Origin of the sequence: Acidobacterium capsulatum ATCC 51196 (assembly GCF_000022565.1) — a bacterium.
GTDB classification, from domain to species: domain Bacteria; phylum Acidobacteriota; class Terriglobia; order Terriglobales; family Acidobacteriaceae; genus Acidobacterium; species Acidobacterium capsulatum.
Window position 1 is genome coordinate 3,976,203 of record NC_012483.1, and the last position, 115,343, is coordinate 4,091,545.

The 115,343-nt window shown below is 61.2% G+C and carries 82 protein-coding genes and 2 pseudogenes (1 of these 84 only partly in view); 46 read left to right on the top strand and 38 right to left on the bottom strand.

The window, feature by feature from the left end:
* Positions 1–51 precede the first annotated feature (51 nt).
* Positions 52–1,725 carry a GH39 family glycosyl hydrolase gene (locus tag ACP_RS16410; protein ID WP_169306003.1) on the top strand — a complete coding sequence of 558 codons (1,674 nt, stop codon included), beginning with the start codon at positions 52–54 and terminating at the stop codon, positions 1,723–1,725.
* A gap of 71 nt (positions 1,726–1,796) precedes the next feature.
* On the opposite strand, the gene lon is transcribed toward ACP_RS16410, so the two are convergent.
* The 4 genes from lon to tig form a co-directional block, all read right to left on the bottom strand.
* A complete protein-coding gene (gene lon / locus ACP_RS16415) occupies positions 1,797–4,244 on the bottom strand; it encodes an endopeptidase La (RefSeq protein WP_015898460.1) in 2,448 nt (815 codons plus the stop codon).
* A gap of 169 nt (positions 4,245–4,413) precedes the next feature.
* Positions 4,414–5,694, bottom strand: coding sequence for an ATP-dependent Clp protease ATP-binding subunit ClpX (gene clpX / locus ACP_RS16420; RefSeq protein WP_015898461.1), 1,281 nt, complete (start codon positions 5,692–5,694; stop codon positions 4,414–4,416).
* A 54-nt stretch (positions 5,695–5,748) separates the two neighbouring features.
* Positions 5,749–6,339: an ATP-dependent Clp endopeptidase proteolytic subunit ClpP gene (gene clpP, locus ACP_RS16425; RefSeq protein ID WP_015898462.1), complete on the bottom strand. Its 591-nt coding sequence runs from the start codon at positions 6,337–6,339 to the stop codon at positions 5,749–5,751.
* A gap of 103 nt (positions 6,340–6,442) precedes the next feature.
* Positions 6,443–7,861 (bottom strand): trigger factor, encoded by a 1,419-nt coding sequence (tig, locus tag ACP_RS16430; RefSeq protein ID WP_015898463.1) that lies wholly within the window; start codon positions 7,859–7,861, stop codon positions 6,443–6,445.
* A gap of 192 nt (positions 7,862–8,053) precedes the next feature.
* Between tig and ACP_RS16435 the strand changes: the two genes are divergently transcribed.
* The 3 genes from ACP_RS16435 (at position 8,054) to ACP_RS16440 (ending at position 11,213) form a co-directional block, all read left to right on the top strand.
* Complete coding sequence (locus ACP_RS16435) at positions 8,054–9,343, top strand: cation:proton antiporter domain-containing protein (protein ID WP_015898464.1); 1,290 nt, start codon at positions 8,054–8,056, stop codon at positions 9,341–9,343.
* Positions 9,344–9,437: 94 nt separating this feature from the next.
* Positions 9,438–9,614, top strand: a complete 177-nt coding sequence (locus ACP_RS18425) for a hypothetical protein (protein WP_169306004.1) — start codon at positions 9,438–9,440, stop codon at positions 9,612–9,614.
* A 24-nt stretch (positions 9,615–9,638) separates the two neighbouring features.
* On the top strand, positions 9,639–11,213 hold the full coding sequence (locus ACP_RS16440) for a DHA2 family efflux MFS transporter permease subunit (RefSeq protein WP_015898466.1): 1,575 nt from the start codon (positions 9,639–9,641) through the stop codon (positions 11,211–11,213).
* Between the two features lie 77 nt (positions 11,214–11,290).
* Here the strand turns inward: ACP_RS16440 and ACP_RS16445 are convergent, their stop codons facing one another.
* Positions 11,291–11,926 carry a carbonic anhydrase gene (locus ACP_RS16445; protein WP_015898467.1) on the bottom strand — a complete coding sequence of 212 codons (636 nt, stop codon included), beginning with the start codon at positions 11,924–11,926 and terminating at the stop codon, positions 11,291–11,293.
* A 70-nt stretch (positions 11,927–11,996) separates the two neighbouring features.
* On the opposite strand from ACP_RS16445, the gene ACP_RS16450 reads away from it, so the two are divergent.
* The gene (locus ACP_RS16450) at positions 11,997–13,556 is read left to right on the top strand and encodes a serine hydrolase domain-containing protein (protein WP_238525592.1); all 1,560 of its coding nucleotides are present in this window, start codon (positions 11,997–11,999) and stop codon (positions 13,554–13,556) included.
* A 53-nt stretch (positions 13,557–13,609) separates the two neighbouring features.
* On the opposite strand, the gene ACP_RS16455 is transcribed toward ACP_RS16450, so the two are convergent.
* Positions 13,610–13,987 (bottom strand): ArsR/SmtB family transcription factor, encoded by a 378-nt coding sequence (locus ACP_RS16455; RefSeq protein ID WP_041840439.1) that lies wholly within the window; start codon positions 13,985–13,987, stop codon positions 13,610–13,612.
* 110 nt (positions 13,988–14,097) lie between these two features.
* Between ACP_RS16455 and ACP_RS16460 the strand changes: the two genes are divergently transcribed.
* Positions 14,098–14,589: an arsenate reductase ArsC gene (locus ACP_RS16460; RefSeq protein WP_015898471.1), complete on the top strand. Its 492-nt coding sequence runs from the start codon at positions 14,098–14,100 to the stop codon at positions 14,587–14,589.
* Positions 14,590–14,622: 33 nt separating this feature from the next.
* Positions 14,623–15,666, top strand: coding sequence for an ACR3 family arsenite efflux transporter (gene arsB / locus ACP_RS16465; protein WP_015898472.1), 1,044 nt, complete (start codon positions 14,623–14,625; stop codon positions 15,664–15,666).
* A gap of 83 nt (positions 15,667–15,749) precedes the next feature.
* Here the strand turns inward: arsB and ACP_RS16470 are convergent, their stop codons facing one another.
* On the bottom strand, positions 15,750–17,876 hold the full coding sequence (locus tag ACP_RS16470; protein WP_238525593.1) for an ArnT family glycosyltransferase: 2,127 nt from the start codon (positions 17,874–17,876) through the stop codon (positions 15,750–15,752).
* A gap of 8 nt (positions 17,877–17,884) precedes the next feature.
* Here ACP_RS16470 and ACP_RS16475 point away from each other — a divergent pair, with 8 nt between their 5' ends.
* Together ACP_RS16475 and ppx are read left to right on the top strand one after the other, a co-directional pair.
* On the top strand, positions 17,885–18,808 hold the full coding sequence (locus ACP_RS16475; protein WP_015898474.1) for a CHAD domain-containing protein: 924 nt from the start codon (positions 17,885–17,887) through the stop codon (positions 18,806–18,808).
* Positions 18,809–18,895: 87 nt separating this feature from the next.
* Positions 18,896–20,464 carry an exopolyphosphatase gene (gene ppx / locus ACP_RS16480; RefSeq protein ID WP_015898475.1) on the top strand — a complete coding sequence of 523 codons (1,569 nt, stop codon included), beginning with the start codon at positions 18,896–18,898 and terminating at the stop codon, positions 20,462–20,464.
* Here the strand turns inward: ppx and sixA are convergent.
* Positions 20,416–20,961, bottom strand: coding sequence for a phosphohistidine phosphatase SixA (gene sixA / locus ACP_RS16485; protein WP_015898476.1), 546 nt, complete (start codon positions 20,959–20,961; stop codon positions 20,416–20,418). The two genes, ppx and sixA, sit on opposite strands and share 49 nt — an antisense overlap.
* 193 nt (positions 20,962–21,154) lie before the next feature.
* Here sixA and ACP_RS16490 point away from each other — a divergent pair, with 193 nt between their 5' ends.
* The gene (locus ACP_RS16490) at positions 21,155–21,703 is read left to right on the top strand and encodes a TlpA family protein disulfide reductase (RefSeq protein ID WP_015898477.1); all 549 of its coding nucleotides are present in this window, start codon (positions 21,155–21,157) and stop codon (positions 21,701–21,703) included.
* A gap of 47 nt (positions 21,704–21,750) precedes the next feature.
* On the opposite strand, the pseudogene ppk1 reads toward ACP_RS16490, so the two are convergent.
* A pseudogene (gene ppk1 / locus ACP_RS16495) lies at positions 21,751–24,090 on the bottom strand (polyphosphate kinase 1); the annotation flags it as partial.
* Between the two features lie 148 nt (positions 24,091–24,238).
* Here ppk1 and ACP_RS16500 point away from each other — a divergent pair.
* The 12 genes from ACP_RS16500 to ACP_RS16555 all read left to right on the top strand — a co-directional run bounded on the left by ACP_RS16500 (position 24,239) and on the right by ACP_RS16555 (position 36,257).
* The gene (locus ACP_RS16500) at positions 24,239–24,817 is read left to right on the top strand and encodes a hypothetical protein (protein WP_041839698.1); all 579 of its coding nucleotides are present in this window, start codon (positions 24,239–24,241) and stop codon (positions 24,815–24,817) included.
* Between the two features lie 240 nt (positions 24,818–25,057).
* Positions 25,058–26,524: a TolC family protein gene (locus ACP_RS16505; RefSeq protein WP_015898480.1), complete on the top strand. Its 1,467-nt coding sequence runs from the start codon at positions 25,058–25,060 to the stop codon at positions 26,522–26,524.
* The gene (locus ACP_RS16510) at positions 26,525–27,766 is read left to right on the top strand and encodes an HlyD family secretion protein (RefSeq protein WP_015898481.1); all 1,242 of its coding nucleotides are present in this window, start codon (positions 26,525–26,527) and stop codon (positions 27,764–27,766) included.
* 273 nt (positions 27,767–28,039) lie between these two features.
* The gene (locus ACP_RS16515) at positions 28,040–29,005 is read left to right on the top strand and encodes a VTT domain-containing protein (RefSeq protein WP_015898482.1); all 966 of its coding nucleotides are present in this window, start codon (positions 28,040–28,042) and stop codon (positions 29,003–29,005) included.
* 64 nt (positions 29,006–29,069) lie between these two features.
* Complete coding sequence (locus tag ACP_RS16520; RefSeq protein ID WP_041839699.1) at positions 29,070–29,321, top strand: hypothetical protein; 252 nt, start codon at positions 29,070–29,072, stop codon at positions 29,319–29,321.
* Between the two features lie 78 nt (positions 29,322–29,399).
* Complete coding sequence (locus tag ACP_RS16525) at positions 29,400–30,980, top strand: UbiD family decarboxylase (RefSeq protein ID WP_015898484.1); 1,581 nt, start codon at positions 29,400–29,402, stop codon at positions 30,978–30,980.
* A gap of 160 nt (positions 30,981–31,140) precedes the next feature.
* On the top strand, positions 31,141–31,626 hold the full coding sequence (nuoI, locus tag ACP_RS16530; RefSeq protein WP_041839700.1) for an NADH-quinone oxidoreductase subunit NuoI: 486 nt from the start codon (positions 31,141–31,143) through the stop codon (positions 31,624–31,626).
* Positions 31,627–32,070: 444 nt separating this feature from the next.
* Positions 32,071–32,757 carry a lipid-binding SYLF domain-containing protein gene (locus tag ACP_RS16535; RefSeq protein WP_015898486.1) on the top strand — a complete coding sequence of 229 codons (687 nt, stop codon included), beginning with the start codon at positions 32,071–32,073 and terminating at the stop codon, positions 32,755–32,757.
* A 198-nt stretch (positions 32,758–32,955) separates the two neighbouring features.
* Positions 32,956–33,855, top strand: coding sequence for a lysophospholipid acyltransferase family protein (locus tag ACP_RS16540; RefSeq protein WP_015898487.1), 900 nt, complete (start codon positions 32,956–32,958; stop codon positions 33,853–33,855).
* 81 nt (positions 33,856–33,936) lie between these two features.
* Positions 33,937–34,950, top strand: a complete 1,014-nt coding sequence (lpxD, locus tag ACP_RS16545; RefSeq protein WP_015898488.1) for a UDP-3-O-(3-hydroxymyristoyl)glucosamine N-acyltransferase — start codon at positions 33,937–33,939, stop codon at positions 34,948–34,950.
* Positions 34,951–34,954: 4 nt separating this feature from the next.
* On the top strand, positions 34,955–35,560 hold the full coding sequence (locus ACP_RS16550) for a hypothetical protein (RefSeq protein ID WP_015898489.1): 606 nt from the start codon (positions 34,955–34,957) through the stop codon (positions 35,558–35,560).
* A gap of 121 nt (positions 35,561–35,681) precedes the next feature.
* Positions 35,682–36,257, top strand: a complete 576-nt coding sequence (locus ACP_RS16555) for an NAD(P)H-dependent oxidoreductase (RefSeq protein ID WP_015898490.1) — start codon at positions 35,682–35,684, stop codon at positions 36,255–36,257.
* Between the two features lie 41 nt (positions 36,258–36,298).
* Here ACP_RS16555 and ACP_RS16560 read toward each other — a convergent pair whose 3' ends face one another.
* The 10 genes from ACP_RS16560 to ACP_RS16605 form a co-directional block, all read right to left on the bottom strand.
* The gene (locus ACP_RS16560) at positions 36,299–37,717 is read right to left on the bottom strand and encodes a sensor histidine kinase (RefSeq protein ID WP_041840442.1); all 1,419 of its coding nucleotides are present in this window, start codon (positions 37,715–37,717) and stop codon (positions 36,299–36,301) included.
* Between the two features lie 189 nt (positions 37,718–37,906).
* The gene (locus ACP_RS16565) at positions 37,907–38,284 is read right to left on the bottom strand and encodes a DUF4174 domain-containing protein (RefSeq protein ID WP_169306005.1); all 378 of its coding nucleotides are present in this window, start codon (positions 38,282–38,284) and stop codon (positions 37,907–37,909) included.
* Positions 38,285–38,542: 258 nt separating this feature from the next.
* Positions 38,543–39,589 (bottom strand): ketol-acid reductoisomerase, encoded by a 1,047-nt coding sequence (gene ilvC / locus ACP_RS16570; protein WP_015898493.1) that lies wholly within the window; start codon positions 39,587–39,589, stop codon positions 38,543–38,545.
* A 154-nt stretch (positions 39,590–39,743) separates the two neighbouring features.
* Positions 39,744–40,358 (bottom strand): acetolactate synthase small subunit, encoded by a 615-nt coding sequence (ilvN, locus tag ACP_RS16575; RefSeq protein WP_015898494.1) that lies wholly within the window; start codon positions 40,356–40,358, stop codon positions 39,744–39,746.
* Positions 40,359–40,519: 161 nt separating this feature from the next.
* Positions 40,520–42,343, bottom strand: coding sequence for a biosynthetic-type acetolactate synthase large subunit (gene ilvB / locus ACP_RS16580; RefSeq protein WP_083770649.1), 1,824 nt, complete (start codon positions 42,341–42,343; stop codon positions 40,520–40,522).
* A gap of 162 nt (positions 42,344–42,505) precedes the next feature.
* Positions 42,506–44,194, bottom strand: a complete 1,689-nt coding sequence (gene ilvD / locus ACP_RS16585) for a dihydroxy-acid dehydratase (protein WP_015898496.1) — start codon at positions 44,192–44,194, stop codon at positions 42,506–42,508.
* 156 nt (positions 44,195–44,350) lie between these two features.
* Positions 44,351–44,971, bottom strand: coding sequence for a 3-isopropylmalate dehydratase small subunit (gene leuD / locus ACP_RS16590; protein WP_015898497.1), 621 nt, complete (start codon positions 44,969–44,971; stop codon positions 44,351–44,353).
* A complete protein-coding gene (gene leuC, locus ACP_RS16595) occupies positions 44,971–46,398 on the bottom strand; it encodes a 3-isopropylmalate dehydratase large subunit (protein WP_015898498.1) in 1,428 nt (475 codons plus the stop codon). The genes leuD and leuC overlap by 1 nt, the downstream gene beginning before the upstream one ends.
* A gap of 128 nt (positions 46,399–46,526) precedes the next feature.
* The gene (gene leuB / locus ACP_RS16600) at positions 46,527–47,630 is read right to left on the bottom strand and encodes a 3-isopropylmalate dehydrogenase (RefSeq protein ID WP_015898499.1); all 1,104 of its coding nucleotides are present in this window, start codon (positions 47,628–47,630) and stop codon (positions 46,527–46,529) included.
* 48 nt (positions 47,631–47,678) lie between these two features.
* Positions 47,679–48,872: a 2-isopropylmalate synthase gene (locus ACP_RS16605; protein ID WP_015898500.1), complete on the bottom strand. Its 1,194-nt coding sequence runs from the start codon at positions 48,870–48,872 to the stop codon at positions 47,679–47,681.
* Between the two features lie 310 nt (positions 48,873–49,182).
* Here ACP_RS16605 and ACP_RS16610 point away from each other — a divergent pair, with 310 nt between their 5' ends.
* A complete protein-coding gene (locus tag ACP_RS16610; protein WP_015898501.1) occupies positions 49,183–50,103 on the top strand; it encodes a LysR family transcriptional regulator in 921 nt (306 codons plus the stop codon).
* Between the two features lie 143 nt (positions 50,104–50,246).
* The gene (locus ACP_RS16615) at positions 50,247–50,852 is read left to right on the top strand and encodes an acyloxyacyl hydrolase (RefSeq protein WP_041839702.1); all 606 of its coding nucleotides are present in this window, start codon (positions 50,247–50,249) and stop codon (positions 50,850–50,852) included.
* 272 nt (positions 50,853–51,124) lie between these two features.
* On the opposite strand, the gene ACP_RS16620 is transcribed toward ACP_RS16615, so the two are convergent.
* From ACP_RS16620 to ACP_RS16630, 3 genes are all read right to left on the bottom strand, one after another.
* A complete protein-coding gene (locus ACP_RS16620) occupies positions 51,125–51,745 on the bottom strand; it encodes an outer membrane beta-barrel protein (RefSeq protein WP_015898503.1) in 621 nt (206 codons plus the stop codon).
* A 207-nt stretch (positions 51,746–51,952) separates the two neighbouring features.
* A complete protein-coding gene (locus ACP_RS16625) occupies positions 51,953–53,848 on the bottom strand; it encodes a M48 family metalloprotease (protein ID WP_015898504.1) in 1,896 nt (631 codons plus the stop codon).
* 154 nt (positions 53,849–54,002) lie between these two features.
* A complete protein-coding gene (locus tag ACP_RS16630) occupies positions 54,003–55,076 on the bottom strand; it encodes an energy transducer TonB (protein ID WP_015898505.1) in 1,074 nt (357 codons plus the stop codon).
* A gap of 555 nt (positions 55,077–55,631) precedes the next feature.
* On the opposite strand from ACP_RS16630, the gene galE reads away from it, so the two are divergent.
* The 8 genes from galE (at position 55,632) to ACP_RS16670 (ending at position 69,899) form a co-directional block, all read left to right on the top strand.
* Entirely contained in the window at positions 55,632–56,606 is a 975-nt protein-coding gene (galE, locus tag ACP_RS16635) for a UDP-glucose 4-epimerase GalE (protein WP_015898506.1), read from the top strand.
* Positions 56,607–56,779: 173 nt separating this feature from the next.
* The gene (locus tag ACP_RS16640; RefSeq protein ID WP_015898507.1) at positions 56,780–59,188 is read left to right on the top strand and encodes a carbohydrate binding family 9 domain-containing protein; all 2,409 of its coding nucleotides are present in this window, start codon (positions 56,780–56,782) and stop codon (positions 59,186–59,188) included.
* 52 nt (positions 59,189–59,240) lie between these two features.
* On the top strand, positions 59,241–61,079 hold the full coding sequence (locus ACP_RS16645; RefSeq protein WP_015898508.1) for a MutS-related protein: 1,839 nt from the start codon (positions 59,241–59,243) through the stop codon (positions 61,077–61,079).
* A gap of 20 nt (positions 61,080–61,099) precedes the next feature.
* Positions 61,100–62,038, top strand: coding sequence for a ribokinase (gene rbsK / locus ACP_RS16650; protein ID WP_015898509.1), 939 nt, complete (start codon positions 61,100–61,102; stop codon positions 62,036–62,038).
* Positions 62,039–62,079: 41 nt separating this feature from the next.
* Complete coding sequence (deoC, locus tag ACP_RS16655) at positions 62,080–63,087, top strand: deoxyribose-phosphate aldolase (RefSeq protein ID WP_015898510.1); 1,008 nt, start codon at positions 62,080–62,082, stop codon at positions 63,085–63,087.
* Positions 63,088–63,229: 142 nt separating this feature from the next.
* Positions 63,230–65,665, top strand: a complete 2,436-nt coding sequence (locus ACP_RS16660; RefSeq protein WP_238525594.1) for an aldehyde dehydrogenase family protein — start codon at positions 63,230–63,232, stop codon at positions 65,663–65,665.
* A 269-nt stretch (positions 65,666–65,934) separates the two neighbouring features.
* Positions 65,935–69,456, top strand: coding sequence for a DNA polymerase III subunit alpha (gene dnaE, locus ACP_RS16665; protein ID WP_015898512.1), 3,522 nt, complete (start codon positions 65,935–65,937; stop codon positions 69,454–69,456).
* 263 nt (positions 69,457–69,719) lie between these two features.
* The gene (locus ACP_RS16670; protein ID WP_041839704.1) at positions 69,720–69,899 is read left to right on the top strand and encodes an Rcat domain-containing protein; all 180 of its coding nucleotides are present in this window, start codon (positions 69,720–69,722) and stop codon (positions 69,897–69,899) included.
* A 76-nt stretch (positions 69,900–69,975) separates the two neighbouring features.
* On the opposite strand, the gene ACP_RS16675 is transcribed toward ACP_RS16670, so the two are convergent.
* From ACP_RS16675 to ACP_RS16705, 5 genes are all read right to left on the bottom strand, one after another.
* Positions 69,976–70,572: a YceI family protein gene (locus ACP_RS16675; RefSeq protein ID WP_148215198.1), complete on the bottom strand. Its 597-nt coding sequence runs from the start codon at positions 70,570–70,572 to the stop codon at positions 69,976–69,978.
* Between the two features lie 103 nt (positions 70,573–70,675).
* Positions 70,676–72,625 (bottom strand): tetratricopeptide repeat protein, encoded by a 1,950-nt coding sequence (locus tag ACP_RS16680; protein ID WP_015898515.1) that lies wholly within the window; start codon positions 72,623–72,625, stop codon positions 70,676–70,678.
* A 49-nt stretch (positions 72,626–72,674) separates the two neighbouring features.
* A complete protein-coding gene (gene lpxB / locus ACP_RS16685) occupies positions 72,675–73,877 on the bottom strand; it encodes a lipid-A-disaccharide synthase (RefSeq protein WP_015898516.1) in 1,203 nt (400 codons plus the stop codon).
* A gap of 436 nt (positions 73,878–74,313) precedes the next feature.
* Entirely contained in the window at positions 74,314–75,177 is an 864-nt protein-coding gene (locus tag ACP_RS16690; protein WP_052294851.1) for a glycoside hydrolase family 16 protein, read from the bottom strand.
* A 1,479-nt stretch (positions 75,178–76,656) separates the two neighbouring features.
* Positions 76,657–78,669 (bottom strand): ABC transporter ATP-binding protein, encoded by a 2,013-nt coding sequence (locus ACP_RS16705; protein ID WP_015898518.1) that lies wholly within the window; start codon positions 78,667–78,669, stop codon positions 76,657–76,659.
* A gap of 40 nt (positions 78,670–78,709) precedes the next feature.
* Between ACP_RS16705 and hemW the strand changes: the two genes are divergently transcribed.
* The 5 genes from hemW to ACP_RS16735 all read left to right on the top strand — a co-directional run bounded on the left by hemW (position 78,710) and on the right by ACP_RS16735 (position 88,200).
* Positions 78,710–79,888 carry a radical SAM family heme chaperone HemW gene (gene hemW, locus ACP_RS16710; protein ID WP_015898519.1) on the top strand — a complete coding sequence of 393 codons (1,179 nt, stop codon included), beginning with the start codon at positions 78,710–78,712 and terminating at the stop codon, positions 79,886–79,888.
* Between the two features lie 527 nt (positions 79,889–80,415).
* Positions 80,416–81,435: an alcohol dehydrogenase AdhP gene (gene adhP, locus ACP_RS16720; RefSeq protein ID WP_202944479.1), complete on the top strand. Its 1,020-nt coding sequence runs from the start codon at positions 80,416–80,418 to the stop codon at positions 81,433–81,435.
* Positions 81,436–82,118: 683 nt separating this feature from the next.
* Complete coding sequence (locus ACP_RS16725; RefSeq protein WP_015898522.1) at positions 82,119–83,483, top strand: TolC family protein; 1,365 nt, start codon at positions 82,119–82,121, stop codon at positions 83,481–83,483.
* Positions 83,480–85,054, top strand: a complete 1,575-nt coding sequence (locus ACP_RS16730; protein ID WP_015898523.1) for a FixH family protein — start codon at positions 83,480–83,482, stop codon at positions 85,052–85,054. The genes ACP_RS16725 and ACP_RS16730 overlap by 4 nt, the downstream gene beginning before the upstream one ends.
* On the top strand, positions 85,054–88,200 hold the full coding sequence (locus tag ACP_RS16735; RefSeq protein ID WP_015898524.1) for an efflux RND transporter permease subunit: 3,147 nt from the start codon (positions 85,054–85,056) through the stop codon (positions 88,198–88,200). The genes ACP_RS16730 and ACP_RS16735 overlap by 1 nt, the downstream gene beginning before the upstream one ends.
* 541 nt (positions 88,201–88,741) lie before the next feature.
* Here the strand turns inward: ACP_RS16735 and ACP_RS16745 are convergent.
* From ACP_RS16745 to ACP_RS16755, 3 genes are all read right to left on the bottom strand, one after another.
* Positions 88,742–89,878 carry an acyltransferase family protein gene (locus ACP_RS16745; protein ID WP_015898525.1) on the bottom strand — a complete coding sequence of 379 codons (1,137 nt, stop codon included), beginning with the start codon at positions 89,876–89,878 and terminating at the stop codon, positions 88,742–88,744.
* Between the two features lie 11 nt (positions 89,879–89,889).
* Positions 89,890–92,157: an alpha-N-acetylglucosaminidase gene (locus tag ACP_RS16750; RefSeq protein ID WP_169306006.1), complete on the bottom strand. Its 2,268-nt coding sequence runs from the start codon at positions 92,155–92,157 to the stop codon at positions 89,890–89,892.
* Between the two features lie 180 nt (positions 92,158–92,337).
* Positions 92,338–95,757 carry a TonB-dependent receptor gene (locus ACP_RS16755; protein ID WP_015898527.1) on the bottom strand — a complete coding sequence of 1,140 codons (3,420 nt, stop codon included), beginning with the start codon at positions 95,755–95,757 and terminating at the stop codon, positions 92,338–92,340.
* Positions 95,758–96,168: 411 nt separating this feature from the next.
* On the opposite strand from ACP_RS16755, the gene ACP_RS16760 reads away from it, so the two are divergent.
* A complete protein-coding gene (locus ACP_RS16760; RefSeq protein ID WP_052294853.1) occupies positions 96,169–97,503 on the top strand; it encodes a hypothetical protein in 1,335 nt (444 codons plus the stop codon).
* 208 nt (positions 97,504–97,711) lie between these two features.
* Here ACP_RS16760 and ACP_RS16765 read toward each other — a convergent pair whose 3' ends face one another.
* Together ACP_RS16765 and ACP_RS17940 are read right to left on the bottom strand one after the other, a co-directional pair.
* Positions 97,712–98,044 (bottom strand): DUF3175 domain-containing protein, encoded by a 333-nt coding sequence (locus ACP_RS16765; RefSeq protein ID WP_052294854.1) that lies wholly within the window; start codon positions 98,042–98,044, stop codon positions 97,712–97,714.
* A 48-nt stretch (positions 98,045–98,092) separates the two neighbouring features.
* The gene (locus ACP_RS17940; RefSeq protein ID WP_015898532.1) at positions 98,093–98,242 is read right to left on the bottom strand and encodes an AP2/ERF family transcription factor; all 150 of its coding nucleotides are present in this window, start codon (positions 98,240–98,242) and stop codon (positions 98,093–98,095) included.
* A gap of 208 nt (positions 98,243–98,450) precedes the next feature.
* On the opposite strand from ACP_RS17940, the gene ku reads away from it, so the two are divergent.
* Positions 98,451–99,368, top strand: coding sequence for a non-homologous end joining protein Ku (gene ku, locus ACP_RS16770; RefSeq protein WP_015898533.1), 918 nt, complete (start codon positions 98,451–98,453; stop codon positions 99,366–99,368).
* Between the two features lie 8 nt (positions 99,369–99,376).
* Positions 99,377–102,082, top strand: a complete 2,706-nt coding sequence (gene ligD, locus ACP_RS16775) for a DNA ligase D (RefSeq protein WP_052294855.1) — start codon at positions 99,377–99,379, stop codon at positions 102,080–102,082.
* Positions 102,083–102,401: 319 nt separating this feature from the next.
* On the opposite strand, the gene ACP_RS16780 is transcribed toward ligD, so the two are convergent.
* The 3 genes from ACP_RS16780 to ACP_RS16790 form a co-directional block, all read right to left on the bottom strand.
* Complete coding sequence (locus ACP_RS16780) at positions 102,402–102,800, bottom strand: helix-turn-helix domain-containing protein (RefSeq protein ID WP_202944480.1); 399 nt, start codon at positions 102,798–102,800, stop codon at positions 102,402–102,404.
* A gap of 73 nt (positions 102,801–102,873) precedes the next feature.
* Positions 102,874–103,203, bottom strand: a complete 330-nt coding sequence (locus ACP_RS16785) for a hypothetical protein (protein WP_015898536.1) — start codon at positions 103,201–103,203, stop codon at positions 102,874–102,876.
* 166 nt (positions 103,204–103,369) lie between these two features.
* The gene (locus ACP_RS16790) at positions 103,370–103,822 is read right to left on the bottom strand and encodes a MarR family winged helix-turn-helix transcriptional regulator (protein ID WP_052294917.1); all 453 of its coding nucleotides are present in this window, start codon (positions 103,820–103,822) and stop codon (positions 103,370–103,372) included.
* Between the two features lie 443 nt (positions 103,823–104,265).
* Between ACP_RS16790 and ACP_RS18505 the strand changes: the two genes are divergently transcribed.
* From ACP_RS18505 to ACP_RS18905, 4 genes and pseudogenes are all read left to right on the top strand, one after another.
* The gene (locus ACP_RS18505) at positions 104,266–104,544 is read left to right on the top strand and encodes a hypothetical protein (protein WP_015898537.1); all 279 of its coding nucleotides are present in this window, start codon (positions 104,266–104,268) and stop codon (positions 104,542–104,544) included.
* Positions 104,545–104,637: 93 nt separating this feature from the next.
* Entirely contained in the window at positions 104,638–105,774 is a 1,137-nt protein-coding gene (locus ACP_RS16800; protein ID WP_015898539.1) for a serine hydrolase domain-containing protein, read from the top strand.
* A gap of 66 nt (positions 105,775–105,840) precedes the next feature.
* A complete protein-coding gene (locus ACP_RS16805; protein ID WP_015898540.1) occupies positions 105,841–106,224 on the top strand; it encodes a DUF6249 domain-containing protein in 384 nt (127 codons plus the stop codon).
* Between the two features lie 342 nt (positions 106,225–106,566).
* Positions 106,567–106,725 (top strand): annotated as a pseudogene (locus ACP_RS18905) (RNA polymerase sigma factor); the annotation flags it as partial.
* A gap of 206 nt (positions 106,726–106,931) precedes the next feature.
* Here ACP_RS18905 and ACP_RS16815 read toward each other — a convergent pair.
* Complete coding sequence (locus ACP_RS16815) at positions 106,932–109,613, bottom strand: ABC transporter permease (RefSeq protein WP_015898541.1); 2,682 nt, start codon at positions 109,611–109,613, stop codon at positions 106,932–106,934.
* A 3-nt stretch (positions 109,614–109,616) separates the two neighbouring features.
* Complete coding sequence (locus ACP_RS16820) at positions 109,617–109,952, bottom strand: PadR family transcriptional regulator (RefSeq protein WP_041839713.1); 336 nt, start codon at positions 109,950–109,952, stop codon at positions 109,617–109,619.
* 679 nt (positions 109,953–110,631) lie between these two features.
* Between ACP_RS16820 and ACP_RS16825 the strand changes: the two genes are divergently transcribed.
* A complete protein-coding gene (locus ACP_RS16825; RefSeq protein WP_041839714.1) occupies positions 110,632–112,635 on the top strand; it encodes a prolyl oligopeptidase family serine peptidase in 2,004 nt (667 codons plus the stop codon).
* 180 nt (positions 112,636–112,815) lie between these two features.
* Positions 112,816–114,243 carry a MocR-like pyridoxine biosynthesis transcription factor PdxR gene (pdxR, locus tag ACP_RS16830; RefSeq protein WP_052294857.1) on the top strand — a complete coding sequence of 476 codons (1,428 nt, stop codon included), beginning with the start codon at positions 112,816–112,818 and terminating at the stop codon, positions 114,241–114,243.
* Positions 114,244–114,246: 3 nt separating this feature from the next.
* Here pdxR and ACP_RS16835 read toward each other — a convergent pair whose 3' ends face one another.
* On the bottom strand, positions 114,247–115,343 hold the 3' portion of the coding sequence (locus ACP_RS16835; RefSeq protein ID WP_337998463.1) for an APC family permease. It continues 364 nt past the right edge of the window; 1,097 of the gene's 1,461 nt are visible here — the last part of the coding sequence; its start codon lies off the right edge, out of view — the gene reads right to left on this strand; the stop codon is at positions 114,247–114,249.

A 115,343-nucleotide genomic window follows, 5' to 3' on the forward strand; every position in this document is an offset into this window, starting at 1 on the left:
GGGCCCCAAGGATGGATGACGTTGCGATTGCTCCTGCCAGTGTTTTGCCTTTTGGCGTGCTCTTGTGGTGCGCTTGCCCAGGTTGCGCCTGCCGCGCCGCCGCCCGTCCAGATCGAGGTGCACCTCAACCAGCCCGACGGCCTTCTGCACCCGGTCTGGGCCAATATCGGCCATGACGAGCCAAACTACACCAACTCGCCCGAGGGGCAGGAATTACTGCGCCAGCTCGCCCGGCTCAGCCCATACGCCTTTCGTGACCGCACGCACAACCTGCTCACCACCGGCAACGGCACGCCGCGGCTCAAGTGGGGCTCCACCAACGCTTACACGCTGAATGCAGCCGGCCATCCGGTCTATGACTGGAAGATCATCGACCGCATCTTCGACACCTACCGCGCCACCGGCATCGCCCCCTATGTCGAGATAGGCTTCATGCCCAGGGCGCTATCGTCGCATCCTGAGCCGTACCAGAGCCGATGGCCCTCGGGGCCACTGTTTACGGGCTGGTCCTATCCGCCAGACAATTATGCGCAGTGGGGCCAGTTAGTGAACCGCTGGGTGCGGCACATGGCCACCCGTTACGGTGAGGCGACGGTGGAGCACTGGGACTGGGAGGTCTGGAACGAGCCCGACATCGGCTACTGGCACGGCACCGAGGCGCAGTACAACGCGCTTTATGACTACACGGCGCAGGCCGTGAAGCAGGCCCTGCCGGCGGCTCCCGTGGGCGGTCCCGCCACCACAGGACCCGACGGCAAGGGCGGCGCGCAGTTTCTGCGGTCATTTTTGACGCATGTCGTGAGCGGAAAAAACGCCGCAACCGGAAAGACAGGCGCCCCGCTCGACTTCATTTCGTTCCATGCAAAGGGCATCACGCACATGGCCGATGGGCACGCGCAGATGGACTTGCGACACAACCTTGAGGACATCGCGCACGGCTTTGCCATCGTGGCCAGCTATCCCACTCTGCGCAGCCTGCCCATCGTCATCAGCGAGTCTGATCCCGAGGGTTGCGCTGCGTGCGCGGCCAGCCTGCACCCCGAGAATTCCTACCGCAACACACCCCAGTATGCGAGCTATGAGGCCGAGCTCTTTGCCCGCTCCGAGGCGCTGGCCGCGCAGTATGGCGTGCATCTGCAAGGCTACGTGACGTGGGCGTTTACCTTTCCCGGGCACCCGTATTTCTATGGCTATCGCTCGCTGGCCACGCACGGCATTGACAAGCCGGTGCTCAACGCCTTTCGCATGTTTGGCAAGATGCAGCCGCAGCGCGTGCAGGCTGTGAGCAGCGGCGAGTTGAGCCTGGCTGCGCTTTTGAAGACGAGCGCCCGCTCGCAGCCCGATATCGGCGTCCTGGCCACGCGCGGTTCGCATGCCGCCAACATTCTGGTCTGGAACTACGACGATGATGCAGTCTCCGCGGCCTCATCTTCAGTGCAGGTGCGGGTGAACGGGCTGCCCATGGGCACGCCGCGTGTGCGCGTGACGCAGTTCCGTATCGATGACCACCACAGCGACGCCTATACCGTATGGCTCGCGATGGGTTCGCCGCAGCATCCTACGGCAAAGCAGGTGAGGGAATTGAAAGCTGCCGGGCAGTTGCACCGGCTCGCGCCTCCCGCATGGATACCCGTGCGGAAAGGGAATACAGACGTAGCCTTCACACTGCCCCGGCAAGGCGTCGAACTGATCCGCCTGCAATGGGCAGCCCCGCAAAAGCGCTGACAATGCTGCGGCAATTCCAATAAAAAGGCTCACCCCTTTCAGGTGAGCCTTTTCGTGACTGATCCGGTTACTTACTGATGTGCCCGTCGCTCTGAGTTGCGCGCCGGGGCAGCCGGAGGCACGCTGGGTAGCACTTCCGGCGTGTCCTCTTTCAGCTCCGGCAGCGGAGCGGCCAAGGCATGCTTGAGCACCTCATCCATCGAATCCACAAAGTGCAGCTTCATGGCCGACTTCAGATTCTCTGGCAACTCGGCGAGGTCCTTGCGGTTTTCTTCCGGCAGAATCGCCTCAAAGATACCCGCGCGGTGTGCGGCGAGCAGCTTCTCCTTGAGTCCGCCGATGGCGAGCACCTTGCCGCGCAGCGTGATTTCGCCGGTCATGGCGAGGTCGCGGCGCACCGGCACCTTGGCGAGCGCGCTGGCGAGCGCCGTGGCCAAAGTGATGCCGGCCGAGGGGCCATCCTTGGGAATCGCGCCCTCGGGCACATGCACGTGGATGTCAATGTTGCGGTAGAACTCGCGCGGCAGGCCAAGATGCTGCGCACGGCTGCGCACATAGCTCAGAGCGGCCTGCGCCGACTCCTGCATCACGTCGCCGAGCTGGCCCGTCAGCGTGAGCTTGCCCTTGCCGTCCAGCACCTGTACTTCGGTCTGCAGAATGCTGCCGCCCACCTCGGTCCAGGCCAGGCCGTTGACCAGGCCAATCTCATCCTGCTCATGCACGGCCGAGTCGCGGAACTTCGCCACGCCCAGGAACTCCGCCACGTTTTCCGCGGTGACGGTTTCCTTGTGCTTCGCGCCATTCTTGACGACGCGCCGCGCCACCTTGCGGCAGATGTTGCCCAGCTCGCGCTCCAGGTTGCGCACGCCCGCTTCGCGCGTGTAGTTGCGAATGACGGCGGTGACCGCATCGTCTTCAAAGACGATGTTCTTCTCGGTCAGGCCCGCGCCCTCGCGCTGCTTGCGAATCAGGTACTGCTTGGCGATCTCGAGCTTCTCCACCTCGGTGTAGCCGTGCAGGCGCAGAATCTCCATGCGGTCCTGCAGCGGAGCCGGAATGGTGTGCAGCACGTTGGCCGTCGCCACGAAGAGCACCTGCGAAAGGTCGTACTCCACGTCGAGATAGTGATCCTGAAAGGTCGAGTTCTGCTCCGGGTCCAGCACTTCGAGCAGCGCCGAGGCCGGATCGCCGCGGAAGTCCGAGGCCATCTTGTCGATCTCGTCGAGCATCATCACCGGATTGCGCGTGCCCGCCTTCTTCATCGACTGGATGATCTGGCCCGGCAGTGCGCCGATGTAGGTGCGGCGATGCCCGCGAATCTCAGCCTCGTCGCGCACGCCGCCGAGCGAGAGGCGCACAAACTTGCGGCCCGTCGCCTTGGCGATGGACATGCCGAGCGAGGTCTTGCCGACGCCCGGAGGCCCGACGAAGCAGAGAATCGAGCCCTTGGGATTCTTGACGAGCTGGCGCACGGCGAGAAATTCGAGAATGCGCTCCTTGATCTTTTCGAGGCCGTAGTGGTCCTCATTGAGCACCTTCTCGGCGACGTCGATGCTGCGCGTCTCCTTCGACTTCTTCTTCCACGGCACCGCGAGCAGCCAGTCAAGATAGTTGCGCGACACGGTCGATTCAGCCGACATGGGCGGCATGGCTTCGAGCTTGCGCAGCTCCTGCACGGCCTTTTCGAGCACATCGGCGGGCATGCCGGCGTTCTCAATCTTCTTCTTCAGCTCGTCGAACTCGCTCTTTTCGCCGCGGCCCAGTTCCTTCTGAATAGCCTTGATCTTCTCGTTGAGGTAGTACTCTTTCTGGGCCTTCTCCATCTGGCGCTTCACGCGCGACTGGATGCTGCGGTCCATGTTGAGCTTTTCGATCTCGATGTCGAGCACGTCGCCGATCTTGTTCAGGCGGTCCATCGGGTCAAAGATATCGAGCAGGTCCTGCTTTTCCTGAATCTCAAGCTGCAGGTTGGCGGCGATCGTGTCGGCCAGCTTCGAGGGCTCATCGGTGCGGATGGCCGCCGTGACGGTCTCCACATTCAGCGACTGCTGCAGCTTGACGTACTGCTCAAACAGGCTGGTCACGCGCTGCGCCAGTTGCTCCACGGCGGGCGTCATCTCGAGCGGCGTGCGATAGGTCCTGACCGTGGCGACAAAGAAGCCGTCATTGTCATTCAGATCGGTGCAGCGGGCGCGCTCCAGGCCCTCCACCAGCACCTTGATGTTGCCATCGGGCATCTTGACGCTCTGCACAATGTTGCCGATGGTGCCCACGGAGTAGATATCATCCGGGCGCGGCTCATCGACACGCGCATCGTGCTGCGTGGCCAGAAAAATCTTGCGGTCGCCGGTCAGCGCTTCTTCCAGTGCGCGAACGCTCGACTCGCGGCCCACCACAAAGGGTGTCATCATGTGCGGAAAGATCACCATGTCCCGAATGGGCATCATGGGGAGCTTGCGCGTTTCACTGCGATCTTTAGGATCCTTGGACTGAGTCACTTCTTCCCCTTGTTTTTTCATCCTGAACTGTTAGATGAACTGTAACGCATTCCGGTGCTTCCTCGCCGGGCCATCCTGTGGGTTTCAGCGTACCTGAAGAGAGTCGTGCGAGGAACGGGCGGTTTTCGCCAGAATGAAGAAAGCGGGCCGCGGCCCGCTTTCCCTGATAAAACATCTTAATTTCGCGTGCTCAACCGGCCTTATCGAGAAGACTGAGCGAAAGATCGCGCTTCTTGACCATTTCGGCGTCGATGACCAGATCGCTCACCCGCTTGTTGCTGGGCAGGTGATACATCAGGTCAAGCATCAACTCCTCCAGAATCATGCGCAGACCGCGCGCGCCCACCTTGCGGTCGAGCGCCTCGAGCGCGATGGCGTGAGCCGCTTCCTCTGAGAAGACCAGATTGACGCCCTCAAACTCAAAGAGCTTCTGATACTGCTTCAGAATGGCGTTGCGGGGCTTGGTCAGGATTTCCACCAGCGCCGCCTCATCCAGCTCATCGAGAATGCCGATGACCGGCAGACGGCCGACAAACTCAGGAATCAGGCCGTAGCGGATCAGATCCTGCGGCTCGGCCATGCGCAGCAGCTCGGTATCGCGCTGCGTGCGGGTCGTCTGGCCGTTCTCCTGCTGGTCTTTTTCGGCGATGGCCTTGAAGCCGAGCGCCTTCTTGCCGACACGGCGTCCCACCACTCGCTCCAGCCCGACGAAGGCGCCGCCGCAGATGAAGAGAATATTGGTGGTGTCCACCGGTGTGAACTCCTGGTGCGGGTGCTTGCGGCCGCCCTGCGGGGGCACATTCGCCACCGTGCCTTCCAGAATCTTCAGCAGGGCCTGTTGCACGCCCTCGCCCGACACGTCGCGCGTGATGGAGGGGTTCTCGTCCTTGCGGCCGATCTTGTCGATCTCATCAATATAGATAATGCCGGTCTGCGCGCGCGCCACATCGCCGTCGGCGGCTTGCAGCAGCTTCAGGATGATGTTCTCGACGTCCTCGCCCACATACCCGGCTTCCGTGAGCGTGGTGGCGTCCACAATGGCAAACGGCACGTCGAGCATCTTGGCCAGCGTATGCGCCAGCAGAGTCTTGCCGCTGCCTGTGGGGCCTACCAGAAGGATGTTTGACTTCGCCAGCTCCACATCATTGCCGCGCGTGCGGTTCATCTGGATGCGCTTGTAGTGGTTGTAAACGGCGACGGCCAGCTTCTTCTTGGTCTGCTCCTGGCCGATGACGTACTCGTCCAGAAACGCCTTCACTTCGAGCGGCTTGGGCAACTGCGTGGGAGCAGCGCCCGCAGGGGCCTCGGCACGGTCATCCTCGAGGATGGAATTGCATACCGCCACGCACTCGTCGCAGATATAGGCGCGGGGATAATCGCTCGGGGATGAAATGAGTTTGGCCACAGCGTCCTGAGACTTGTGGCAGAACGAACAGCGGAGCGAGTCGTCCGAACCCGTGCGCGTCTTCATGCTGATGTAACTCCTTGGCACTCCAGACCGGCCGATGGACCGCCCTTAGGCGGTCTAGACGCGTGGCCGGTCGATGATTTCGTCGATGATGCCATACTCCTTGGCCTGTGGCGCGTTCATGATAAAGTCGCGCTCCACATCGCGCTCGATCCGTTCGAGCGACTGGCCGGTGTGCTTTGACATCAGATTATTGGTTATCTCGCGAATGCGCAAAATCTCGCGAGCGTGAATGTCGATATCCGTCGCCTGGCCGGAGAGCCCGCCCATCGACGGCTGGTGAATCAGAATGCGGGAGTTGGGCAGGGCAAAGCGCTTGCCCGCCGTGCCCGACATGAGCAGAAAAGCGCCCATGCTGGCCGCCTGGCCGATGCAATAAGTGACCACATCGTTCTTGATGAACTGCATGGTGTCATAAATCGCCAGACCTGCCGTGATGGAGCCGCCCGGCGAGTTGATGTAAAGCTGAATGTCCTTGTCCGGATCTTCGGCCGACAGGAAGAGCAATTGCGCGATGACCAGATTCGCAATCTGGTCGTCGATCGGGGTGCCGAGAAAGATGATGTTGTCGCGCAGCAGACGGGAATAAATATCGTAGGCGCGTTCGCCGCGATTCGTCTGCTCGATGACCATGGGTACCAGTGCCATGTGTGCCCTTTTCCACTCCTCGAAGCGCCCTCGCTTCGGTGCTGATGGTGCGTGGAAGGCTGGCGGGCCAGTGAAGGGCCGCGCCAGCCCTGAATCTACGCGTTTAGCCGAGTTTCTCGACCAGCATTTTGCCGGTCTTTTCACGCCTGATTTGTTCCCGGATTCTAGCGAGATTGCCCTCGCTGGTCAAACGCGAGCGCAGCACATCGACCGGCTCCTGCATCTGCACCGAGAGCATGAAAAGTTCCTTGTCCAGCTCCTCTTCGCTCACTTCCACCTTCTCGGCGTCTGCGATCTTGTCCAGAATCAGGGTGCCCTTTACCTCGGCTTGTGCTCCGGCATGCTGGCCCTCGCGCAGGCGGGCAAAGTCGAGCTTGCGCATGTCTTCGGTGCGCATGCCCTGGGCCGCCAGAGCGCGCAGGCCGCGGTCAAGCCGCGCATCAATCTGGCTCTGCACCAGCGATTCGGGCACGGGGAACTGGAAGCGCTCCACGTAGGCGTCGATGAGCTTGTTGCGGGTTTCCGATTCAACGCGGCGCGCCTTTTCCTCGGTCATGTGCTCGCGCAACTTCTGTTTGAAGTCGTCAAAGCTCTCGTACTCGCCCAGTTCCTTGGCAAACTCGTCGTTCAGCTCGGGCTGCACGCGGGTCTTGATGCCGTTCACGGTCACGTCGTAGGCGACCGTCTTGCCCGCAAGGCGCTGCTCGCCAAACTCTGCCGGGTAGGCCACCTCAAACTTCAGCTCCTGGCCGGGCTTGGCTCCACGCAGGCTCTCGCTGAAGGCGGGCAGGGTATTCGTGCCACCCACTTCCACCATCACGTCCTGGCCCTCGATGGGCTGGTCCGCATTTTCGCCTTCGGCTTCTTCGCCGGCGATCTGGCCCTGGAAGGTGATCTGCGCAAAGTCGCCATCGGCGAGCGCGCGATCTTCGGTGACCGGCTCCATGGTGGAGCGCGAATCGATGATGCGCTTCAGCTCTTCGTCAAACTCGGCGTCGGTCAGGGCCGCGTCGGCCTTTTCGACCTTGATGTCCTGGTAGCCGTCGACGGAGAACTCCGGCATCACCTCAAAGACAGCCTTGAAGCGCAGGGGATCGCCATCCTTGAGGTGCAGCTCGGTTACCTGCGGCTGCGAAATCGGCTGCAGGCCCTTGGCGTCAATGGCCGCGCGGAAGTGATGCGGCAGCACGGTCTCGACCACTTCCTGCTGGATCGTGTCCTGGAAGCGGTTGCGCAGGATGGTCTCGGGCACCTTGCCGGCGCGGAAGCCGGGAATGCGAGCCTGCTTCTGAATCTTTTTGAGAACGCTGCGGAACGCCTTGCTGACTTCGTCGGCGGGAATCTCGACCTCGACGTCGCGGGTGCACTCGGGGTTCAGCGTGGGACCATGCTGGTGCTCATGGCTGTGCTGATGCTCGTGCGTGTGCTCATCGCCGTGAGCGTGCTCGTGACCCTCGTGTGCGGCGGTTTCAGTGGCGGTTTCGGGATTCGGGGTGTTATCGATGGTCTCTGTCGCGGTCAACGTGTGCCTTCTGTCTTCTAAATGAGTGCCGCCCGCAGGAAAGCGGTCGTCGCGCCGGCGTAAACTGCATCGGCAGCAACCGCAGGCGGCGGCTCTTTCCATGGTACGGAGGCGGAGCATGAGGGGTCAAACGCATCACCTGCTCATGAGTTGCTGCCGGGCAGCACGGCGCGCGCGGAAAGCGTCTATCCTATGCCTGCCGCCGCAGTCACGGCGGCGCAGTGGAGCGTGGCTTTGGATCTGACGTTTTTCTTCGGCGTGCTGGGGGGCTTGCTGGTGCTGGCCTTTCTGGCCAATCTGCTGGCGCGCAAGACCGGCCTGCCCGATGTGCTGGTGCTCATGGCCACAGGCGTGTTGATTGGCCCGGTTCTTCACCTCATCAATCTGACGCAGTACCCCGGTTTGCGCGCCGGCTTTGGCACGCTCGCGCTGATTCTCATTCTGCTCGAGGCTGGCCTTGAGCTGGATCTGCGCCAACTCCTCAAATATTTGCCGGCCGGCATTCTGCTGGCGGCGGTCAGCTACGCGCTTTGCCTGCTGCTGATTGCGCCGGTGACGCACCGGCTGCTGGGGCTCTCGTGGAGAGACGCCATTCTGGTGGCAGCGGTGCTCGGCGGCGTGAGCGCGTCGGTCTCGCTGCCGGTGCTGCAGACCATGCGAATGCGCACCAGCCTGCGCATGATTCTTACGGTCGAAGGCGCGATGGCCGACATTTTCTCGGTGCTCACCGTGACCTCGCTGCTGCACGCCCCGGCGGGAACCGTTCCGGTCGGCTCGCTGCTCGGCGGCCTTGCTATGAAGCTGGGCATCAGCGTGGTGCTGGGCATCGCCGTCGGCGCGGGCTGGGCCGTGCTGCTGCCGCGCCTCTCCGACCGCAGCTTCTGGCAGGTGCTCACCTTCGGCGCGGTGCTGGTGCTCTTCGCGGTCACGGATGCGGTGGGCGGCGGCGACCTGCTGGCCGTGCTGATCTTCGGACTCGCCCTGGCCAACCTGCCTCTCGCCCGGCGGTATCTGGCGTCCGGCAACGTATGGCAGCTTCGTTACGTAAAGCCGACCGAGGAGCAGACGCAGTTGCTCGCCTTTCATGCCGAGCTGAGCTTCCTGGTGCGCACCTTCTTCTTTGTGCTTGTCGGCATGGACATTGAGTTTTCCGGTTTCGCGACGGAGTGGAAGCCCATTGTGGCCGTGGTGCTGGTCGTGCTGCTGGCGCGCGGGTTTGCAATCCTTGCCACACGCCTTTTATGGCGTGACTCGCACCCGCTCGAGCGCGAACTGGCCTTCTGGATGCACCCTCGGGGACTGATCACAGTGGTGCTGGCGCTCCGCGTGGTGAATGTACGTGGAGCTTCCATGAACTTTCTGGTGGACATGGCCTTCGCCCTGGTGCTGCTCAACGGCCTCGGCATGACGGTGGGCACCGTGCGCGGCCAGCGGCTGGCAAGCATTCCAGAGTTGCAGGAGGGCGCGTCGGAGGCGCAATGAACCGGCCGGCCGGATAAGTTGCGCCGCTGCCACATCGAGAGAGAAAGATGGAAGGCGGAAGGGGCAAGAGGGCGCTTCGTGGGGCTTGAGGGCTTTGTCTGAATCCCTGCAACCCTTTGCATCCGAATCAACTGCTTGCGTATCCAATGAAAGGTATTTTGAGAAACAAATTGCCCTCATTGCGCCGCGCTTCTCCTGGAGTTTCTTCGCGGCGGCTACTCACAACGTTTCCGCCGTTGCCGGCAGGCTGCCGGGCGGCGCCAACGCCTGAATGGCTTCGGAATCGATAGAAAGCATGGCAGAAGCAGCTGAGCAGACATCACTCACCGGCGGGGTCAATCCCTGGCTGATCGCCATTTCGGTGATGCTGGCAACATTCATGGAGGTGCTCGACACGGCCATTGCGTCGGTCGCGCTGCCTTACATTGCAGGCTCGCTCTCGGCGACCACCGACGAGGCGACCTGGGTGCTCACCAGCTACCTGGTGTCGAATGCCGTCATTCTGCCGGCCAGCAACTGGTTTTCCATGCGCTTCGGCCGCAAGCGCTTTCTGATCACCTGCGTCATCATCTTCACCATCTCGTCGTTCTTCTGCGGCGCCGCGACCTCGCTGGCTTTCATCCTGATTGCCCGCGTGATTCAGGGCGCGGGCGGCGGCGCGCTGCAGCCCTTGTCGCAGGCGATTCTGCTCGAGAGCTTTCCTCCTCAGAAGCGCGGCGCGGCGATGGCCGTGTTTGCCTTTGGCGTGGTGGTGGCCCCCGTGCTCGGGCCAACGCTGGGTGGCTGGCTGACCGATACGTATAGCTGGCGCTACGCCTTCTACATCAACATCCCGATCGGCATCCTGGCCGTGTACATGATCAGCCGGTTTGTGAAAGACCCGCCGTATATCAAGAAGTCGAACGCGGGCAAGTTTGATGGCGTCGGCTTTGGCCTGCTCGCCGTCTGGATCGGCAGCCTGCAGTGCATCCTTGACAAGGGCCAGCAGGATGACTGGTTCGGCGCCGTCTGGATTCGCTGGGCCGCGGCCTTCCTGGTGATTTCCTTTGTCTGGTTCATCATTCACTCATGGCGCAAAGACCGCCCGCTGGTGAACCTGAAGACGTTCAAGGACCGCAACTTTGCCGTGGGCTGCGCGCTCATCTTCTCCTTTGGCCTTTGCATCTACTCGATGATTACGGTGCTGCCGCTCTACTATCAGGAACTGCTGGGCTACACCGCATTCTCGGCCGGCCTGGTGGTGGGACCGCGCGGCATCGGCTCGATCATCGGCATGCCGGTCATCGGCTTTATTGGCAGCAAGGTGGATGCGCGCTATCTGCTGACCTTTGGGTTTCTCGTCTTTGGAATCACGTCGCTGGTCTTCGGTAACTCCGATCTGGGAATTGGCCCCTACACACTGTTGTGGCCCATCATCATCACCGGCTTTGGCCTGAGCTTTGTGTTTGTGCCGATTGCCACGCAGACCTATGCCACGCTGCGCAATGAACAGATTGGCAATGCCAGCGGCATCTTTAACCTGATGCGCAATGTGGGCGGGTCCATCGGCATCTCAATCACGCAGACCCTGCTCACGCGCCGTAAGGATTACCACCAGAACGACATCACCAACTATGTGGCCACCACGCAGACCTGGTTCCAGCAGCGCGTCGGCTCGCTGAGCGGGTACTTGTCGCACTATACGAATCCGGCCAATGCCACGCACGCCGCCCAGAGCCAGCTGTACTCCCAATTGGGCCAGCAGGCGCTGCTGTGGGCCTTCATCGATGTCTTTCGATGGACGGCGCTGTTGAGTTTTGGCTGCATCATTCTGGTCTGGTTCTTCAAGAAGGCAGCCAAGGGCGCCAAGCCGCCGGCCGGTGCGCATTAGCGGTTTCCTTCAAGCAAAACAATGGCCCGCGAGCGAGAATGCTTCGCGGGCTTTCGCTTTGAGGTATCCGAAGCAGGTTAAGAAAACTCTTCCGCTGTCTCTTCGAGCGGCACAAATTGCTTTTTCTGTTCGCTCCAGGCCTCGACCGTTCCCGTCAGAATGTCGTAGTACCAGCCATGCACGCGCAGGGTGCCCGCCGCGAGGCCCCGCTTCACCTCGGGGTGCGTCTTCAGGTGCTCCAGTTGCGCCAGCACATTGGCATGGATCAGCCGCGTGAAGCGCTCGTCTTCGTCTTTCGGAATTTCGGGCCCCATATACTTCCACGCGGCCTCGATGAAACGCAGCCACAATGCCGTGAGCGGCAGTTTTTCGAGGCCTTTTTGCGGATGAAGCGCCGCCTTGCAGGCTCCGCAATCGGAGTGGCCGCAGACGATCACGTCTTTCACCTTCAGCACTTCCACCGCGTACTCAATGGTGGCCGAGACGCCTCCGGCCAACTCGCCGCCGGGAGGAATCACGTTGCCTGCATTGCGGCAAAGGAAGAGATCGCCCGGCTCGGCCTGCAGAATCAGGTCCGGCACCACGCGCGAGTCCGCGCAGGTGATGACCAGCACTTCAGGCGTCTGGCGGTCTGCGAGCAGGCGAAAATGGTCTTTCAGTTGCGGGAACTGCTCGGCGTGAAACTTGCGGTATCCCTCAATCAAATGCAGCATAGGCACTCCGGCGAGTGCGCGCAGATGAAGATTGCGGCCTCATGCGATTTTCACCAGTATCCATTTTTTCTTGAGGGCTTGCATCCTTGAAGCGCCGGGGCGCGAGCGCGGTGTCGCCAATCATGCCGCCTGGTTTGGTGCTGTGCCCGGCAAGCTGGTACGCTGGCCTGTCTATCACCTGAAGCAACAAGGAGTCAGAAGCATGCGGTATTGGATGACAGCGGCCGTGGCCATTTGCGTGAGCCTGCCCACCATGGCCGGGGCGCAAAACACGCCGGCAAACCATCATGATGCGGTCGATCAGCTTTCTCCGGCGCTGGCGCGCCAGATTGACCGTGCCAGCGAACAGGTGCTGGCTGAGACCGGCGTGCCGAGCGCATCCGTGGCCATTGTGCAGAACGGCAAGATCGTCTACACGCACGGCTACGGCAAGGCGCGGCTTGAGCCGCCCACCCCGGCCGAGCCGTGGATGCGTTACTCGATCGGGTCGATCTCGAAGCAGTTCACGGCGGCGGCGCTGCTGCTGCTGCAGCAGGAGGGCAAGCTCTCCATCGACGACCCGGTCTCGAAGTATCTGCCCGATCTCACCGATGCCAATCAGGTGACCATCCGCATGATTCTTTCGCACACCTCTGGCTATCAGGATTACTGGCCTGAGGACTACGTGATGCCGCCGATGAAGAAGCCCACCACGGCGCAGCACATCTTGAATGTGTGGGGCAAAAAGCCGCTCGACTTTGCGCCTGGTACCCGGTGGCAGTACTCGAATACGAATTATGTGATCGCCGGCGAGATTGTGGAGAAGGTCTCGGGCGAGCCGCTCATGAAGTTTCTGCAGCAGAACATCTTCAAGCCGCTGCACATGGACGATGTCTGGAACTCAGACTTGCACGCACTGCGCGAAACCGATGCGGAAGGCTATGTGCGCTATGCGCTGGGGCCGTTACGCCCCGCGCCGAAAGAGGGCGCTGGCTGGATGTTCGCGGCCGGCGAGCTGGCCATGCCGGCCTATGACCTGGCACAGTGGGACATCAGCCTGATGGACCGCTCGCTCTTGCAGCCGAAATCCTATGACGAGTTCTTTCAGCCCGTCATGCTCAAAGACGGCAATAGCTCGCACTATGCGCTCGGCATTTTTGTGGGCTCGCGCGACGGGCATCCGTACCTGGAGCACAGCGGCGAGGTCTCGGGCTTTGTCTCAGAGAACGTGGTGTATCCCAAGAGCAAGGCGGCCATCGTCGTGCTGACCAACGAGATTGCCTCGCCTGCGGCCAGCGCCATTGCCCGGGCGCTCACGCCCATCGTGCTGGCCTCACCCACTCCGGCCGAGGCGCAGGCGATGCAGATCTTCACCGGCCTGCAGCATGGGCAGATTGACCGCAGCCAGTTCACTGACTGGTGCAACGCCTATTTTGACCAGCAGGCACTCGAGGACTACAAGAACAGCCTAGGTCAGCTGGGCAAGCCCGCGAGCATTCAGCAGACCGGGAAGAGCCTGCGCGGCGGCATGACCTTCCGCGCCTTCCGCGTGTATTTCCCTGACGGGAAGAATCCGCTGGAGATCACAACCTTTACCGAACCGGATGGCAAGATTGAGCAGTTCATCGTTGCGCCGGTACCGAAGGTTTAGCCGGTTCAGCTTTAGGGCCTGCGTATCGCCAGGGTGCGCAGGCTTTTCTGTTTCTACGCTCGCTGCGTTTTCAAGGTAATCAGCGCGCTGCCCGGTGCGCAGCTCATCCGGCCCAGCTTTGCGCGGTCGGAGCGCATCTCCCGCTTCGCGTCCAGTTGTTGCAGCGTTGTCTCCAGAATCGCAGCTGCGCCCGCATCGGCAGGGCGTTCTATGCGGTAGTGCATCCACTTGCCCTCGCGGCGCGCGCACACAATGCCGGCGCGGCGCAGATAGGCCAGATGGCGCGAGATCTTGGGCTGGCTCTGGCCCAGGATCTCCACAAAATCGCACACACAGACCTCTCGATCGCGCATCAGGTTGAGCAGACGCAGACGGGTCGGGTCAGAGAGCGCGGCAAACAACTCCGCCAGGTCAAAGGAAGCTCGGGCCATGCCTTGAATATACGCCTTGACGAATATGTGGAGAGGCAATACATTCGCCTTAGCGAATATGTTTATGGGAGCGTCGTCTCCCGAATCGCGAGAAGGGAAGGCAGACACGCATGAGCGGCTCCTACAACGTTCTTTTCCTCTGCACCGGCAATTCGGCGCGCTCCATCATGGCCGAGGCCGTCCTCAACCACCTGGGGCAGGGCCGTTTTCACGCTTACAGCGCGGGCAGCCATCCTTCTGGCAGAGTGCGGCCTGAGGCGCTGGTGGAGCTCGACAGCTCGGGCATCTCGACCGTGGGCCTGCGCAGCAAGTCGTGGGACGAGTTCGCGGCGCCCGGCGCGCAGCACATGGATTTTGTGTTCACCGTCTGCGACAACGCGGCCAACGAGGTCTGTCCGGTGTGGCCCGGCCATCCGGCGACGGCGCACTGGGGGGTGGCCGACCCGGCAGCGATGCAGGGAAGCGCGGACGAGATTGCCCGCGCCTTCCATGATGCCTTTGTGGTGCTCGAGCGGCGCATCTCGCTGCTGCTTGCCCTGCCGGTAGCTTCGCTTGAAAAGCTGGCGCTGCAGCAGGAAATCGAAAAGATCGGCCGCTCGTAATTCGCGCGCCGCTTTCTTCTGCATGAGGTTCTTATGAACGTTTCCCGCCGTCTCTCGTTTCTTGACCGCTACCTTACCGGTTGGATATTTGCGGCGATGCTGCTCGGCGTTGCGCTGGGCTGGCTTGTGCCGGGCATGGTGCCTTTTTTGCAGCGCTTCAGTGTGGGCACCACGTCGGTACCCATTGCCATTGGCCTCATCGTAATGATGTATCCACCCTTCACGCGGGTGCGGTATGAAGCGCTGCACGAGGTCTTTCGCAATCGCAAGGTGCTGGCGCTCTCGCTGGTGCAGAACTGGGTGATCGGGCCGGTGCTGATGTTTGTGCTGGCGATTGTCTTTCTGCGGGGGTATCCCGAATACATGGCAGGCCTCATCATGATTGGCCTCGCACGCTGCATCGCCATGGTGATTGTGTGGAACGAGCTAGCCAAGGGCGATACGGATTATGCCGCCGGACTTGTTGCCTTCAACTCCATTTTTCAAGTGCTCTTTTATTCCGTTTATGCGTGGATATTTGTCACCGTACTTCCGGAGAAGCTGGGCCTGCACTCTTCTGTGGTGCATCTCTCCATTGGCGAAATTGCGCAGAGTGTTTTGATCTATCTGGGCATTCCTTTTCTGGCTGGCTTTCTCACCCGCGCGGTGCTGGTGCGCCTGCGCGGCCGCGAATGGTATCAGAGCCGCTTTGTGCCGCGCGTGAGCCCGCTCACGCTCATCGCGCTGCTCTTCACGATTGTGGTGATGTTTTCGCTCAAGGGCGGCTACATCGTGCGTCTGCCGCTCGATGTGCTGCGCATCGCCATACCGCTGCTGATCTATTTCGTGGTGATGTTTCTGGTTTCATTCTGGATGGGCCGCAAACTCGGCGCGGACTACTCCAAAACGACAACGCTCTCGTTCACCGCGGCCTCCAACAATTTTGAGCTGGCCATTGCGGTTTCGGTTTCGGTCTTCGGCATTCATTCCGGCGCGGCCTTTGCCGCGGTGATTGGCCCGCTGGTGGAGGTGCCGGTGATGATCGGCCTGGTGAATGTTGCGCAGGCTTTTCAGCGGAAGTACTTTGCCGAAGTTTAGCCACGCATCTGTGAGGCGAGTCTCTGGGCGCATGTAAAAAGGCGCAGCCGTTGTGGCTGCGCCTTTTTATATGGCGCTGCTTGTCAGGGCTGGCTCAATGGCCGGTCGGTATAAAGCGTCTTGTCTGAGATCTCCTGCACTTCGATCAGCTTGCCGCCCAGCAGCTTTTGGATGTGGTGCTGATAATCGCCCGGCACCACAAGGAACTTGCGCTTTCCATGGCCCCACAGCGCCACCAGATTGGTGTCACTCAAAAAGAGCCGCCGCGCGTCGGGGTAATCCGAACCCCAGATCATGGTGGAACCAAACAGGTTGTCGATGCCGCCGTTGTGCTTCGGGTCGGGCTCAAAGTACCAGTACTTACCGTGCACCAGGTAGGCATAGGGCGCCACGAAGTGGTGGGTGTAGAAGATCACCGAAGAGCAGTCCGTCTGGTCGCCGTAACAGAGCAACTGGTAGCTGTTGGGATTGTCGTGGCTGATCGCGTTAATGGTCTCGGCGAAGGGCTTGGACGACAGCATGGGCGCGAAGCGGACCACGCCGATGTGCGCCGCCACCAGAAAGAGCGCGGTCGTGAGGCCCAGTGAGACTGTGGATTCCAGATGATGCCCTTGCTTGCGCAGCCACCACGCCACCGGCGGCCCCACCAGGAACGTCAGCGCGGCCAGAATGGCAGGGAAACGCAGCGCCGCGAACGAAGCCGTGGTGAGATCAAAGAAGTGCGACATCGACAGCGAGTAATCGCCGACAGCGCGGTGCGCCAGCAGCGCACCAATATCCGGCACATAGGGCAGGTGTCGCGAAGCCCACAGGCCGTAGGCCAGAGCCGCCGCAATCAACAGGCCCAGCACGGCCACGACCGCATGTACGCCATTGAGCAGGCGGCTGGTGCCAGAGTCCGGATCGAGTGCTTCGGGGTTCTCTTCCACTGAAGACAAAGCGCCGGTCGTGAGCATCAGCAGCGAGAAGTACGCCGGCCAGGTGTAGTACTCCTGATTGGTGGAGATGGAGAAGAAGATGAGGATGAACGCCGCGTTCAACCCCAGCAGCAGCCCGGTGCGCGCGCGAAAGCGCAGCCGTGAAGCCGTGGAGCTGGCTTCGAGCGCTGTCATGTGCGGATCCAGAAACCGCAGCGTGTTGTTGCTGTTGTAGCGCAGGTCGCTCCAGAAGAGGTGGCGGTTGCGCCAGGCACGGCGCAGCACTACGGGCACAAACAGGCTCCAGGGAAAGAGCCACACGATCTGTCCCAGCCAGAAGACCCACCACGGCTGCTTGTTATAGTCGTGCGGATAGCGCGTGCCCAGGAAGCGCAGAAAGTGCTCGTTGATGAAATAGAAGTAGAAGAAGCCGTGGACGTTCCCAAAGCTGGGAATGTTGCCAATCGGGTGCCCCTGATCCGGGTTGGCCAGGCCGCACAGAATGTGCCACGGCGCGCCGACGGCCAGAAACACCAGAAATCCCGTGAACAGGCGCAGCTCGCGCCAGCGCTTCCACTCGCCCGTCAGAATGAGGTAGGGCACCACGGCCGCAGTAAAGAAGACCGGCGCAATCAGGCCTTTTGAGAGCAGCGCACAGCCCAGTGACGCATAGCAGAGGTACAATCGCAGCGGCTTGCGGTCCTCAAGCCCGGTCAAAAACAGGAAGAGCGACAGCGTCAGAAAGAAGGTGAGGATCGAGTCGGGAATATAAAAGCGCGTGAACAGAAATACGCCCACCGTGGTGAGCACGGCCAGCGCGGCATAAAAGCCGCCCCGGGTGCCATAGGCACGGCGTCCCCACAGCCAGCCCAGAATCGCGAGACCAAGCACCGCCAGCGCCAGGGGCAGGTGGGTGGCAAAGACGTTGAAACCAAACAGGTGGTAGTCGATGGCCGCCAACCAGTAATACATGGCCGGCTTCTCAAGATAGCGAATGCCGTCGATGTAGGGCGTTACCCAGTTGCCGGTCACAGCCATGTGCGCGGCGGCCTCGGCATGGGCGGCGTCGGCGTCGTCCAAAAGGCCCGGAGAAAAGAGGGCGGCAAAATGTACGGCCAGAAAAATGAGAACCAGGAGCGTCCAGACGCGAACGCGGGAGGCCAGCAAGGCAGGTTGCTGCTGCCTCATCTCCTGAGTGACACGAGTGACAACAACGGGGCGCGGCTTGTTCACAATATAGAGAATAGCAGCGGTTGGGGCTGCTTTTGACGTCCTCTGTAATGTCAGCGTCATAGAAAAACATGATTTCTGCGAATCCATCTGCGCATTTCCGCTCCGCGGCCCAGCGGCTTGACCGCACGCTCGCACGGTGCGCGGCCAGCCCTTCAGTAAAGGCGGTGCATCATCTGCGCACCGGCACCCGGAGGCTCGAAGCCGTGCTCGAAACATTGCTGAACGAATCCGCGGATACCAAAAGTGCCAAGAAACTCCACAAATCGGCTGACTCTCTTGTTCATCTCCTGCACAAGATGCGCCACCGTGCCGGGGTGGTGCGAGATGCGGATGTCCATCTGGAAATGCTGCGTGAACTGCGGCGCAAAGCACTGGCGGGCCAGGTAAGAGGCCGCGTCCGGGCAGGCGCCTCGCGGCCTGCGGGCCCTGCATTTCTGCGCGAGTGCCGCGCTCTTGAGGCGGAGCTGGCTCAGCGCCGTGCCGCGGCCGCGGCCCGCCTGCAGCAGCGTGCGGAAAAGTGGCAGAGGAAATTGCAGGCCCGCGTCGAGGCCGTGATCGAGGCGGATCCGCCGCCATCCCGCTCCTCTCGGGATGGGTCCCGCAACTCCGCGGGAGAGATCGCGCTCGCCAGCTTTCGCCGACTGTGTGAAAGCATGCCGCAGCTCGACGCGCGCAACCTGCATGACTTTCGCAAAGGGGCCAAGCGAGTCCGCTATCAGGCCGAGACGGCCGGCGATGCCCGCAGCCGCCGCATTGCCGCGCAGTTGAAGCGCCTGCAGGATGCCATCGGCCTATGGCATGACTGGCTGGCGCTTGCCGAGGAAGCCCGCCCGGCTGTGGATGCAGCTTCGCCGTTGATGCGCCGTCTGGAACAGCGGCGCGACCACCGCTATCGTGATGCCCTGCGGACCGCCAGTCAGGCGCGTGCCCGTCTGCTGGGTGGCGGCAAGCGCAAAGAGGCGGCTGGGGCGGCGCACCGCAGCGCTGCCTGACGCGAGGGGCGCCCGCAGAGGGCCGCGCAAAAAAATCCGGGTCGCTTGTGCCGGCTCTTCTCCGGTATGCTCTAACTTCTCTTGCTCATGCGAACATTTGCCGCCATTGATATCGGTTCCAACTCCTGCCGCCTCAAGATCGCGCGCGTCGTGCAGCACCAGTTGCGCACCGTGTTTGAGGATCGTGAAGTCACGCGCCTGGGGGCGAGCGTCTTTGAGACCGGCCTGATTTCGCCTGAGGCCATGGCCAACACCATTCAGGCGCTCAAGCGCTTTCACAAGGCCGTGCAGATGCACAGCGTGGACCGCGCCCGTTGCGTGGCCACCTCGGCTATGCGCGATGCCCGCAACGCGCGCGCCTTTCGCGCCTGGGTGAAAGACGAGACCGGGTGGGAGATTGAAATTATCTCGGGCCTCGAAGAGGGCCGTCTCATTCATCATGGCGTGGTCAGCACGGAGCAGGGCGCGGCGGGCCGCTGCCTGCTGATGGACCTTGGCGGCGGAAGCTGCGAAATTACGCTTTCTGAGCAGCGCCGCATCAAGGCCATGGTGAGCCTGCCGCTGGGCGCGGTGCGGCTCACGCAGGAGTTTCTGCGCAGCGATCCGCCGGCCAAAGAAGAAGTGGCGCGCATGAAGCAGTTCATTGCGCGCGAGTTGCGCCGTTCGGCCCGCAAGATTGATACCGAAGGCGTCAAGCTGGTCATTGCCACCTCGGGCACGGCGGCGGCGCTGGCCGAGGCGAGCGCGGCGATGCTTAAACCGTCCAAGGCTGCCAAGGGCCGGGTCAAAGCACGCTCCAATGCCAAGGCCGTTCCCGGGCATACGGCCACCGCAGAGCAGGTGCGCCTGCTGGCCGACAAGCTGACCAAGCTCAACAACGAGGCCCGCAGCGGCGTGGAGGGCATCGGAGCCCGCCGCTCAGAGATCATCGTGGCCGGGGCGCAGGTCTATGCCGAGCTGCTGGAGCACTATGACCTGCCGGGATTTCGCTACTCTCCGCTGGGCCTGCGCGACGGCATGCTCTCGCAAATGCTCGCAGAGGAAGACGCCCGCACCAGCGCGCACCAGCAGTTTGAGCGCGAGCGCTGGGCCGGCGTCATGGAGCTGTGCCGCCGCTACGGGGTCGATCCCCGTCAGGCCGAGCCGGTGCGCGCGCATGCCGTGCAGTTGTTTCATGACCTCGCTGCCGTACACCAGTTGCCCGAGGAGTACGAACTCTATCTTGAGGCCGCGGCCATGCTGCGCGATGTGGGCAAGTTTCTCAACTATCAGGGGCACCACCGGCACGCGCAGTACATCATCGCCAACTCTGAGGTCTATGGCTTCACGCCGCAGCAGCGCGTCATCACCTCAGCCATTGCGCGTTACCTGGGCAAGAGCCGCCCCACGCCCGAGGGCCGCACCATGCGCGACGTTCCACCTGAGGAGCACGAACACGTCAAACGCGCCGTGGTGCTGTTGCGCCTTGCCGCCGGCCTCAATCAGGACCGCGCCAGCGATGTGCTCAAAGCAAAGGCGCGGGTCTATCCGCGCCAGGTGATTCTGGAATTGCTGCCGGGCCGTACCGGCGCGGAGCTGGAGCTATGGTCGCTCCGTAAAGAGGCGGCTTACTTCCGCGAAGTCTTTCGCCGCGACCTCTTGGTCACCTTGCCGTAGACACCGCGCAAAATGCGGGGATCCACCAGCCAGTGCAACGTGCCCGGCCGCCGGGTCATGTCCACGCGGGCGAGTGCGCCTTTGCGCATGCGCAGACTGGTTTTTCCGGTGCTGCAGATCGCGCCCAGAAAAGCCGCCAGATTGGGATTGTGCCCCACAACCAGCACATTTTCGAGCTCCGGCTGGCCCTCCTCGGGCTCTTCGAGGCGTAGCAGAAAATCCTCAAACTGGCGCAGCGTCGCGCCTGGCGAGAGCGCTTCGGTGATGAGAATCTCTGCCTCATAACCGACCTCAGTGCCCACAAACGAAGCTGTCTGCTGCGCGCGCTTGAGAGGGCTCGAGACGATGAGGTCAAATTGCACCTTGAGCGAATTCAGGTAGCTGCCGAGCAGAATGCACTGCTGCTTGCCCTCTTTGTCGAGCGGACGGCGCACATCGATGACAGGATTGGGACGGCGCGTTCCCGCGCTTGCATGTCGAAGAAAATAAAGATTCATAGGGTTGTCTTGGACGGCGGCTGGCTGCGTGGCCAGCCGCCTTTTAACCTGATTGTAACAATCGGATGGCCGGTGAATTGTTAATTCTGCGGGGCTTTGGCAGGCAGACAGGCACACGCGCGGCTCTCGGCGCGCAGGTGCTCAGGTAGGATGAGAAACAACTTTTCCGCACCGGTTCAGGAGACAGAGACGCATGGCAACAAAGAGAGTGAGCTTTTTGAAATCCGCAATCGTGGCAGCCGCATGCCTGGTTGTGTTGACTCCGTACGGACGTGCTGCCAGCGATAGCTTCAAGCCTCTGACACGCGTCGGCGAGGCCATGCCGTCCTTCACCGTGAAGGAGCTTTCTGGCAGCACCTTCTCGATGGCGCGGGAGCGCGGCAAAGTCGTGGTGGTGAACTTCTGGGCGACGTGGTGCCCGCCGTGCCGTCTTGAAATGCCGCGACTCGAAAGAGAGATATGGGACAAGTACCAATCCAATCCCGGCTTTGCCATGGTCGCCATCGCACGCCAGCAAACTGAGGCCACCATCGCCGGCTTCCACAAAGCGCATGTGGAGTTCACCTATCCGCTGGCCTATGACCCGGCGCGCAAGGTCTATGCAAAGTTCGCCGATGCCGGCATTCCGCGCAGCTATGTGGTGGACAAGCACGGCCGAATCGTCTTTCAGAGCGTCGGCTACCAGGCAGGCGACATCCAAAAGCTCAACCGCGCCGTCGAGAAAGCGCTTGCGGCCAGATAAATGGCTCCGTCATTCTTCGCGCCGTGGGCGCGAAGAATGACCGCACACTAGCGCAGCGTCGATTCCGCCGGGTCCAGTTCCTCGTCGCCCGGCTCTTCGCGCCTGATCGCGCCGTTCGCGGCTCCGCTGCCAGTCACCGGCTTCATTGCGCTGGTGGCTGCTTTTTTCGCGCTCTTTTTCGGGGCAGATTTTTTCTTTGCCGCAGGGGCTGGAGCCGTTTCCGCCTGCACATCTTCGAGCGAAATCGTCACCGCCGCGGGAATCTGCCGCGCATTCGCCTTGCCCTCGGCCACGCGAATCAGAAAATCCTGCGAACTGAAGACCGGCGCATCCTTGGCGGAAGCCGCACTGCCGATGGGTCTGTATTCGCCGTCCGCCTGCAGATAGCGAGCCTTCACGGTATCGGCCAGGCATGCGCCCACAATCTCCTCGCGAATGCGCGTCCTCAGTTGTGCGTCGCGGACCGGGAAGATCGTCTCGCAGCGCTCGAAGAGGTTGCGCGGCATCCAGTCAGCGCTGCCGCAGTAGATTTCCGCCGCGCCGCCGTTTTCAAAGTAGAAGATGCGGCTGTGCTCCAGAAAGCGCCCGACAATGGAACGCACGCGAATGTTTTCGCTCATGCCCTTCACTCCGGGCCGCAGCGAGCAGATGCCGCGCACGATGAGGTCAATCTGCACGCCCGCATTCGAGGCCTCGTACAGTGCCTCAATCACGCTGCGCTCGAGCAGCGAATTCATCTTGGCGATGATGCGCGCCGGGCGGCCGGCGCGCGCATGGCTCGTCTCGCGGTGAATGAGCCGCATGAAGTTCTCGGCCAGCGTCAGCGGAGCCACCAGCAGCGGCGCATAATCGTCTGACTCCGAGTGCGCCGTGAGGTAGTTGAACACGTTGTGCACGCCTGCCGTAATCTCGGGGTCGGCTGTGAGCAGGCTCAGGTCGGTGTAGAAGCGGGCCGTGTTCGGGTTGTAGTTGCCCGTGCCCAGGTGGGCATAGCGGCGAATCTCGCCATCGGGATCGCGCCGCACCAGCAACGCCAGCTTGCAATGCGTCTTGAGGCCCACGATGCCATGAAAGACCTGCACGCCCGCATCTTCGAGCGCGCGCGCCCAGCGAATGTTGGAGGCTTCATCAAAGCGAGCCGTCAGTTCCACGACCACCGTCACTTCTTTGGTGGCGGCGGCCTCGGTCAGCGCGCGAAAGATCGGCGAGTCGCTGCTGGTGCGGTAGAGCGTCTGCTTAATGGAGACGACATTCGGATCCTCGGCCGCGGCCTCAATGAACTCCACCACGCCATCGTAGGAATCATAGGGGTGGTGCAGCAGCACATCGCGCTGGCGCAGCTCGTCAAACAAGTCCGTGGACTTGCGGTGCAGCCGCAGCTCCCGAGCCGCAAACGGCGCGTACTTCAGGTCGGGTCGCGGCGTGTCGCTGTAGAGATTCATTAGCCGGGAGAGATTCACCGGGCCATCGGTGCGATAGACCTGCGTCTCGTCCAGCTCAAAGTTCACGCGCAGCCGCTCGACAATCTCATTGTCGGCATCGCGCTCAATTTCCAACCGCACGGCGTCGCCCTTGCGGCGATTGTGCAACTCGCTGCGCACGGTTTCGAGCAGATTGCGCGACTCTTCTTCCTGAAAGTAGAGGTTGCTGTTGCGGGTGACGCGAAAGGCGGCCTTCGACAGAATTTCGTAGCCGCGATACATCGCCGCCGCATTGCGTTCGATGAGGTCATGCAAAAAAATGTAGTCGATCGTGCCCCCGGCTGAGGGCAACTGCACCAGGCGCGGCAGTGCGCGGGGCACCGTCACCACTCCCAGAACCGGATCGCTGGTAGCCTTGCGCTTGCTGTGCAGCAGCAGCGCGATGCACAGCGCCTTGTTGAGCACGCGCGGAAATGGGTGCGCCGGATCAATGGTGATGGGCGTCAGCAGGGGATCGACCTCGCGCTGGTAGAACGCGTTCGCGGCCTCGCGCGCGGCTTCGTCCATCTCGCTCCAGCTCAGCACGCGAATGCCGCGCTCACGCAGTGCCGGCACCAGTTGCTGCTTCCAGCAGCAGTACTGCTCGTCCACGTAGGCGTGCATCTGCCGGGTGAGCGTGTCCAGCGTCTCTTCGAGGGTGAAACCGTCGGCGTCTGCCTCGTTGTAGCCGTCTTCAATGCGCTGCAGCATGCCCGCCACGCGAATTTCGACAAACTCATCCAGATTGCTGGCCGTAATAGCGAGAAATTTCACCCGCTCCAGCAGCGGATTGGCCTCATTTTCGGCTTCTTCGAGCACGCGCCGGTTGAAGCGCAGCCAGGATTCGTCCCGTCCAAAAAAGCGGCTCGTCAATGCAGGTTTTGTCTTCGTCATAGTTACTCGTGTGCTGGCCCGCCGCTCAGCAGATTGCTTCCATCTTCTTCATACCGCAGGCGATGGCCTTGCGATGTGAATCTCGCAACAAAGAAGCAGCAGGCTCGTGGAGTTGGATGCCACGGTTGACTTGCCTAAACGTACAGCAGAGGATACAGAAAGGGAAAGGACCGAGAAAATCATGGCCAATCAGGATTGCATAGAGCCCGGCGGGGCCGGCGCGCTGCGGGCCGAACACACCGCGCTCGAACTCTTTCAACTGGCCTCTCTGCTGGTCGGCGAGCCGCAGTCGGCCGCGCGCCTGGTCGAGGAGACCGTGACATCGATGGAAATGGACCCCTGCGCCGCCCAACCCGGCATGGAGCAGGCCGCCCGCGAAAAACTTGCTGCCCACGCTTTGCTCTGGATGCAGCAGCGGGATCCGGAATCCTTTGCCGTCACTGCGGAATCGGAGCCCGTCACTTCTTGCGTCGAAACGGACGACATGGAGGCCAGCGGCATCACCAGCGAGCGCCTGGCCCAGTTGCTGAGCGGCGCGCAACGGCAGGAACTGCGCACCTGGCTGGATGGTCTGCCGCTCGCCTCCCGCGCCATCTTTGTGCAGCGTGCCGTGCTGGGCCGCGACAACAGCGCGACCGCCGAAGCCATGCAGGCCGCGGGCCGGGGCTGGACGCCGGATGCCGTGAGCCTGGCCTTCCGCTCCGCTCTCTGCTCGCTGGCCAACCAGCTCGCCCACTCGGCCGCGAGCGCTACGGCCTGATCTTCCTTGTGAGCCTGCCACGCGTGGCAGGCTCTTGCAGGGCGCATCCTGCCTGGATTGCTGCCTCGATTGCCGCCCTGATTTCGCCGATTCCTGCAAACCCCAGTCTCTTTCGCAAAAGTTTTTGCATTCTTCGCGGTGCACGGGCATCCAATTTGCGTATCGTAAAGTGCGTAAGACTTTCTGCGTTTGAAGCAGGCTGTCATCAGGTGTCTGTCTAACCAAGAGGAAACAGATTCAGTGTTTGAAGCTGGCAAAAGAAAAGCGACCAGCGCTGCCGCGAGCTGCGTTTTATTGGCCGCCGCCGTCGTCGTGGCGGCTCCCATGGCCCGCGGGCAGCAGCAGGGCAGCGGAGTCACCGCACCGCCGCCGCCCATTCAGATCATCCAACCGCAGATTGACAGCTCCACCTACAAGGGGAGCGCCTCCAACGGTAAAGTGACGCCCGGCGTGCTTCCGCTCTCGCTCGATGAAGCTATTCAGCGCGGGCTGCAACACAATCTTGGCCTGTTGCTGACTACGCAGACGGCCACCACGGCGCGCGGCAATCAGCTCGATCAGTTGCAGTCGCTGCTGCCCACCGTGAAAGGCAAGCTCACTGAGGCAGTGCAGGAGTCTGACCTGCAGGCCGAGGGGCTGCGCGTGCCCGGTTTTCCGGCGATCATCGGGCCTTACGGCTACACCGATCTGCGCGGCACCTTCGAGTGGTCTTTGCTGAACCTCTCTGACCTGCAAAACTATCTGGCCACCAAGCATGACTTCGCGGCCTCAAAGCTCTCTGCCGAAGACGCGCGCAACATGGTCGTGCTCACTGTCGGCAATGCCTATCTGCTGGTCGTGGCCGACAAGGCCACCATCGCCGCCGATCAGGCGCAGGTGGCTACGGCCAAAGTCTCTCTCGATCAGGCCATCGACGAGCACAACGCGGGCACCACGCCGCGGCTCGATGTGCTGCGCGCCCGGGTCGATTACCAGACCGAAGAGCAGAATCTGATCTCCGCGCAAAATGCGTTTCAAAAAGACAAGATCGCGCTGGCCCGCGCCATCGGTCTGCCTCTGGAGCAGAAGTTTGCCGTGACCGATACCGTGCCCTACGCGCCGCTCGATCACATCGACGAGGCCCAGGCCGTGGAGCAGGCGCTGGCCAACCGGAAAGATCTGCAGGCGATGCAGCAGAAGCTTGAGGCCGCCCGGCATGCGCGCACAGCCGCGACTGCCGAGCGGCTGCCCACCGTCAAATTCAACGGTGATTATGGAGACATCGGTGTCAATCTCGCGCACTCCCATGGCACCGGCGACGCCACCGGCTCGCTCGATGTGCCCATCTTTGAGGAGTTCAAGCTACGCGGAGATGCCAGGCAGGCTCAGGCGCAGCTCGATCAGCAGCAGGACCAGCTCAGCAATCTGCGGGGGCAAATCACGGCCGATGTGGACGACGCGCTGCTCGACATGCAGTCGTCTGAGAAGCAGGTGCAGGTCGCGCAAAGCAATGTATCGCTGGCCAGGGAAGCCTTGAAAGAGGCGCAGGAGCGTTACCAGGCCGGCGTTTCTGACAATCTCGCGGTCTCGCAGGCGCAGCAGGCGCTCGCGCAGGCCGATGCGCAATATGTGAGCAGCCTTTACGCCCACAACGTGGCCAAGCTTTCGCTGGCGCGCGCCATGGGCGTGGCTGACAGCAGCTACAAGACTTATCTGGGAGGCAAGTAAGTGGCGGACCAAAATCCCGAACAGAAAAATACGCCGGCAGACGAGCAGCAGCTCGACAAGCCGGAAAATCTGCGCCCCAAGTCGCGCAAGCGCTTCATCCTCTTCGGGGTGATCGCCATTGTTCTCATTGGAGGCGGCCTCTATTGGTGGCACTCCACGTTCTATGAAAACACCGACGACGCACAGATTGACGGAAACATCATTCAGATCTCCTCGCGCATCAGCGGCCATGTGCTCAACGTGGAGGTGCAGCAGAATCAGTCCGTGAAGAAGGGCGAAATTCTGGTAGAGCTCGACCCCACCGACTACGAGACCGCGGTCAAACAGGACGAAGCCGACCTGGCCAGCGCCGAAGCGAATTACGAAGCTGCCACGGTCAACGTGCCCATCACGCATGTGAGCACCAGCAGCACGCTGAGTTCAGCGGATGCGACCGTACTCAGCGCCCGTGACTCGGTGGCGCAGGCCGAGCGCCAGTTGCAGGCCGCCAGAGCACAGGTGCTCTCCGCGCAGGCCAATTACACCAAGGCAAAGCTCGACCTCAAGCGCTACACCTCGCTGGTGCAGAAAGACGTCATCTCGCGCCAGCAATATGACGCCGCCGTGGCCACGGCCACCGCCGATCAGGCTGCCGTGCAGCAGGCCGAAGCCGACGTACAGGCCTATCAGGCCGCGGTGAGCGTTGCGCATGCCAAGGTAGCGCAGGCGCAGGCATCGTACCGCAACGCGCAGACCGGCCCGCGCCAGGTCGCCATTCAAAAGGCCAAGGCGGATCAGGCCGCCGCGCAGGTCAAGCTGGCCGAGGCCAAGCTGCAGCAGGCCAAGCTCAACCTCAGCTATTGCATCATTCGCGCGCCGGAGTCAGGCATTGTGACCACCAAGAGCGTCGAGGTCGGGCAAAACGTCAGCATCGGTCAGAACATGGCTACGCTGGTCTCGCTCGACAATGTTTGGGTCACCGCCAACTTCAAGGAAACGCAGTTGGACAACATGAAGGTCGGCCAGCCCGTCACCATTTCGGTGGATGCCTATGGCGGCAAGCAGTTTGACGGTAAGGTGACTGAAATCGGCGGAGCTACCGGCTCCATGTTGAGCCTCTTTCCGCCCGAGAATGCGACTGGCAACTACGTCAAGGTGGTGCAGCGCATCCCGGTGCGCATCGACTTCACCAATCCCAGCCAGGACAAGGACCACATGCTGCGCCCGGGCATGTCGGTCGAGCCCAAAGTGCGCATCAAGTGAATTCTCGCGGTTGAGCTTGCAGCGCAACGGCTATTCCCGGAAAGACGCCCTCCCGCGAGGGCGTCTTTTTCTTGCTTTCGTCTCCTGATAGAGATGCCTTTTCCTTCGGTACAATCCCGGGGATTCCAGCCCCTCCGGTTGCCTGCAGTCCCCGGCACGCCAGGCCTTCTCAACATTTAATTCCGCCGAACCCTCCCGCTCTCTGGCATCATCTATCACACAGGCCCTTTCTTTCCGGCGATTCCCGCCGCCGCGCCTGCCCCTGAGGATCGTATGCCATTCGCACTCCACTTCTTTCTTCAGCACGCGTACATGATCCTGTTTCTCTGGGTGCTTGTGGAGCAGCTTGGCGTGCCGATTCCGAGCACGCCCATCCTGCTCGCGGCCGGAACCCTCACCGCGACCCGTCAGCTCGCGCTGCCTGCCGTCATCATCGTGGCCCTGGCTGGCAGCTTGATCAGCGACTCGCTCTGGTACTGGATGGGCAAGCGTTACGGCGGCCTGATGGTGCGCCTGCTCTGCCGCCTGTCGTTTGAGAGCACGGTCTGCGTGCGCAAAACGGAGGAGTACTTCACGCGCCGCGGGCCGGCTTCGCTGCTGGTGTCAAAATTCATTCCCGGCCTTGGTACCGTCGCCGCTCCCATCGCCGGGCAGACCGGCATGAGCTTCCGCCGGTTCGTCTTTTATGACGCGGGCGGCATCCTGCTGTGGACGCTCTCGGTCACCCTCGGCGGCCGCTTTTTCGGCGACATCCTCAAGCGCCACCCAAATGCGCTCTCCTGGACCGGCCATTTCGCTCTCGGCCTTTTCCTGCTGCTCTTTGCCGGCTTCCTGGCGTGGCGCTTTTTCAAGCAGCGCATGTTCCTTGCGGAGATTCGCATGGCGCGCATCTTTCCCGACGAACTCAAGACGCGCATTGAGGAAGGCGATGACGTCATCATTGTCGATCTTCGCCATCCGCTCGATCTGCTGCCCGACCCGCGCACCTTGCCCGGTGCGCTGCGCCTCACGCCTGACAAGCTGATGGCGCAGTTGGAGCAGATTCCGCGCGACCGCGAAGTCATTCTCTTCTGCACCTGCCCTAGCGAGGCTACGGCTGCCAAAACGGCCCTGCAACTGCGCCGCGCGGGCATTCAGCGCGTGCGCCCGCTCTATGGCGGCTTTGATGAGTGGAAGAAGCGCGGCTATCCCCTGGTGGAAGGCAATGCCGATCTGGCACTGGAGTACGCCCGCGGCTGAGCTTTCCTGCTCGCCCGCTCCCGCATCTGTGCTACCTTCGCTGCGGGAGGGCAAACCACGTCTCATGGCATTCTCTGAAAGCTATCACTGCGATGTCTGTGGCAAAGATAAAAGCGACACCAGCTCCGACTGGTGGCTCATGTGGACCGAGGACTTCGATCCTCCTGGCCCCAGCGACATTCAGCCCTCCATGCGCCTGACCCGCTGGAACACCCTGCAGGCCCACGCGCCTGAGACGCGCCACCTCTGCGGCGCCACCTGCGTGCAGACACTTCTCAATCGCTGGATGAGCGGCACAAAAACTGCGACGCGCTGAACGCAAACTCACTCATCGGCCCAGCGGCCGCCACGGCAGCAGCTACCATAGAAGAAGAGTTAACTGGGAGCAGACACCGTGGCTTACAACGACTTACGCGAGTGGATCAAAGCGCTGGACCGCGCCGGGGAACTGGTGCGCGTCCGCGAGAGCGTCAGCCCGATTCTTGAAATTGCCGAAATCACTGACCGCGCCTCCAAGGCCGGCCGCAAAGGCGGCGTAAAGGGCTACCAGCCCGGAGGCCCCGCGCTCTTGTTTGAGAAGGTCACCGATTATCCGGGCGCGCGCGTGCTCATCAACCAGTTCGGCAGCGAACGCCGCATGAAGCTGGCCCTCGAAGTCGACTCGCTCGATGAAATCGCCGGGCGCATTCGCGCGCTGCTTGAAATGAAAGCCCCCGAAGGCATCATGGAAAAGCTCAAGCTGCTGCCCATGCTGGCTGAGTTCGGTGCGTTCTTTCCCAAGGTCATCAAGGCCAAAGACGCGGCCTGCAAAGAGGTCATTCATCTCGGCGACGATATCGACGTGCTGGAATTCCCGGTGCTGCAGTGCTGGCCCGGCGACGGAGGCCGCTTCATCACGCTGCCCGGCGTCATCACGCGCGACCCCAAAACCGGACGCCGCAACATGGGCATGTATCGCATGCAGGTCTATGACGGCAAGACCACCGGCATGCATTGGCAGCGCCATAAGAACGCCGCCGAGCATCTGCGCGAGCGCCTGCGCGCCGCCTCGGGCAGCGAAACCAGCACCCACGTCGATGTAATGGCAGAGACCGCCGGAGGCACCACCAACCTCGCCTTCACCAAGGTCACTGACGAGCGGCTCGAAGTCGCTGTCGCCATCGGCGTCGATCCCGCGACGGCCTTCTCGGCCATCGTGCCCGCGCCGCCTGAGGTCGAAGAATTCCTCATCGCAGGCTTCCTGCGCCAGAAGCCCGTCGAGCTGGTCAAGTGCGAGACCGTCGATCTTGAAGTGCCGGCCCATGCCGAAATCATTCTCGAAGGCTTCGTCAATCTCACCGAGCTGCGCTCCGAGGGGCCTTTCGGCGACCACACCGGCTTCTACACGCTGCCTGACGATTATCCGGTCTTCCACATCACGGCCATCACGCACCGCAAAGACCCCATTTACGCGGCCACCATCGTCGGCAAGCCGCCCATGGAAGACGCCTGGATGGGTAAGGCCGTCGAGCGCATCTTCCTGCCGCTCATGCGCCTCACCCTGCCCGAGATTGTTGATGTCAACCTGCCGTCGGATGGTGTCTTTCATAACCTGATGGTCGTCTCCATCCGCAAGAGTTACGCGGGGCAGGCGCGCAAGGTCATGAACGGTATCTGGTCCATGGGCCAGGCCATGTTCACCAAGTGCATCATCGTCGTTGACGAGGACTGCGATGTGCAGGATCTTGGCGAAGTCACCCTGCGCGCGGCGAATAACATCGATCCGCAGCGGGATATCGAGTTCACGCTCGGCCCCATCGATTCGCTCGACCACGCTTCGCGCCTGCCCAACTACGGCAGCAAGATGGGCATTGATGCCACCCGCAAGTGGGCCGCCGAAGGCTTCACACGCCCGTGGCCCCCGATGATTGAGATGGACCAAGGCACCCGCGCCCGCGTCGATGCCATCTGGAAGAAGCTCGGCATCGACAAATAGCTGCGCCGCGCTCCATCCTTTTTGCTTTCAAAGGATGGAGCCGTCCGCCTCGCGAGTGAGCATCCGCCGCAACTCCAAACTTCAGAGATAGCTGGTGCTCTCACGCAAATCCTCTTGCCGCCGCCTGCGCGAATCGCCGCGCCCTTTGTATACTGAATGCATGTCGATCGTTAGCAACGTCACGGGTATCGCCAAAGGCATGAGCATCACCTTCCGGGAGATGTTCCAACCCACCGAGGTAGAAAACTATCCTGACGGGCCCGGGCCGAGTCGCGGCGCGATGCTTCAGGAGCGCTTTCGCGGCGCTCACGTGCTGCAGCGCGATGAAAACGGCCTGGAAAAGTGCGTCGCCTGCTTCCTTTGCGCGGCAGCCTGCCCCTCCAACTGCATCTACATTGAAGCGGCCGACAACACTGAAGAGCAGCGCATCTCGAGCGCCGAGCGTTACGCCAAGGTCTACAACATCGACTACAACCGCTGCATTTTCTGCGGTTACTGCGTCGAGGCATGTCCCACTGACGCCATCACGCATGGCCACGGCTTTGAGCTGGCCAGCATGCATGCAACCAACATGATCATGCGCAAAGAAGACATGCTGGTGCAGTTGTCCACCGGCCAGCCTTCGCTGGCGCAGAACTCCCGCTAGGTTTAACCCGAATTGACTCGCCAGAAGCCGCGGGCAGTAGCCCTCGGCTTTTGCATTCTGGCTTTGCGGTAATCCTGCCTTGTCGCGATGGTCGCTCTATCTACCTCATAGAAAAAGGGTTCTCCCGATTCGGGAAACGATAGGTATCGTTTTCCCGAAAAGGTGGTTACCAAAGGCCACTGTCCCACGGAGACCTTGTTCCTCGTTCCCATTCGCAATAAAACAGAGTCAGCAATAACGCAGATCTGGGGAACGGGGCTGGCGATTGAATCGCGGCCCCTATTTTTTTTGTTTTTCTCAGGGCTTTTCCGGCTCTTTTCAACCCCGCAGCCTTGGACTGCATCTATCTTGACGGTAGACAGAAGGAGAGTTTGAACCGGACCGTATTGCCTGAAAAGGAGGTTCCGGTCGCCACTACTCCTTCGGAACTGGGGTTATTGATCAATGAAAAAAATTCTCGCACTTCTCTGCGTTGCCGGACTGTCGGTGCCGGCGTTTGCCGCTACGAATATGTCCACGTTGAATGCTCGTCTGGAAGCCGCGCGCACCACCATTCAGGAGATTGAAGCCACTCCGGACAAGTCGATTCCCATGGAGATCACCCAGAGTGCCACCTGCGTGGGCGTAGTCCCGGGCCTCATCAAGGGCGCTTTCATCTTCGGCGGCGAACGCGGCCAGGGTGTAGTGACCTGCCGCACCGGCCACGGCTGGAGCGCACCGGTCTTCATCCAGATGACTGGCGGCTCGTGGGGCCTGCAGATCGGCGGCCAGAGCACCGATCTGGTTATGGTCGCTGTCAACCAGAAGGGCTTTCAGGACCTCATCAATAGCAAATTCAAGATTGGCGCGGGTGCTTCGGCTGCCGCCGGCCCGGTGGGCCGCAACGCGCAGATGGCCACCAACTGGAAGATGCAGTCTGAGCTGCTGACCTGGTCGCGCAGCAAGGGTCTCTTTGCTGGCATTGATCTGAACGGCACCGTTGTTTCGCAGAATCAGGAAGCGGACGACCTCTTCTATCACAGCCACCACACGCCGGATCAGATTCTCAAGGGCGAGGTGCTGCCGCCGGCCTCCGCGCGTCCGTTCCTGCGCACGGTCGCGAAGTACTTCCACGAAAGCAACGAGCAGTAAACATCCTCCGCTGTCTCTCCTCAACCGCGGCTCCTTCTGGGGGCCGCGGTTTTCTCATAGGCAAAGCGTGAGGTGCCGCAGAGCCGGTGAATCACGACATCTCCCCGGGCCGGTTTAGGTCCTGAAGGCCCGTCCCGTGTACACTACCCACGTTCTCCGTGGCCAGATCTCAACCGGACTGCGGACTCGTAACGACTCATGCGAATCAAGTTGGAATTTTGCGCCGTATGGGCGCTCGTGACCCTGCTGCGTGTCCTGCCGCGTTCTCTGGCCCGCGCCATCGGCGCATTCATCGGCGCTGTGGCATGGTTCTCGCTCTCCCGCCTGCGACGCACCGGCCTGCGTAATCTGGAGCTGGCTTTTCCCGCGTGGCCGCCCGCCCGCCGCTCCGCCACTCTGCGCGAACTTTACCGCAATCTCGGTTGGCATCTTGCGGAGTTCTGCCAGATGTCCGGCTACACGCGCCAGAACACGCAATCCTTCCTGCGTTATGAGGGACTCGAGCATTACCTCGCCGCCCGCGAACGCGGCCAGGGAGTGCTCATCGTCACCGGCCATCTTGGCGCGTGGGAGCTGTCGAGCTACTGGCACTCCCTCATGGGCTACCCCATGAGCATGGTCATCCGCCGCCTCGACAATCCTCTGGTCGACCGCTTCGTCAACCGCATCCGCTGCCTGCACGGCAATCGCGTGTTGCACAAGGACAACTTCGCGCGCGGCCTCATCGCCGCCATGCGCAATGGCGAAACCGTCGGCATCCTGATGGACACCAACATGACGCCTCCGCAGGGCGTCTTTGTCCCATATTTCGGCCATATGGCCTGCACCGGCTCGGGGCTGGCCCGGGTCGCCCAGAAGACCGGCGCGGCCGTGCTGCCGGGCTTTCTGCTCTGGGAGGCTGCCGAAAAGAAGTACGTCTTGCACTTTGGCCCTGAAATTCCGCTCCTCCGTACTGGCCAGGAAGAGGCCGACGCCATCGCCAACACCGCCAGCTTCACTGCGGCCATCGAGGACTACGTGCGCCGCTACCCCAGCCAGTGGCTCTGGGTGCATCGGCGCTGGAAGACCCGCCCCGCCGGCGAGCCATCTATTTATTAGCCGCAGGCGTTCCTGGATTCAGGCCTGAATCCGGCAAATCACAGTCTCGCCGCCGCCATCGGCTGGCCTAAACTGAGAGAGATGAAACTCTCCGAGCTGGCCCTCGCCCTCGAAGCCGAGCTCCGCCCCGCCTCTCATGCGGACCTCGAAGTGCACGCCGTGGCCAGTCCACGTACGGCCATCGCCGGCAAGGGCATGCTCGTCTTCGCCGAAGACGAAGCCTCGCTCCAGGCCGCGCTGGCCTCGCAGGCTGCCGCTATTCTTACCCGGCCCACGCTCGCGGGCGATGCCATCCCGGCCCGGCCGCTCTTGCTCATGCGGCATCCCAAGCTGGCCTTCGCTCGCGCCGCCCGTCTTCTTCAGCCGCCGCCCCCGTATACCGGGGTGGACTCCTCGGCGAGCGTGCATCCCACGGCGCAGCTCGGCAGGGAAGTCTCCGTAGGCCCCTGCGCGGTCATCGGAGCTTATACGATCCTCGGCGACCGCACCCGCATTGAGGCCGGAGCCGTCCTCGGCGAAGGCGTCCGCATCGGCGCGGACTGCCGCATTCACCCCCGCGCTGTCCTCTATCCGGGCGTGACCCTCGGCGACCGTGTCATCGTGCATGCCGGGGCCGTGCTCGGCGCCGACGGCTTCGGTTATGTCCGGGACAACGCCACAGGGACCTACATTCAGTTCCCGCAGCAGGGGACACTCGTGCTCGAAGACGACGTGGAGATCGGCGCCAACACTACCATCGACCGTGGAGCCCTCGAAGAGACCCGCATCGAGCGCGGCACAAAGATCGACAATCTCGTGCATCTCGGCCACAACGTGCGCGTCGGCCCCAATGTGGTCATCGCGGCGCAAACCGGAGTTTCGGGCTCCAGCAGCATTGGTGCAGGGGCCGTGGTGGGCGGCCAGGTCGGTATGGGCGACCACGCATCTATCGGAGAAGGCGTCATCGTCGGCTCGCAGGGCGGCATTCTGCCGCACAAACATCTGCGAGGTCCAGGTACTGTGTTTTGGGGCACTCCCGCCAAACCTTTAAAGCAATACTTGAAGGAGCTGGCCCACCTCGCGCGCCTCGCCAGGCGCCACAACGCGGGGGAATAGCGTCATGGCCATCGTCGTCGTCGGCGGCCACTCCCGCAACATCGGCAAGACCTCAGTCGTCGCCAATCTCATCGCCGCGATGCCCGAGCGGCAATGGACCGCCGTAAAAATCACCCAGTACGGCCACGGCTTCTGCACCGCCAACGGTGAGCCCTGTGAATGCCAGACGGCCGATCACGCCCTGGCCATCACCGTCGAGCGCGATCCCGGCTCCGGCACTGACACCAGCCGCTTTCTCGCTGCGGGAGCCGCCCGCGTCCTCTGGGTGCGCACGCGCATTGGGCATCTTGCCGAGGCCATGCAGCGCCTCCGTCAGGAACTCAACCAGGCCCCAAACGCCATCCTCGAATCCAACAGCGTCCTCCAGTTCCTTCGCCCCGATCTCTACCTGACGGTTCTGGATCGCTCCACGGCCGACTTCAAAGACTCCGCGCGCCGCTATCTCGACCGTGCTGATGCCATCCTGCTCAACGACGCTGGCCGCGAACTGTCCCCCCAATGGCAGGGCATCTCGGCGAAACTGCTCGCAGGCAAGCCGCAGTTTGCAGTTTCCTCCCCGCAGTTTTATAGCTCTGAATTAGTGTCATTTGTCCGAGAACACCTCAAGTAGCGCTTGAGGGTTTCACGCGGTCTCATTCTGCGTGATCCGCGTCACCGCCGCCTCGTGAAACGCGCTTTAAGGTGAGGGCGTAATCGAGACCCCTGGCGTTCTGCAGCAAGGATGGACTTCGATGGCGCGTATCGTGATTCTCGTCGGCCATGCCCGAAAAGAGACGTATGGCGAAGCGCTCGCCGAAAGCTACGCCTGTGGCGCCCGGCTTGCGGGACATGAGGTACAGCTTTTCGTGCTGAGCAAGCTTGCCTTCGACCCCATTCTCCACGAGGGCTTCTCACGCCCGCAGCCGCTTGAGCCTGATCTGGAGAAGGTGCATGGCGCGCTTGTGGCCGCCGATCATCTGGTGATTGTCTTTCCGCTCTGGATGGGCAATATGCCCGCGATCCTCAACGGGTTCATCGAGCGCATCTTTCAGCCGGAGTACTGCGAGGCAGAACGCCGGAAGCAGAGCTTCCCGCAGCCGCTCAAAGGCAAATCAGGCTTGATCGTCATGACCATGGGCATGCCCGCGCTGGCTTACCGATGCTGGTATGGCCCGCACGCGCTCCGAATTCTCAGGAACTTCGTTCTTTGGCACATCGGGGTACACCCCACGCGAGTGCAACTCATCGGTCGTGTGGAGGCGATCGGTCACCGTGGCCGCTCCCACTGGCTCAACCGCATGGAGGAATTAGGCCGGCGTGCCGCCTGATGGCGCGCGGAAACGTGGCTGGAGTCAGCGGAAGAGAGTCCTCAGTACGCCTGCAGCGGCTCAATCGGCAGGCGGACCTGAAAGCACGTCGAGCCCGGCTCTGAGGTCACCGTCACAAAGCCCCGGTGACGCCGCACAATGCGTTGCACCGTGTCCAGGCCGAGTCCCAGGCCGTCCCCCGGAGCCTTCGTCGAGAAGAAAGGCTCAAAGATCCTGTCCTGAATCTCCGGGGCAATGCCCGGCCCGTCGTCCTGGATTTCCACGACGACCGCCTCGCCCTCGTGCTTCACATTCAGCCGGATGCATCCCTCGCCGTGAGTCGCCTCCAGCGCGTTTTCCAGAACCGCTGTCCATACCTGGTTCAACTCGCTGCCATAAGCCGAAATGCGCGGCAGTCCTGGCTGAAAGTTCCGCTCAATCGACGTATGGCCCAGCCGCGACTGCATCATCACCAGCGTCGTCTCCAGCGACTGGGGAACATCCACGTCCTGAATCGGCGCCTGATCCATGTAGGAGTAGTCCTTGATCGCGGCAATCAGATCAAAGATGCGTGCCGTCGAGTCCACCATGGCCTGCGCCATGCGCTCGGTGCGCCGTGAGGAGGCAAACTGCCCCAGCACAATCGACAGGGAGGTATGCCCCATCAGACCGTCCAGTTCCTCCAGGTCCGCAACAGTAACCCGCGCCTCGCACAGGTCCGGGCAGATCTTCCAGGCATCCTCAATGGAGTGCGCCTGCAGCCAGTTGAGCAGTTGTTCCTCTTCCACGGTCCAGGGCTCATCCTTCGATGCCTGGGAGCGTTCCACAATCGCGCGCTGCCATCCGTGCAGCGCCTTCAGGCGCGCCTCGTCCAGGCACAAGCTGCCGAGGTCAAATTTATGCCGTCCATAGACCTTCAGCTCGCTCAGCAGACCCGCTGCCGAGCGCTGCGCGGCCGAGGCCGGATTATTCAGCTCATGCGCCAGATTGGCCGCCAGCTTGCCCAGCGCCGCCAGCTTCTCTGCCTGCTGCTCCAGCCGCGTCACCTCGCGCGCGCGGTCCACCAGCACTGAGACCGAGCGCTGCACCATCGAGGGTACGGCCCGAATCATCTCGTCAAACATCTCCCGCGGATACTGCAGCGCCCACACATCTGTGGTCGCCTGTCCGCGCCCGCCGTAAGTCTTCATGCGAGAGAAAGGCAACAGTCCGGTAATCTGTCCGGCCCGCCCAATAAAAATGGCCATCGGCCCGCTATGGTCCCGATGCACCTGAATCTCGCCCTGCAGCAAAATGGTCATCGCGTCGGCTGTCTCACCGGCGCGAAACAGAATCGAGCCCGCCCGCGCGCAGCGTTCCAGGCCGTTCTCTGCCAGCCACAGGTACTCTTCCTCGCTCATGCCTTGCAGCGCGCTCACACGCTTCAACGCGGCGACCAGCTCCGGCACCGGTGTGGGGTCCACCGGCACGAACTCAGGCATGGGAATGGAGGAGACCTGCATGCAGCGATGTTAACCGATGCCGGGCCGCGCCGCGACGAATCCGCCGGGAACTGCTTGGTATGACACGCAAAAGGATTTGTTGACGCAGTAAACGGGGAATGCCTTGATGGCGAGGGATTTTTCACCTGCCGGAAAATTCGCGCCGTCTTCGCCGCGCTCCTGATGGCGTCAGTTTGCGCCCCGGCGCACCTCTTCGAGCTTGCGCCTCGGCATGGTGTCAATCAGCGCATTCAGCTCGCCGGTGGCGATGGGCACATCCCGCACCAGCTTGGGCTTGCCGTCTTCACCCAGCAGCATCACCTCAAAGCGGTTCACGGGAACATGGAACTTCTCTCGCACGGCCTGCATCTGGTTTTCCGCCAGCAATGTCCAAGGCGCGTCCAGAGGCGTCGGCACCTGCTTCGCCCGAGGAACGATGGGCGTGAACAGCACAAAACGGTCCATCATGTCGTCTGCATCGGCGTCGAGCATCTGTTCCTGCTGCTTCAGCCGCGCGTCCGTGTCAGAGGGGCTGAAGACCAGCAGCGGACGCCAGCAATTCTTCATCTCCGCCAAATTCGCCGGCTGCACCTTGCAACTCAGCATGGCCTGCGCACGCAACACTGAAGGACATAAAACAGAACCACAGAAAAAAAGCGCAAGCGCCATGGCCGCGCACTTCGAAAGCCTCATATTTACTATTCCAACAAAAAGAGAAGGCAGCGGTCGAGCGCTGCCCTTACATCATCAATCGATGCTGTGCCGGAAAGGAAAGTTGTATACAGGTGTCCCAGGTCCGTGTGTCCGGACCCGGGACGTCCACTCCTAAGCTTCCTTCGGCTTTGCTCCCGCAGGCTGCGGGTAGCCATCCTTCACCGTTACCGGATCGAGGAAGGGCATCGCCGCGCGCAGCTTCTCGCCCACCGTCTCGATCGGGTGCTTGGCTTCCTGAGCGCGAATCGCGTCCAGCTCCTTGCGGCCCGTCTTGTTCTCTTCAATCCAGCGCTTGGCAAAGGTGCCGTCCTGAATATCGGTCAGCAGCTTCTTCATCGCCGCACGGGTCTCATCGGTCACAATGCGCGGGCCGGCCACGTAGTCGCCCCACTCCGCCGTGTCCGAGATGGAGTAGCGCATGTATGCCAGGCCGCCGCGATACATCAGGTCAACAATCAGCTTCAGCTCGTGCAGGCACTCAAAGTAGGCCACCTCGGGCTGATAGCCGGCATTCACCAGCGTCTCAAAGCCTGCCTTCACCAGCGCGGCAGTGCCGCCGCAAAGCACAGCCTGTTCGCCAAAGAGGTCGGTTTCGGTCTCTTCCTTGAAGGTCGTCTCCAGCACGCCCGCGCGGGTGCAGCCAATTGCTTTGGCATAAGCCAGCGCCAGCGCCAGCGCCTGCCCTGACGCATCCTGATGCACGGCCACCAGACCCGGCGTGCCGCCGCCTTCCACAAACACCTCGCGCACGCGGTGCCCCGGGGCCTTAGGAGCCACCAGCGACACATCCACATCCTTCGGCGGTTGAATCGCGTCGTAGCGAATGTTGAACCCATGCGCGAACATCAGCGTCTTGCCCGCCTTGAGGTGCGGCGCAATTGACTCTTCATAGATCGCGGCCTGCGCCGTGTCCGGAGCCAGAATCATGATCACATCGGCCCATGCCGCCACCTCGGCGACAGTGCCCGTTTCCAGACCGGCCTTCTTTGCCTTCTCAATCGAGCGGCTGTTGGGCGCCAGTCCCACGCGCACTTCCACGCCTGAGTCCTTCAGGCCGAGCGCATGTGCGTGGCCCTGCGAGCCGTAACCGATAATGGCAACCTTTTTCTGTTGAATGAGTGCCAGGTCGGCATCGTGATCGTAATAAGTCTTCGCCATGAGTCGTATTTTCCTCTTTTTTAGTTACAAATCTCTGGTTACAAATCTCAGTTCGGTGCCCCATGCAAGCCCGGTGTTGGCTTGCGTGGGATAGTTTCATCACTCTTCGCCGGGTGCCCCAGGTCCGTCTGTTCGGACCTGGGAAGGCCTCCCGCTACTCCTCGCCCATCGGCAGCGGCAATTCTTCTTCCTCCGCCAGTCCTTCATTCGCACCGCCATCGCTCTTGCGTTCAGTGCCATCGGTGTCCATGCCGGCGAGCCGCATGGCTTCAAGCACGCGGCTGGTGTGCTGCCCGCGCCGCATCACCATGCGGCCCGTGCGTGCCACTTCCAATATCTGGTCGCCGCTCTCGGTCAGTACCTGGATCAGCCCTTCAATCTTGCTCTCTACACCCGTCAGCTCGATCATCAGCGACTCGGGCGCCAGATCGACAATGCGCGCGCGAAAGACCTCGGCCAGCTCAAAGATGTGCGAGCGCGTTTGCACATTGGCCGCCACCTTGATCAGCGCCAACTCGCGCGTCACGCAGGAGAGCTGCCCCAGGTCATCCACCTCCAACACGTTTTCCAGCTTATAGAGGCTCGCCATGATGCGATGGCCCGCAGTCGGCGACGCCTCGGCCACAATCGTGATGCGCGAAACATCGGCGCGCTCTGAGCGGCCCACCGTGAGCGAAACAATATTGATGTTCAACCGGCGGAACAGCGATGCCACGCGCGTCAGCACGCCCGGTTTGTCTTCGACGAGTGCAACAAATGTGTGCAACATACAAGCCTCTTGCGAAAAGTGAGTGCAGCGTTACAACCTTGCGAGCCGTCGGGAAGAAAGCCAGCAGCGACAAATCAGTCAGAGGGGGTGCAGCCAGTCGAACAACAAGCCTGGCTGCTGGCCGTCTTTCCCCTGGCGGTCTCTTACCTGGCGGCTTCTTCCTACTGCTCCTCCGCCGTCTCCACCAGCGGGTTGTGCTCTGGCCGGCGAATCATCTCATGCAGCGCCGCGCCGGTCGGAATCATCGGGTACACCGAGTCTTCCTTCTCCACCATGAAGTTGATCAAAAACGGCGCCTTCGTCTTCCGCGCTTCTTCCACCGTCGGCACCACTTCTGGCCGCGTCTTTACCGCCGCGCCGCGAATACCATGCGCCTCGGCCAGCTTCACAAAATCCGGGCTCAGAATGGGCGACGACTCGTAGTTCTTCTCATAGAAGAACTCCTGCCACTGCCGCACCATGCCGAGATAGCCGTTGTTGATCACCGCGATGTTCAGGTCCACATTCTCCTGCGCCGCGGTGGAAAGCTCGGCGGCCGTCATCTGGAAGCCGCCATCGCCGGCCACCACCCACACCTCGCGCTCGGGGCAGGCAATCTTCGCGCCAATCGCGGCCGGCAGCGCAAAGCCCATCGTGCCCAGACCGCCTGAGGTAATCAGTGTCCGCGGCTCATCGTGCTTGTAGTACTGCGCCTCCCACATCTGGTGCTGGCCCACATCGGTGACGACAATCGCCTTGCCATCGGTCACGCGCCAGATGTCATGAATCACATGCGCCGCATACAGGTGTCCGTTGTCCGGAATATTCGTAATGTCGCGCACCGCCGCGCTGCCCTTGCTCGCGGCAATCTCGCGCAGCCATGGCGAATCCTTGCGCGCCGCCAGCCTCGGCAGCAACTGCTCCAGCACCTCGGCCAGGTCGCCAATCAGCGCCACATCGGCCTTTACATTCTTGTTGATCTCAGACGGATCGATCTCGATGTGAATCTTCTTCGCATTCGGCGCATAGGTTGCCAGCGTGCCCGTCACGCGGTCATCAAAGCGCATGCCGCAGGCAATCAGCAGATCCGCTTTCTGAATCGCCTCATTCACCCACGACTCGCCATGCATGCCCATCATGCCCAGCGAGAGAGGATGCGTCGCCGGAAATCCACCCAGCCCCAGCAGCGTCTGCGCCACCGGAATCTGCATGCGCTCGGCCAGCGTGCGCACCTGCTCCTCCGCGCCCGACTGCAGTACGCCGTGCCCGGCCAGAATCACAGGCCGCTTCGCATTGCGAATCAGCTCTGTTGCCTGCGACACGGCATCCTCTTCCACGCGCCGCATCGGATGATGCCGCCGCGCTTCAGCCGCCGCCGCCTCAAAATCGTAGTCCGCCACAGCCTGCTGCGCATCCTTGGTGATGTCGAGCAGCACCGGCCCGGGCCGACCTGAACTCGCAATCAGAAAAGCCTCGCGCAGCGCCGGAGCAATGTCTTCCGCGCGCGTGATCAGGTAGCTGTGCTTGGTCACCGGCAGCGTCACGCCCGTGATGTCCACTTCTTGAAAGGCATCCGAGCCCAGCACCTTGCTCGAAACCTGGCCGCTGATGCACACCAGCGGAATCGAGTCGAGCATCGCCGTCGCCAGCCCCGTCACCATGTTGGTTGCGCCCGGCCCGCTCGTGGCCACGGCTACGCCCACCTTGCCCGAGGCGCGCGCATAGCCATCGGCCATGTGTACCGCGCCCTGCTCATGCCGCACCAGCACATGCCGAATCGGAAACTTCCTGAGCGCGTCATACACCGGCAGAATCGCGCCGCCCGGATACCCGAAGACCGTATCCACGCCCTCGCCCGCCAGCACAGCCCACAGAATCTCCGCGCCCGTAAGCTTGGCAGACTCGGCGTTCGTTCTGGGGTCCGCGCCTGCGGCCGCCGCCTTCTTCTCCTTCGCCGCACTGCTTTCCTTACGGCTCAAAATCGCAGGTTCCTTTGCCTCGCGCATCAATCTCTCTCCTCAATCCTCGCGTCCACAGACCCTTGTCTTGAGTCCTGCACTTCGTTTCGTAATCGGGTGCCCCATGCAAACCCGTTGTTGGCTTGAGTGGGTGAACTATGATCGGGGTGCCCCGGGTCCGTGCGTTCGGACCCGGGACGGCCCATCCTTCTAGTTCGTTACCGCGCCCCGCGCCGCCGACGACACCGTATCCACATACTTCTTGAACACACCCCGCGAAAAATGCGGCGCAGGTTCCTTCCAGTCCTTCAGGCGTTCCTCAATTTGTGCGTCCGTTAGTTCCACATCGAGCCTGCGGTTTGGAATATCGAAGTGAATCATGTCGCCATTGCGCACCGCCGCAATCGGCCCGCGCACCGCGGCTTCAGGAGACACATGGCCCGCCATCAACCCGCGTGTCGCGCCCGAGAAGCGCCCATCCGTCAGCAGAGCCACCGTCTCGCTCAGTGCCGGAATGCCGGCAATCGCCGCCGTCACGCCGAGCATCTCGCGCATGCCCGGACCACCCTTCGGCCCCTCATAGCGAATCACCATCACGTCATCGGGCTGAATGCTGCCGTTCTCTACCGCCGCAAACGCATCCTGCTCGCGATCAAACACCCGCGCTGGTCCACGATGCGTGAGGCGGCTGTGCCCGGCGACCTTGATCACGCAACCTTCAGGAGCAAGATTGCCCTTGAGGATCACCAGGCCGCCCGTGGGTTTCAGCGCATTTGTAGCTGGAAAGATTACTTTTTGTCCCGGCTCTTCCACGGCCAGCGCAGCCTCTTCGGCCAGCGTGCGCCCGCTCGCATTGAGGCAGTCGCTGTGGATGTATCCGCCCTCGATCAGGCGCTTCGCCAGCAACCGGCTGCCGCCCGCTTTCTGGTAATCCGCAGCCACATACTTGCCGCCCGGCTTCATGTCGCAGAGCAGGGGAGTCTTCTCGCTGATGCGGTCGAAATCATCAATCGACAGGGCAATGCCGCGCTCATGAGCAATCGCCAGAAAGTGCAGCACCGCATTCGTCGAACCGCCCGAAGCCGCCACGCTGGCAATTGCATTTTCAAGCGACTCCTTCGTGATCAACTGGCTCGGGCGCAGATCGCGCTTCGCCAACTCCAGCACCAGCTTTCCGGCTTCTTTCGCACTCGCCAGCTTCTCGGGCAGAAACGCCGGCACGCCAGAGATCGACATCGGCGAAATGCCCATGAACTCGCAGGCCATCGCCATCGTGTTCGCCGTGAACTGTCCGCCGCACGCGCCCGCGCCTGGGCAGGCATTCGCTTCCACTGCCTCCAGGCCCGCGTCATCCAGCTTACCTGCGGCATGGGAGCCCACGGCCTCGAATACATCCTGCACCGTGAGATCCTTGCCGTTCAGGTGTCCTGGCGCAATCGAGCCGCCATACAGCATCAGCCCCGGCACATCGAGCCGCGCCAGCGCCATCACCGTGCCCGGCAGATTCTTGTCACAGCCCGCAATGCAGACGAGGCCGTCAAAAAGGTTGCCGCGCGTGACCAGTTCAATCGAGTCGGCAATCACTTCGCGGCTCACCAGCGAGGCCTTCATGCCTTCGGTGCCCATCGTGATGCCGTCTGAAATCGTCACCGTGTTGAACTCCATCGGCGTGCCGCCCGCTTCGCGAATGCCTTGCTTCACGGCCTCGGCAATCTGCCGCAGGTGAAAGTTGCAGGGGCCAATCTCGGTCCACGTATTCGCAATGCCGATGATGGGCTTGCGCAGGTCATCGCGGGTAAAGCCAATCGCGCGCAACATGGCGCGCGCCGGGGCGCGGTTCGGCCCTTCCGTGAGGGCCACACTGTTCTTCTTCGCCGATCCGTTCTGTTCGCTGCTCATTCTGTATCTTTCCCGGTTACGAATGCATGTTCCGCAAAGGAATCATTTGGGGTGCCCCAGGTCCGTGTGCGCGACCTGGGATGAAAAGAACCCTGTGGGTGCCCCATTCAAGCCCGTCGTTGGCTTGAGTGGGGTCGCCGTCTCTGAAGGGGGGCTTCAACTCGTCCGTGAAGCGGCCAGTCCTCCACGAGGAGCCAGCCAGAACTTCCCGTCATGCTCTTTCTCAAAAGCATCCAGCTTGTCCTGGTAGCGCATCGTCAGCCCGATATCGTCCAGCCCTTCGAGCAGGCAATAGCGTCGAAAGGCATCGATCTCAAAGCTGTCCGAGAACCCCTGCCCATCCTTCACCGTCTGCTCTTCGAGTGAAACCGTGAGTGAATAGCCTTGAGTCTTCTGCGCGCGCTCCAGAAGCGTATTCACGTCACCCTCCGACAGCTTCACCAGCAGAATGCCGTTCTTTCCCGCATTCGAGTGAAAGATATCGGCAAACGATGACGAAATGACGCAGCGAAATCCAAAGTCGCCGAGCGCCCATGCGGCATGTTCGCGCGAAGATCCGCAGCCGAAGTTCTTGTTCGCCACCAGAATCTGCGAACCCTTGTAGCGCGGCTGGTTCAGCTCAAATGCCGGGTCCTGCCGCCAGTCAAAAAACAGAAACTCCCCGTAGCCCGTGCGCTCAATGCGCTTCAAAAACTGCTTGGGAATAATCTGGTCAGTGTCCACATTGACGCGATCGAGCGGCGTCACCGTCGAGTGCAGAGTACGAAACGGTTGCATCAGGCCAGCACCTCCTCGCCCTTGAATTCCCACGTTCTGATGTCAGAGAAGTGTCCCGTGATCGCCGCCGCGGCTGCCATCATCGGGCTCACCAGGTGCGTGCGTCCGCCGCGTCCCTGGCGTCCTTCAAAGTTGCGGTTGCTGGTCGAGGCGCAGCGCTCGCCCGGCGTCAAAATGTCAGGATTCATCCCCAGGCACATCGAGCATCCCGGCTCACGCCATTCAAATCCAGCCTCGCGGAAAATCCTGTCCAGACCTTCCCGTTCGGCCTGCTCCTTCACGCGATGTGACCCCGGCACCACCATCGCGCGCACCTTTTCGTTCACGCGATAACCGGTCACCACCTTGGCCGCCGCGCGCAAATCTTCAATGCGCGAGTTCGTGCACGAGCCAATGAAGACCACATCAATCGCCACTTCTTCCATCGGCGTGCCCGGCTTGAGCCCCATGTACTCGAGCGCGCGCTCAATGCCGCGCTGGTCGGCCTCGCTCGCCGCCGTCTCCGGCCCCGGAATCTCATCCGTAATCGGAATCACCATTCCGGGATTCGTGCCCCATGTCACATAAGGCGTCAGCTCAATTGCCGGAATCACCAGTTCGCGATCAAACGTCGCGCCCTCATCCGTCTTCAGCTCGCTCCACGCGGCCACGGCCTCATCCCACGCCTTGCCCTTGGGCGAGTACTCACGGTCCTTCAGGTATGCAAAGGTCGTCTCATCGGGAGCGATCATGCCCGCCCGCGCGCCTGCTTCAATGCTCATGTTGCAGACCGTCATGCGGCCTTCCATCGAGAGCGAGCGAATCGCCGATCCGGCATACTCAATCACGTAGCCGGTCGCACCATCGGTGCCAATGCGGCCAATGATGCCGAGCACAATGTCCTTGGCCGTCACGCCCTCGGGCAGCTCGCCTTCGACCGAAATGCGAAAGGTCTTCGGGCGGCCCTGCGGCAGGCACTGCGTCGCCATCACATGCTCAACTTCTGAGGTGCCAATGCCAAACGCCAGCGCACCAAAGGCGCCATGCGTCGAGGTGTGCGAGTCGCCGCACACAATCGTCATGCCCGGCTTCGTCAGTCCCAGCTCCGGACCAATCACATGCACAATGCCTTGCTCGCGCGACTGCACGTCAAAGAGTTCCACGCCAAACTCGGCGCAGTTGCGGCGCAGCGCATCGATCTGCCGCGCGGCAATCTCGTCCTTGATGATCAGCCGGTCGGCGGCAATCGTCGGAACGTTATGGTCCACAGTGGCCACCGTGCGATCGGGCCGCCGCAGCTTGCGTCCCGTCATGCGCAGCCCGTCAAAGGCCTGCGGCGAGGTCACCTCATGCACCAGGTGCAGATCAATATAGAGCAGCGCCGGTTCATTGGCCGGCTCGGCCACCAGATGCTGCTCCCATACCTTTTCAAACAGTGTCTTTGCCATCACGCTCACTTCACTTCTTGAAATTCAAAGAGACATTGGGTGCCCCGTTCAAGCCTGTTGTTAGCTTGAATGGGCCGTTCCTTGATTGCGGGTGCCCCGGGTCCGTCTTTTCGGACCCGGGAAAACTCTTACACCGCGTGCAGCGCCTGATTCCGGTCAATCCGCTCGCACAGCGTGCGATACACCTGCTTGCCCATCTCCTTGGTGGAGAGCACATTCTGCTGCTGCCCCCGCGCCAGATCGGCCGTACGGTAACCTTCCATCAGTACCGACTTCACGGCCTCTTCCACGGCAACCGCATCCTGCTCCAGACCCGCCGAGTGCCGCAGCAGCATCGCAGCCGTCAAAATCGCGCCCAGCGGATTCGCCAGTCCCTTGCCAGCAATGTCCGGCGCCGAGCCATGCACCGGCTCATACAGGTTCACCTGTCCGCCAATCGTTGCCGAGGGCAGCATGCCGAGCGAGCCCGTGATCACCGCCGCCTCGTCTGAAAGAATGTCGCCGAAGAGGTTCTCCGTCAGCACCACGTCAAAGTTGCGCGGCGTATTCATCAGGTGCATCGAGCACGCATCCACATACTGGTGTTCCAGCGTCACGTCGGGATACTGCTGGGCTACCTCGGTGACGGTAGCGCGCCAGAGCTGCGAAACCTCGAGCACGTTGGCCTTGTCCACTGACGTCAGCTTCTTGCGCCGCTTCCCGGCCAGCTCAAACGCAATGCGCGCCACGCGAATCACCTCTTCGCGCGTATACCGCATCGTGTTCCATGCCGAGCCTGCCTCGCGATCCCACGCGCGCGGCTCGCCAAAATAAAGTCCGCCCAGCAGCTCGCGCACAAACAGAATGTCCGCGCCGTCCACCACCTCGGGCCGCAGCGGCGAGTTCTGCGTCAGCGCCGAATACGCAAATGAGGGCCGCAGATTCGCAAAGCCGCCCAGCGCCTGCCGCAGCTGCAGCAGACCCGCTTCCGGCCGGCGATCCGGGGGCAGGGAATTGAACTCATTGCCGCCCACCGCGCCCAGAAACACCGCGTCGCTTTCAAGCGCCACATCCAGCGTCTCAGCCGGCAGCGGAGTGCCCTTGGCCTTGATCGCCACGCCGCCAATCAGCGCTTCACGAAAGGTAAAGTCATGGCCGCCCAGCTCTCCCACGGCCTTCAAAATCTTTACTGCCTCGCCGGTTACTTCCGGCCCAATGCCATCACCCGCGACAACCAAAATCTGCAACTTCATCCACTGCCTCGTCTGTATTGTGGTTCCTGCTAAAAGGGATAAGTATGGTTACGAATTCGCCGGAACTTCCGGCACAAGATCCGCATGCCGCTGGTGGTGCGCCACCAGGTTGATCAAGTCCTGGTCATACACCGCCTTCTTGCGGTCGGCCAGCGCTGTGAAGGCGTGATAGGTTTCCTCAATATCTTCCGGCCCCAGCACATAGCCCAGGTCCTTCAGCCGCGCCTTCAGCGCCGCGCGGCCAGAGTGCTTGCCGAGCACCATGCGATTCGACGGCACGCCTACCGCCGAGGGCGTAATGATCTCGTACGTCAGCGGATTCGACAGCACGCCATGCTGATGAATGCCCGCCTCATGCGCAAAGGCATTCGCGCCCACAATCGCCTTGTTGGGCGAGGGGCCAAAGCTGATCGTCTGCCCCAGTTGCTGGCTCGCCGGATACAGCTTCTCCAACTGAATTCCGTGCTCCACCGGATACTTGTCCTTCCGCACGTGAAGCGCCGCGGCAATCTCTTCGAGCGCCGCATTGCCCGCGCGCTCTCCAATGCCGTTGATGGTGCACTCCACCTGCCGCGCACCGGCTTCAATCGCCGCCAGCGCGTTGGCGGTCGCCAGGCCAAGATCATCATGCGTGTGCGCGGACAAGATCACCTTGTCCGCGCCCGGCACCTTCGCAAGCACCGTGCGAAACATCGCGCCATACTCATTCGGCACCGCGTAGCCCACCGTGTCCGGCAGGTTGATCGTCGTCGCTCCGGCCTCGATGGCCACCTTCACCATCTCGCACAAAAAGTCGAGATCGGTGCGCGTCGAGTCTTCCGGAGAAAACTCCACATAGTCCACATACTGCCGTGCCAGCCTTACAGAAGAGCCCGCCTGCTCCAGTGCTTCGGCGCGGCTGATCTTCAGCTTGTACTCAAGGTGAATGTCCGAGCTGGCCAGAAAGATGTGAATGCGCGGCTTCGAGCCGGTTTCCACCGCCTGCGCGGCGCGCACAATGTCTTCCTTGCGCGAGCGCGACAGCGACGCCACGCTGGGACCGCGCACTTCGCTCGCAATCGTGCGAATCGCTTCAAAGTCCCCGTCCGAGGCGGCGGCAAAGCCTGCTTCCAGAATGTCCACGCCCAGGTTTTCGAGCGTTCGGGCCATCTGCAGCTTCTCTGCGGCAGTCATGCTGCAGCCGGGGGCCTGTTCCCCATCGCGAAGCGTCGTATCGAAGAAATAGAGGCGATCTTGTGTCATCACAAACCTTCACAAATCAAAAACTCGTCCAACTCATCGGGAAGCGAGCCATCCACCCGTCATCCCGTTCACGAACTTGTCATCCCGGCCCGAGTTCAGCGGGTGCCCCATGCAAGCACCGTGTTGGCTTGAGTGGGGCATGGCTTGAGTAGGGTAGTTCAACTCTCAACCATTACCGCTCAACCGTCGCATCCGGCACTAACAACAGTCTGCCCACTGCCGCTCCATAATGCAAATGGATAATTTTTATAAAAATCATAGAAAAAAGTAATACACTGCGAGCCTGAACATGATTTGAGGTTTTCTCCTTATGGATCTCTGGCAGCTCGAAACCTTTCTCGCCGTCGTCGAGGAGCGCGGCTTCTCCCGCGCCGCCACGCGTCTGCACCGCACGCAACCGGCCGTCAGCCAGACGATCCGCAAGCTCGAAGAGGAGCTGGGCGAGCAGCTCTTTGAGCGCACCAGCCGCGAAGGCACGCTCACCAGCGCAGGAGAGCTCTTGCGCAGCTACGCCGAGCGCCTGTTACGCCTGCGCGCCGAGGCCCAGATCGCCATCGAGGAGCTGCAATCGCTCGAGCGCGGCCGTCTCGTCATCGCCGCCAACGAATACACCTGTCTTTATCTGCTGCCGGTGCTCGATGAGTTCCGCCGCGTCTGCCCGCAGATTGGCGTCACGGTGCAACGCTCACTGGCCAGCCGCATTCCCGAGCATCTGCTGGAGCGCTCGGTCGAGTTTGGCATCATCACTTTCCGGCCCGATCGCGCGCAGTTCCAGGCCACCGCCGTCTACTCTGACGGAGCAGCCTTCGTCATGAGCCCCGAGCATCCTCTGGCCCGGCTCTCCGAGGTCCCCATCCGGGAACTCGGCGCGGAAAACTTCGTCGCCCATAACGTCGCCTCGCCGCTACGCCAGCGCATCATTGAGGTTTTTGCCGTCCACCAGACGCCTCTCAACATTGGCGTCGAGCTGCCCAGCCTTGAAGCCGTCAAGCGTTACGTGGGCCTCGGTAACGGTGTGGCGCTCGTCCCCACGCTCACCGTCGAGCCGGAGTTGCGCCGGGGTGAGCTCATCCACGTGCCCATTCCAGAGATCGCCATCACCCGCACCCTGTGGCTCGTCCAGCGGCGCGGGGTGCGCATTTCCCATGCCGGAGCCGCCTTTTTGCGCGTTGTCGAGCGCATCGCCGCCGAGCGGGGGAACCCATTCCTTTACCGGATTGAGCAAGATTAGCGTTTCCCCCTCTTACCGAATGCCTCGCGGCAGGTACAATGAGCGGGTGGGCGGAACACCAGCAAGGCTCACGATTTCTCCGAAACAGCCCGAGAGGCTTGCAGCCTGCGGTGCTTTTCTGCAGGCGAGAGGTTTTTGAACGAATGAAGAAGAGTTGGTTGCTTTTCGTACTGCTGCCGTTGATGGCAGTAGCAGCAATGGGGCAAGAGAGCCGCATGGATGTCAGCGGCAGCGCATCGGGCCTGATTCCGCCCTTCGTCGCTGGATCGGGTGCCGTTTACCTGCACTCCAACACGGGACTCGGTGGACTGGTGAGCTATCGCTATGACCTGACCCCGCGCAGTCAGCTGGAAGCCAACTATGGCTATGCGCAGATGAAGGAGCACTTCTCCAGCCCCAGCTACAACTACATCGTGAACACGCGCCGGCAGGAAGTCACCTTCGCCTACGTGCAGAACTTCTACTTCCATAACTTCAATCCGTTCATTGAAGCTGGTGGCGGCATCGGCATCTACACGCCCATCGACAACACCTACACCACGATCACCGTCTCCAACCTCAAGCAGCAGATGCTGCCCACCGCGCTCTACGGCGTCGGTTTCGCCTACGAACTGAGCCCAAGCTGGGACCTCCGCGTCGAATACCGTGGCCTCATCAGCAAGACGCCTGAGTTCGGCTACACGCCCTTCAACACGCGGCGCTACTACAACGTGAACGACCCGGTTATCGGCTTCGCGTACCACTTCTAAGCGCACCGGCTCACGCCGTTCCCGCTGGAAGACACGCATCTCGACCCCGCAGCAAGATACAGAACAGCCCCGGCGAGCATCGCTCCCGGGGCTGTTCTGTGTTCAGGCGTTCTGTCCTGCTTCGGGCTGCCCAAACTATCGGGTGCCCCTATTTCTCTCTTTTGGAGATGGGGCCGGGTGCTCCACATCTCGCTTTTGAGATGTGGGTATACAGCCGTCACTACCTCTCGTCCGGGTGCCCCGGGGCCGTCCCTTCAGACCCGGGATTCACCTCACCTCTGCCCATTCAACAGCCGGTAGCCGATCCCGATCGAGATTCCCTGCGGATGCATCCCGTTATTCGGAATTTCTGGCCCGAGGTTCGGCGCCTTTGGCCAATCCAGATATTCGTAGTCCGCGCGAACGTCAATCCGCGGCGTGAGCTGGTAATCGAGTGTCCCTCCAGGCCCAAAGGCAAAGTAGCTGCCCTTGCCAATCCGGTCAGGAAACACCTCGCGCCCCGCGCCCATCATGAATTTCACAAACGCAGACGCGCTATGCCAGCGATATACGCGATAGCGCGGCCCCAGCAGATAATGCTGCTGCTTCTCGCCCTGGCTGCCGTGGTAGTTCAGCCAGTTCGCCTCGCCTTCCATGCCCCAGCGGGGCTTCAGATTCACATCAAAGAAAAACCCCACGCCCGCCAGATCGCTCGCCGTGTAATCGCTCGTCGTGTAGCCGTCGATGAAACCCTTGGGCAGGGAATCGGGCTTGAAGAGCGAAGCCTCCGCGCCCACCACCACAGAACCACCGCCGCCGGTCGTCGAAGGCCGCACCTGCGCCATGGACGCCTGGGCCACCAGCAGCAGCAGTGCGGGAGCCGCCGCCCATCCTAAGAACTTTTTGAGCACCATTACCTCTCCTCGTCTCTCACACGAGCGTTTCATGGACCAATGTTGCGGGGGAAACTCATAGAAAAAATTAGAGAAATCTAATCCTCTCATCTCCTCTGGCCGCAGGCCAATCGCCTGCCTTCTCTGGCTCCGTGTCTCTTCCGGCTTGCAAAAAAAATTGGGAGCCAGTGATGGCTCCCAATCGGTGTTGAGGGTGGAATCAGCCGCTCAGCGCGTCTGCGGCTGACCCTGCGGAGGATTCTGCTGCGGTTGCCCCGGATTAGGTCCCGGATTCTGCCCCTGGCCCGGTTCGGGCAGATTCTGCTCCTGCACGGGGCCGGGCTGATTCGGCGCTGCGCCTTGGACTTGGCCCTGATCAGGCCCCTGACCCTGCGCCGCCCCCTGGTTCGCTCCCGGATTCGCCCCCTGATTCTGGTCCGCGCCCTGGGCCGGTGCCGCTTGCGGCGGTGCCGGCGCCTGATACGGCTGCAGGCGGAAGTAGATCGGCGTGATCTCAAACGGCATCTTGTCGCTCGCGTTCAGCAGCGGAGCCGGGCTCACATTCAGCGTCTCCACCTGATCGTTCCAGGGGTCGATCTTCAGATGGCTGTCCAGCGGCAGCGCGGCAATCTGCTGCAGGTTGGCCGGGTCCAGCTTCGGCGCGCCGTTCAGGAACGTCGCCATCCAAGGCTGCCCGTTGGCCTGCAGCAGGGGATCGCCCAGCCGAGGCGTCAGCAACTGCTTCAGCGCCTTCTGGCGATCCATGAGCTGCTCAAAGAACAGTCCCACCTCGCCCGACTTCGACGCATACACCGAGTGCGCAAACAGCTCCTCGGCCTTCTTGGCCGCCGAGGCGTTGTCCGCCGTCGTGTGGCTCATCTCGATCTTCTGGAAGGCCGCTTCGTCGGGGAAGAGCAGACGGTCGCTGAAGGCATAGCGCGTGTCAATGTGGTGCCCCAGCTCAATCTGCGCCAACTGGAAGCTCAGCACCGCCGCCAGATCGGCCTCGGTCGGCAGCACATCCACCAGCCCCTTGCTGATCAGGATGGTGTTGCCCACCGCCAGCGTTTCGAGCGGCTCGGTCAGCAGCACGCGGCAGTGAATCGGCCCTGGCAGCGCCAGATTGTTGCCAATCACCACGTTCTCGACCACCTGGTCCAGCACCTTGTCAAACGGGCTGGGGGCAGCCAGCAGACCCGCTGCCTGCAGCCGGTCGAGCACATTGTTCTGCGCCTCGGTCACCCACTGCCGTTCGGCCTGCAGAGGACTCATATCGGTCGCATTCTGGCTCTCGTCCTGGGCGTTTTCAATGTCCACGGACTCCTGCTCCTGCGCGCGCTGCGGCGTCTTGAGCGAGTAGCCCCAATAGAACGTCTGCCCGCGCAGCCCCACCGACTTCGACGACTCCGTGCGGTGCGTCTCCTCGACGTAGATCGCGAGCGGCATCCACAGGCCCGGCTGAATGTTCTGCCGCCAGCTATCGAAGTGGTAGTAGTGGTTCTCCGGGTCGTTGGGGTTGTTCGTGTACGTGCCGTTGAAGCGCACGATGTGGCCGCCGTCATCCTCGACCCAGATGCGGCCAAAGAAGCGGCCCGGCCCCGTGTGCTTCTTCGGGCGCACGTCAAAGACCGTCGTCCTTATCTCGCCCAGAAACTCCTGCCGCACAAACGAGAAGGTGTAGTGCTGCTCATTGAAGCCCGACGGGTCAATGAACATCATGTCCATGAAGCCGGTCGGATTGTCCGTCAGGTGAAAGGATTTCGTCAGGTCTGACAGGTACTTGAGCGTGCCATGCAGAAAGCCAGTCTTCGTCTGCTTCGCGTTGTAGGAGTACGCGTCAAAGCCCTTGCTGAAGTCCACACGCGCAATCGAATACTCATCCTTGACCGGCACCTGGTAGAGCTTCGGGTCCGGGCGCATGTCCTGGATGTAGGTCTGCACCACCGGCGTGTCCTTCTCAATCGCGCGAATGGTGACCTGCTCCTGCTGAATCGCCTCGTGGATCAGTTGCTGCTGCTGCGGCGTCAGCGGCGCAGTCTCCATTCTGTATTTGTGCCTTCTGGCCCATGCCGGCGCCAGACTCAGGGTCAGCACCAGACCCAGCACGCAAGACTTACGAAACATTGATGGCTCCTGACTGCATTTTTATCGTCCCGGCATCCCGCCGGCCCGTTGTTCAATCTCTCTGTTCCGGCCCCGGCCGGAGTCTCCTGTGAATCCATGATTACCACGCCACGGGATATCACCCGCCGCATCCCTCAAAAACTCCCCAAGGCCGCTAGGTCATTTGGAATGAGATGCGAATGAGGCTCACCTGGTCCACCGGATGCCCATCCCGGGTCGCCGGCTTGAAGCGAATCTTCTCGGCTGCGGCAATGGCCTGCTGGTCCAGCCCCGCGCCCAGTCCACGCACCACGCCCAGCACCTGTACCTGTCCCTGCGCCGTGAACCGCACCCGCAGCGTCACATCGCCCTGAATATGCTCGGCCCGCGCCTGGGCAGTGTACTGCGGTAGCGGCTTCCACAACACCACAATCGGAGTCGTCTGCGCCTGCTGCACCTGCCCATGCGCCCCGCCGTTGCCATACATATTGCCGCCAAACGAAGGCTGGGCCACGCGTCCATGTCCGCCCGGACGCCCCGTGCCGCCCACCACGCCGCTGCCAAAGCCGGTGGAGGCTACCGTGCCGCGGCTCCGACCGCCGGGAACGCCTGACGACACCCCGGAGCCAAAGTTCACGCCATGCACCGCGCCGCGCCGGGCCGCACCCGCGCCCTGGCTCGCGCCCGGAGCTGAGTGAAAGGCTCCCACCGCTGCCACCGTGGGCCGCTGGTTGGCGTTCGGATTCGGATGCACACCCTCGGGATCGCCAAAGCCGCCCGTGTGCATCGTGGGCCGCTGCCGGTTGTTCGCCACTGCCGTCGGCCGCGCGCTTTGAAACAGACCCACCTTCGGCTTCGGAGGCGGAGCCACCCGCACCGGCGGCGCTGGCCGGAACTTCGGCAGCACCGGCTCCGGCGTCTTGATATGCACCGGCTTCGGCGGCGGAGGCGGCGTCTTCACCGGCGCCGGAGGAATAATCTTCGAGGGCTGCGTCTCCGTAATCTTCGGCGGAGGCGGCAGATGCACCGGCGGCGGGGGAATATAAGGCTTCGGCTGGGGAATGGGGAAGATCAGCTCTGTAGACTGCATCTGATGGATGCGCTGATGCACCTGCGAGACGGTCAGCAGAATAGCCAGCGCCGCAATCAGCACATTCACAACCAGGCTGACACCAAACGACCCGAAGCGCTTTTCTTCTTCCGGCAGCAGTCCGAAATTATCGTGCTTCGAACGGTCTGTCGTTGCCATAAACAGCGATTACTCCCAAGGGGTTAAGGCGGGCGTACCCGCCGTCATCATCGTTCTCGAGCGCTTCCTCGAAGACCTCGTCCGAGACTCTGCCATCTGTTTGCATGCATCTCGATGGCCATTCTCGTGGCCGTTCTCTTCTGGAGAGAGCCGGAACTGTGTTGTGAGCCATTTACAGCCCGCAAGCCTGAAAGAAAGGGTTGGAAATTGCGATTCGGGACCGGCGAACGCGCGCAACTGCCCGGTCTCTCTGCTGCGAGCATAACCCGTTCGTCACCAATTTGCTCTCCCACAAAAGCAGGAGGTCACTCGCTTCGGTAACCATGCCCCTCCCGGCGCCGCATTCACGCATCGCCTTACCAATACGAGATGCGCACCCACACGCATTCGCTCGCGGGCCGGAGAGAAAATTTTGTCTGTATTCCAAAAACGGAACCGTGGACGCAATGGGAACATACACTGAGACAGGCAGTATCCTACGGCGTCCATGTGGCCGTCTTATGAACAAAATCTCAGGCTTCGCGCCTCTCGTTTCATCAGAAAGGAATGACTCGCTTGCGCATTCTCGTAACTGGCGGTGCAGGATACATTGGCGGGACCGTGGCAGGGCTGCTCGTCTCCCAGGGCCACGACGTCGTGGTGCTCGACAACCTCGGGCACAGCAAACGCTCCATGATTCCGGCTGGAACCACCTTTGTCGAGGCCGATCTGGCCGACCGCGCCACCGTCGAGAGCACCCTGCGCGACGGCATCGAGGCCGTGCTGCACTTTGCCGCGCTGATTGAGGCCGGCGAAAGCATGCAGGTGCCCGAGCGCTACTTCCGCAACAATACCGCCTCGACGCTCACGCTCTTTGAGGCCATGCTGGCTGCCGGAGTGAACAAGCTGGTCTTCTCCTCGACCGCCGCCGTCTACGGCGAGCCCGAGTCCACGCCCATCCGCGAAGACGCAAAGCTGCAGCCCACCAACGCCTATGGCGAATCCAAGCTCCTCGTCGAGCAGATGCTCGCCTGGCTGCACCGCTGCCACGGCCTGCGCTACGCCAGCCTGCGCTATTTCAACGTGGCCGGAGCCATGCCCGGGCGCGGCGAGGCCCACGAGCCCGAATCGCACCTGATCCCGCTCATCCTCGACGCCGCCATAGGCCGCCGCGCCGCCATCAAGGTCTACGGCAGCGACTACCCCACGCCTGACGGCACCTGCATCCGCGACTACATCCATGTGCGCGACCTGGCCAAGGCGCACCTGCTCGCGCTCGATGCCCTCAACGACGAGTCCCGCCCCGGCCGCCTCATCTATAACCTCGGCAATGGCCAGGGCTTCTCCGTCCGCGAAGTCATCGAGACCGCACGCCGCGTCACCGGCCGCGAGATTCCCGTTATCGAAGAAACTCGCCGCCCGGGCGACCCCGCCGTGCTGGTCGCCAGCTCTGAAAAAATTCGTCAGGATCTCGGCTGGACGCCCGAACTTGCCTCGATCGAACAGATTCTCACCAGCGCCTGGGAGTGGCACCAGCAGCGCTACGAGTAAGAATTACCGCCCGGAGGGAAATCCCTACACACCGGAACCCTCCGGGCATCCCGCCCATCGGGCGTGTAAAAATAAGGTCACGGATGTTTCGCGTCGCGCTCCAGCACAACGTCTTGCTTCGCTCCGCTCCTTCGCCGCAGCGCCGCGGCCCGGGGAGATGGCAAAGGGCGCGCATGCTCCTCACCCTCATCCCATGCCTATTCGCAGGAGTCCTCGCCGCCAGCGCCTGCACACCCTCTTCTTTGCCCTCCGCAGGCAATCGCTTGCCCGCAAAGTTCCAGCCGGCTGGCGGATGCTGCGGCATCACGCTCGTCGTGCCTCCGGCGCAAAACCTCATTCCGCATCTCGCCATCGCGCCCAAACTCGGCGACTTCCTGCTGCTGCCCAACCACTCCGCAGTGGCCGCGCAGATGCTCCGAGTGCCGCACTTCATTGAGCGCTACCCTGACGATGGCGGCCGGCCAGACGATGCCACCACGGCTTATCTCGGCTACACGCACAACGCTTTCTACGCGGCCTTTGTCTGCAAAGACCCTGACCCCAAAGACGTGCGCGCGCACATGGTCGCCCGCGACTCGCTCGGCAATGACGACAAGGTCACGCTCTTTCTCGACACCTTCGGCGATCATCGCCGCGCCTTCGTCTTTCAGAGCAATGCTGACGGCATTCAGGCCGATGCGCTCTACAGCGAGCAGAACGGCTACGACTACTCCTTCGATACGGTCTGGGACACATGGGGCCGCCGCACGCCCTACGGCTTCGTCGTGCTCATGCGCATCCCCTTCGTGAGCCTCTATTTCTCCAAGGCACGCCCCGATCAGCTCCGCCGCTGGGGCATCATCCTTGAGCGCGACGTCGCCAGCAACGGCGAGTCGGACTTCTGGCCCCGCAGCCGTCATGACGTCGCAGGCAGGCTCACCCAGGAGCGCATCGTCGAAGGCTTCCAGGACATTGGCCACGGCCAGAACGTGCAGTTGGAGCCCTACGCGCTCGCCCGCAATCTGCGCCAGCTCAATAGCGTCAATCCCGTCAATCCTTACTTTGAAGACAAGCACCTGCAGGGCTACGCCGGGCTCGACGCCAAATTCATCCTGCACAACAGCCTCGTGCTCGACACCACGCTCAACCCTGACTTCAGCCAGGTCGGCGTGGACAATCCCGCCGCGCCCAACCAACGCTTCCCGGCTTATTTTCCTGAGGTGCGTCCGTTCTTCATTGAGAACAGCAGCTACTTCCAGACGCCCATCAACCTCTACTACACCGACAACATTGTGCGGCCGCAGTTTGGCGCGCGCCTCACAGGCAAGGCCGGCCCGTGGGCGCTCGGCCTGCTCGGCGTCGATGATCGCGGACCCGGCGAAGCCGTGCCGCCCGGCAACCCTCAGGCCAACACCCGCGCGCTCGATTATCTGGCCCGCGTGGACCGCGACCTCGGCAAGCTCTCTGACGTGGGCGTCATCTACGCCGATCGCGAATACCTCGGCTCCTTCAACCGCGACGGCGGCGTGGACTACCGTGCCCGTTTCCGCAACCGCTGGACCGTCACCGGACAGGCGATGACCTCCGAGACGAGCAATCTCAGCAACTCCACTGACGGCGAGCAGGAGTGCGAAAGCACCAGCCTCGACTGCAGCGGCCAGGCCTACATGCAGGGCATCAGCTATTCGGCGCTCCACAACAGTTGGTGGATCAATTACGACGACACCGCGGCCGGCTTCGTCACCGATACCGGATTCTTCCGCCGGCCCGACGTGCGCCAGGCAAAAGGCTCCTACAACTACACCTTTCGCCCTGCCAGCGGCCCGGTGCTCTCTGACGACATTGACTTCTACACCGAGCGCATCTGGGACCACCACGGCACGCCGCTCGACTTCTACTTCAATCCGTCTTACAACATCAACTTCAAGCGCCAAACGTACTTCGGCCTATGGGCCAACTTCGGCCAGGACCGCCTGCGCCCCATCGATTACTCGCAGCTCACCGGCGACGTCGAATATCACAGCCACGTCGCCGGAGCCAGCTTCTCGACCTCGCCCGTGCCCTATCTCGGCTTCAGCGCCTCCTACTCCGGAGGAACGGTCATCAACTATTCGCCGCCCTCGAACGATGCGCCGGCTCCCGTCGACGAATCGCAGCCCAGCATCAGCGTCGAGATCAAGGCCCTGCGCGCCATCGACCTGCAGAACAGTTATTCGTTCACGCGCTTCTCCACGCTCAACAGCGGCCAGACCGTTTATGACAACCACCAGATCGTCAGCCGCTGGAACTACCAGATGACCAAGGCCGCTTCGCTCAACCTCATCGGCCAGTACATCTCCACTCTGCCCAACGAGCAGTACACCGACGCCAGCAACTCCCAGTCGCTCTTTGCCGACGCTCTCTTCACTTACATGCCCCACCCCGGCACGGCGTTTTACTTCGGCTACATCGGCAACTTTGACAATTACGACCGCTCGCTCTGCACCCGCCTGCCCGACGGCCTCTGCAATTCCAGCGATCCCATCCTGCCCACCAACAGCCCCACCCTCATGAACGATGGCAAGACGATCTACGTGAAGATGACCTACCTGCTGCGCTTCTAGCCGAATCGTCCTGCCCCTGCGTCCGCGCCGCCGCGCGTGCAACAATACTCGCGTGACCCCCGCCAGCCCTCTGCCGCGCTATCAGCAAGCTCTCGCCGCAGCCACCCGGAACAGCACCCGCTTCCAGCGACTGGACCGCCGTTGGGTTGCCGCCAAAATCATCCTTTTTCTCATCTTCGCTGTGGCCAGCCTCGCGGTCATTCACTACGCACCGCAATACTCCTTTGCCCTCGCGCTCTTAATCGTCGCCATCATCGTTACATTTGTTCTGCACGAGCGCACTCTTGCCCGCCTGCGCCGCTCTCAGCGCCTCATGCGCTTCTGTGAGCAGGCCATGGCCCGGCTGGAAGACCGCTGGCCCGGCACCGGCGCGAGCGGAGAGCGCTTTCTTGACAACGCCCACCTCTACGCCCGCGACCTCGATCTCTTCGGCTCCGGCTCGCTCTTTGAGCTGCTCTCCATCTGCCGCACCCGCTCTGGAGAAGAGACGCTCGCCCACTGGCTGCTCACGCCCGCGCTGGTCGAGGTCATCGGGCAGCGTCAGTCTGCCGTGCAGGATCTCGCGCCCCGCTTCGACTTTCGTGAAGCCATGGCGCTCGCCGGCGAAGAGATGCAGGTCGGCGTCCATCCTGAAAAGTTCATCGCGTGGTGCGAGGCCCCGTCACCTCTCGCGAGATTCTTTAGCCGCTTCATCGCTCCGCTGCTGGCGCTGCTTTGGGTCGCCACCCTCGTCCTCTGGTTCATCGAGTACGCCCGCACCGGCGTCGCAGGCTCTCCGCTCTGGATCATCGCCATCTCGGTACTCAACTACGGCGTGCGCTTCCTCTTCGGCAAGGGGGCCGAATCCGCCGCTGACGCCGTCGAAGAAGCAGTCACCGCGCATGACCTGGCGCTGCTTTCCGCCGTCTTCGAGCTGATGGAACACGAGGCCTTCCAGTCGGAAAAACTGCTGGCCCTGCAGTCTGTCGTTGGCCGTCAGCCGGAGTGCGCTTCCCGTGCATTACGCAGCCTGAACCGCCGCCTGCAGTGGTTGGAATCGCGCCACAACATGGCCCTGCGCCTCTTCGCGCCATTTCTCTTTACCACTACGCTCTTGGTCTCTCCCGTTGAGGCGTGGCGTCAGCAACACGGCCGCCACCTGCAAGCATGGCTCACCGCCGCCGGCGAAATCGAAGCCCTGCTCTCGCTCTCCTGCTACGCCGCGGAGCATCCGCAGGCAGTCTTCCCGGCCTTCACCGCCGAGACTCCCACCTTCCACGCCACCGCGCTCACGCACCCGCTGCTGCCCGCCAGCCGCGCCGTGCCCAACGATGTGCGCCTGGACGCCAGCCTGCAGCTCATCGTGCTCAGCGGACCCAACATGGCCGGCAAGAGCACTCTGCTGCGCGCCATTGGCCTCAACGCCGTGCTCGCACAGGCCGGAGCGCCCGTCTGCGCCGCGCAACTCACGCTCTCGCCGCTTGCCGTTGCGGCCTCCATCTGCGTGCTCGATTCGCTGCAGGGTGGCCTCTCGCGTTTCTATGCCGAGATTCAGCGCCTGAAGCAGATGCAGGACCGCGCCCTCGCCACGCCCGGCGTGCTCTTTCTGCTGGACGAACTCTTCTCCGGCACCAACTCCAACGACCGCCGCACTGGCACTGAAGCCATCGTGCGCACCCTGCTGCGTCACGCGGCCATCGGCATCGTCACCACGCACGATCTCGCGCTCACGCAGATTGTTGATCGGCTCGGGGACCGTCCCGGGGATCAGCTCGGGGGCCACGCGGCCAACTACCACTTCGGCGACCGCTTTCATTCCGGCGAGCTTCACTTCGACTACCGCATGACGCCCGGCATCGTGGAATCCACCAACGCACTCCAGCTCATGCGCGCCGTCGGTCTCGACGTGTAAAGTCGTATCCATTACTCCTCATGCCTGAACAGCGCAAACCTATTCTCGTCATGGGCATCTTCGCCCTAGATCTCGCCTTCCGCACGCACAAGCTGCCCGCCTGGGGAGAAACCGTCGTCGGCTCCTCGCTCGCCACCGCCCCCGGCGGCAAAGGGACCAACCAGGCCATCGCCGCCGCGCGCCTCGGTGCGGAGACATACTTCCTCAGCAAAATCGGCATGGATGCCTTTGGCCACATCGCCGAAGCCGCTTATCGTGAGGCCGGCGTGCGCACCGATTTTCTCCGCCGCGACCCCCACGCCGCCACCGGTGCGGCCGCCATCCTGCTCGATGACGCAAGCGGCGAAAACGCCATCGTCGTCTCGCCCGGCTCCGCCAGCGCGCTCACCACTGCTGAAATTGATGCCGCCCACGAAGCCATCGCCCGCTCGGCCTGTTTCCTCACGCAGTGCGAGCTTCCGCTGCCGCTCGTCCGGCACGCGCTCGGCCTCGCGCGCTCGCTCGGCGTGCCCACTGTTCTCAATCCCGCGCCCGCCGTCGCCGGGGCAGAGAGCCTGCTGCCGCTCTGCGATTTCGTCACGCCCAACGAGCATGAGGCGCAGGCGCTCACCGGCCTGCCTGTCTCCACGCTGGCCGAGGCAGAGGCTGCGGCCGATGTGCTGCTCGCACGCGGCGCACGCCATGCCATCCTCACGCTGGGCGCGCGAGGAGCTTACGTCAAAAGCGCTACACTGAAGCAGCACATTCCCGCCTTCGACGCCGGGCCTGTGGTTGATACCACCGGCGCGGGCGACGCCTTCAACGCGGGCTTCGCCGCCGCTCTGGCCGAGGGCATGGGTGTGATTAGAGCCGCGCGTTTTGGATGCGCCGTGGCGGGCATCGCAGTCACGCGGCCCGGCACCTCGCCCTCCATGCCGCGCCGCCACGAAGTTGAAGCTCTGCTCGCGCGCCACGCCTGATTGCGCATCGCACGCGCAGGCCGCCATAAGGATTCGTTCTCATGAGCCACGCCAGCACCGCATCGCATTCCTCTTCAGCGTCCGCCCCCTTGCATCTGCCTGTGGGCAACCCCGGCTTGCCGCTCGATCTGGACTGGGTCGCCTCGGTCACCGCCAACAGCAGCGCCATCGAGCGCCGCGTGCAGACGCTCACCGCGCGCCGCACCGTCAAAAAAGACTGGCAGGCCGCGTGGCTGCTCAAGGCCATCACCTGCATTGACCTCACCACGCTCTCGGGCGATGACACCGCCGAGCGCGTGCGCCGCCTCTGCGCCAAGGCGCGCCAGCCGCTCAAGCCGGAGTTGGTGCAGGCTCTCGGCATCACGCCGCTGCGTCTCACCGTGGGCGCGGTCTGTGTGTATCACACCTTCGTCGAGACCGCCGTGCAGGCGCTCGCGGGCTCCGGCATTCCTGTCGCTGCGGTCTCCACCGGCTTTCCTGCCGGTCTTTCACCGCTCGCCGAGCGCGTGTCTGAGATTCGCCGCTCTGTCGAAGCCGGTGCGCGCGAAATCGACATCGTCATCCAGCGCGGACAGGTGCTCACCGGCCAGTGGCAAGCGCTCTACGATGAGGTCGCCACCTTCAAACAGGCCTGCGGCCCCGGCGTGCATCTCAAGGCGATTCTCGGCACCGGCGACCTCATGACGCTGCGCAACGTGGGCCGCGCCAGCGTGGTGGCCATGATGGCCGGAGCGGACTTCATCAAGACCTCCACCGGCAAGGAAGCCGTCAACGCCACGCTGCCCGTTTCGCTCGTCATGGCGCGCGCCATTCGCCAGTACTTCGAGCGCACCGGCATCGCCGTCGGCTTCAAGCCCGCCGGTGGCCTGCGCACTGCGAAACAGGCGCTCGAATGGATGTTCCTCATGCGCGAAGAACTCGGCCGCGCCTGGCTTGAGCCGCATCTGTTCCGCTTCGGCGCGAGCGGCATGCTCACCGACATCGAGCGCCAGTTGGAGCACCACGTCACCGGCCGCTACTCCGCCGCTTACCGCCAGCCGATGGCCTGACGCCGCTGAGATCATGACCAATAAGCGTCCATCGCAACTCCAGGCAGAGACGGAAAGTATCAGGGCATGGCTTTAGCCATGCCACAAGCACTGAGCAAAATCCGAGGGCTTTAGCCCCTGAAAACCGTGAAGGGTGCGGGCCTTGGCCCGCGCATCCACCGATCCAACCAACCCATGGGCTCTCGCCCTTGAGGGAATCAAGACTCCGATGAGCATTCTCGAAAAAATGGAAACCCTCGAATACGGTCCCTCGCTCGAAGACAGCAAAGAAGCTCTGGCCTGGCTCGACCGTCACGCGCGCCGCTTCGGTCACTTCATCGCGGGCCGGTGGCACGAGTCCGGCGAAGTTTTTGAGACCACCGACCCCTCCACCGGCGAAACCCTCGCCGCCATCGCGCAGGGCTCCGCTGAGGATGTCGATGCCGCCGTCCGCGCCGCCCGCGCCGCGCTCGCCCCGTGGCAGGCGCTCACGCCGCATGCCCGCGCGCGCTATCTCTACGCCATGGCGCGGCAGGTGCAGAAGCATGCCCGCCGCCTCGCCGTGCTCGAAACCCTCGACAACGGCAAGCCCATCCGCGAGTCGCGCGACATTGACATTCCGCTCGTCGCCCGCCACTTCTACCACCATGCCGGATGGGCGCAACTGCTGCCGCGCGAGCTTCCCGGTTACGCGCCCGTGGGGGTCGCCGGCCAGATCATTCCCTGGCACTTCCCCCTGCTCATGCTCGCCTGGAAGATCGCCCCCGCGCTCGCCTGCGGCAACACCGCCGTGCTCAAGCCCGCCGAATTCACGCCGCTCACCGCGCTCGCCTTCGCCGAAATCTGCCAGGAGATCGCCCTGCCGCCCGGCGTCGTCAACATCGTCACCGGCGATGGACGCACCGGCGAAGCGCTCACCGCGCACCCCGGCATCGACAAGCTCGCCTTCACCGGCTCAACCGAAGTGGGCCGCGCCATTCGCAACGCCACCACCAAAAAGCTCTCGCTGGAACTCGGCGGCAAATCGCCCTTCATCGTTTTTGACGACGCCGATCTTGACAGCGCCGTCGAAGGCGTCGTCGATGGCATCTGGTTCAACCAGGGCCAGGTCTGCTGCGCGGGTTCGCGCCTGCTCGTGCAGGAATCCATTCTCGAAACTCTCACCGCCAAACTGCGCGCGCGCATGCAGACACTCCGCCTCGGCGCGCCGCTCGACAAGGCCATTGACATGGGCGCCATCGTCGCTCCGGTGCAGTTGGAGCGCATCCAGCGCCTCGTTGCCCAGGGCGTCGAAGAGGGCGCGACCTGCTGGCAGCCCACGAATCCGCTGCCCGCGCGCGGCCTCTACTACCCGCCCACGCTGCTCACCGGCGTGCATCCGGCGTCCACCGTCGCGCAGCAGGAAATCTTCGGTCCCGTGCTCTCGGTCCTCAGCTTCCGCACGCTGCATGAGGCCGTCGAGCTGGCCAACAACACCGTGTACGGCCTCGCTGCCAGCGTCTGGAGCGAGAACATCAATGTCGCCCTCGATGTCGCCTCGCGCGTCAAAGCCGGCGTGGTCTGGATCAACGGCACCAACTTCTTCGACGCAGTCTGCGGATTCGGCGGCTACCGCGAGAGCGGCTATGGCCGCGAAGGCGGCCGCGAGGGCCTCTATGAGTATCTGCAACCGTCATGGTTGCAAAACGCTCCGGCACTCCCATCCGGCGCCAGCCCTCATTCCGGCGCGGCTTTTCCAGGGCCGGAGCAGGGAACTCCCGCCATCGACTCCACCATCAAGCAATACATCGGCGGCAAGCAGGCCCGTCCGGATTCCGGCTACAGCTTCCCCGTCTACGCCGCCGATGGAAGCCTCCTCGGCGAAGCCCCGCTCGGCAGCCGCAAAGACATTCGCAACGCCGTCGAGGCCGCGCACAAGGCCGCCGGGTGGGCTAGGACTTCGGCCCACAACCGCGCACAGGTGCTCTATTACCTTGCCGAAAACATGACCCATCGCGAGGCGGAGATCGCCGCTGCGCTGGCCCCCGTGGTGGGCGAAGCCCAGGCCGCCCGCGAAGTCGCGCTGAGCATCGAGCGCATCTTCGCCTACGCCGCATGGGCTGACAAATTCGATGGCGCGGTGCATCAGCCGCCCATGCGCAACGTCACGCTGGCCATGCATGAGCCGCTGGGCGTGCTCGGCATCGTCTGCCCCAGCGAAGCGCCGCTGCTCGGCCTGCTCTCGCTTGTACTGCCCGCCATCGCCATGGGCAATCGCGTGGTGGCCGTGCCTTCGCAGAGCTATCCGCTCATCATGGGCGTGCTCTATCCGCTCTTTGACACCAGTGACCTACCTGCCGGAGTCATCAACCTCGTCGCCGGTCCTCCGCGCGACCTCGGCAAAACCCTCGCCGGGCACGACGACGTCAGCGCCATCTGGTACTTTGCCGATCCTGCGGAATGCGAGACCATCCGCCGTGCCTCCACCGGCAACCTCAAACAGGTTTTCACTCACGACGGCCACGCCATCGACTGGTTCCACGCCCAACAGGGTGAGGGCGAGTGGTACCTGCGCCACGCCACCCAGATCAAAAACATCTGGGTCCCCTACGGCGAATAAATGCAGTAAGGTTTGCAGGCACGCGCGTATCAGGGCACGGCTTCAGCCGTGCCGTTAGCGCCACCAGAGCAAGTGGGCTTTAGCCACTGCGGGCAATCGAGGATATAGGTGCCCCAGTCAAGCCTGAAGTTGGCTTGACTGGGGTTGTTCCCTCACGGGCGCCCCGGGTCCGTGTGTTCGGACCCGTGCCCCACCCAGTTCCGTCCCCCGTTTTCCTCACCCCTCCCAAAACCTCGCACCACCCCGGCACTAAAATACTGTGCAGAGTCATGGCTGAATTTACCCATCTGCACCTGCACACCGACTACTCCCTCCTCGACGGCGCCTGCGATGTTGAAAAGCTTGTCGGCCACGTCGCCAGTATCGGGCAAACCTCCGTCGCCATCACCGATCACGGCAACATCTACGGGGCGGTGCATTTCTTTGAAGCGGCTAAAAAGAAGGGCATCAAGCCCATCCTCGGCTGTGAGCTTTACATCTGCCAGAAAGAGGATCACCGCGCCGATCCGCAGGGCGATGACTACAACCACCTGCTGGTGCTCGCCGAGAGCGAAGAGGGCTACCGCAATCTCGTCCGCATCACCTCTGAGGCCTCGCTGCACGGCTTTTATCGCAAGCCGCGCATCAGCAAAAAATATCTTGCCGAGCACGCCGCGGGCCTCATCGGCTTCTCCGGCTGCCTCGCCGGTGAATTCTGCCAGAACCTCATGGCCGACAACTATCAGGCCGCCCGCGCCACCGCCGCGCAATATCAGGACATCTTCGGACGCGGCAACTTCTTCCTTGAAATTCAGGATCAGGGCCTCGAACTCGAAAAGAAGATCCACGCCGACATGTTCCGGCTCGAGAAGGATCTCGACATTCCGCTCGTCGCCACCAATGACAGCCACTATCTCTGCGAAGACGACCACCACGCGCATGACGTGCTGCTGTGCGTGCAGACGGCCGGGTCCATTCATGATCCCAAGCGCTTCAAGTTTGACTCTGACCAGTTCTACGTCAAGTCCGCTGCTGAAATGGAGCGCCTCTTTCCGCACGCGCCCGAGGTCGTCAGCCGCACCATGCAGTTTGCCGAGCGCTGCAACCTCAAGCTCAACAAGGTCGATAATCCCTTCCCGGAATTCGCCGTTCCGCCCGGCCACACCATTGACAGCTACTTTGAGCATGTCTGCCGCGAAGGCTTCAAAAAGCGTCTCGACACCGCCATTCGTCATCTTCAGGACCGCGGCATTCTCCGCAGCCCCATCAGCGATTACGAGGCCCGCTTAGAGCGCGAAATCGGCATCATCAAGCAGATGAAGTTCTCCGGCTACTTCCTCATCGTCTGGGACTTCATCCGCTACGCCAAGGACCACGACATTCCCGTCGGGCCGGGCCGTGGCTCCGCCGCCGGCTCGCTGGTCGGCTACGTCATGGAGATCACCGACATTGACCCGCTGCAGAACGTGCTCCTCTTTGAGCGCTTTCTCAATCCCGAGCGCGTCTCCATGCCTGATATCGACATCGACTTCTGCATGAACCGCCGCGGCGAGGTCATTGAATACGTGACCCGCAAGTATGGCCGCGAGCAGGTCGCGCAGATCATCACTTTCAACACCATGGCCGCCAAGGCCGCCATCAAAGACGTGGGCCGCGCCCTCGACATGCCCTACGGCGATGTGGACCGCATCGCCAAGATGATTCCGGCGACCATCGGCGTCACCATCGATCAGGCGCTCACTGATTCGCCGCAACTGCAGGAGGCCTACGAGGGCAACACGCAGATTCGCGAGCTGATCGACACCGCCAAGCGCCTCGAAGGCCTGGTGCGCGGCGCGGGCGTACACGCCGCCGGAGTGGTCATCGCGCCGCGCCCGCTCACCGATCTGGTGCCGCTCAGCCGCAGCAAAAACGACGAAATCGTCACCGCCTATGACATGAAGGCCGTCGAAAAGATGGGCCTGCTCAAAATGGACTTCCTCGGGCTCACGACGCTCACCGTCATTGATGACTGCCTGAAGATGATCCGCAAAAATCGCGGCGAGACGGTCGATATGGCCAAGGTGCCGCTCGACGATCAGGAGACCTACGAGCGCGTCTTCCATCGCGCGCTCACCTCGGGCGTCTTCCAGTTTGAGTCCGGCGGCATGCGCGACGTGCTGCGCCGCTACAAGCCCACCTGCGTCGAAGACCTCACCGCGCTCAACGCGCTCTACCGCCCCGGCCCGATCCAGGGCGGCATGATCGACGACTTCATCGAGCGCAAGTGGGGCCGCCGCAAGGTGGAGTATGAACTGCCGCCGCTTGAAACCATCCTCAAGGAGACGCTTGGCGTCATTGTCTACCAGGAGCAGGTGATGCAGATCGCCAACGTGCTCGCCGGCTACTCGCTCGGCGAGGCCGATCTGCTGCGCCGCGCCATGGGTAAGAAAAATCCCGAGGAGATGGCCAAGCAGCGCGACCGCTTCGTATCCGGTGCGCTCGAGCGCGAATTTCCCAAGGACAAGATCGTCAAGATCTTTGACCTCATGGAGCAGTTCGCCGGTTACGGCTTCAACAAGTCGCACTCGGCCGCCTACGCGCTGCTGGCCTATCACACGGCCTGGCTCAAGACACACTACCCGGTCGAGTTCATGGCGGCGCTGCTCACCTCTGAAATCTCGAAGCCTGAAAACGTGGTCAAGTACATTCAGGAATGCCGCGAAATCGAGATTCCCGTCGAGCCCCCCGACGTGCTCTTCAGCGATGCGGACTTCACGCCGCATGGCAAGTCCATTCGCTTTGGCCTCACGGCCATCAAGAACGTGGGCCGCAACGCGATTGACTCCATTCTCGATGCGCGCGGCAAACTCGCCGCCGAGGGCAAGTCTTTCCAGAACTTCTGGGAGTTCTGCGAAAAAGTCGATCTGCGCCTGATGAACAAGCGCGTCATCGAGTCGCTCATCAAGGCCGGGGCGCTCGACTCCTTTGGCCGCCGCGCGCAACTGATGGCCTCGGTGGACAAGGCCATTGAGCGCGCGCAAAAGGCGCAGCGCGATGAGGCCGCCGGCCAGAGCGGACTCTTCGGCCTCTTTGACGCCGATGCGCCGGCCTCCGCCTCGCCCGCTGACGACCTGCCCAACGTGCCCGACTGGGAAGAGGCGCTGCGCCTGCAATCGGAGAAGGAAGTGCTCGGCTTCTTCGTCTCCGGCCATCCGCTCGACCGCTATGCCGAGAAGCTGCGCAACCTGCCCGGCATCATCGACACGGCCACGGCGCTCGAGATGAAGCCCGCGCCCCCGACCGGCCGCCGCGGCCAGTCCAATGAAAACGAGATCGCCATCGCCGGCATGATCGTCGGCCTCAAGGTGGCCAAGTCGAAGCGCTCGGGCGACCTCTATGCACAGGCCTCGCTCGAAGATGCGACGGGCAAGATCGACCTCATCTGCTTCCCGCGCGATTATGAGCGCCTCGCGGACTCGCTCAAGATGGAAGCGCCCGTGGTGGTGCGCGGCGCGTTGCGTGCCGAGGAAGAGGCCGCGCCCAAGCTGGCTATCTCCTCCATTCAGGCGCTCGATGACGTCAAGGTCAAGCTGCCGTCCAACGTGCGCATTCGCGTGCAACTGGACCGTATCAGCGAGTCCACGCTGGAGGAGCTGCACCAGCTCATCTCCGCCGTGCCGGGGCCGGGCAAGATGATGCTCAACCTTGAGAAGAAGGGCGAATACTGTGTCGTGATGGAGCCGGAGGGCTTCACCGTCGCCGCTGACCGCGCCTTTATTGATCAGGCCGAACTGCTGCTGGGCCGAGGCAGCGTGCAGGCGCTGGACTAAGCCATTCAAAACGGGGCAATTCAAAACGGGTGCCCCATGCAAGCCAGGTGTCGGCCTGAGTGGGGTCGTGACCTTGCGGCCCGAACCCCCGCGCGCCCCGAAATGCCGTTCCTCGTGTAAACTACTGAAAGCGAGACCGACGTTCTTCTGCAGCGTACCCTGCTACTTCAGGCGATTCCCACAGAAGCCCGGCCGTTCTGTGCCTGACCGTGAACCGGCAGGCCAATTCAGTTCGTCTAGTTTCCGTTGAGGAGAAATGTGTTATGGCTAAGATCGCCAAAACCGCAGATCGTAAGAAGGTGATGGACACCACCAAGAGCACCGATTGTCCCAAGTGCTCCAAGCCCACGCGCATCGTCAAGCGCGTCAAGGACCGCGAGCGCGGCATTCCCGGTGGCGTCTACATCTCCTGCTCGGCCTGCGACTTTTTCGAGAAGCTCTAATTCCTTCCGCGCGGCGCGGAAGCACCCAAAAGAAATGCCCGGCAATCGCCGGGCATTTTTCTTGGGAGCGGGAGCCTTACTTCGCGGCGGCTTCCACATCGAGCGTGATCTTCACGTTGTCGCCGATCATCGCGTCGCCATTGGGCAGCAGGCCGTTCCACTTGAGGCCAAAGTCCTTGCGGTCGATGCTGGTCGTCGCCTGAAAACCGCGATGCATCTGGCCGTGCATGTTGATGGCCGGCCCGAGCGCGTCCATCTGCAGGGTCACCGGCTTGGTCACGCCGTGCAGGGTGAGGTTGCCCACCACCTTGTAGCCGTCGCTGTCGGGCGTCACGCTGGTGCTCTGAAAGGTCATGGTGGGGAACTTGGCGGCATCAAAGAATTCGGTGCCCTTGAGATCCTTGTCGCGCATGGAGACGCCGGTGTCCACGGTGTCGATGGGAATGGTCGCCTGCACTGAGGACTTGCTCATGTCCTTGGCGTCAAGCACGATGGTGCCGGTGATGTGGCTGAACTGCCCGTGGACGTGCGAGAGGTCCATGTGCAGAATGCTGAAGTCGGCCTCAGAATGCATGGGGTCGATGTTGTAGGTCGTGGTCTGGGCATAGGCGGCGACCGCGCCGCCCATCAGCAGGGCCATCGTGGCCACGCTCAGATTGCGATAAAACTTCATTGCGTCTCTCCTTGGTTACAAAAAAAGCAGTCAACCTTGCGGCCCTGATAATAGCCGGTTCCGCGCGATGCCAGTCTACATCGCAACCGCCCGGCGCTGAAGATCACGAGCCGGCCCCCGGCAGCTTATAAGGCACCTGAATGTCATGCCGCGCCTCATTCATGGCGCCGGAGGTGTTGTCATGCGTCTCGAGCGCCTGCCGGTATTCGTTCACCGCGCGGTCGCGCTGGCCGGTGATGTCAAAGATCTTGCCGATCTCGATGTGACTCCATGCCTCGGTCCATTTGGGCTGGTTGTCGCCGCTCAGTGCGTCGCGGTAGGCATTCACCGCGGCCTGATAATCGTGTTGCGCAAAGAGCAGCTCGCCCATGCGAAAGCTCGCGAGCGAGCTTTGCGGATTCACCTTGAGCGCGGCCTGATACTCCGCCAGAGCTCCGGCCACGTCGCCCTGCGCGGCCTTCTGCTGTCCGCGCAGAATGTCCACGCGCACCTGCATATCGGGCGTGTCTTTCAGCACGTGCCAGTCAGGATCGATGCTGATTCTGCTCGGCTCACCAAAGGTCTCAATGTCAAACGGAGTGCTGTTGCCCACCACCTGTACTACGTGATTCACTGTCTTGCCCTGCGTCTCAATGCGCACATCCACCGGCATGTTCAACAGGTCAAGCTGCTGCTCAATCGCGCCCACGGTGCGAAAACCCTTGCCGTTGCCGAGGCGGTAGACATCCCACTTCGTTTTGAAATCGGGCGCGCCGGTGCCGTCGAGCCACTCGGCAAAAAAGGGAACCAGATTCTGCTGCGTATGCGCCTCGGCGGCTTTTTCAAATTGCGCGGTGCTCACATCCTTGCCCGCATATTCGGTGAGCACGGCCTGCAACGCTTTGTTGAAGCTGTCATTGCCCATGACCCAGCGCAGCATGTGAAAGACCATGGCGCCCTTCTCAAAGGTCATCGACTGAAACTGCGGTGAGAAGGCCCCGAGCCGTCCCGCGCTGGTGAGCGGCGTGGTGTCATAGGCCAGCGCTCCGGCGGCTACGTCCTGAATGGCGTTTGCGAGCGCGCCTTCGCCGTCCTGATACTCCAGATACAACAGCTCGGCATAGGTACACATGCCGTTGGTGATCCAGGCATCGTTGAGCGTGGCCGGACTCACCTCGGCGCTCCACCACTGGTGCGCGATGGTGTTGGCCAGCAGGCGAGCGTCATTGCCGCCGCCGATGTGCGCGCTGGCGATGGCCGCGATCCCGGGCGCCCAGTAGGCGGGCACTGTGCCGTTGGGCAGCTCCACAATATTGAGCGTGTTTGACGGCGGCTCGCCAAATGTACTCGTGAAAAAGGCAAATTCATCGAGCGCCGAGGTGCCGTAGCTGCCCTCGGCAGCCTTCTGGTGCGCGGGCGAGACGTAAAGATGAATATTTGCCGCCTGCGGATCAGGCACATCGACCCACTTGCCCACGAGAATGGTGCCGGGAAAGCTGGGCTTCGTCCACGCGAAGTCGTACTCGCGCATGCCGCTGGCGTCTGTCTTGCTGATGGCAACGGCTCCGCTGCCCACCACGGTGTAGCCGCTGGGCACGGTGATGTGCAGGGTCGCGGTGAAGCGGTCGGTCAGGTAGCCGTCCATGGGGAACCACGCGCCGCCATAGAGCAGGTAGCTGGTGTCCGCGTCGATCTTCGCAAGCGTCAGCCCCGGCACCGGGCCTGAAGTTGCGCTGCCGTCGAGCTGGCCCGCGTAGGTGAAGGTCCACGTATAGCTCTGCCCCTTCACCAGCGGCGTAGCGGGCGTGAGCAGCAGCGTGTCATTGGGTCCGCGCTCGCCGGGAATGGCGTTGCCGCTGGCATCGGCCACCTTCTGCACGCGCAGCGCGTCATGCAGTACAAAGCTCGCGGTGGGCAGATCGGCCGTGGGCGTGAAGGTGACCTGCGCGGTGGCCGCGAGGGAGTGCCGGGCCGGCTGCACCGTTGCGTCGATGACGTAGCCGGTCACATCGACCAGCGGCGTGCCCGATTGCGCCGCGTATTGCGCGCGCGCCGACGTGGCGGCCAGCAGCATGCACGCCCCTGCCACGCAGTACCGGATTGCCCCTCGCACGCTCATGCCGTCATCTCACTCTACTCAATGCGGCGCGGCGTTGCAGCATCTCATGCGCTACTTTGGTCACGCGTGCGATGGCGCTGCTGCCGGGGGTGGAGAGCTTCGCACGAACCTCCGCGAGCCCGGTCATCATCTGCTCGCGGGCGCGATCGCTGGCCACGAGCGGCTGCATCTCCCGCACGATGTTGGCGGCGGTGAAGTCATCCTGAATCAGTTCGGGCACCACGCGCCGGTCGGCAATCAGGTTGGCCATGGCCACATGCGGCACCGTAACCACGCGCCTGGCGATGGCATAGCTGAGCGGCGAGACGCGATAGACCACCACAAAGGGATTTCCGATCAGCGCGGCCTCCACCGTAGCCGTGCCGCTGGCCACGATGCTCGCGCGCGCGTGATGCAGCGTGGCGCGGGCGTCCGCCACGACGGTGATGCGGGGGGCCTGGTCATGTGCGGCGTCATGGGCCGAAGCCGTGAGCGCGGCGAGCATCTGCCGCACATGGCCGCGCTGCGCCTCGGTGAGTGTGGGCGCGAGCGGCAGCACGTATTCGTGCTCATGGCCGAGCTGCTTTGCGGCGGCGATCATCTCGGGCAGGTTGAGGCGAATCTCTTTGCCGCGGCTGCCTGGCAGCAGGCCCACCCAGTGCTTCGCTGGGTCGAGATGGTGCGCGGCGGCAAACTCCGCGCGCGTGATGGTGGGCAGCGGCACCTCGGTGAGCGGATGCCCGACAAAGTCGGCCTGCACGCCGTGGCCCTGATAAAACGCCTCTTCAAACGGGAAGATGACCAGCATGCGATCCACATAGCGCTGCACCTTGCGGATGCGGTACTTCTTCCACGCCCAGAGCTGCGGCGAGACAAAGTAGAGCACCGGCGTGCCCTGCTCATGCAGCGTGCGCGCCAGCGACAGATTGACGTCAGGAAAGTCGATAAGAATGGCGAGATCGGGCTTGCGCTCGATGATGGAGCGCTTCAGCTTGAGGTATTCGCCATAGATGCGCGGCAGGTGGCGCACCACTTCGGTGATGCCCATGACGGCGACATCTTCAGCGCGCACAATGCGCTCCATGCCGAGCGCCTGCATGCGCTGCCCGCCCAGGCCAAAGAAGCGCGCATCGGCATAAAGCGCGCGCAGCGCCGGAATGAGCGCGGCACCGTAGTGCTCGCCCGAGGCTTCGCCGGCCGAGAGAAAGATATTGGGAGCAGAGGACATCGGCTGCCCCTATTGTATTGGGACTCGCCGTCCGGGCATACGCGCCTTCGGCGCCAGGGCGTGCCGGGGTTGTGGTCAGTTGTTAGTCCCCAGTTGTCAGTCCACAGTTGTCAGTGATCGGTTGCCAGCTCTCAGCGCGCTGTCCAACGGTTTTCTTTCGTCAGCGCTCAACCTTTTCCTCGCGTCATTCTGAGGCCTGTTTTTGGCCGAAGAATCCCGGCGATTCCGCGCGTACCGATGCCATCTCAGGTTTCTCCCATCCTGCCGGCAAGTGCGTGGGAGAAACTTTGAGCCGTATTCGCTGCCGAAACATTGCCGGGATTCTTCGCCTTCGGCTCAGAATGACGCATCGTTGAGAGGGACTGGTAACTGGGGACTGGCCACTGGGGACCGGTAACCGCCCGCTGACAACTGACAACCGGGGACTGACAACTGTTCACTGCCCGTGCTGATACACCCGCACCCAGTCCACCAGCATGGTGGCGGGGAACTTCGTCGTGGCGTCAGGATTGCCCGGCCAGCCGCCGCCAACGGCGAGGTTGAGGATGAAGAAATATTTGCCGTCATCAAAGGGCCAGCGCGCGCCCGGCGGCAGGTCGGCCGGGGTTTCGGTGGCGTAGATGTTCCTGGGGCTATCGACGTAGAACTCGACCTTCTTTGGCGACCAGATCATGCCGTAGACGTGGAACTTCTTATAGAAGTTCGCGTGGCTGGGCAGGGAATAGCGGTGGGTGATAATGTGCCCGATGAAGCCGGGGCCGTGTACCGAGCCATAGACGGTCGCGGGCGTCTTGCCGATGTTCTCCATGATGTCGAACTCCCCGCACTTCGGCCAGCCAACCTGCTCGATGTTGTCGCCGAGCATCCAGAAGGCCGGCCACATGCCCTGCCCGCGCGGAATCTTGATGCGCGCCTCCATGCGCCCGTACGCGAAGCTCCTGAGGCCCTCGGTCTTGAGCCGCGCCGAGGTGTAGACGCCGGGCCGTGGCTCGCGCGCCGCGATGTGCAGCTTGCCGTGGCTCACCCACACGTTCGGCTGCCGCGCGTGGCAGGGGCCGCGGTTCGAGCCGTATCCGCAATAGGTTTCGAGCTCCCGGTTGCCGTCTTTGCGCGGGCCGGTGTCGTAGGTCCAGTTGGACGGGTTGGGCTGGCGGCTCGACTGGCGAAAGTTGTCGGCCCACACCAGATGCCACGCTGCGGTGGCGGATGTGCCGGGCGATGCGGGCGCGGCCAGCACGGCAGCGGGAGAGAGGGCGAGCAGCAGCAGGGGCAGCAGACGGAGCGGGCGCAGGAGTGTCATGTTCATAGGCGGAAGAAACAGCCACTTGTTTATACCCTGCGGGAGGGTGCGTCTGGCAAGAGCGTGCTTCGATCTCGTTCATAAAACAAACCATTGTCTCTGCAGCCCGCTCGCACATGGCCTTGAGGTCAAAGCCGTCCTGGCCGTAGCCGGGGGTCTCCCATGGCCTGGAGGCCTGGGCGGCTTTGCGCTCGGCCTCCTTTTGCGGAATGAGGTCGCGGCGCAGCAGCGGCAGCAGAGCCTGTGAGAGCGTGGGGGCGCGGCGTTCTTCGGCTCGGCGCTGCTCTTCGGCGGACTCGCGCTCAAGCTCAACCATGAGTTTGATGAGCGAGACGCTGCCTTCGCAGAGCTTGTCCGCATAGGCATTGGCAATCTCTTTTTCGCGCTCGTGCACGGCGGCGAGCAGCGCCTGCGCGAAGCTGCGGCGCGACCAGACGGAGGCGAGAGCTTCGTCTGGCTCGCCGTTTTGGTCGTAGTCGCGCAGCGGATCGTAGGAGGGGTCGAAGACCGCGCCGGGAGCGGGGAAATGCGGCGCAGTGGACGCGGGCCGCGCCGTGTAGGGGCTGTCTTCGTGCGGCTCGCCGGCCATGCTGTCGGGGATCTCTTCGGGATTCATGCCGTGCTCCTTGCTGCTGCCTGATGCTGCGATCTGGCGCTGCGACCTGGCTTGCTTCTTGCTGAAAAAGCGAACGGGACGCCGCGTGTGCAGGCGTCCCGTTCGGGGAGGAGAAGTCTCTATTTTTAGAGTAGCAAGTTTGGGGGAAATTACCGGCAGGGTAATGCTAGTCCCCAGTTTTCAGTTGTCAGTCCCCAGTTGTTAGTGGTCAGTTGCCAGTTGTCAGTCCTCAGTTTTCAGTGGTTAGCGGGGCGGGGATGAGTTGGTGGATGTGTGCAGGGGCTGAAGCCTTGCCCTGGGGGAGACGATCCCACGTCTCAGAAGCGAGACGTGGGGCACCCGGCATGGTGGGAGAAACTTCGGCGGTGATGGTTGGCGGAGGGTTCCTCGGGATTCTTCGCCTTCGGCTCAGAATGACGCATCTGGGGCGCGGGCGGATGGTGCTTGCGTTTGGCCGGAGTGAAGGGGGGGGAATGTGAATGGCGATTCACATTCTGGTGTTTTTCTGGGATTTGGATGGAAGTGGCTGATTCTAAATGACGAAAAATGTGAATATGGATTCACATTGTGCGGGATCGGGTGGAATAGCGCGCGGAATCGATGCTCTGTTTCAAGGATAGCAAGGGGAGGGGGAATTACCGGCAGGGGGAAAGCCAGTCGTCAGTTGCCAGTCGTCAGTTGTCAGTCCCCAGTTGTCAGTGACCAGGGTTGGGTAGAGATGACCCCACGTCTCAGAAGCGAGACGTGGGGCACCCGAATTTTCCGGGCACTGAGCACCAACAACTGGCCATTGAGGGCTAACCATCGAGGACTGACAACTGGGGACTGACAACTGACAACTGATAGCTAAAAGCTAGCAGCTCTCAGCTATTCGCGAGCGACGGCGACATGCCCAGCGTGGGCATTTCCTGGTCTTTGTACTGGAGCTGGTAGAGCTTCCAGTAGAGGCCGTGCAGGGCGAGCAGTTCCTGGTGCGAGCCCATTTCGCGCAGGTGGCCGCGATGCATCACCAGAATGACGTCAGCGCGCTGCACGGTCGAGAGGCGGTGCGCCACGATGACCGAGGTGCGGTCGCGCACCATGCGTTCGAGGGCGGTGCGCACGCGCAGCTCCGTGTCGGTATCGACCGAGGAGGTGGCCTCGTCAAGGATGAGGATGCGCGGGTTGTGGGCCAGCGCGCGGGCGAAGTTGATGAGCTGCTTCTGCCCGGTGGAGAGGCTGTTGCCGCGCTCGCGCAGCATCTCCTGATATTGCGCGGGCAGCGTCTGGATGAACTCATCCACATTGACCTGCTCGGCGGCGAGGCGCAGCTCGTCGTCGGTGATGTGGCCGCTGCCGAGGCGAATGTTGTCGGCGATGGTGCCGCTGAAGAGGAACGGGTCCTGCAGGACGACGCCGAAGTTTTGGCGCAGGCGCGTCAGGTCATGCTGGCGCACATCGATGCCGTTGACCAGCACGCTGCCGTGCTGAATGTCATAGAAGCGCATCATGAGGCCGGTGAGCGTGGTTTTGCCGGCTCCGGTATGGCCCACGATGGCGGCGGTCTGGCCGGGCTCGATGGTGAAGCTGACGCCGCGCAGAATCCACTCGATCTCGCTCATGGCCTCCAGTTCAGCGGGTGTGGCCGTGGCGATCTGCTGCTGCTGCTGAGGCGTGAGGCGCTGATAGGTGAACCAGACGTTGCGGAACTCGATGCGGCCGGCCTCTGAATTGGCCTCGGGGCCGGACGGCTGAGCAGCGGCGGGCTGCGCGGGCGAGACGATTTCAGGCTCGGTGTCGAGCAGCTTGAAGATGCGCTCGCTGGCGGCCATGGCGGCCTGCAGAATGTTGTACTTTTCGCTGAGGTCCTGAATGGGCCGGAAGAAGCGCTGCGCGTACTGCATGAAGGCGACGAGCACGCCGAGATCGACCGCGCCGCGAATGACGCCATTGCCGCCCTGCCAGATGATGAGCGCGATGGCGATGGAGCTGAGGATTTCCACCGCCGGGTAGTAGAGCGCGTAGGCCATGATAGCGTCTTTGAAGGCGTCGAGGTAGCTCTTGTTGATGGACTCGAAGCTCTGGTAGGCGGGCTTTTCCCGGTTGAAGAGCTGCACGATCGACATGCCGCTCACATGCTCCTGCGAGTAGGAGTTGATGCGGGCCAGCGCCGTGCGGATGCGCCGGTAGGAGTCGCGCACATATTTGCGGAAGATGCGCGTGACCAGCAGGATGAAGGGCAGCACGGCAAAGGCGACGAGCGCGAGCCACCAGCTCATGCTGAGCATGACGCCGACGATGCCGGCGAGCACGAAGATGTCTTCAAAGATGGCGAAGACGCCGGTGGTGAACATTTCGTTGAGCGCATCGACGTCGTTGGTGAGGCGGGTGACGAGGCGGCCGACGGGGTTGCGGTCATAGAAGCCGACGTCCATGCGCTGCAGGTGGCGAAAGATTTCACGGCGGAGATCGAACATGACCTTCTGGCCGGTCCACTGGACGATGTATGTCTGCAGCGCCTCTAAAACATAACTAAAGACGAGCGCGCCGATGTAGATGAGCGCAAGCTGCGTGATGCCGTGCCAGGCGTTGCTGCTGAGGTATTTCGCCAGAAACGACTGCTTGGCCGCCGGAGCGTGCGTCATGTATTTATCGACGGCGACCTTGGTGAGGTAGGGCCCCAGCACGTCAGCGCCGGCCTTGAGAATGACGGCGACGGTGGCGATGATGGCGGTCCATTTATAAGGGCCGAGATATTTGAGCAGACGGCCCATGAGCCGGCTGTCATAGGCTTTGCCGGCGACGTCGTCGTCCTGGTGCTGCGCGGGCTTTTTGGCGGCGGGCTCGGCCTGGGGGCTCTTCTGCCGGTTTTCGGGCTTGCTCTGCTGAGGGGGCATAGGCGGTCTTGTCTATTTTACGAGTGCGACAATCTAAGGGATGCTCGGGCTGTACCTCTCGATTCCGTTTTGCCGGTCAAAATGTACCTTCTGCAACTTTGCGTCGGGGGTTTTTCCGGCCAGCTACTTTGACCGCTACGTGGCGCGCCTGGTGGAAGACATGGCGGCGGCGCGGGCGCGCGCGGCCGAGTGGGGCGCGGCGCTGCCGCAGACGGTGGACACGATCTACTTTGGCGGCGGCACGCCGTCGCTGCTGCCTCCGGAGCTGGTGCGGCGGCTGATGGCGGCGATTCGCGACGAGTTCAGCGTGCTGGCTGGCGCGGAGATTACGTTTGAGGCGGCTCCGGCACAGTTGGCCGACGAGACGCTGGCGGCGATGGTGGAGACGGGCGCGAACCGGCTGAGCTTTGGCGTGCAGTCATTTGTGGACGCCGAGGCACAGGCGACGGGGCGGCTGCATGGGCGGGCCGATGTGTTTCGCGATGTGGAGCGGGCGCGCGCGGCGGGCATCGAGGACGTGAGCCTCGACTTGCTGGCCGGGCTGCCGGGGCAGACGCGGGCGACCTGGCGCGAGTCTCTGGATTGCCTGGCAGAGACGGGCGTGGGCCACGCGAGCGTCTACATGCTGGAGGTGGACGACGCCTCGAAGCTGGGCGCGGAGATGCTGGCGGGCGGCGTGCGGTATGGGGCCGGGCTGGTTCCAAACGAGGACGCGATTGTGGCCATGTATGAGGAGGCGGTGGAGCGTCTGGCAGGCGCGGGATTGGCGCAGTATGAGATCTCGAACTTTGCGCGCGCGGGGCGCGAGTCGCGGCACAATCGCCGGTACTGGGAGCGGCGGCCGTACCTGGGGCTGGGCGTGGATGCGCACTCGATGTTGAGAGAAGCCGGTGGCCGTGCGCTGCGCTTTGCCACGACGGATGAGTTGCCGCCTTATTTAGAGGGCGCGGGATGGGCGCGGCCTGAGCCGCTGTCCCGCGCGCAGGAGCTGGAGGAGGCGTGGTTTCTGGGGCTGCGGATGAATGAGGGCGTGAGCCTGGCCACGCTTCGGGCCGAGTTTGGCGCGGAAGCCGTGGGGGCGTTCGACGCGGTGCTGGGCGAGCTGGCGGCGGAGGGTCTGGTGACGCGCGGGGGAGATCGCATCCACCTGACCATGAATGGGCGTCTACTATCGAATGAAGTCTTTGAGAGGTTTTTGGCCGGCGAATCCGTAGATTAGGCGGTCAATTCTGGATGAAGATTGGCGATGAGGAAATAGCGCATTCCTCGACGAGAGAGAGGCGCCCGTTCGTCTTATCGGCCTGGATGAAATTGCCCCAAAGCGCCATAGTGCGCTGTTGGCTCTCACCATCCTCGGGGAATTCAAAGCTGACAGGCTTGATCGATCTGCACTCAAAGAGGAGAGTATGGCTCTTGAGAGTCTCTCTTCTGCGAACGATCTGCACCAGCACCGTTTCGGAGCCAACCCGCTGTGCCTCCATCACCAATGAAATTCAAGGTTATCTTCTCCCTGAATGCTCGCGTCTTTTGGTGGTCATTCCGCTAAATCAGGACTCAAAATACAATCCGATTCCCCAGCCTGTCTCGGCAGCGGCTAGCCTGTGACATCGGTCACTGCTCCTCTACTTCACGCGAGATCATTCTGAGTCGGATGGATGGTTCGGTTATCTTCCACCTGCAAGTCAGAAGAGGAAGCCCTTGCAGGCCTCCCCAACCTCATCCAGAAGGAGAAATACTGTGTCGAAAATGATGAAAGCTGCGGTAGTGCGCGAGTTTGGCAAGCCATTGACGATTGAAGAGAGGGCGATTCCCGAACCGGGTCCGGAAGAGATTCAAGTGAAGATCGAGGCCTGCGGCGTTTGCCACACCGACCTGCATGCAGCCCATGGCGACTGGCCTGTGAAGCCGAATCCACCTTTTGTTCCCGGCCACGAAGGCGTTGGATTTGTCTCTGGCGTGGGCAAGTCGGTCAAGCACATTAAAGAGGGAGACCGCGTGGGCATTCCCTGGCTCTACTCCGCCTGCGGCGTATGCGAGCACTGCCTTGCCGGATGGGAAACACTCTGCGAGAAGCAGCAGAACGGCGGCTATTCCGTCGATGGAGGCTTTGCGCAGTATGCTCTCGCTGACCCCAATTACGTCGCTCACATTCCAGCCAATGTCGATTTCTATGAGATCGCGCCGGTGGTCTGCGCCGGGGTCACCGTCTACAAGGGACTCAAGATGACCGAAGCCCAGCCGGGCGAGTGGGTCGTCATTTCAGGCATCGGCGGCCTCGGGCATCTGGCCGTGCAATATGCCAAAGCGATGGGCATGCATGTGGCGGCGGTCGATGTGGCCCCGGACAAACTGGCTCTCGCCAAAAAGCTGGGCGCAACCCTCACGATAAATGCCAAAGAACAAGACCCCGTGGCCTACCTCAAAAAAGAAATCGGCGGCGCGCACGGTGTACTCGTCACCGCTGTTTCTCCCAAAGCCTTTGAGCAGGCTCTTGGAATGGTGCGACGGGGCGGAACTGTGGCATTGAATGGATTGCCGCCGGGTTCGTTTCCTCTGCCCATCTTTGACATGGTGCTCAACGGCATCACTCTGCGCGGCTCTATCGTCGGCACACGTTTGGATATGAGCGAGGCGCTTTCCTTTGCAGCTGAAGGGCTCGTGCATGCCACCATCGCCAAAGCCAGGCTCGAAGAGATCAATGCCGTATTCGCAAAGATGGAAGCCGGCGGCATCGACGGACGAATTGTTCTTGACGTCAACACGTAGTCATCGCGATCTGCAGTGGCGGCAACGAACGGAACTTTCTGCCGCCTTGCAACTGGTCAGCGACGAAATCCATGCTCCATGCATTGGCCGTGGCTGGAGGTGGGTGGCTATTGTTCAAAATGCCTTACCTGAAATGCCCTCGTTCGACGCTTCACCATGCCTGTGACAACCGTCACAGGCATGGTCAGACTTAGGCCTCATCATGAATTCTGGTATTCGACAGTAGGATGTTTTTATGGGCAGAGCGCGCGGCTACATTCTGGTGCTTCTGGTAGCGATCTGGGCTACGATGCCCGCGCTTGCAAGTCTATGCCCCAGACAACTTCCTCCTTGCTGCCGCGGAATGCGAAATGCGTGCTGCGCGGGCGGTAACGGTTCGGCATTGGAACTCTGCTGCCATCTACAGATGCCTAAGGCCGCCGCCACTCCCGCGGCTGTGGTAAACACAACGGATCACGCCTGGCATGAAGTCTCGCTGGCGGTGCTGGCGAACACTCCGGCACTAGAATCACTCTCCTTCACGCATGAACCGATCAGGACTGAGGCGTCTCCTCCTCATCGGCTGTCTCTCGCTTCGTCCATCCTTCGCATTTAACAACTCCATCCTTAGCGGACTGAGCCCTTCTGCGCCTTTGTTATGGCGCGTGGCCTGACGATGATCTGTCCCTTTCGGATGAGGAGTTATGAAATCTCTTTTAGCAGTTCTCTGCTTGTGCGCCATCGGCCCGTTTGCATGCAGCCTGCAAGCGCAACAAACGGCAAAAACGAATAAGAATGTGTTTGCGTTGCTAAACGCAACGCTGGCGGACGCGCCTCAACTTCCCGACGCCAGCTCTGCGATGACTCTCGATCAGATCGAGGCCATCGCATTGGAGAGAAATCCTGCAATCTCTGTCGCGGTGCGCCGCGTAGTGATGGCCGAAGCGCAGGTGCCTGCCGCCGGCGCACTCAATGATCCGACCTTTATGTATCGGGGCTGGGGCGTTCCGCTCAGTCAACCCTGGAACTACAACCAGGCGCAGAACATGTTCATGTTCAGCCAGTCGCTGCCGGGCCTCGGCAAGCGCAACCTGCGCGCCGGCATTGCTAGATCCGATGTAATGGAAGCAAAAGACGAGCTTGCTGCAACGCGGCTGCAGATGAGAGTGCAGGTTAGGAAGGCATTTTTCAATCTGCTGTTGGCGCAGGATGAACTCCGCATTCACCAGCAGAATGTGGCCATAGCCAGGCAGGCCATTGCGGCCGCGCAAATTCGCTACACCGTCGGCCAGGTGCCTCAGCAGGATATTTTGAAAGCGCAGGTGGCCCTGACGGAGCTGGACGAAAACCTGATTCGCTTTGAACGCGATGCGGAAGTAGCTCGCGCGCGGCTGAATGCATTGATGAACCGGAGTTCTGGAACGGCTCTTCGGGTGACGGGCGGCTACCACGTCGCCGAGCGGTTGCCTTCGATCGAATCGCTGGAGAAGACGGCCCTTCAGAACCGCCCGGATTTGCTCGACGCCGAAACAGCCATCGATAAAAGCCGCAAGCAGGAGCAACTTGCCAAGAAGGCGTATGTCCCTGACGTTACGCTCTCCGGCGGCTACATGCTGATGAACCCTACCTCGTCGATGCGCAACACTTACATGGTCGAAGCGGGTGTCAATCTGCCGTGGCTGAACCGGCGAAAAAACAATGCGGAGATCGCAACTGCTACCGCGCGCGTGACAGAACAAGAAGCAGAACTGAACGATCTCAGGAATGCGGCCTTTGATCAGATTCAGGAGTCGCTGGCGGAAACCCTCGCCGCACAACGGATGGCACGTGTTTACCGGACTTCTCTGCAGCCTCAGGCCGAGACAACTCTGCACGCGGCAGTCATTGCTTACGAGAATAACCAATCCGACTTTCTCAACCTGCTCGACAGCCAGCAGGAAGTCATTCGGATTGATCTTGCATGGCTGCAGGCATTGCGCGAATTCAACTCTCGCCTGGCAGATCTTGAACTTGCCGTTGGCACTCCCATTCCACTCGAGAAGTCTTCCATGCCGGAGGTGAAGCCGTGAGCGAATCCACTTATAAGAGAGCGTTCTTTGTTGCTATTGCTGCCTGCATTGCATTGATTGCCGCGCTTGTATTTCTGCTGCATCGCGAGTTGCCGGCAAAAACTGGTCCCGCGCCTTACAATCCGGTGGTTGCCGAAGGCCCAGAGAGCACGAGCCAAAACGGTAGCACCTCTGTGTCCGCCCCGGGCAATAAACAGCCCTCACTCGCGCCGGTGCATTTGTCTCTGCGGCGTCAACAGGAAATCGGTCTGACGACGGCGTTGGTCGAGCGCAAAGAAATAAGCAATCATCTCCAGGTGCCCGGTAACGTCGCCATTGACGAAGAGCGGCTCTCGTATGTGCAGACGCGCTTTCCGGGATGGATTCAAAAAGTATTTGCAAATGCAACCTGGCAGTACGTAAAGAAGGGCGAGCCACTCTTCACCATTTACAGCCCCGACCTGGTGAGCACAGAGCAGGAGTACCTGCTCGCAAAGCAGAATCAGAAATCACTTCGGCCGGGTGGCAAGGGCACCGCCTCCCAGGAGGGCACATGGCTTCTGGACGCGGCTGAGCAGCGACTGCGGCAATTCGATGTACCGCAAAATGAAATTACTGAATTGATACAGAGCGGCAGGGTGCAGCGCGAGATTCCGGTGGATGCACCGGCTTCCGGCTACATCACCGATCGCAATGCTTTGCCCAACGCTTATGTGCAGCCAGACACAAAGCTCTATACCATCGCGGATCTCTCCACGGTATGGGTTTACGCCAACGTATTTCAGACGGACGTTGGCGAGTTGCGGCCCGGAGATCCGGCTCAGGTAACGGTCGATGCATATCCCGGCCGCACATTTTACGGACGCATCGATCAGATCCTCCCAGATGTCGATCCTGTCACCCGCACTGCGCGCGTACGGCTTGTGTTTCGCAATCCTGGAGTTGTGCTCAAGCCGGGCATGTACGTGAACGTGGATATCAAAGTCCCTCTCGGCGTGCAGCTTTTGATTCCGGCGTCGGGTGTGTTACAGACAGGCACGCAGAACATCGCCTTCGTCGACCAGGGGAACGGATACCTGAAACCGATTCCTGTGCAAGTCGGGCAGCAGGTAAACAACTCGTTCATCGTTCTGAAAGGGTTGAAAGCCGGTGAACATATCGTCAGCTCCGCGAACTTTTTGATTGATTCAGAAGCGCAATTGCAGGCGGCGGTGCAATCTTTCAACCCCTCGCAACCGAATGCTGCGCAACAGAATAGTCGTGCTGCGCAAACAGCACAGATCGCTTTGTCGACAATCCCTTCCCCGCCACAAAAGGGCTCCGATGCTGTGCAGGTAACGCTGACGGGCGCAGATGGCAAGCCGGTATCAGGCGCGCACGTCTCGGCCACTTTCTACATGCCGGCCATGCCCGCCATGGGAATGGCGGCGATGCATGTAGCCTCAACCCTCACAGATAAAGGACAGGGGATTTACGAGGGGTCGCTACGTCTCGGCTCCGGCGGCACATGGCAGGTCACCATCACTGCCAGCCGCGATGGAAAAACCCTCGCCACCAGGCAACTCAGCGTGACCGCCGCAGGAGGGATGTAATGATCAAGCGAACGATCGACTGGTGCGCGCGCAATCCCTTCCTTGTAATCGCGGTGACGGTTTTACTGGCGGCGGCTGGAATATGGTCCATGCGTCAAGTGCCTTTGGACGCCCTGCCCGACATAAGCGATGTACAGGTCATCATCCACACGCAATGGCCTGGGGAGCCGCCGAACGTCATTGAAGATCAGGTCACCTATCCAATTGTTTCCGCGTTGCTGGCCGCGCCCCATGTGAAGGCTGTTCGCGCCCAAACTATGTTTGGTGACTCCTACGTGTTTGTGGTGTTCAAGGATGGAACCAATCTCTATTGGGCGCGCTCGCGTGTCATTGAGTACCTTCAGCAGATTGCCGACAGCCTCCCTTCGAACGTGCACCCCACGATTGGGCCGGATGCCACCGGCGCAGGCTGGGTCTATGAATATGCCATCGTCGACAAGAGCCACAACCAAAGCCTCGCCAGCCTGCGCTCGCTTCAAGACTGGTACTTGCGCTATCAGTTAGAGACCGTGCCAGGCGTGGCGGAAGTCGCCAGTATTGGCGGCTTCGTGCGCCAGTATCAGGTGAATCTTGATCCTCAAAAACTCTTCTCTTACGGAATTTCGGCTTCTACCGTTATCCAGCGCATCCGGCAGAGCACCAATGAAGTGGGCGGGGATGTACTCGATCTGAACGGCGCCGAGTATATGGTGCGTGGCCTCGGCTACTTCAAGACGCTTGCCGATCTTGAAAATATTCCCGTTGCCACAAAAGACGGTACGCCGATCCTGGTACGCAATTTAGGCACGGTCAGCTTTGGGCCCGCTCCGCGCCGTGGTGCCGCCGATTGGGATGGCAAAGGTGAGGTCGTCGGGGGCATCGTCATCATGCGGTATGGAGGCAATGCGCTCAAGGTGATCGACGGTATTAAGGCCAAACTCCACGCCATCGCACCATCGTTGCCTCCGGGCGTGAAGATCGTCACAACTTATGACCGCTCCTGGCTCATTCATAAGTCGATCCATACGCTCGTGCGCGATCTCATCCTCGAAGCCATCATCGTGAGCTTCGTTAGCATCGCCTTCCTTTTTCACTTTCGCTCCGCTCTCATTCCCATTCTCACCTTGCCAATTGCGCTGCTGGCCGCATTCATCCCTATGTATTTCCTCCACATCAGCTCCAACATTATGTCTCTCGGAGGACTGGCTCTGGCCGTAGGTGTGCTCGTCGATGCTGCCATTGTGATGGTCGAGAACGGATATCGCCACCTCGCGGAACGTACAGACCCCGAGCAACTGAATGATGCGGCCCGCAAGAAGATGCTGGTGGGCGCGGCCCAACAGGTGGGTCCAGCGCTCTTCTATTCACTGCTGATCATCGTCGTCTCTTTCCTGCCCGTCTTTCTGCTCAGTTCGCAGGAGGGGCGCATGTTTCGGCCCCTTGCCTGGACCAAGACACTCGCGCTCGTCTTTTCATCCGTGCTTTCCATCACCCTGGTGCCGGCGCTCATGCCATTCTTCCTTCGCGGCAGGCTGCGATCCGAGTCCGAGAATCCGCTGGCCAGAATGACGCAGGCCTTGTATCTTCCCGTATTGCGCTGGTCTCTGCGGCGCTGGAAGCTGGTCTTGATTTTCAGCCTCGCCTTCCTGGCTGCGACTGTGCCGCTCTACTTCCGGCTGGGCAGCCAGTTCATGCCGGCGCTCTATGAGGGGTCGGCGCTCTATATGCCGAGTTCTCTTCCGGGGATTTCGCTGCCTCAGGCGATCGATCTCATGCAGACGCAGGACCGAATCATTCGATCCTTTCCCGAAGTCAATTCTGTCTTCGGTACTGTGGGCAGGTCAGATAGCGCCACTGACAACGCACCTCTGGATATGTTTGACACCACCATCATGCTCAAGCCGCGCTCGCAGTGGCCCAGAGGAATGACTTATGACAAACTAATTGCCGCAATGGATGCCAGGTTACAGTTTCCTGGCGTGACCAATACCTGGACGATGCCCGTAAGAAACCGGCTCGACATGGAGTTGACGGGAATCAGAACCCCGATCGGCATCAAAATTCAGGGGCCGGATCTCAACACAATTCAGCAGATCGGAGAAAACATGCAGGCCATCCTCTCAGGGATGCGGCAAACCTCCTCGGTCTACGCGGAGCGGGTTTCTCAAGGGTTCTACCTGAATGTTGCCGTCAACCGTTTGCAGGCCGCACGCTATGGTCTCACCGTCGGGGATGTCCAACAGGTGATCACCTCTGAAATTGGAGGATCTGAAATTACGCAGAATGTTCAGGGACGAGAGCGCTTCGCCGTGACCGTTCGCTATCAGCAAAGTTTTCGCAATGATCCCGCGGCGATCATGAGAATGCTCATTTCTACGCCGATGGGAGCTCAGATTCCCATTGGCGAGGTGGCTCGCGTCTATTACTCGCGCGGTCCATCGATGATTCGCGATGAAGACGGTTCACTCACTGGCTATCTTTATCTCACGCTGAATAACAGCGACTACGGGAACTATGTCACACAAGTTGACAGGCTATTGAAGAACAAGCTTCACCTTCCGGCTGGCTACACCTGGCGCTGGGCAGGCGAATACGAGTTCGAGGTCCGGGCCAAGCATCGCCTCGAGATTATTCTGCCTATCGTCTTCTTCGTCATCTTCCTCCTGCTCTATCTTGTCTTCCGCTCCGTCGTGGAAGCAGCCGTGTTAATCTTCCCCACGCTCTATGCCTTGTCGGGTGGGCTGCTTCTGCAATGGCTTCTGGGGTTCAACTTCAGCGTGGCCGTGTGGGTGGGCTATATTGCGCTTTTTGGTATCGCGGTAGAAACCGGGGTTGTCATGGTGATCTATCTGCAGGAAGCCTATGACAAATACATGGCGCAAGAGACCGCGATGACCGATGAGAGCCTGCACGCCGCGGTTATCGAAGGCGCCGTGCAACGGCTTCGCCCAAAACTGATGACCGTCACCGCAGTCATTCTCAGTCTCGCCCCCATACTGTGGGAAAGCGGCATTGGCTCTGACGTGATGAAGCCAATCGCCGCCCCCATAGTCGGCGGCATGATCACCTCGACCATCCACGTCCTGATTCTGGTTCCTGTGTTCTTTCTGCTGATAAAACGCCGCGAGATTCGACTGCAACGCAAAAGCGCATCAAGGAAATCGTGAAGATGCTTGAGGACGTTGGGAGTGCGGTCCGCGATCTATGGGAGCCGCGAGGGTGTGGAGCAGGGGCTCACTATTCTGACTGAGCGGCCACTGCCCAGAGAGTTGCGAGAAGAGGTGATCGAAGACACTCTGAATGGATCTTCGGAGGCCGTAAGAGCGTGGCTCGATCACGGCATGCAGATGGATATTTCGAATCGCATGAAGTCCGTCCAGGTTCCCGCCATCGTCATCGTGGGCGATGCTGACAAGGTAGAGAACGAGACTACCTTACGACGGGAACTCGGCAAGTGCATCCCGGAGGCGCGGTTTGAGGTTCCCGGTGTGCTTCGCAGGAGTCACCCCGGCAGCACAGATGGCACTCGCGTTGCTTCACACGATCGTCGCGGCTTCTGCCGTAACAGTTCTGACCAGAGGTACGCATTTATCCTGGTAGCGGCGGGGTGGACAGCATACTTACTGAAACGACAATCACGTTTCTCGGGAATTACTTGTATTCCGAAGTGTCGATGTTCTTATGGCCTAAGAGGATGAGAGCCGTGTTTCAGATGCGGAGGAAGATACGCTTCCGGTACATAAGCGCGATCGGAATCAAGCAGACAAAGACAAATGCAACGGAGTACAGGAGCGATGCCCACGCAGGCCAGGGAAGAACAACGAGAATGCGCAGATAGAGCCAGCGTTGCATCGTAAGATGATGATTCAGATAAATTGCGCTCAAGGTAGACTGCAGAAGTTCCGCAAACATATATGCGGTAATGGGGTTCATTCCAAAAGCAAGCCAGAGATATAAGCCATTCCGATGCTTCCGGACCTCGGTCATCCAGAAGCAGAGCGCAAAGGCGAGAAGAGACCATCCGCCTGCATACAAGACATACGAACTGGTCCAGACCCTCTTGTTGATCGGGAACTCAAGCCCCCACAACGCGCCGGCCGTCAGAGCAATACCCGCTGCCGCCAGGAGCAGCATCAATTTCCTCCGTGGAGCTGCGGCGCTTCGCAACCATCCAGCCGTCATCATGCCGAGCAGCAGGGTGCCCATCGCCGGGATCGTACTCAACAACCCTTCAGGATCACGCGTGCCGGCATAGAGCCTACCCGGCAGCAGAAGACGATCCAGCCAGGCAACCAGATTGGCATTCGGGTCAAGAAAGGGTATATCTCTGCCGGGCAGGCCGTAGCCCGGTACGGGAACCCAGCGCATCAGCGCCCAATACCCAACCAGCGCCGTCGTAAAGAGCAAGGCCTGCAGCCAAACACGCCGCGAGAGCAGATACAAGAGGCTGCCGAAGAGATAGCAAATCGCAATTCTTTGCAGCACGCCATAGATGCGCAAAGTGCCGAAGTGAAAATAAGGAAAACCGTTCACGACAAGCCCAAGTAGAAAAAGAATCACACTCCGCCGCAGGGCGTGAGCGGCGATCAAGAGTCGCGATTGCCCGCGGCGCAGCCGTGCTTCGGTGGAAAAGACCAATGAGATTCCAACCACAAAAATAAAGGTGGGGAAAACCAGATCGGTAGGCGTGAAGCCATTCCATTGTGCATGCTTGAGCGCCCAGAATGCGTGCGCCTCATCTCCATTGTTGTTCACGAGGATCATGAAAGCGATGGTGATCCCACGCAGCAAATCGATCGACACCATGCGTTTCGCATTCACTACCGTATCTTGATGCTGCTTCATCGCTTCGCCTCTCAATGCTCCGTGTCGCCGGAGCGGCGATCTTCGCGCGCCATGGGACTGTCTTGATGCGTTCGCTGCCAGCTCTGTTTCCGCATTGCCGATGGAGCAATCCCCAGTGCCGTCGCTACCTGCATGGCGACGGACCATGAATCACCGCGCGCCTGGGTTGCGTAATGGGTCTGAGCACGGTTCCACTTCTCGCCGAATGCAAACCAGTCGATGGGGTGAGGGGGCGTTCCGGTCTTCAAGGAGCGATCCAGATCATTGAAATAGATTTGCCAGCGCCGATAGTAATAGTCGCGGGTCAACCCAGCCCAGTCCTTGTTTCCATAATCCCGCAGTCCGGCCTCGCTGGCCGTGCGATTTCCCCAGGTGGTGAGAATCGATCGTGCATCGTAGTCAAGACGCCGCTGTTCCGTTGCAGTGGCGGCCCAGGGAGAGACAGCATTGAGCCACGGGCCAACCATAAAGGATGTGTTCGTAGCGAGCAGCTTGTCCTGAAGCATCATCATGCACAGCCATTGCTTTTCAAGCGTTTCAAACCGGGCCTCATGACGGTGATCATAAGCGTCTTTGATTTCCGGCAGTGTCTTCCGGCTCCAGTTTGCGAGTGTTTGCCGTGCAACATCGACGAGATCATATTGATAGGTGGGCATTTCACGCATTCCAGGCGGCGCCTGCAGTAGTTCGGTGAGTGCGGCTTCAAACTTTTTCGGGTCATAGCGGAGACGGTCAGGAGACCACGAAGATGCGGATACCGCATCGAGGCTTGGTTGCGCATCAAACAGGGACTCAGGGGGAGCATCGCGCTCGCCATGATTTGAGACTCCATCGGCACGCGTTCCGTAGGCAGTTTCCATGAGGATTCTCCATGCGCGCCGGGTGTGAGGATCATCCATGCCATAGCGGCGGCGTGCATATTCGCGGGACCAGGTGCGCAGATCTACAGGGGATGTTCGCCACGCCATTTCGGTGAAGAGGTCAAAAGCGGCAGGATTGTTGTCGAGCCCCTCGGAGAACAGTGCTGTACCCTTCATGGTGCTGCCGGCGCGCAATCCCATGCGCGGCAGGCGCACGGCGTAGTCGTAAAGATTGGCTCCAAGGGTGGTGCGGCCGCCAAAGTCCCAGAGTCCGCCAAAGAGATATGCAGCTCCCATGAAATCCCGTTCGCGATTTTCGTGGGGAGTCCGTCCCTGATCGATATCGACGACAAGAAGATGAGAACGATCTACCGCTGATAGCAGAGCGCGTGACGGGTTGTTCTGCCACGCGAGCGTCATCCACATGGCTTGAGGGTGCGCGCGCAGAAGAGCTTTTTGAATTGCTTTGGCTGCAGAGCTGACCGGCACATCTGCCGCCGAGCCTCCTTCCTGAAATAGCTCAATGTCATAGATCGAACTATCTCCAAATAGTTCTTGCTGGTGCTTGTAAAACGATGCGGCGACGGCGGCAAAGAGCGGGTCCCGAGGGTCCAGCCAAGCGGGCCGGCGGAAGCCATTCCAGTTGCCTTGCGGAATCACATGCGCGCCTGGGTGCCGCCGGGCAAAGTCCTCCGGCACCATTCCGAAGTATCCAGGAAAGACCGGCGTAATCCCGAGTTCGCGCAGCCGGCGAATTATTTGTTGGGCAGAGCGAATGCGCCGGTCAAGCAATGAGCGCGAGATGGGCTCATCAAAGCAACACAGATTGCCCATGAGTTGCCAGTTCTGGTGCGCGGGCTGTGTGATCCATGCTCGCATTTCCGCATCGGAATAGCCGAAGTCGCGAAAGGTTTCATAGAGTACGGCCTCCATCCCACGCTCCACCAGCATGGCGTTGATGCCGCTGGCGGCAAATATGTCAATCTCGCGCTGCCACCGGGGCCAGCTCCAATAAGGCGTGGAGTAGCCATCGGTATTCTCATTCAGCGCGTAGCGATAAGGATACGGTGTCCTTCCTTCTATGACATGACGTGGTGCGGGCAGTGGTCCGCGCAAGGTGAGCTGATCGCCATTGGTCGATATCTGCAGGTGCGCCGTGTACTTGAGATACCAGTTCACCGCAAACAAAGCCGCAACATTGCTGGTGGCTGCTACCACAATGTGTCCTCGCGTGCCGCAGATGCGAAATCGCTCACCGCCGCCTTTCCGCTGCAGCGGCAACAGGGTGATCTGCTGCTGCAGTGAGGGAATCAAACGGCGCAGCGCGGCCCGGGCTGGCTGGAGTGGAATCGCATCCTTAGCGGGCACGGCAATCGCAGGAGAAACGGCAAACGGAGAAAATGCAAGGGCAGCCAGCATGAACGCTGGCAGGAGCCGGAGAGGCGGCATCGTCAAAAATGTCCTGTGCTCGTGAGCAGGTTGGGCGGCAAAAGAAATGAGATTGCCGGGCGGAACGGAAATGTTCCCGGTTAAAGACAACTCTGCAGGTGTCATCCACTCTACTTTGTAGGTGGATGACACCCGCAGGTTGGGCATTCCTTAGAAGACGAAGCGGCCTGCAAGCTGCACAATTCGTCCGCCACGGTCTGCCGTCAGGTCGCCGAAGTTGGAGTCCCCAAGAGAGAATCCCGAAGGGGTTGTCGACTCGCTGGCCGCCATGAAGTTGGTTGTGTTCGTCATGTTGTAGGCTTCCAGCCGGATATGAAAGGCTCTCTTTCCGCCGAGCGAAAATATCTTGGAAAGAGAAGCGTCATAGTTACGATATCCGGGTCCGAGCACAGTGTTGCGGCGAAGATTACCCACCGTGCCATTGGCTGCCTGCGTGAAGGCATTCACATTGAACCAATGGACAGCGCTGTTGTTCGGGTCCACCTTGCGCGGACCATTGTTGGCGTTCTGCCCGGCGACTGCGTCAGGGCGCTGACGGCAATTGCCACAGATGAAGCCGTTGTGGGCGCTATCGTAGTTCTGGTTCACGGTGTACCACGGCCCGCTTTCCAGAGTCAGAATGCCTCCGGTCTGCCATCCGCCCAGCAAGGCGTCAGCCACCCGGTTGAGGTGATTCCCAAATCGTTGACCGCGGCCGAATGGAAGTTGGTAAACAAACCCGGTCACCCAGCGATCCGCAATATCCCAGTCGGAGTTTCCGCGCTGCAAGGTGAGCTGCTGATAAGGATAGCTCGCCCGGCCATTGTTACCCACGCTCAGTCCGGCGTTCGTGATGTCGTCGATGTCGTGGCTCCAGGTGAAGGCGCTGATCATCGTCAGTCCATTCCTGAAGTGGCTGCGAAACTTTACACCCAGTGCATTGTAGGTGCCCATGCCCTGGTTCGATGGGCCTTGGATAGCGCTTCCGGCAATCAGATTTCCATTGCTGTCCACGCTCGGGAAGGGTTGCCGCTGCGCGTAGGGAACGGAGCCATCCACTGAGGGGGACGGGATGTTCCAGTCCTGATTCGTATACATGGAAGTGGTCTTCGATCCGATGTAAGAGATGTCCAGCGCGCTTTGGCCACCCAACTGCTGCTGAACGGTGACATTCCACTGCTGAAAGTAGGGTGTCTTGAGCGGTAGTTCCATCGCATAGAGCGTGGGGTCGCCCGGATTGGTGAGGGCATAGCTCGGAAAGCCGGTGGACATGGTCACCGTATTCACGGTTGCGGGATTGGAATTGGGAACCTGAAAACTGTCCTGCAAGAGGAACGGTGTGGAAAAGCCGGGGCTGGGCTCACCATAAAATCCCAGTTGCTCGGGACCATAGTAGAGACCGTAACCGGCACGAAAGACCGTGCTGGGAGTCACGAGATAGCTGAATCCAAGGCGAGGGCCGAAGTCATGGTGGTCCGGCTGCACGCCAAAGTACCGGTTGGAGTGCGTGTCGAGCGTAATGATGCCCTTTGCAACTTGTGCCTGAGTGGCTGAGGGAAAAGACCCCGTATAGCCCGGAATGTGCAGCACATGAGTGATGGGGTCAAGCACAGAGCCGTGATTGTTTGCTTCCCACACCGGCGTCACATAATCCCAGCGCAGGCCCGCATCAATCGTCAGTTTGGTCGTCACCTGCCAGGAGTCTTCTGCAAACAGTGAATATGCGCGGCGCTGATAGTTGTTGGTATGAATGGCGGAGATGCGAGCCATCTCCGGCCGGTCAAGCAGGAAGTCGGCAAACGGGTTACCGGTTCCCGAGTCGGCGGTTCCGCTGGTGTAGTGAGCTGTGTAGTGACCATCAAAATCAAACTCGCCGTTGGGCGCAAACGAGCTGGCCGAGCTCTTGAAAAATACCCAGCGGTACATGCCGCCCAGCTTGATGGTGTGATGCCCCGTGGTCCAGGTGAAGGTGTCGGCGCCCTGATAGGTGCCGTTCAAATCCTGTTCGGAGTAGGCTCCGCCAAATCCGCTGAGATCGCTGTTCACAAAGCTGATCGTGGCCAGCCCCCCGGCCAGGCCGCCCTGCAGCGGAACGCCCGAGATGCCCACCTGCTGATTGACATTCTGGCTGCCGTTGGCCGGTGCGGTAATCCAGTTCAGACGCGTCCAGCCAAACCGCGCGTCGTTGATCATGCGCATGTTCAGCACGTGCGTCCAGCCCGCAACCACTCCCTGCGCATCCGCCATATTGCTGATATCACCGGTCAGCAGCGTGCCAGAGAAAAGTCCGACCTGCGGCAGACTCTGGTGCTGGTACTGATAGCGGCCAAAGACCCTGTCATTAGCGCTGAACTGCTGATCGATGCGCACCGCAACGCGATTGTCGTCGTCATTGACGGGACTGTTGTGAAAGTAATTGGCCGAGCCGGATTGGGGAAGATTCGGAGCCGGGATAGCCGCGGCAATCTTCTGTGCAATGGGATTGATCAGATTTGCCGGAATGGTATTGTTCGCGAAGGGTTGATTTGTGGCCGGATTATAAATCGGGGCGTCGCCTTTGAAATCGCCCGAGGCTTCTGCCTGAGTCGGAATGAAACCACGTACCGGAGATCCCGGCGAGCGGTAGGGCTGCCGTTCAAAATCCACGAAAAAGAAGGTCCGGTCGTGTCCGTTATAAAGCTTCGGCAGCCATACCGGGCCCCCCAGTGAGGCGCCAAAGATGTTCTTCGTGTAGTCGGTTTTGCTGATGCCCTGTGCTTTGTTAAAAAAGTCGTTCGTATTGAAGTCGCTGGTCTGAAAGTACTCGTATCCTGAACCGTGAAAGTGATTGCTCCCTGATTTGGTGATGACGTTGATCACCGCGCCACCGTCCCGGCCAAACTCTGCAGAATAGGCATTCGTCTCGACCTTGAATTCCGCAATCGCATCCAGCGAGGGTTCAATGGCAAAGGTTCGTCCCTCGTTCACATTCTGGTCGTAGCTGTTGTTGTCGGTTCCGTCCAAGACATAATCGTTCTGATATTGAGAGATGCCGTTCGCCGAGAACCCACCGCTTGCCGTGTCGCGAGGGCCTGAAGGTGTCGTGTAATTCACACCGACCGTCAGCACCGCCAACCGGTTGAAGTCACGGTCGCTCACCGGCAAATCATTTTTGAGCACTCCGTGAATCGTTTGCCCGATCGACACATTTTCGGTATCGAGCAAAGGGGCATGAGCGGTGACAACCACATTTTGCTGCAGATTGCCGACCGAAAGCGTCACATCCACGCGGCTGTTCTGCTGAAGCTGAACCGTTACATGCTGAACGATCGTTGTCTGAAACCCCTTGCCGCTGACCGTCACCCGGTAATCGCCGGGCGCCAGAGGCGTCGCCAGCCACGTTCCAATGTTGTTGGTCCTGCCATGAAGTTGCGATTGTGTGCCGGTGTTGGTCACCACGACGGAGGCTGCCTTGAGGGCGGCTCCCGACGTATCCTTCGCGACCACGAGAATGCCGCCGGTGTCCTGTTGGGCAAATGCGCCGCAGACGGCCAATAAGAGGATGCACAGAAGAGAGCCATATCGCGTAAATCTTGTGCCTTGAGCTGACAAGTCGTTCTCCTTGATGCGTACTGGTTCGGTGAGTCAGTTGGGGAAATTTGCGATCACTGGATGCCTGCGGAGAAAGCCGTTCCAATCCACTCCCTGGAGCGCGCGCTTCCACTGCGGTGCGGGCACTCAAGATGACGGCAAATCTCTGCGGGACAGGCACATCATCAAACCACGCCCCGATAGCCGTAAGGTGTTTTCACCGTGGAGCCCTGCGGAGAGGAGTGTGAATAAAGAAGGGAAGTGCATCCAGAGGGTGCCAGTTGAGGATTGCCGGTAAGAATCAGGGGCTGCGAAACGGCAGTTTTAACGGTGTTTAAACCTGTACACCTGCATAATGAGAGTGTTCCTGCCGAGCAGGAACAGGAAACCACTGCGTGCCGTTGACCTGGCGGCCGCAGGCGATGGATGAAAATGGCGTCAAATTCGCTGGAGATGCTGCCTTCGGCTGGCAACGGAAGCATCCTGCTTTCCGGCGATCCTCGCTGGCTGCTCGCGCAGCGCATTGCAGCGAGCGACATCTTCTCGAAGTCGGAATTCCTGCAGAAGTTTCTCCTTCACATCTGTGAGCTGCATCTGCAGGACAGGGACGAAGAAATCCGCGAGCAGAATATTGGTGTGCGCGTTTTCGGGCGAGCGCCCAGCTACAATCCCGGCGACGACAATATCGTCCGCAATTATGCTGTCCAGCTCCGCAAGCGCCTGAACCTCTATTTTGAGCGAGAGGGAAGCCAGGAGAGCTTCCGTCTTGAAATTCCCAGGGGAGCCTACATCCCCGTCTTCCATGCCCGGCCCTCGCTCGCCGGTCCCCAGCCCGCTCTGGCCGCGAGTGCCGAAGAAACTACGCCGATTTCGCCAGCGCCCGGATCCCATCCACAAGTGCCCCCCGCCAGAAAAGACTGGCGGATGTTTTTAATCGGTCTCCTCTTTGCATCACTTCTCTGGGGCACATGCTGGCTCGCCTATACCTCTGCTTCTTCTCCGCCGGCTCCAAAAGTGGCCTCTCGCCCTTTGTGGGCAACCTTGTTTTCGAGAGGACACGATACGTTAATCGTCCCGGCCGACGCCGGTGTGGGCATTCTGCAAAATCTTTCCCAGCAGCCCGCTAGCCTCACCAGCTATTCCAACGGAGAATATCTCTCCAGTGTCAGGGTGAAGAATGCGGACCAGGGAAGCATCGACGACCTGCGCACTCAGCGATACACCAGCATGGTCGATCTGGACATAACAACCCGTCTCTCTCATCTGCCCGAAGTTATTCCGGATCATCTGATCATCCGTTACGCCCGCGATCTTAGGATTGACGATCTGAGAGGCAACAATGTCATCCTTCTGGGAGCCATTCATACCGATCCGTGGATCAACCTTCTGCAGGCCAATCTTAATTTCAAATTTGTCTGCGACCGCCGCGTCAATGATTGCTATATCCTCAACACTCATCCGGCTCCCGGCGAACGGCCGCTCTATCGCAGCAATCTCAAGAGCCCCTATCGCGAAACCTATTCGGTTGTCGCATTGCTTCCCAACCTTGACCACACAGGCTGGATCCTTCTGATCGAAGGGCTCGACATGGCCGGAACCGAGGCCGCCGCCAATATCCTCATGAACGATTCAGCCATGCGACCCGTAATTCAGAAAGCCTTCACCCGGAATGGAAAGCCCCGCGCCTTCGAGCTTCTGATCCAAACCGGCAGCCTCGAAGCCGAGGCTCTCCCCGCTGGGATCGTCGCCGAGCGATTCAGTCAATAGCGCGCACGTACTCCCGTCGCTTCGGGCAGAGTTCCCCAGTTACTCGGGAGGTCACTCCTCTCCGCTCAGACTCCGGCCTGCTTCGACGGGCAGGCTTTCCCCGTGTGCAGATATCCACGATGGTCCGCGAACGAAACCGCCTTCCATCGCAGAGCCGGTCAGAGACGAAGTCCATGGCCCGGACTTGATTCGGCCGCCGCTGTCCGCCCTAGGCGGCTTTTTTCTTGCGGTTGCTTTTGTCTCGATGAATGCGCTCTGAGAGCAGCTCCTTGGCTCGTTCCAGCGAGCGCCGCCGGGAGGCACTGAGTCCCTTGCCGCCGCGATTGATGAAATAGGTGAGCATGCGCAATCCGGAAACCGGCCCCTTCGGCGAAACCCTTTTCGAGGCCAGCTCGCGCGCGATCACTTCCGGCGACTCCGTAAACAGGCCTTCCCGTGGATGCGTGGAGTCGCTGGTGACGTTTTTTACCCAGCGGTGATTCTCCGTTTTCCTGTGCGATTTGTGATGGTCAGAAGCCATGATGTTCCTCGTCGTCTGCATGCTGCCGTGCGCTTGGTGATCTTGAGTGAGGCTTTCACCGCAGGCATCTCAGTGTCTTTTGAAGTATTGAATTTCCCGCTCATGCTGCTGAGCCGCTTCACGAGTGTCGAAGGTTCCCAGGTTGCGGCGCTTTCCGGTGTCAGGATTTTTCTTGCGCGAGTAGATGCGGTATTTTCCTGATTTCAGTTTGCGAATCATTGCAGTCCTTCCTTCTTCAGAATCGGGCGGGCCCGGCGTGGCTACGTAAGCCTACGCTTCATGCGAGCCTCTTTGCAGTAAGGTGGCCCTACGGCGCAATCGGTTGCACGGCTCTCTGGCGGCGGCCATGCTGCGAGTCGTGATCAGCGTAGAGATAAGGGCCGGGAAGCAACGTCTTATTTGTACATCGAATCTGACGCAGCAAGGATTGGTCATAATGGCGCGCCCCTATTGGTCAGGTCAACTCAGAATTTCTCTGGTGTCGTTCGGCATCTCCCTGATTCCGGCGACGGAATCCAAGAGCGAGATTCACTTCCACGAGATTGATCGCGAAACCGGCCAGCGTGTGCGGCACCAGAAGGTGTTGCCAGAGAGCGGCGAAGCGGTTGAGAATCGCGAGATCGTCAAAGGCTATGAATACAGCAAGGGAAAATACATTCCGGTTGAGCCGGAAGATATTCAGAACCTGCGCGTGGCCTCGAGCAAGACGATTGATCTGGAGCAATTTGTAACCGTTGATGAGATTGATCCTGCCTGTTATGAGAAGCCCTATTTTGTGCTGCCCGAGAACGCCTCGCAGGCCGAGGCATTTGCCGTGGTCAGAAAGGCGCTCGAAGAAACCGGCAAAGCCGGCATTGGCAAAATCGCGCTCGCAGGCCGGGAGCACCTCGTCGCTATTTGCGCGCCCGGCAACCCGAGGCTGCTGGGGCTGATGGCCTACACCTTGCGCTTTGCTGAAGAGATGCGGAGCGCGGAGCAGTACTTCGCCGGGATCGAAGCCGGCAAAGTGGACCCTGAGCAGTTGTCACTCGCCCGCGAGCTGATCCAGAGAAAATCGTCTTCCTTTGATCTGAAGAAGTTCAAGGACGAATACGAAACCGCTCTTAGAGAACTGGTCGATGCACGCCTCAAGCATGTCGCGTTGCCAAGGCAGGAGGTGGCGACGGCGCGCGGCAAAGTCATCGATCTCATGGATGCCTTGCGCCGCAGCGTCGGCGAGGAGAACGGGCGCAAAAAGTCTGTCTCCGGCGCGCAGCACCGCTCGCGCCGTAAGTCCAAGGGCGAACAGAAGCTCAAAGTCGTTCGTTCTGGCTCGTCGAGTGACAAGCGGCGCAAGTCTGCCTGAGAACCCGCATGAAAAAGCAAAGCCGCAGGCCGCCGAAGCGCAAATCTATAAATCACGCGGTTCACACTGCGGCTCGAGCCGCAACTCGTTCCAAGAACAAGCCTCTCGCGCAATACCAGTCAATGAGAGATTTTGGCGTGACGCCCGAGCCAAAGGGCGCGGCGGGGAAGCGTTTGAACGCGGGCGCGTTGAGCTTTGTGGTGCAAAAGCATGCGGCCAGTCATCTGCATTACGACTTCCGCCTGGAGTGGCAGGGAGTGCTCAAGAGCTGGGCGGTTGCGAAGGGGCCAAGTTATTATCCCGGCGACAAGCGGCTCGCCGTCGAGGTCGAAGACCATCCGTTAGCCTATGGTGGATTCGAGGGCATCATTCCTCAGGGCCAGTACGGCGGCGGCACCGTGATGCTGTGGGATCGCGGCACCTGGGAGCCACTGGGTGATGCGGCCCGCCAGTTGCGCGATGGCAATCTGAAGTTTCGATTGCATGGCGAGAAGCTGAAAGGCTGCTGGGCGCTGGTGCGCATGAAAGGGAAGTTTGCGGGGCGATCGAAGCCGTCATGGTTGCTGATCAAGGAGCACGACGAATCCGAACGCGGCGACGATGCGCCGGCCATTGTGGACGAAGCTCCGCTCAGCGTAGTGAGTGGCCGGGACATGCAGCAGATCGCCGAGGCTCAGGATGCCGTGTGGAATGCGAAGGGCGCGCAGGCGCAAAGCTCCGCCGCTGCGCATCGTGCCAATGCCCCGAAGCAATCCATGCCCGCCGCACTCCTTCCGCGCGAAATAGCGGCTACTCTCAAGCGCTTGCCCAGCGAGGCGTTGCCGCGGTTTGTGCCTCCACAACTTGCGACGCTCGTGAGCGAGCCGGGGGCTGGTGAGAATCGCGTCTACGAAATCAAGCTCGATGGCTATCGCATCGAGGCGCGCGTGGACAAGAAGGCCGATCCGCCGGTGCAGCTTCTCACGCGCACGGGCCTTGACTGGACGAGCCGGATGCGGCCGTTGGCCGATGCTCTGCTGCGGCTGCCGGTGCAGACCGCCTTGCTCGACGGCGAACTGGTGGTGCTCGAAGAGAAGGGAACGACCAGCTTCGCCAAATTACAGGCAGTACTGAAGGATGACTCCCGGCATTCACTCACATACTTTGCCTTTGACCTGCTGCATCTGGATGGGCATAATCTGCGCGGCGAACCATTGCTCATTCGTAAGAAGATACTCAGCGCACTGTTGACTGATTTGCCCGCAAGCAGCGCGGTGCGCTTCAGCGAGCACGTGAAAGGCAATGGCGAGGAGATATTTCAAAAGGCCTGCAAACTCGGCGCGGAAGGGGTCATTTCAAAGCTCGCGCAGGGCTTTTACCACTCCGGCCGGAGCCGCGACTGGTGGAAGCTCAAGTGCTATCTCGAACAGGAACTGGTCATCGGCGGATACACGCTCCCTTCCAACGGCACCTATGGGGTGGGCGCATTGCTGCTGGGCTATTACGACGCCGGCAAGCTGATCTACGCGGGCCGCACGGGAACAGGTTTCACGCGCGCCACGCATCGCCGCATGCGAGAGCAGTTGGAGGCCATTCGCCGGGGAACTGCGCCATTTGCAAAGGTGGAGCAGGATGCGCGGCGCGGGGCCATCTGGGTGCAGCCGCAGCTCGTGGCCCAGGTTTCATTCGCAAGCTGGACGACCGATGGTCTCGTCCGGCAGGCTGCCTTCAAGGGGTTGCGTGAAGACAAGCCGGCAAAGACTGTGCGGCGCGAAGGGGGACAGATGCCAGAATCGGAAGGAAAGGCGGCGAAGAAACCTCGCGCGAACAGCACCACGGTGCGGTCAGAGCTTCGGCTCACCCATCGCGACAAAGTGCTCGACAAGGATTCGGGCCTGACCAAAGAGGCGCTCGCGGACTATTACGCCAGGATCGCGCCCTTCATGCTGCCGCACATTCAAGGGCGTGCGGTGTCGATTGTGCGCTGTCCTGCGGGCAGTGACCTGAGTTGCTTCTTTCAGAAGCACAACAACCACACGCTGCCCGGCGAGATCGAAAGCATTGAGATTGCGAGCCGCAAAACCGGCAAGGTTGAGCCCTTCCTCACCATCTCAAGCGCAAACGATTTGCTGGTACTCGCGCAAGCCAGCGTGCTTGAGATTCATGCCTGGGGTTCGACGCGCGACTCTCTGGAAAAGCCGGACCGTCTGACGATCGACCTTGACCCTGACGATGCCATCGACTGGAAGACGCTGGCCGGCGCGGCTGTGGAGGTGCGCAAGCGGCTCGCACGCGCGGGGGTGAAATCATTCCTCAAGAGCACCGGCGGCAAGGGCCTTCATGTCGTGGCCCCCATCGAGCCCGAACATGAGTGGCCCGAGGTCAAAGAGTTTGCCCATCGCATGGTGCTGGAGATGGAGAAGGAAAATCCTGACCTCTATCTCACGCGAATGACCAAGGCCGCCCGCAAAGGCAAAATCTACCTGGATTATCTCCGCAACGAACGGGGCGCGACGGCCATCGCGCCGTTCTCTCCGCGAGCGCGCCCGGGAGCGCCCGTAGCGCTGCCGCTGCGCTGGTCTGAGCTCAAGTCGGCGGAGCGGCCCATCTTTCGCGTGACGGAATTTGACGGCTGGCGTAAGAGGCTCAAGGCTGATCCATGGCGCGGCTTTCTGCAGCTGCATCAGAGTTTGCGTCTGCCTGAGGCCGCCCGGGTGAGTCCAGGAGGAAGATAGCGCTAACAGCAATTGTGTCTGGAGCGGGTAGTGTCACTGCCGCTGCGGGCCAGCGCCAGAGTCTCGATCCATTGGGGATTGACCAGCAAGAACAGCCCGTCACGGTCGTACACATTGAAAGGCTTCTCGTTTGCACCTCCGCCGACTTGAGCGAGTCCGCATGGCGCAAAACCTAAAGTCCTCGAGGGGCTTCGAGTCCAATAACTTTTGAGGCAACATCTATTCGGCTATGGAATAGATGGCCTCGAACTGGAACGCTAATGTGGTCGTAAACGAAAGCAGGGGCGACCGAAGTCACCCTATCAGTGGAAGAGTTGGACTACACATTCACTGCCACTCTCTTCTTCATCTTGGCCTCGCTAGTCGAAGGCTTCGTCTTGCTTGAATTTCGTCGGAGAATGGAGCCTGCCTTTGACGTTTTGCGGACCGGAAGTGGGGCAATCAATAAATCTGCTGAGATGCCCAATCCTCCTCGCACACGACGGACCATCTCCAAAGTCAATGCACGCTTTCCAGTCAAGATCTCCGACACCCGCGCTCGGCTTCCAATCATAGGCTCAAGATCTTTCCGGCTCAGTTGACATTGCTCCATTTGGAATCGAATGGCAGCAACGGGAGAAGGCGCATCAATGACATGATGCTTCGCCTCGTAGGCATCAGCTAGAGTTGCCAATACGTCCAGTTCGTCACCTTCGGGAGTATTGGGCGAAGCGCTCATGAGAGTCTCAATGCGCGCGACTGCACCACGGTGATCCTCTTCAGTTCGGATTGGATGCCGGACCACAACTTTGTCATATGCGCTGGGAGGAGTTTCCTCCATGGAACTGGCCGAAGTGGCGCGCACTGAACATGCTGATGAGCAGGGCGCCGAGCCCGAGCGGAACTACATGAAGCCACGAGCGGAAATGAAAGTCGCCGACATGGGCAATCAGCAGGTAGGCAATTCCCGCGTTCAAGAACCCCCACAGCACATTGATAGTGGATGAGGAGAGCCCTTCGCCCGGCGGCTTTGCAAATGGACTCTGGAAGGCGCGCCCCATGACGCCGGAAACAAGGTGAGGGACGGCGTTTGCCGCGAATGCGCCGCCAAAGAAGTAAGACACGAGCCAAAGCCAGTTCATGCTGTAAGACTCCTTTTCGTAAGCAGAGAGATAAGTTCCTGTGTCGTTCCCGTCTCCTCATGGCGAGGAAAGATATGTCCGGTGCTGTGTGGGATCAAGAGCAGTAAGGGGTATGGCGGTTTCTCCTGGGCGTGAAGGCTCGTCATGAGAAAGAAAGGGAAGCGAATCAATCCTCGGTCAGCTTTGTCAGCAGCCTCAGAGCTGCACGAAGTGTTTCCTGCTCGCGAGCAGAAAGCTTTTCCGAGATTTTCCGCGCGAGCCAATCCTGCCTCGCGGCGCGCCCCTGTTTAAGCCACTTGAGGCATTTAGGCGTGAGAGACATCAGAGTCTGCCGGCCATCCGTCGGGTCGGGTGTACCACCCACCAGACCTGCCTGCTGGAGCGGCGTGATCACGGCGCTCATAGACTGCGGACGCATGCCTTCGGCCCGTGCCAGGCTGGAAACCGTGGCCGGGCCGCCTTCTTCCAGACGGAGTACAACGGATATCTGCGAAGGCGTCAGATCGCCGTGTTTTCCTTGCCCGCGAAGATGCAGCTTCACCTTGCGGAATACAGTACGGATCTCAAGGGCGATAGCGGATGCGGGTTCGTTGTCAGCAGCCGGGCCAGAGCGGGTCATGAAACGAGTATGGCACATATACAGTCTACCTGTAAAGGTAGACTGTATATGTGCCATGCTGAAAGCCCGTCCGCGCATTTCCGCAGGACCGGGCATCGCGGAGGCCGCTACGGTTCCCATTGCCGTCGAGACAGCGGCTTGCAGCATGCTTCGACGCTGAAATAGGAGGCGGGAGACGGATGGGGGGATTCGCTCTCCGAATGACTCTGGCCTTCACGCAGAGGAAATGTCGATTCGTGGCTGATCCATGACTCGACGAACGGGCTCGACGAACGAACGCGCGATTTGCTCCAGGTCAATGAACGATACCAGGGGACGGGCCCTTATCTGTTCCGTTCGCGGTCGCGGCAAAAAAAAATGAGACGCACTGAATCTATTTCTCTTGAGGTTCGCATCTCTCCTCCGAACTGAAAGCCTTGTGCTTTTGAGGAGGAAGTTGCGTCGTGCCCTTATCCCGCCGTTTCGTTCGTTCCATCGTTTGCCAGCCCTTGCTGGTGGCCGTCTCCCTGTTTGCTATCGTCTTCTGTTCGACGGTGTCTGCATCCACTACCCTGCCGGATACGCCCGTAGGCAGACTTGGCAAGGAACTCATTCATCATCTCAATACAGATAGCTCTGCACAGATGGCGCTATGGCTTCCGAGCATCCTGTCTTCGGGCATTCCGAGTGACGACCGCACTGATTTCATCGATCAGATGGCGCTCGCCGCACGAGACAGCTGAGGGCTCGATATCCTCGATGTTCAAGTGGATTTCGGCAATCAACCGGGTCTTCTGGTCATCCCGGTTCGGGGGCGTAAAAGCGGCCGGTGCGCGATGTTTGGTCTGACCGCCGATAGAAGAGACCCCGGCAAATTGATTCAGGCGCAGGTCATTCCATCAGACCCGCCCGGTCTTTATGCCGGCTGGCCCGATCATGCGGTCACGCACAAGGAGATGGCGCGCCTGATCCATGAGAAGCTGGACACGCTGGTCCGCGCCGATGATTTCTCCGGCTGCCTCACTGTAGCAAGCCGTGGAGTCACGCTTTTCCACGAGTGCCGCGGCCTTGCCGAGCGCAACTTTCGCGTGCCCGTCAGCTCCTCCACAAAGTTCCGCGTCGGGTCGATCGACAAGATGTTCACCGCCGTCGCCATCGCGCAACTCGTCGAAGCAGGCAAGCTCTCCTGGAACTCCACGCTTGCGCAGCTAATGCCTGAGTATCCTGATCGTCAGGCTGCCGCACAAATTACGGTGTGGCAGCTCCTGCATCACACCTCGGGGCTCGGCGATATCTTTGTTCCCGAGTACTTTGAGCATCGCGAAAAATACCTAACACCGGCGGACTATCTCGGCCTCATCGCCCGCCAACCCAAAGTCGGCAAGCCCGGCCAGCAGTGGTCTTACAGCAACGCCGGCTTCATACTGCTTGGCCGCATCGTCGAAGATGTTTCAGGCGAAAGCTACGTGCACTACGTCGGGCAGCACATCTTTGCGCCTGCCGGGATGACCTCCACCGGCTTCAGCAGTATCGCCGACGTAACGCCGGAGCTGGCAACCGGCTATTACCACGAAGGACTCTTCTCAACCGCCTGGAAGGCCGCCTGGCTGGACGACATCTTCATGGGAGGCCCGGCCGGCGGCGGATACTCCACCACGACAGATCTCATCCGCTTCTCCGAGGCTCTTCGCTCCGGCAAGCTGGTGAAGCCCGTCACGCTCGGCAAGATGTTTTCCAACGAGGTGCCAGCCGGCCCCGGAGCAGAAGCCGCCGGCTTCGGTGACCGCGTCTCGCACGGCTGCCACATTCGCGGCCACGCCGGCGGCATCGAAGGCACCTCTGCCGATCTCGCTATCGTTTGGGAGGCGGGCGCAACTGTCGCCGTCACCAGCAACGAAGGCGAATTTCGCACGCCTATCATGCTGGCCGAGCAGATCGCCGATCTTCTCGCGATGGAAGCGAAGAAGCCGTAAGCGTCTCGTGGAACTTACGGCCCATAGAAATGGTACATATCATCAACACGACTGATTGGAGCAATCATGGATCCCGCATCACCCGCATCTGTCTTCGTCCCGCTCTTCGTACTTTTTCCTCCGGTTCTGATCGTCCTCTGCGTTCTGTACTATCGCTACCGGCGCACGCAGGAGCGCTACAAACTCCTTGTGCAACTGGCGGACAAAGGGGTCGAGCTTCCACAGCAACTACTCGTCGAACCGCACGTCGAGTACTCCGAACGGCGCAGGGCTCTTGTGCTGATCAGCGCCGGCCTGGGCCTTATGGCGATGTTTGCCGCGTTGCCCTTCCGGTTCGACAGCGGCACCAGCGTCCAGGGATTCTGGCCTCTGGGCCTGCTTCCGCTGATGACGGGTCTGGGCTATTTGGCCAGTTGGTGGCTGAATACTCGAGAGAGTCCGCGTGCCTGACCTCGATGCGGAGGCGCGCATCGATCAAGCGCTGATCGCTCGAGTTCTCGCCAACAACGATGAAAACGCGTTTGCAGAGCTCGTACGGCGTCACCAGGGAATGGTGCGCGCTCAGTTGCGCAGTTTATTGCCGCGCGATCACGCTGGCGCGGACGATATTGCGCAGGAGACCTTTTTGTTGCATGGAGAAAGTTGCATCAGTTTCGCGGGGATGCCCGGTTCTCTACCTGGCTCTACCGCATCGCATACTCCTGCTTTCTTCAGTCCCTGCGCAGGTGGGGCTCCGCATGCGAGCGCCAGGCAGAGGAAGCCGTCGAGCCAGGTCCCGCGTCTCCACCTGCCATGGAGCTTAAAATCGATATCGACCGCGCCGTGGGGCAACTCTCTGAGGGTGAGCAGCGAGTGATCTTACATTGCGTGCAGCTTGGCTTGAGCCACGAGGAAGCAGCCTACGTTTTGGCCATGCCGCTTGGCACGGTGAAGACGCATGCGGCGCGCGGCAAGGCGAAGCTTCGAGCGCATCTGACAAACTGGCGGCCAGGCGTTCATTCCCGATCCAGAATGCTGATAGCTCGACTGGCACCATCGGGCCAAGACGCTCATGCAGCGATAGAGCCATCGTTGGATCTGTCGATTTATTCTTGGCGATATGCCACTGGCGGATACCGGCTGCCGGGCTCTCCACTTCATCAGAAGAAGCCAGCGAATCACTCGGAGCGGAGCGTGATCGACGGATCGACCCGTGCGGCTCGCCATGCGGGCACACAGCAAGCGATGGCCGCGACAATCATCAGCAGTGCCGTTGTGCCAGCCCACGCGAGGGGATCGAAAGGCGAGGTCCCGAAGAGCAGCGAATTCATTACTCGTGCGGAGGCTGCGGTTCCACATAGCCCTATGGCCACGCCGAACGCCGTGAGCTGCATTCCGTCACGAACAATCAAGCCCAGGATATCTCTGTGGCTGGCGCCGAGCGCCGCCCTGATCCCAATCTCGCGGGTACGCTCGGTAACACTGCCGGAAAGCACGCCATAGAGCCCGACGGCTGCCAGTATCAACGCCGCGACGCCGAAGGCCTCGAAAATAATCAGAATAAAGCGCCGCTCGGCTTCGGCGGTCGTCATCATGCGATCCATGGTCATGATGCGCACGATGGGTTGATTCTTGTTCACCGACCAGATGGCAGCCTTGACGGCAGGGATAAGTGCCGCCGGATTTCCGCGGGCGCGAATTACGAACGATAACGTATCGTCCGCGTACCAGGTCTGTTCCTCCGGAATGTAGACAGCATCTTCCTGGTCAATCGCAAGAGACGTCTGTTTTACGTCGCCCACGACGCCCACAACGCTGTACCAGGGCCGGTTTCGCGGCCCTACATGAAGGCGGCTGCCGAGCGGGTTGCGACTACCGAAATGCCGCCGGGCGAGGGATGCGCTGATCAATACTGCCTGAGGAGCATTCGCAGTATCGTGCTCGTCGAGCAGGCGGCCCTGAAGCAGAGGAATGCCCATCGCCAGACAATAGCCGGGGCTGACTGCATAGCGAAATACGTTGTAGCCGCTTTGAGATCCCTGATCCTCAAATTGAGCTCCGTAGGTTCCTATCGCGGTCGGGTCGTCACTGAGGGGCAGAAAACTTGTGAAGGCCGCCTTTTGCACGCCGGGCACACGCCGCACCGCATCGAGCGCCTGCTCAAAAAAGCGGCGGCGAGCGCGATCTCCAGCTTCCGGCGCCGAGGGCAAATTGTCGAATTCATGACCTGAAGTCGCAACCTGCATGGTGAGCAGATGCGAGGATTGGAAGCCCGGATTGACGCGCAACAACTGCTCCATGCTGCGCAGGAGCAATCCGGCACTGACGAGCAATACAAGCGCCAGAGCAACCTCCGTTACGACCAGCAGACGCCGTGTCCAGAGGTGCGAGCCGGCGATGCGGCTCGAGGATTGCCGGAGTCCAGTGTGCATATCGTTCCGCGAAATATGCAGCGTCGGAACAACTCCCGCGACGAGGCCGATCATCGTCGTGATGGCAAAAGCGAAGAGATAAGCTGGGAGGTCGAGATGGATAGCATCGAGGCGGGGCAAGTCGGCCGGGCTCAGCGCGACTATGATGCGCACGCCCCCAAATGCGGCTGCGATTCCGAGCACACCTCCGAGGACTGACAGGAGCATGCTCTCGGTCACGAGTTGGCGAAGGATGCGGCGCTTCGATGCGCCCAATGCACCCCGCAAGGCAAACTCCCCGAAGCGCTGGCCGCTGCGTGCTAAGAGCAGATTGACGACGTTGACGCACGCGATGACCAGCAGAAGGATCACTGCGCCCAGCACTGCCAGAAGCGCCGGCCTCACTGTGTGCGCGACGTCCTTCTGTAAGGAATCGATAATCAAACCATGATCGAGCGAAGCCCAGCGAGGACGAGGAAATTGCGGCAACGGCGTATGCGCAATCTGATCCAACTCGCTAATGGCCCGGGCACGAGCAACGCCCGGCTTGAGGCGGCCCACCATGCGCAGATGATTGCCCCATTCCCAGGAGTTGAAATCGCGAGTGATCTGCTGCTGATCGTATTGAGTAGGCGTCCAGAGCTCGGCCGAGGGTGAGAGAACATCCTCGAATCCACGTGGCATCACGCCGATCACGGTGTAGTTATCGCCATCGAGCTTGATCTGGCGGCCGAGGATCGCGGAATCGCCGTGGAAGAGATTCTGCCAGAGCCGATTGCTCAGGATAACGACTTTGGAGCCGTTCGGGCCTTCTTCTGAGGCGCGGAAATCGCGCCCGAGCGCGGGAGCCACTCCCAGAACGTGAAAGAAGCCGGCACTCACGCTTTGTCCGTCGAGCCGTTCCGGCTCAGTGCCGCCCGTGAGCGCAGGCTGCCATGGCTCAAAGATTGCCATCGTCTCGAAGGAATGGCTGCGCTGTTGTAACTCGCGGAAAATGCCAAAGGCGATGTCCGAACGCGCGCCCTCATACTCATTCCAGATGGTTAGAATGCGACCGGGATGAGGATAGGGAAGCGGCTTGAAGAGAATCGGATTCACGGCGCTGAAGATGGCGGTACTGGCGCCGATACCAAGTGCAAGCGTAATCGCACTAATGACCGCGAATCCCGGATTTCTGCACAACTGGCGGGCGGCAAAGCGAAGATCGGAGAGGAAGGTTCTGACGCCATTCTCCCATCCATAGGACTGCACTTGCTCTGCGGCAACGACTGGATTTCCGCATTCGAGGCGCGCCGCCCGCCGCGCTTCTTCTTCGCTGAGACCGCGCGCCCTCCAATCGGCGGCTGCCTCCTCAAAATACTGCCCAATCTCCTCGGTGATTTCCTGATTCCGCATTCTCCGGCGAAGGAGTCCGCCGAGTCCCCGAGCAGCATGGCGCCAGATCGACATGCGTTACGCTCCTTCCCGCAGCAAACGTGCGATTGCCGACGAGCGGCGCGTCCAATCAGCAGTCTCAATCTCCAACTGCTTCTTGCCGGCGCGGGTGAGTCTGTAGAACTTCGCACGGCGCGAATTTTCAGTTTGGCGCCACTCTGATTCCAGCCAGCCCGAACGCTCCAGCCTCTGGAGTGCAGTGAGCAACGAGCCGGGATTCACCTTGAAAACCCCTTGCGTCACCTGCTCCACCCGGCGCGCGATTCCGAAGCCATGCAGGGGCTGCAAGCTCAGGGTTTTCAGGATCAGCATGTCGAGAGTGCCTTGGATGACATCGGTGTTCTGGTCGCTCATAGAAACTGACCTTAGCGCCTGTTCATTATGATTGTCAAGATGTGTCAATCAAAGGTAGACGGCGATTCAAGCTCCGGCTTCGGCCTCGATTCGACGCGTGTTCTCACACCGGCGCAGTCGTCTCTTCTTTGGCGATTTCAGCCCGATGTGTTCTTCCAGGAAAATTCCTGGCGCCCGTTCGTTCAAATTGGCGAATGGGAGTTTGCATCGATGAATTGGTGAGAGGCTACGTGCCATTCGACTTCAGTGGAAACTCAGCTTGCGCGATGTAGAAGAGCTGGAGTGCCCGGCAAATTCTGTACCAGATGAGATGAGACAAACTGGGACAGTCGGCTGACTGCATGGAAACCTCGATAGTGGATCGCAGTTCGATCTTTTCATGGCAAATCACCGCAAGCCAGGCAAGTGAAGAGCAAGCCCCCGGCCATACTTAAACTGGACCCACCGCCAACTTTGCGTCTGGCTCTTTACGGGGGCCAGACGCGACCGTAGGCTTGGGCCTCTGAGAACCCATCAACCCCAGCCGCCGTGTCCTCAGTGGAAAGGTGTGGGGCACGGAGGAGGGAATCGCATGCACGGCAGTCATCCTCGAATCCTAATCACATTGTTCCTCGCATTCCTGGCCCACGGTGCCGTCGTCGGGCATCCCCCCGGCGTTCCTTCTCCGCCGCCAACGCCCGTGAAATCCACAACGCAGGTGCTGCATGGCGTTTCGATCACCGACCCGTATGGCTGGCTCGAAGACCGGCACTCGCCTGCCGCTCAAAGATGGATTGCCGCCCAGCAGCATTACACCGCGCAGATGCTTTCAGATCGCCACGGCGTGGCCGCGCTTCGTCAACAGACTCAGAAGCTCATTGACCAGGAGCAGCCGCACCAGGTTCTCATCCGCAACGGGATCGTTTTCATCGACCGCAAGCCCGCCGACAGCCCGCTCTCCGCCATCTACATGCGTCACGGAGACGCTGGCCCGGAGTGCCTCCTCGTCCGCTCCACGGCGGAACGCAGCGTCGAGCTGCTCAACGTCTCCGTCAACGGAAAAATCCTCGCCTACGGACTACGCCGCGGCGGACGCGACCAGCTCAGCATCCGCTTCCTCGATACCCGCACCGGCCACGAGCTCACCGCCGATACCCTCCCAGAGGCGCGCTATCTCTACTGGTCGATGCCCATCACATCCTCCGGCTCCGCCGTCTACTACCTCAAGTTCACAGCCAAGGGCCCGCGGATGTATCGCCATGTCTTTGGCCAGCCACTCACGGCCGATGCGCTCATGTTCGGTCCAGGAAAGGGTATCTCCGCGCTCGGACCATCCGATATCCTGTCTGCTTCGCTCTCGCCAGACAATCAGTGGCTTCTCGTCACCGTGCTGCACGGCGCATCCGGATCCACTGATCTTTATCTCAGGCACCTCCATTCCTCCCAGGGGTTTGTTCCCATCGTCACTGGCAGGAATGCCATCTTTAACGGAGTCCTCACCAACCGCACTCTCTATATCGAGACCGACTGGCACGCGGGCCGGGGCGAGGTTTTCACCGCGACGATGCCTCGGGTGAGCTTCTCTCACTGGAAGCTGCTCATTCCGCAACTGACCGATACTACCATCCAAAGTCTCTCGCTCACCTCGCACAATCTGGTGCTCAACGTAATTCATAACGCGCATTCCGAGCTGCGCAGCTACACACTTACGGGCAAGCCCGCTGGCAAGATTCCTCTTCCTGGCCGAGGCTCCGTTGCGGGTGTAAACGCGAGTCCTGCTGACCCGGAACTCTCTTTCTCTTTCACATCTTTTCGCATACCCACGGGCTTCTATCGCTGGACCCCCTCCGGAGTGCGCCCCATCGACGTCCCTCCGTCCCCGCCTGGCCTGCATCATCTTCAGGTCCGGCAGGTCTGGTACAGGTCCTCCGGCGGCGTTCGCGTTCCCATGTGGATTGCCAGCCGCGCTGGCCTCCGGCCAGACGGCGATCTCCCCGTTCTGCTCCATGCGTATGGTGGATTCAACTGGGCGCAATTGCCCGAGTTCACTCCGGAAGAGGCTCTCTGGATCGAGCAGGGCGGCGTATTTGCGCTGGCAAATATTCGCGGGGGCAACGAATTTGGCCAGGCCTGGCACAGTTGCGGAGACCTGGCGCACAAGCAGAACTCCTTCGATGACTTCGTCAACGCCGCGCGTTGGCTTATCCGGAATCACTACACGCGCCCCGCGCGTCTGGCCATCCAGGGCATGAGCAATGGGGGCCTGCTCGTCATGGCCTCTATCACGCAGCACCCTGAGCTGTTTGGCGCAGCCATCGGCCGCTACCCTCTCATCGATATGCTGGGATTTGAAAGCTTCGGCATCGGCAAGTGGTGGACCAGCGAATACGGTTCCATTCACAATGCTGCACAGTTCCGGACGATCTATGCCTACTCGCCCTATCAACATGTCGTAAAAGGGACTCGTTATCCGGCGGTTCTGCTCATCACCGGCGATGGAGATACCCGCGTCGATCCCGCCAACTCGCTCAAGATGACCGCGAAGCTGCAGGCTGCCACCGCATCCGGCAAACCGGTCCTGCTGCTCTACGACTCCGCATCAGGCCACTCCGGTGTCGCTGCCCCGTCGGTGGAGATCCCCCAGATCGTCAACGAGCTTGAGTTCCTTGACTGGCAACTCCACGTACCCGTCAAAACCCGGTAGCTCTTGTAATGCAGCGCGGCCCGTAGGTTACTCGCCGCTTTGCGCGGCCTGGAGGATCGCCCCGCAACATGCCGGAGCGCCATCCGTCCGCACCTTCCGCCGATTCGTTTGTCTCTGGCAAGCCACCCTGCAAGTGATAACAATACGCCAGAAAGCAGTAAGCTGATCCTCAAGGCAGCAATGAAAACACTTAGCGGAATCTGGCTCGATCGGGACAGCAATATCACACTGCAGGATCAGGTCGTGCAGCAAGTCAAGGCGCTCATCCGCCGGGGCGCTTTGCACCCGCAAGAGATGCTGCCCTCAAGCCGTGAGCTGGCCACGCAGCTACGCATCAGCCGCAACACGGTGGTCTACGCCTACGACCGTCTCGTGAGCGAAGGGTATGTGGAGGCGCGCTTTCGTTCTGGCGTCTTTGTCAGCGAAGTGGTGCCGCAGCAGCGGCGCGTGCGCGACTCGCAGGCCGCGCGCCACCGTAAAGTGCTCGAACGGGAGGTCGCCGCGCCTTCCGGTAGCTTGCGCGCCCCGTTGCCGTTTCGCCCCTGCCAGCCGGATGTTTCGCTTTTTCCGTTGCCGATGTGGAACCGCCTGCGCGGCCGCGCGCTGCGCGAGCACGGCAAGAGCCTGCTGCACTACCAGGAGAGCTGCGTCAGCGGACTGCCGGCGCTGCGGCAGAACATTGCCCAATACCTGCAGGCGAGCCGCGGCGTGCAGTGTGACTGGCGGCAGATTGTCATCACCTCGGGCTCGCAGCAGGCGCTGTGCCTGCTGGCCAGACTGCTGGTGCCGGCCTTCGGCAGCCGCGTGTACATGGAAGATCCGGGATACCTGGGAGCACGGCTGGCGTGGCAGAGTGTGGACGCCCGCATTGTGCCGGGCGCGCTCGACGAGAACGGCCTGCAGCTGCCGACCAGCGAACTGCGTGACCTCGCGCTGATCTACACGACTCCTTCGCGGCAGTTTCCCACCGGCGTTTCGCTCTCGTTGCCGCGGCGGCTCGCCATCCTGGACTACGCGCGGCGGCATAAGACCTGGGTAATTGAGGACGACTACGACGCGGAGTTTCGCTACAAGGCTGCGCCGCTGCCGAGCCTGCAGAGCCTGGATGAGGATAACCGTGTGATCTACGTGGGCACCTTCAGCAAAGCCCTGTTCCCGGCGCTGCGCCTGGGTTATGTGGTGGTTCCGGCCGAGCTGTTTGACCGTTTCCGCGCGGCCAAGCACCTGATGGACGATCATGGCCCGCTGGTCGACCAAGCAACTCTGGCAATGTTTCTGGAGAGCGGCGCCTTTCATTCGCATATCCGCCGCTGCCGCAAGGCGTATGCCGAGCGTCAGGAGTGCTTCCTGGAACTGTTCAGTCAATCGGATCTGCCGCTGGAATTCCGGTACACCGATGGGGGCATGAATCTGCTGGGGTGGCTTCCGGAAGGCAGCGACGACCGGCGTCTGTCAAAGCGTTTGCGAGAGGATGGTCTGGATATTCCGGCGCTGACCTCTTATTCGCTGAAGGCGCGCGCCCCGGGGCTGGTCTTTGGCTTCACGGCGTTCGATCCGGCGACGATTCGCAGAGGCTTTGCAAGGGTGCGGGAGCATTTCGTACTTTGACGATCAGGCGGGTCGGCGGTTGCGTTCCATGTACCGGAAGAGGAAATACAGCGGCAGACCGAGGAGAATCAGGCCGACTCCCAGCAGGGCCTGGCGAAAATTGACCACAAAATTGGTGACTACGACGCCGCATGCGGCCAGTAGAAAAAACGCCGGGGTGATGGGGTAGAGCGGGCAGCGATACGGGCGTTCAAGTGCAGGCCGCCGGTAGCGCAGCAGAATCACCGCCGCGACACAAAGGCCGTAGAAGATCCAGGAAGTAAAGACGTATGACGTGAAGAGTTCCCGGAAGGACCCCAGCGTTGTGAAGAGCATGGCAAAGGCACCCTGCGCCACGGTGGCCAGCACCGGGGCATGGGATTTGCGGCTGACGCGCGCAAAAGGGCGAAAGAAGAGCCCGTCTCGCGCCATGGCCAGATTAACGCGGGGCGCGCCCATCATGACCCCGTTGATCGCGCCGAGAATAGACACGATGATGAGGATGCTGATGAGCAGGCCGCCCTTGGCGCCGAGCGCATGCTGCACGGCAAGGGCGGCGACGCGGTCGGTTCCGCGGATCGCGCCCGGACTCAGCACGGCATAGTAGGCGACATTGGCCAGCAGATAGATGATGGTGGTGAGCACCACGCCGAGCAGAAGGGCGCGGGGCAGCGTGCGGGCCGGGTTGCGAATCTCCCCGGCGGTGAACGAGACAATGTGCCAGCCGTCATATGCCCAGAGCACGGCAACGAGAGCGACGCCGATGGCCGTGAGGCTGAAACCCGCGTGGGCTGGCCCGAAGAAGTTCCTGCCGAAGTGCGCGGCGCTCCCCTTTACGTACAGCACGACCATCATCGCAGCGAGGCCGCCGATCTTGAGCGCCGTCAGAGTATTCTGCACGCGCTTGCCAGTGGAAACGCCGAGGCTGTTGACCGCCGTGAAGAAGACGATGCAGAGCACCTGCAGCCCCTTCTGCCAGCCTGCGCCGAGGCCCAGCAGCGGAGCGGCGTAGAAGCCGATGGCTGCCGCCATGGCCGCCACACTGTTGGAGTAGATGAGGACAATCGCGCTCCAGCCATAGAGGAAGCCAACCGCGGAACCGTAGGCCTCTTCCAGGTACA

What these genes read in the sequence shown, in the direction of transcription:
- lon (WP_015898460.1), bottom strand. Translation starts at nt 4,244, where the DNA reads ATGAAAAAACAAGGGGAAGAAGTGACTCAGTCCAAGGATCCTAAAGAT.
- clpX (WP_015898461.1), bottom strand. Translation starts at nt 5,694, where the DNA reads ATGAAGACGCGCACGGGTTCGGACGACTCGCTCCGCTGTTCGTTCTGC.
- clpP (WP_015898462.1), bottom strand. Translation starts at nt 6,339, where the DNA reads ATGGCACTGGTACCCATGGTCATCGAGCAGACGAATCGCGGCGAACGC.
- ACP_RS16435 (WP_015898464.1), top strand. Translation starts at nt 8,054, where the DNA reads ATGCCTGCCGCCGCAGTCACGGCGGCGCAGTGGAGCGTGGCTTTGGAT.
- ACP_RS16440 (WP_015898466.1), top strand. Translation starts at nt 9,639, where the DNA reads ATGGCAGAAGCAGCTGAGCAGACATCACTCACCGGCGGGGTCAATCCC.
- ACP_RS16445 (WP_015898467.1), bottom strand. Translation starts at nt 11,926, where the DNA reads ATGCTGCATTTGATTGAGGGATACCGCAAGTTTCACGCCGAGCAGTTC.
- ACP_RS16455 (WP_041840439.1), bottom strand. Translation starts at nt 13,987, where the DNA reads ATGGCCCGAGCTTCCTTTGACCTGGCGGAGTTGTTTGCCGCGCTCTCT.
- ACP_RS16460 (WP_015898471.1), top strand. Translation starts at nt 14,098, where the DNA reads ATGAGCGGCTCCTACAACGTTCTTTTCCTCTGCACCGGCAATTCGGCG.
- arsB (WP_015898472.1), top strand. Translation starts at nt 14,623, where the DNA reads ATGAACGTTTCCCGCCGTCTCTCGTTTCTTGACCGCTACCTTACCGGT.
- ACP_RS16470 (WP_238525593.1), bottom strand. Translation starts at nt 17,876, where the DNA reads ATGACGCTGACATTACAGAGGACGTCAAAAGCAGCCCCAACCGCTGCT.
- ACP_RS16475 (WP_015898474.1), top strand. Translation starts at nt 17,885, where the DNA reads ATGATTTCTGCGAATCCATCTGCGCATTTCCGCTCCGCGGCCCAGCGG.
- ppx (WP_015898475.1), top strand. Translation starts at nt 18,896, where the DNA reads ATGCGAACATTTGCCGCCATTGATATCGGTTCCAACTCCTGCCGCCTC.
- sixA (WP_015898476.1), bottom strand. Translation starts at nt 20,961, where the DNA reads ATGAATCTTTATTTTCTTCGACATGCAAGCGCGGGAACGCGCCGTCCC.
- ACP_RS16490 (WP_015898477.1), top strand. Translation starts at nt 21,155, where the DNA reads ATGGCAACAAAGAGAGTGAGCTTTTTGAAATCCGCAATCGTGGCAGCC.
- ACP_RS16500 (WP_041839698.1), top strand. Translation starts at nt 24,239, where the DNA reads ATGGCCAATCAGGATTGCATAGAGCCCGGCGGGGCCGGCGCGCTGCGG.
- ACP_RS16515 (WP_015898482.1), top strand. Translation starts at nt 28,040, where the DNA reads ATGCCATTCGCACTCCACTTCTTTCTTCAGCACGCGTACATGATCCTG.
- ACP_RS16520 (WP_041839699.1), top strand. Translation starts at nt 29,070, where the DNA reads ATGGCATTCTCTGAAAGCTATCACTGCGATGTCTGTGGCAAAGATAAA.
- nuoI (WP_041839700.1), top strand. Translation starts at nt 31,141, where the DNA reads ATGTCGATCGTTAGCAACGTCACGGGTATCGCCAAAGGCATGAGCATC.
- ACP_RS16535 (WP_015898486.1), top strand. Translation starts at nt 32,071, where the DNA reads ATGAAAAAAATTCTCGCACTTCTCTGCGTTGCCGGACTGTCGGTGCCG.
- ACP_RS16540 (WP_015898487.1), top strand. Translation starts at nt 32,956, where the DNA reads ATGCGAATCAAGTTGGAATTTTGCGCCGTATGGGCGCTCGTGACCCTG.
- lpxD (WP_015898488.1), top strand. Translation starts at nt 33,937, where the DNA reads ATGAAACTCTCCGAGCTGGCCCTCGCCCTCGAAGCCGAGCTCCGCCCC.
- ACP_RS16550 (WP_015898489.1), top strand. Translation starts at nt 34,955, where the DNA reads ATGGCCATCGTCGTCGTCGGCGGCCACTCCCGCAACATCGGCAAGACC.
- ACP_RS16555 (WP_015898490.1), top strand. Translation starts at nt 35,682, where the DNA reads ATGGCGCGTATCGTGATTCTCGTCGGCCATGCCCGAAAAGAGACGTAT.
- ACP_RS16560 (WP_041840442.1), bottom strand. Translation starts at nt 37,717, where the DNA reads ATGCCTGAGTTCGTGCCGGTGGACCCCACACCGGTGCCGGAGCTGGTC.
- ACP_RS16565 (WP_169306005.1), bottom strand. Translation starts at nt 38,284, where the DNA reads ATGAAGAATTGCTGGCGTCCGCTGCTGGTCTTCAGCCCCTCTGACACG.
- ilvC (WP_015898493.1), bottom strand. Translation starts at nt 39,589, where the DNA reads ATGGCGAAGACTTATTACGATCACGATGCCGACCTGGCACTCATTCAA.
- ilvN (WP_015898494.1), bottom strand. Translation starts at nt 40,358, where the DNA reads ATGTTGCACACATTTGTTGCACTCGTCGAAGACAAACCGGGCGTGCTG.
- ilvB (WP_083770649.1), bottom strand. Translation starts at nt 42,343, where the DNA reads ATGCGCGAGGCAAAGGAACCTGCGATTTTGAGCCGTAAGGAAAGCAGT.
- ilvD (WP_015898496.1), bottom strand. Translation starts at nt 44,194, where the DNA reads ATGAGCAGCGAACAGAACGGATCGGCGAAGAAGAACAGTGTGGCCCTC.
- leuD (WP_015898497.1), bottom strand. Translation starts at nt 44,971, where the DNA reads ATGCAACCGTTTCGTACTCTGCACTCGACGGTGACGCCGCTCGATCGC.
- leuC (WP_015898498.1), bottom strand. Translation starts at nt 46,398, where the DNA reads ATGGCAAAGACACTGTTTGAAAAGGTATGGGAGCAGCATCTGGTGGCC.
- leuB (WP_015898499.1), bottom strand. Translation starts at nt 47,630, where the DNA reads ATGAAGTTGCAGATTTTGGTTGTCGCGGGTGATGGCATTGGGCCGGAA.
- ACP_RS16605 (WP_015898500.1), bottom strand. Translation starts at nt 48,872, where the DNA reads ATGACACAAGATCGCCTCTATTTCTTCGATACGACGCTTCGCGATGGG.
- ACP_RS16610 (WP_015898501.1), top strand. Translation starts at nt 49,183, where the DNA reads ATGGATCTCTGGCAGCTCGAAACCTTTCTCGCCGTCGTCGAGGAGCGC.
- ACP_RS16615 (WP_041839702.1), top strand. Translation starts at nt 50,247, where the DNA reads ATGAAGAAGAGTTGGTTGCTTTTCGTACTGCTGCCGTTGATGGCAGTA.
- ACP_RS16620 (WP_015898503.1), bottom strand. Translation starts at nt 51,745, where the DNA reads ATGGTGCTCAAAAAGTTCTTAGGATGGGCGGCGGCTCCCGCACTGCTG.
- ACP_RS16625 (WP_015898504.1), bottom strand. Translation starts at nt 53,848, where the DNA reads ATGTTTCGTAAGTCTTGCGTGCTGGGTCTGGTGCTGACCCTGAGTCTG.
- ACP_RS16630 (WP_015898505.1), bottom strand. Translation starts at nt 55,076, where the DNA reads ATGGCAACGACAGACCGTTCGAAGCACGATAATTTCGGACTGCTGCCG.
- ACP_RS16640 (WP_015898507.1), top strand. Translation starts at nt 56,780, where the DNA reads ATGCTCCTCACCCTCATCCCATGCCTATTCGCAGGAGTCCTCGCCGCC.
- rbsK (WP_015898509.1), top strand. Translation starts at nt 61,100, where the DNA reads ATGCCTGAACAGCGCAAACCTATTCTCGTCATGGGCATCTTCGCCCTA.
- deoC (WP_015898510.1), top strand. Translation starts at nt 62,080, where the DNA reads ATGAGCCACGCCAGCACCGCATCGCATTCCTCTTCAGCGTCCGCCCCC.
- dnaE (WP_015898512.1), top strand. Translation starts at nt 65,935, where the DNA reads ATGGCTGAATTTACCCATCTGCACCTGCACACCGACTACTCCCTCCTC.
- ACP_RS16670 (WP_041839704.1), top strand. Translation starts at nt 69,720, where the DNA reads ATGGCTAAGATCGCCAAAACCGCAGATCGTAAGAAGGTGATGGACACC.
- ACP_RS16675 (WP_148215198.1), bottom strand. Translation starts at nt 70,572, where the DNA reads ATGAAGTTTTATCGCAATCTGAGCGTGGCCACGATGGCCCTGCTGATG.
- ACP_RS16680 (WP_015898515.1), bottom strand. Translation starts at nt 72,625, where the DNA reads ATGCTGCTGGCCGCCACGTCGGCGCGCGCGCAATACGCGGCGCAATCG.
- lpxB (WP_015898516.1), bottom strand. Translation starts at nt 73,877, where the DNA reads ATGTCCTCTGCTCCCAATATCTTTCTCTCGGCCGGCGAAGCCTCGGGC.
- ACP_RS16690 (WP_052294851.1), bottom strand. Translation starts at nt 75,177, where the DNA reads ATGACACTCCTGCGCCCGCTCCGTCTGCTGCCCCTGCTGCTGCTCGCC.
- ACP_RS16705 (WP_015898518.1), bottom strand. Translation starts at nt 78,669, where the DNA reads ATGCCCCCTCAGCAGAGCAAGCCCGAAAACCGGCAGAAGAGCCCCCAG.
- hemW (WP_015898519.1), top strand. Translation starts at nt 78,710, where the DNA reads ATGCTCGGGCTGTACCTCTCGATTCCGTTTTGCCGGTCAAAATGTACC.
- adhP (WP_202944479.1), top strand. Translation starts at nt 80,416, where the DNA reads ATGATGAAAGCTGCGGTAGTGCGCGAGTTTGGCAAGCCATTGACGATT.
- ACP_RS16725 (WP_015898522.1), top strand. Translation starts at nt 82,119, where the DNA reads ATGAAATCTCTTTTAGCAGTTCTCTGCTTGTGCGCCATCGGCCCGTTT.
- ACP_RS16735 (WP_015898524.1), top strand. Translation starts at nt 85,054, where the DNA reads ATGATCAAGCGAACGATCGACTGGTGCGCGCGCAATCCCTTCCTTGTA.
- ACP_RS16745 (WP_015898525.1), bottom strand. Translation starts at nt 89,878, where the DNA reads ATGAAGCAGCATCAAGATACGGTAGTGAATGCGAAACGCATGGTGTCG.
- ACP_RS16750 (WP_169306006.1), bottom strand. Translation starts at nt 92,157, where the DNA reads ATGCTGGCTGCCCTTGCATTTTCTCCGTTTGCCGTTTCTCCTGCGATT.
- ACP_RS16760 (WP_052294853.1), top strand. Translation starts at nt 96,169, where the DNA reads ATGGCGTCAAATTCGCTGGAGATGCTGCCTTCGGCTGGCAACGGAAGC.
- ACP_RS16765 (WP_052294854.1), bottom strand. Translation starts at nt 98,044, where the DNA reads ATGCAGACGACGAGGAACATCATGGCTTCTGACCATCACAAATCGCAC.
- ACP_RS17940 (WP_015898532.1), bottom strand. Translation starts at nt 98,242, where the DNA reads ATGATTCGCAAACTGAAATCAGGAAAATACCGCATCTACTCGCGCAAG.
- ligD (WP_052294855.1), top strand. Translation starts at nt 99,377, where the DNA reads ATGAAAAAGCAAAGCCGCAGGCCGCCGAAGCGCAAATCTATAAATCAC.
- ACP_RS16780 (WP_202944480.1), bottom strand. Translation starts at nt 102,800, where the DNA reads ATGAGCGCTTCGCCCAATACTCCCGAAGGTGACGAACTGGACGTATTG.
- ACP_RS16785 (WP_015898536.1), bottom strand. Translation starts at nt 103,203, where the DNA reads ATGAACTGGCTTTGGCTCGTGTCTTACTTCTTTGGCGGCGCATTCGCG.
- ACP_RS16790 (WP_052294917.1), bottom strand. Translation starts at nt 103,822, where the DNA reads ATGACCCGCTCTGGCCCGGCTGCTGACAACGAACCCGCATCCGCTATC.
- ACP_RS16800 (WP_015898539.1), top strand. Translation starts at nt 104,638, where the DNA reads ATGTTTGGTCTGACCGCCGATAGAAGAGACCCCGGCAAATTGATTCAG.
- ACP_RS16805 (WP_015898540.1), top strand. Translation starts at nt 105,841, where the DNA reads ATGGATCCCGCATCACCCGCATCTGTCTTCGTCCCGCTCTTCGTACTT.
- ACP_RS16815 (WP_015898541.1), bottom strand. Translation starts at nt 109,613, where the DNA reads ATGTCGATCTGGCGCCATGCTGCTCGGGGACTCGGCGGACTCCTTCGC.
- ACP_RS16820 (WP_041839713.1), bottom strand. Translation starts at nt 109,952, where the DNA reads ATGAGCGACCAGAACACCGATGTCATCCAAGGCACTCTCGACATGCTG.
- pdxR (WP_052294857.1), top strand. Translation starts at nt 112,816, where the DNA reads ATGAAAACACTTAGCGGAATCTGGCTCGATCGGGACAGCAATATCACA.